Genomic DNA, 113,480 nt, shown 5'->3' with positions numbered 1-113,480 from the left:
CACCACACCGGCCTCGCCGGAGGCCGCCTCGAGGAGCGCCTTGCGGCGGGCGGCGGTGCCCTGCCCGCCGGTCAGCAGCGCCACCCGGGTGCCGTCGTCGGCGCCGCCGATGAAGCCGCGCTCGGCGAGCGGGCCGAGCAGGGCCGTGATCGAACGATAGTGCTGCTGGGCGAGCACCTCGGTGGGCGCGAGCAGCGCGGCCTGGCCACCGGCGTCGACCACGGTGAGCATCGCCAGCAGCGCGCAGACCGTCTTGCCGCTGCCCACCTCACCCTGCAGGAGGCGTTGCATCGGGTGGTCGCGGGCCAGGTCGGCCGCGACGTCGGCACCCACCGCGCGCTGGCCGTCGGTGAGCGCGAACGGCAGCCTGGCCTCGAACGCCGCGCGCAGCCCGCCCTCGCCGGCGACCCGGGGACGCGCGGGCAGCTGCCGGGCGGCCGACCGGCGGCGGGCCAGCTCGGTCTGCAGGACGAACGCCTCCTCGAACCGGAACCGCTTACGGGCGGCGTCGACGTCGGCCATGGATTCCGGCCGGTGAATCGCCTCGAACGCCTCCTTCAGGCCGAGCAGGCCCCGGCGCTCGCGTACCGGCGCGGGGATCGGGTCGGGCACCTCTCCCAGCGCGTCCAGCACCTTGCGCACGACCCGGGCGATGCTCCAGGTCGCGGCCTTGGCGGTGGAGGGGTAGATGGGCATCAGCGCACCGGCGAACTCCTCCACGATCGAGTCCGGGTCGGAGTCGGGGTCGGACTGCTGACCGAAGAGCACGTAGTGCGGATGGCTGAGCTGAAAGGTGTCGCGGTAGGAGTCGATCTTTCCGGCGAACAGCCCGCGCACGCCCTTGTGGAGGTCCTTGGCCCGCCACGGCTGGTTGAAGAACGTCAGTTTCAGCTCGTCATGGCCGTCGGTCACCACGACCTCGAGGAGGTCGCCCCGACGGGTCTTCATCGAGCGGAGGTTCACCGACTTGATCTCCGCCTGGACAGTGACCTCCTCGCCCACCCGGAGGGAGCGGAGGTTGGTGAGCTCACCGCGCTGGACGTAGCGCCGGGGGTAATGTCGCAGCAGGTCGCCGAGGGTCGCCAGCTCCAGGCGGTCGCGCATCGCCTTCAGCACGTCGGCCTTCGCGAACCCCGACAACGGCATGCCCAGCTCGGCCTTCTCCGGAAGCCGCAGGAGCTTTGCCATCACACCTCCACGGTCGTTGCCGTCGAGGCTAGCGGGCGGCACCCCCGACGGGCCGGTTGGCGCTTTCGTGTGGACGTCGGATACTCTCAACCGGTTGCCCGGTCCGCTTTGGCGTGCGCTGGGCAGCGGTCCATGTCCTCATCTTGCTCGGGAGAGTGTCTCCGGTGGCTGCCGTCTGCGACGTTTGTGGCAAGGGGCCCGAATTCGGCAACAACGTGTCGCACTCGAAGCGGCGCACCCGTCGACGGTTCGACCCCAACATCCAGCGGGTTCGTGCGACCGTCCACGGCACTCCGAAGCGGGTCAATGTCTGCACCTCCTGCCTGAAGGCGGGCAAGGTCACTCGCTGACCCCGCCCCACCTGCCGCGGGACGTGCGCACGCCGTACCCCAACCTGGATCGAAGGTAGATCCTTCACAGACCGATCGACCGACGTGGCCGGTCACCCTCCCGGGGGTGACCGGCCACTCGGCGTGTCCGGCCCGAAAACTCAGCGGATCTCGGCGGACCTCGGCGGACCTCAGCGGAAGTGGTCGTGGCCGGCCGGGCCGTCGTACACCTCGCCGTCCACCGTCACCGGCGGCTCGTCGCTCGGCCGGGGCTGCCCCTCGGCCTGCTGTCCCCGCTCCTGCGCCGGGAGCACCCGGCCGACGACCTGCCACCGCTCGGGGAGCTCGACGTCCGGTCCGAACGTCGCGGCCAGCGCGTGGTCCTCGCCGCCGGTGAGCACGAACGCCAGCGGGTCGGCGTTGATCGCCGCCGCGACGGCGCGCAGCGGATCCGCGACCTCCAGCGTGCTGGTGTCCACGTCGATGCGCACTCCGCTGGCCCGGGCCACGTGCCCCAGGTCGGCGAGCAGTCCGTCGCTCACGTCGATCAGCGCGCTCGCTCCCAGCGCGGCCGCCTCCGGGCCCGCGTCGTACGGGGGTTCGGGCCGGCGGTGCGCCTCCACGACCACCCGCGGCGACCGGAAGCCCCGGCCCAGGACGGTGAGCCCCGCCGCGGACCAGCCGAGCCGCCCGCACACGGCGACCACGTCGCCTGACCGCGCGCCGGACCGGGTCAGCGGCGCCCGTCCCTGAAGGGTGCCGAGCGCGGTGATCGAGATGACGATCGGGCCCGACGCCACCACGTCCCCGCCGGCCACCGACGCCCCCGCCGCCGTCGTCTCGTCCCGGAGCCCGTCGGCGAACTCCAGCGCCCACTGCGCCGGCAGGTCCGGCGGCGCCCCGAAGCTCACCAGCAACGCGGTGGGGACGGCCCCCATGGCGGCGACGTCGGCGAGGTTCTGGGCCGCCGCCTTGCGGCCCACGTCGTACGCCGGCGACCAGTCGCGGCGGAAGTGCCGGCCCTCGACCAGCATGTCGGTGGTGGCGACCACGCGGTTGTCCGGAACCGAGATCACGGCCGCGTCGTCACCGGGGCCGAGCAGGACGTCCGGGCCGGTCGGCAGGCGTGCGCTCATCGCGGCGATGAGCCCGAACTCCCCCAGCTCCGCCACACTGCCGCCGGTACCCTCGCCGCCGTCCGACCGTCGAGAGCCCGCCTGAGTTCCCCTGATCTGCGTCACCTGCGCCGCTCCTGACCTCGCGTCGTTGATGTCAGCCCTCATCGTGCCGTGTCCCACCCAGGAGGGAACCGGCACGGTGCACCTTCGCCGGGCACCCGCCCGAGCACCTATGCGGGCACCCGTACGCACCTCGCCGGGCACCCTTGCCGACGGCCCGGACCGGGGTAGCGTCTGAAACATCCCTCAGGTTTGCCGCCGAGCGCCGTCGCCGCGAGGCCCGCTGGCCGACGGCTTGCAGGGTGGGGGCGCGCGGAACGCCCACCTCGCGATACCGTGCTCACTCACTTGACCGACCTTGGAGCATCACCACCGAGACGATCGTGCGAACGACCGCGAGGTGAGGCCCTCCAGCCCGAGAGGACGTATCGATGGTTCAGGCCTACATCCTCATCCAGACCGAGGTCGGAAGGGCGGCCGAGGTCGCCGAGGAGATCTCGCACATCACCGGCGTCACCCTCGCCGAGGACGTCACCGGTCCGTACGACGTGATCGTCCGGGCCGAGGCCCACAACGTCGACGAGCTCGGCCGGCTCGTCGTCGCCCAGGTGCAGGGGATCAACGGCATCACCCGGACCCTCACCTGCCCGGTGGTCCACATCTGACCCGGCCACCGTCCCGGTTGCTCGCCGCGTCCCTCGCGCTCGCCGCGCTCGGGGTGTTCGCGGCGGGCTGCGGCGAGCCGACGGTACGCGTCGAGCCGCCCCATCCGACCGGTGCCGCCGAGGCCGCCTGCCGAAGGCTCTTCGCCGCGCTGCCCGCGCAGGTGCTCGGCGAGTCCGCGCGGGTGGTGCAGCCGGCCTCCGCCAACGCCGCGGCATGGGGGGACCCGCCCATCCTGCTGCGCTGCGGCGTGCACCGGCCGGCGAAGCTGCGGACCTCCTCGGACTGCCTGGCGATCGACCACGTGGGGTGGTTCTCCGAACGCGCCACCCGCGGCTACATCTTCACCACCATCGGCCGGGACGCCTACGTCGAGCTGTCGGTGCCCTCGGCGTACCAACCGCCGTCGAACGCACTGGTGGACGTCGCGGCGGCGGTCCGGCAGGCCGTCCCCGTGCGTACGCCCTGCGTCTGACGTCTCATCGACCGAGCCCTGCGGTCCGCTCCCCTCGGAGCGCACCGCAGGGGTCCCCCGACGCGGTGGCCGTGCGTCAGAGGACCCCCCGTCCTCCGGGCCCGCCCAGGCGCTGCGTACGTCCCGGGCGAACCGAACCCGTCGGCGAGCCGCCGGGCCGGCGGCTCACGAGTCAGCGCAGGCCGGTCGGTCTGCGCAGGGCGAGCTGGATCAGGTGGTCGCACAGGGCGGCGTAGTCGACTCCGCTGGCGGCCCACATCCGCGGGAACATGGAGTACGGAGTGAACCCCGGCATCGTGTTGATCTCGTTCAGCAGGAGGGTGCCGTCGTTGCGGAGGAAGAAGTCGACCCGGGCCAGGCCCTCGGCGCCCAGCGCCTCGAACGCCCGCACCGCGATCTCCTGCACCTGCCGGGTGGACTTCTCGTCCAGGGACGCCGGCAGCGCCAGGTCGACGTGCCGCTCGTCGTCGAGGTACTTCGCCTCGAAGTCGTAGAACTCGTACTCCGTGCCGTACCGGATCTCCGCGACCGCGCTGGCCCGCGGGGGCCCGCCGTCGAGGCTCTCCAGCACACCGCACTCGATCTCCCGGGCACCCTCGACCGCGGCCTCCACGAGCACCTTGGGGTCATGCGCCGCGGCCTTCTCCACCGCCTCGCCGAGGTCCTGCGGCCGGCTCACCTTGGTGATGCCGATGCTCGAACCGCCGCGGGTGGGCTTGACGAAGACCGGGTAGCCGAGGGAGGCGACCGCCTCCTCGCACGCGGACCGGTCGGCCGCCCAGGCACCGGGCTTCAGCAGGGTGTAGGGCACCACCGGGAAGCCCTGGCCGGAGAAGACGAGCTTGGCGAAGTGCTTGTCCATGGCGACCGCGCTGGCGAGCACACCGGCGCCGACGTAGCGGACGTCGGCCATCTCCAGCAGGCCCTGGAGCGTGCCGTCCTCACCGAACGGCCCGTGCAGCAGCGGAAAGACGACGTCGACCTCACCGAGGGTGCCGGGCACCGTCGCCGGGTCGAGCGAGACCAGCTCGCCGCCGCGGTCGTTGGCGAGCACCACCGCGGTGCCCTTCTCGTCGACCTCGGGCAGCCGGCCCGCACCGATCGCGAGCCGCTCCGGGTCGTCCTTCTCCAGCACCCAGCGGCCGTCGACGGTGATACCGACGGGGATGACGTCGTAACGCTCCCGGTCCAGTGCCCGCAACACGCTGCCGGCGGTCGCGCACGACACGGCATGCTCGGAACTGCGGCCACCGAAGACGACGGCCACCCGGGGCTTGCGTCCGGTCCGCGCGGACGGGTCTTCACCCGCCTGCGGACCCCGCTCGTACTCACTCACCGGCCTGACCCTACCGGTCGCCGACATCGGCCGCTGACCGGTCAGCTCGGGTGCGACTCGGGAAGAATCGGTGTATGTCCGACTTCGAGGAGCACGCCGCGCCGGAGCAGCCTCCGGCCCAGTCACAGTCCACGCCGATGGCGCAGTCGCCGGAACAGTCGCCGTCACACTCGCCGGGCGCGCCCGCACTCGGCCTGGACACGGTGGCGGTCACCGCCGGCCGGCCACCGCACGACCCGGACCAGCCGCTGAACCCGCCGCTGGTGCTCGCCTCCACCTACGTCGCCGGCGGGGACCTGGAGTACGGCCGGTACGCCAACCCCACCTGGACGGCGTTCGAGGAGGTGCTGGGCGCCCTGGAGGGCGGCCGGGCGCTGGCCTTCCCCTCGGGCCTGGCGGCGGTCGCCACGATCCTCGACCTGGTTCCGGTCGGTGGGGTGGTGGTCGCGCCCCGGCACGCCTACCTCGGCACCGTCGGGCAGCTGGCCGACCTGGTGGAGTCCGGACGGCTCAGCGCGGCGCCGCTGGTCGACATCGCCGACACCGAGGGCACGCTGGCACTGCTGCCCGGCGCCGACCTGGTGATCCTGGAGTCACCCACCAACCCCGCGCTGGAGGTCGCCGACCTGCCCGCCCTGTGCGCGGGCGCACGGGAGGCCGGCGCGGCCGTGGTGGTCGACAACACGTTCGCGACCCCGATGCTGCAGCGCCCGCTGGAGTACGGCGCGGACGTCGTGCTGCACTCGGCGACGAAGTACCTCGCCGGCCACAGCGACCTCGTGCTCGGCGCGCTGGTGACCGCGCCGACCGAACGCGGGAACGAGCTGCACGACCTGCTGGACTCCCGGCGCCGCAAGCTCGGCGCGACACCGGGGGCGTTCGAGACCTGGCTGGCCCTGCGCGGCCTGCGCACCCTGCCCCTGCGGGTCGAGCGCGCGTGCGCCAACGCCGCCGTCCTGGCGCACCGGCTGGCCCAGCACCCGGCGGTGGACAGAGTGCGGTATCCCGGGCTGCGCGACGATCCCGGCCACGCCCGTGCGACCGCACAGATGTCCGCGTACGGCGCCGTCGTGGCGGTGGAGGTACGCGGCGGCGCCGAGGCCGCCGAGGCGCTCACGACGGCGACCAGGCTGTGGGTGCGCGCGACCAGCCTCGGCGGGGTCGAGTCGACCCTGGAACGCCGGCGCCGGTGGCCGGGTGAGAGCGCCACGATTCCCGACAACCTGGTGCGGCTCAGCGTCGGTGTCGAGGACGTCGAGGACCTGTGGGCCGACCTGTCCGCGGCCCTGTCGGCCGTCGGTGGCGATGCCGGCGCCGACGCCGACGCCGGCTGAGCGTCACCAGCCGTGGCGTTCGGGCTTCGCGCCGCGGCTGACCAGGCTGGCGATCAGGTGCGAGGGCGACAGCTCGCCGCGGACGACCCGGGTCACGTGCTCGGCGACCGGCATCTCCACCCGGTGCCGGCCGGCGAGCTCGAGGATCGCCGCGCAGGTACGTACGCCCTCGGCGACCTGCCGGCTGCCGGCGCCGGCCTCGGCGACCGTGCGCCCCTCCCCCAGGGCCGTGCCGAGCTGACGGTTGCGCGACAGCGGGGACGAGCAGGTGGCCACCAGGTCGCCCAGCCCGGCCAGTCCCGCGAACGTGTGCGGGTCCGCGCCCAGGGCCACACCGAGCCGGGTCACCTCGGCCAGTCCGCGGGTGATGAGCGACGCCCTGGTGTTGTCGCCGAACCCCAGCCCCACGGCGATTCCGACCGCGAGCGCGATGACGTTCTTCGCCGCGCCCGCGAGTTCGCACCCCACCACGTCGGCGTTGGTGTACGGCCGGAACGCCGGTGAGTGGCACACCCGCTGCAGTCGCCTCGCCACGCCGGCGTCCACGGACGCGACGACGCTCGCCGCCGGCTGTCGTTCGGCCACCTCGCGGGCGAGGTTGGGACCGGTGACGACGGCGACCCGCTCGGGCCGAACCCCGGCCGCCTCGGCGATCACCTCGCTCATCCGCTTGCCGGAGTGGAGTTCGACACCCTTGGCCAAACTGACCAGCACGGCGTCGGCGGGGACCAGCGGCGCCCACCGGACCAGGTGGGAACGCAACTCCTGCGCGGGTACGGCGAGGAACACGTAGCGCGTTCCGGCCAACGCGGTCTCGACGTCCGCGGTCGCGGTCACCGCCGCCGGCAACCGCACCCCGGGCAGGTAGTCGGGGTTCTCCCGCCGCTCCGTCATCGCGTCGGCGAGCGCCCGCCGCCGGGCCCACAGGCCGACCGTCGCGCCCGCGTCGGCGAGCACCAGCGCGAACGCCGTGCCCCAGGAGCCGGCGCCGAGGACCGCCGCCCCGGTCATGCGAAGGACCAGCCCTACGCCCGCCGCTTGTACGGGTTGCCGATGCTGGGCAGGCCGGTCTTGCCCGGATCGAACCGCACGGCCGGCGGGGACTCGTGCCGCAGACCCGCCACCATCCGGGTGAGCACGTCCATGAGTTCGTTCGTGGCCTTCTTCAACAGCGACGGAGTGAACGGGACGTCGCGGTAGGCCGACAGGTCGAACGCCGGTCCGGCCTGCATCCGCATCGTCTTGCGGGGCAGCAACCGGGGAATCTTGGCGTACGGGAGCAACACGTCCTGCGCACCCCACTGTGCGATGGGAACGATCTCACATCCAGTACGCAAGGCGATCCGGACCGCACCCGTCTTGCCGACCATCGGCCACAGGTCGGGGTCGCGGGTGATCGTTCCCTCGGGGTAGACCACGACGCACTCGCCGCGATCGACTGCCTGGCAGGCTTCCTTGAGCGCGTCGCCCGCGGTGCGCTTCTCCCGGTGCACCGGGATCTGACCCGCCGACCGCAGGAACCTGCCGACCACCGGAATGTCGAACAGGCTTGCCTTGGCCAGGAAGCGAACCGCGCGTCCCTGCTCGTGCAGGAAGTGCCCGAGCGCGATCGGGTCGAAGTAGGACAGATGGTTGGTGACCGCGATGAAACCACCCTCGCGTGGTATGTGCTCGCCACCTCGCCAGTCACGCCTGGTGAAAGTCGCCATGGCTGGCCGAATTGCGCCGACGGCGATGTCGTAGGCCCGACCGGTGCGGGGCAGGGGCACGCTGTCCTCCTCGTCGATCCTCACCAACGTGAGGGAGCTGAGCTGACGCCGGCCGCAGGCCCACTGGCCGCGCCGCTTGCCAAAGTGTGAGGTACGCGGCAACCGGTGTCGACCGGCGGGTCGGGGTCGCTTGCCCGAGGCTGAGAGGATCGGGGCGATGTCAACGCAAGAACGTCCCGTGGCTCCGGCCGGTTCCATCGGCTGGAGCCTGGTGGTGCCCGTGAAACCCGCGGCGGTCGGAAAGTCCCGGCTCGCACCGTTCGCCGGTGGGCATCGCACCGAACTCGCACAGGCGATGGCGATCGACACCATCACCGCTGCTCTCGCGTGCCCACGGGTGGTCGAGCTGCTGGCGATCACTCCCGACCAGGAGTTCGCCGCGGTGCTGGCCGGGGTCGGTGCGGTCGCCGTCACCGACGAACCCGCCGCCGGGCTGAACGCCGCACTGCAGCACGGTGCCCGGCTGGCGCGTTCGCGCCGCCCCGACGGCGCCGTGGCCGCCATGCTCGCCGATCTTCCTGCCCTGCGGCCGAACGAGCTGACGACGGCACTCGACGCCGCGACGGCCTGGCCGACGTCGTTCGTCCCGGACGCCGCGGGTGTGGGCACGACGCTGTACTGCACGGCGCCGGGCGTGGACTTCGCGCCGAGGTTCGGCGGACCGTCGCGCCGGGCACACCTGGACGCCGGCGCGGTCGAGCTGACGCCGGTGCCGATCACGTCCGTACGCCGCGACGTCGACACCGGCGCGGATCTCCACCAGGCCAGGGATCTGGGCGTCGGACCGCGGACCCGGGCAGCCCTCGCGGCGATGGCCCGGCGTGGCGACCCGGTGGCGGAGACCGGAACTTCCTGAGGGTCACCCGGCATCTCGAGAGACCCGGCGACGTCGTGCCGAGTGGACGCCCCGCCCGCGGCGAATGCCCTAGGCTGCGGGTCATGCAGGCGACGGTGCGAACCTTCGACCCGAGCTCTCGTGCGGGCACTGTACTGGCCGACGACGGAGTCGAGTTGCCGTACGACGCCACCGCCCTGCCCGCCGGCCTTCGCGGGCTGCGGATCGGGCAACGAGTCCAGGTGGAGTTGACGACCCCGGACGAGCCGGGGACCCGGGTGAGTTCACTGCACATCTACACGCTGCCGTACTGAGCTCCCGTACTGAACTGCCGTACTGAGCCGGCGTGCCGACCTGCCGGGTACTGATCACGAGCGGACACAAGCGAAGGGCCGAGCCCCGAGGGGATCGGCCCTTCGCTTACGTCCTGCATGGTCCGGTCGGTGACCGGTGGAACGCCGTCAGCGCTTGGCGGTGCGCTTGGCCGGAGTCCGCTTGGTGGTGGCCTTCTTCGTCGCCGTGGCCTTCTTGGCCGCCGTGCCCGTGGTCTTCTTGGCCGCGGTCTTCTTGGCGGTCGTCGCCTTGGTGGCGCGCCCCGTCGTCGCCTTCTTGGCCGCGGTCTTCTTGGCCGGCGCCTTGGTGGCGGCGACCTTGCTGGCCGCGGACTTGGTGGCGGCGGTCTTCGTGGCGGCGGTCTTGGTGGCCGCGCGACCGGTCGTCGTGGTCTTCTTGGCCGCGGCGAGCTTCGGCAGCTTCTTGGCACCGGAGACGACGGCCTTCAGCTCCGCACCAGCGCGGAACTTCGGCACCGACGTCTTCTTGGCGCGCTTACGCTCGCCCGTGCGGGGGTTGCGGACCATCCGGGCCGGGCGGTCGATCTTCTCGAACGCGCCGAAGCCGGTGATCGCCACCTTTTCTCCGGACGCCACAGCACGAGTGATCGTGTCGATCACGGACTCGAGCGCGTGCTGCGCATCCTTCTTGTTGTCGTCGAAGCGCGAAGCGAGCACCTCGACCAGCTGGGACTTGTTCACTGTTTCCCTCCGTGAACGGGATTGATACGAGCCTGCGCTCGGTTCTTGCGCACGTTAGGGAATGTAGCGCCGTTCCTCCGTCACCGTCGCCACCGGTTCCCAATGTCGACGGGGATACTGCCCCGTTCGCGCGTGTTCAATGCATACCCGAAGCCCACCCGAACCGACTGTCCGGACGGGTCGGGAGCCGCCTCGACGGGCCGCCGGTCCCCTGCTCTGGTTGGGGATGCGGCCTCGGCTCTGGCCCCCCGCCCGCCCCCTCGACAGCGTCTCGCACCGGCGACGGGTGCACCTCCCGGTCCGGGTGGCGCGGTCGAATCGACAGCGAAAACCCCTTGCACGATTGGGGTCTGGCGTACTCACGGATCTCCGGCGGTGCGGCGCAGGCCGGCGGCCCGGCCGGAGGAACCGCCGTCGTGACGGCCGCCGTCGCCGAGGTCGCGGCCTCGGCGAGCAAGATCGTCAACCAGGGTGGACGGTCCGGGATCCCCACCGTGCAAGGGCGCCGGCACCGGTTCCCGGCCGACGTTCGGGACGTCGAGAAAATCTGAAAAAAAGTCAGCGAAGACTTCACTCGCTTCGGCGTGTCGCACCCGGCATGTCGCGCACGACTGCACGAAGAAGCCCGGTGCGGAGCCGGTTTCGCGGCTCCGCACCGGGCTGGAAGCGTTCCCAGAAGGGGTCGCGGCACCGTGGTGCGGGTCGGTTTCGCCCCCGGGGGAAGGTGTTCTACGTCACGCGAGCACCGGCAGCGTGGTCGGCTTGTGGGTGGGCCGACGGGCTTCGTAGGCGTCGATCTCGGTGACGTGGGAGAGCGTGAGCCCGATGTCGTCCAGTCCCTCCAGCAACCGCCAGCGGGTGTAGTCGTCGAGGTCGAAGGTCTCCCGGATCGCGTCCGGACCCGAGCCCGCGAGCACCAGCCGGTGTTCCAGGTCGACCGACACCTTGGTCTCCGGCGCCTCCTCCAGCAACGCCCACAGGCGTTCGATCACCTTCTGGTCCACCAGGGCTGCCAGCAGGCCGGCCTTGCCCGAGTTGCCACGGAAGATGTCGCCGAAGCGGGAGGACAGCACGACCTGGAAGCCCGCGTCCTGCAGCGCCCAGACGGCGTGCTCACGCGAGGATCCGGTGCCGAAGTCGGGGCCGGCGACCAGGATCGAGGCGCCCTGGTGTTCGGGCCGGTTGAGTACGAAGTCGGGGTCGCCGCGCCACGCGGCGAACAGGCCGTCTCCGAAGCCGGTGCGGGTGACCCGCTTCAGGTAGACGGCGGGGATGATCTGGTCGGTGTCCACGTTGGCCCGGCGCAGGGGAAGCGCCTTGCCGCTGTGCAAGGTGAACTTGTCCATGGTGTGCTCCCGGGTTCAGGCGGTGACGGACGGCAGGTCGGCGGGTGCGGCGAGGCGGCCGGAAACCGCGGTCGCGGCGGCCACCAACGGGGACACGAGGTGCGTACGGCCACCCTTGCCCTGCCTGCCTTCGAAGTTGCGGTTGGAGGTCGAGGCGCTGCGCTCCCCCGGTGTCAGCTGGTCAGGGTTCATCCCGAGACACATCGAGCATCCGGCGCCACGCCACTCGGCCCCGGCCTCCTTGAAGATCACGTCCAGGCCCTCGTCCTCGGCCTGCAGCCGAACCCGGCCCGAGCCCGGAACCACCAACATGCGTACGCCTTCGGCCACCGAGCGTCCGCGCACCACGGCCGCGGCCGCGCGCAGGTCCTCGATCCGGCCGTTGGTGCACGAGCCGAGGAACACCGTGTCCACGGCGATGTCGCGCATCGGCGTACCGGCCCGAAGGCCCATGTACTCCAGCGCACGCTCGGCCGAACGCCGCGCGTCGGGGTCGTCGAAGTCGGTGGGGTGCGGGACGCTCGCGCCGAGCGGAACGCCCTGGCCGGGGTTGGTTCCCCAGGTCACGAAGGGCGTGATCGAGCCGGCGTCCAGCGTCACCTCGCGGTCGAAGACCGCGTCGTCGTCGGTGCGCAGCGTCTGCCAGTAGGCCACCGCGGCATCCCAGTCCGCGCCCTTCGGCGCGTGCGGACGCCCTTCCAGGTAGGCGAACGTGGTCTCGTCGGGGGCCACCAGGCCGGCCTTGGCACCCCACTCGATGGACATGTTGCAGACCGTCATCCGGCCTTCCATCGACATCGTGCGGAACGCCTCGCCGCGGTACTCCACGACGTGGCCCTGACCGCCGCCGGTGCCGACCTTCGCGATCAACGCGAGCACGAGGTCCTTCGGCGTGACGCCCTCGGCCAGCTGACCGTCGACGGTGACCGCCATCGTCTTCGGCCGGCTCTGCGGCAGCGTCTGGGTGGCGAGCACGTGCTCGACCTCGCTGGTGCCGATCCCGAACGCCAGCGCGCCGAACGCACCGTGGGTCGAGGTGTGCGAGTCGCCGCACACCACCGTGGTGCCGGGCTGGGTGAGCCCCAGCTGCGGGCCGACGACGTGCACGATGCCCTGCTCGGCGTCACCGAGCGGGTGCAGCCGGATGCCGAACTCCTCGCAGTTGCGCCGCAGGGTTTCCACCTGCGTACGCGACACCGGGTCGGCGATCGGCTTGTCGACGTCGATCGTGGGTACGTTGTGGTCCTCGGTGGCGATCGTGAGGTCGGGACGCCGGACCGGCCGGCCCTCGAGCCGCAGCCCGTCGAACGCCTGCGGGCTGGTGACTTCGTGGACCAGGTGGAGGTCGATGTAGAGGAGGTCGGGCTCACCCTCGCCACGACGTACGACGTGCTCCTCCCACAACTTCTCCGCAAGGGTGGTCCCCATGCTGCTGCCTCCTGGTGTGTGAATGCTTTCGTGAAGTGATGTCGCGGACGCTCCGCGGTCCGTCTCCTCGGTCACCGGGCCGGAGCGACGGCCGATTTGGACTCCTGGACTTGCGTCTCGGAATTCGAGACTGCAATATCGAGTCATGGACAACTCTAGCGGAGTCGGCGTACTTGACAAGGCCGCGCTCGTACTCGGGGCTCTGGAAGCCGGTCCCGCGACCCTGGCCGGCCTGGTCCAGGTCACCGGGCTCGCCAGGCCCACCGCACACCGCCTGGCGGTGGCCCTGGAGCACCACCGGCTGGTCGCCCGGGACATGCAGGGCCGGTTCATCCTCGGCCCCCGGCTCGGCGAGCTCGCCGCGGCCGCCGGCGAGGACCGCCTGCTGGCCGCCGCCGGGCCCGTCCTGGCCCGGCTCCGCGACATCACCGGGGAGTCCGCACAACTGTTCCGCCGGCAGGGAGAGGGGCGCGTCTGCGTCGCCGCCGCCGACCGGCCGACGGGGCTGCGCGACAGCATCCCGGTGGGCACCCAGCTGACCATGCAGGCGGGCTCCGCGGCACAGATCCTGCTTGCCTGGGAGGAACCGGAGCGAATGCACCGCGGCCTGCAGGGCGCGAAGTTCACCGCCGCCACGCTGGCCGCCGTGCGCCGCCGCGGCTGGGCACAGAGCGTGGGCGAACGGGAGACCGGCGTGGCCTCGGTGTCGTCGGGGATCCGCTCGCCTTCGGGCAAGGTGGTCGCGGCCGTGTCGGTGTCCGGGCCGCTGGAACGCCTGTCCCGCCAGCCCGGCCGGATGCACGCCCCGGCGGTGATGGCGGCCGCCGAACGCCTGTCGGAGGCCTTGCGGCGCGCGGCTGAGTGACCGCCCCGCGGGTGCAGTGCGCCCTGCGGCGCGCGGCTGAGTGACCGCGCCGCCGGCCCCGGCGTACGAACAGAGGGCCAGGAATGGCGAAGGCCCCCTTCCCGGACTGGGAAGGGGGCCTTCGCGCGTTGTAGCCCCGACCGGATTCGAACCGGCGCTACCGCCTTGAGAGGGCGGCGTGCTAGGCCGCTACACAACGGGGCCTTCGAAGAAGCGAGCTGAACTCTAGCAAGAGCCTCATCAACTCACTCGCTGGGGTACTAGGACTCGAACCTAGACTAACTGGACCAGAACCAGTCGGGCTGCCAATTACCCCATACCCCATGGGACGACCCTCCGCCCCGAGCCGGCGAAAGCGCCGGGGTGGTGAGCCGCGAAGCAGAATACCCGAGGCCGGTCGCGGACCCCAAAGCGACCGGGTCACTCACGCTTCGCCCCGGCTTGCCCCGCCTCGAATCCCTTGGGCACGTAGGTCGCGAGAGCGAAGTTCCGCTTGAGGAGTTCCTCGCGTACGCGGTTGCCGGTACGCCGGTCGATCACCGACCGCCAGATCTCGTTGCGGCGGAAGTGCCGGCCGCCGAGGGTCAGGAACTGCTCGTCCTGGGCGTACACCGAGTAGGAGTGCGGCAGCTCCCGGTCGGCGCGCAGCTCGCCCTCGAGGTAGCGGTCGCCGACCCCGGTCAGCACCTGGAACGTCGCGTCGGTGTCGTTGCGCACCTGCAGGTCGACGTAGTTGTAGAAGACGGCGCAGCCGGTGCCCCACGGAATCACCCGGCCGTTGTCGGGGAACGGGTCCCAGCCGTGCGCGGAGCGTTCGACGACGGTCAGCGGACTGTGCAGGAACATCCAGTGCAGCAGGTTGGCCAGCTGGCAGATGCCGCCGCCCAGGCCCGCGCGCGCCTTGCCGTTGGACAGCAGCATCCCGTCGACGAATCCGCGCCGCCTGGTCGCCTTTCCGACCGTACGGCAGAACGACAGCGTCTCCCCCGGCCTGATCAACAGTCCGGACACCCGGGGCGCTGCCAACCTGAGGTTGGCGACCTTGTTGTGCTGCAGCCACATCTCGCTCTCGCCCAACTGGCGCAGCAACAACGAGTTGTGCCGCTTCACCCGTACCGGCAGGGGTTCGGCGGCGCGCTCGCGCGCCCAGTGCGTGCCGGAGGTGAGCCAGCGCACCCGGCGGCGGGCGCGGTGCGCGGCGACCGCGAGCGGATACAGCGCGGGCGCGACCTGCGCGACCCGCCGGCGCTGCCCGGTCAGCGCGACCGGAAGCTCCCAGCCGTCGGCGACCAGGGATCGCAGCAACTCCTGCTCGGCCGGTGACAGCGGGCCGACCTCACCGGGCCCGGCCGCCTGCTCGGCGTCGGAGTTCGGTTGCCCTGCCCCGTCGATGAGTCCGTCGGTGAGTCCGTCGGTGGGTTCGGGCCGGTCGGGCTGGATCCGCCCAGGTGCGTACGCCATCAGTGATTCCCCCGTCGAGCACGCTGGTCGTCGCGTGTGCGCAGAGATCATGCATCGGCATCCGCCTTCCCGACCACCATGCGCAGGCAAATCCTGTGGCCGACGGCGGTTCGGTCCGGGCCTCGCTGCTCAGACGCCGACGTGGTGGTCGAGCGCGCGGCGGATCCTGGCCAGCGTGCGCTCGCGGCCCAGCAGGGTGAGCGACTCGAACAGCGGCGGCGACACCCTGCTTCCAGTGGCCGCCACGCGTACCGGTCCGAACGCCCGCTTGGGCCTGCGGCCGAGTTCGTCGACCAGGGTGCGCCGCAGAGCGCGTTCGATCGCCTCGTCGGTCCACTTCGGCAACGCCCGCAGCGCAGCCTCGGCGGCCTCCAGGACCGCCTTGGCGTCCTCGGTGAGGATCCGGGCGGCCTCCTCCGGATCGACGTCGAAGACGTGCTCGGGCACCAGCAGGAACGCCAGCATGCCGGCCGCCTCGGTGAGGTGCACGAGGCGTTCCTGGATCAGCGGGGCGGCGGACGCGACCGTGCGGGCCTGCTCCCGCGTCGGGGGTTCGCTCACCAGGCCGGCCCGGGTGAGGAACGGCATCGTCCGTGCGACGAGGTCGTCCGGGGGAAGTGCCCGGATCTTGTCGCCGTTGATGGCGTCCAGCTTGCGCGGGTCGAGCCGGCCGGCGGTCGCGCCCACGCGTTCGAGGTCGAACGACTCGACCAGCGCGTCCAGCGTCAGCTCCTCCCGGTCACCGCCCGGCGACCAGCCCAGCAGCGCGAGGTAGTTGACCATCGCCTCCGGGAGGTAGCCCTGGTCGCGGTACCACGAGATGCCCGCCGCCTTGTGCCACGACGACAGCGGCGAGCCGTCCGCGGCCAGGATGTCCGGGGTGTGGGTGTAGACGGGCAGGTCGGCCTCGGCCACCCCCATCGCCGCGTGGATGGCGATCTGGCGGGGCGTGGAGGCCAGCAGGTCGTCGCCGCGGACGATGTGGGTGATCCGCATCATGGCGTCGTCCACCGACACCGCGAGGTTGTAGAGCGGATACCCGTCGGAGCGCTGCACCACGAAGTCGGGCACGTTCGCGTGGTCGAAGACGATCTCGCCGCGGATGGTGTCGCGTACGACGGTGGAGCCTTCCGGCATCCGGAACCGGACCACCGGGCGCCTGCCCTCCCGGCGGTGCGCGGTGACCTGCGCGGTGGTGAGCTCGCGGCAGTTGCCGGCGTATCCGGACGGGAGCCCCTGGGTGCGCTGCTCGTCCCGCTCGCCGTCGAGTTCCTCCTGCGAGCAGTAGCAGTGGTACGCCGTACCGTCGGCGAGGAACCTGTCGACCCACTCGCGGTACAGCGGCAGGCGGTCGCTCTGGCGGTACGGCCCGAACTCACCGCCGACGTCGGGCCCCTCGTCCCAGTCCAGGCCCAGCCAGCGCAACGCGCCGAGCGTCCCGGCCACCGCGTCCGGTGAGACCCGGGACCGGTCGGTGTCCTCGATCCGGACCACGAAACTGCCGCCACAGTGGCGCGCCCATGCCCAGGAGTACAACGCCGTACGGATGTTTCCGACGTGCAGGTCACCGCTCGGTGAGGGCGCGAACCTGGTTCGGACGGGGGTCGAGCCCCTACTTGAACCCTCCCTAGCCATGCCCGATCACCCGGTTGGTGAGGGTGCCGAGGCCTTCCACGGTCACCGACACCTCCTCACCCACGCGCATGGGGCCGACGCCCGCGGGCGTACCGGTGAGGATGACGTCGCCCGGCAGCAGCGTCATGAAGCTGCTGACGTAGGAGATCAGCGAGGGGACGTCGTGGATCATCTGGGACGTACGCCCGGACTGGCGTACCTCCCCGCCCACGGTCGTGGTCACCGCGAGGTCGGACACGTCCAGGCTGGTCTCGATCCACGGGCCGAGCGGGCAGAACGTGTCGAACCCCTTGGCCCGAGCCCACTGCTTGTCCGACCGCTGCAGGTCGCGGGCGGTGACGTCGTTGCCGATGGTGTAGCCGAAGACGACCTCGGCGGCGCGCTCGACCGGCACGTGCCGGCAGATCCGGCCGATCACCGCGGCCAGCTCGCCCTCGTAGTGCAGGTCGGAAGTCTGCGGTGGGTGGACGATGCCGTCGCCGGGCCCGATCACGGAGGTGTTGGGCTTGAGGAAGACCAGCGGCTCCTCGGGCACCTCGTTGCCCAGCTCGGCGGCGTGCTCGGCGTAGTTGCGGCCGATGCCGATCACCTTGCTGCGGGGAATGACCGGGGCGAGCAGTCGCACGTCGGCGAGCGGCAGGCGTTCACCGGTCAACTGCACCTGGCGGTAGAGCGGATCTCCGTCGAGGACGGCGAGGACCTCCGTGCCTGGTTCACCTTCGACCGCGGCGTATCGGGGATCGTCGCCGGCGCTGAAGCGGGCGATGCGCAAGGGGCTCTGGCCTCCATCTGTCGGACTACCGGCGTCCGCAGCCTACCGGGCGCGGGTGGTACGCGCGGGTCGGCGTGGGGCGGACCCTCGGCGGCCGCGGGTACGGTGGCACCCGTGAGCCTGCCCAGTCCTCCCCGTCCGGCCCGTCGTCTGGCCGGCCCCGGGGAGTCCGTCCCGGCGGTGCGGGTGCTCCGCGAGCAGGAGTGGCAGGCGCGCCGGGACGCCCACTTCCGGAGGGTGGACGCCTGGCTGGCGCCCCACCTCGACCGGCGCGGGGAACGCCGGGCGCACCCGGTCGAGGACTTCCTGTTCACCTACTACTCCCAGCGGCCTGCCCGGCTGCGGCGCTGGCACCCCGGCGCCGGCGTGGTGCTGGCCGGCCCGGCCGCCAGGTCGGCGTACGGCGACAGCCGCGACTACACCACCGTGCCGGCCGGCGTGGTGGTCGATCCGGCCGCCCTCGCGGCCCGGGTCGACACCGTTCGCTGGATCCGGGACCTGCTGGCGGCGACCCGGGCGCGGCCCGCGTTCCTCGGCTGCTTCGGCCTGCACGAGTGGGCGATGGTCTATCGGCAGCCCCAGGAGGAGGTCCGGCACGCCGCGTGGCCGCTGCGCCTGGGCGCCGAGGGCACCGACCAGGTGGTGGAGACGCACCGGATCCGCTGCTCGCACTTCGACGCGTACCGCTTCTTCACCGAACCGGCGCGGCCGCGCAACACCCTGCGCCCGGCCCGGGAGACCCAGCGTGACCTCGAACAGCCCGGGTGCCTGCACGCCAACATGGACCTCTACAAGTGGGCGTACAAGATGTCACCGCACGTGCGCTCGGAGCTGGTCGCGGACTGTTTCGAGCTTGCCCGGGAGATCCGCGAGCTGGACATGCGGGCCTCGCCGTACGACCTGTCCGCGCTGGGCTACCGGCCGGTCCCGATCGAGACCCCGGAGGGCCGGGCGGAGTACGCCGCCGCGCAGCGTGGCTTCGCCGAGCGCGCCGGGGTGCTGCGCGACGCGCTCGTCAGAGCCTGCGACGACCTGCTCGAGCTCGCCGGTCAGGACGGGTCCTAGACCTGCCCGACCGCGGGAGCGGGCTCGGCGGCGGGCGCCGGCTCGACGCCCGCCCGCACCAGGGCGTACGTCACACCGTCCACCAGCGCCTCCCAGGACGCCTCGATGATGTTGTGCCCGACCCCGACGGTCTCCCACGACTCCTCGCCGTCGGACAGCTGGATCAGAACTCTGATCACGGCGTCGGTCCCGTGGCCGGCGTCGAGGATGCGGACGCGGTAGTCGATCAGGTCGAGCTTGTCCACCACCGGGTGCGCCTGCCCGATCGCCCCGCGCAGCGCCGCGTCCAGCGCGTTGACCGGGCCGTTGCCCTCGCCGGTGACGATCGTGCGTTCACCGCCGGCCCGCAGCTTCACGGTCGCCTCCGACAGCGCCTCCTCGCCGGGCTGGGAGTCGGTGAGCACCCGCCAGGACTCCACCTCGAAGAACGTCGGGCGTACGCCCTCGACCTCCTCGATCAGGAGCAGCTCGAACGACGCGTCGGCCGCCTCGAAGGTGTAGCCGCGCGCCTCCATCGCCTTCACCCGGTCGGTGATCCGGGTGACCAGTGCGCGGTCGCCGGCGAGGTCGTAGCCCAGCTCGCGGCCCTTCAGCTCGATGCTCGCCCGGCCGGCCATGTCCGACACCAGCAGCCGCATGTCGTTGCCGACGTCGGCCGGATCGGCGTGCTGGTAGAGGTTCGGGTCCACCTTGATCGCGCTGGCGTGCAGGCCCGCCTTGTGGGCAAAGGCCGACGCGCCGACGTAGGGCTGCCGGGAGTACGGCGGGATGTTGGTGAGCTCGGCGACCGCGTGGGCGATCCGGGTCGCCTCCGCCAGCGCGGCCGTGGGCACCAGACTCATGCCCCGCTTGAGCTGAAGGTTGGCGACGATGGTCACCAGGTCGGCGTTGCCGGTGCGTTCGCCGTAGCCGTTGAGCGTTCCCTGCACGTGGGTGGCGCCGGCGTCGACGGCGGCGATCGTGTTGGCCACCGCGCAGCCCGCGTCGTTGTGGCAGTGGATGCCCACCCGGGCGCCGGTGCCGGCGAGCACGTTCGCCACCACCTCGCTCACCTGGTCGGGCAGCATGCCGCCGTTGGTGTCGCACAGCGCCACCACGTCCGCGCCCGCCTCCGCTGCCACACGCACCACCTCCAGCGCGTACGCCGGATTGTCGCGGTAGCCGTCGAAGAAGTGCTCGGCGTCCAGGAAGACGCGCTGACCGCCGGCCCGCAGGAACTCCACGGTGTCGCGGACCATCGCGAGGTTCTCCGCCAGCGTGGTGCGCAGCGCGTGCTCGACGTGCCGGTCGTGGCTCTTGGCCACCAGCGTGACGACGCCGGCACCGGAGTCGCGCAGCGCGCGGACCAGCGGGTCGTCGGCGGCCGCCACCCCGGCCCGGCAGGTGGCGCCGAACGCCGCGAGCGTGGCCCGGCCGAGCCGGAGCTCCTCCCCCGCCCGGCGGAAGAACTCCGTGTCCTTCGGGTTGGCGCCGGGCCACCCGCCCTCGATGTAGCCGACCCCGAGCTCGTCGAGGTGGCGGGCAATCGCCAGCTTGTCCTCGACCGACAGGCTGAGACCCTCTTGCTGGGCCCCGTCGCGCAGCGTCGTGTCGTACACGTGGAAGTCGGTCATCGGGGGACGCTCCTTGCGAACCGGAAAATCGAACTCAGGTTGGGGGTTCGGGTGGGGCTCTCGTCGGCCCGGGGCTCGGTCGAGGGGTGGTGACCGGGCCGGACAAACAAAAAACCTCTCGCGGGGTGCGAGAGGTCTGCGCGCGGGACGGGGTGGTGTCCGGCGCGCCTAGGTAATGATCACGGTGTAGGAGGGGACCATGCGGGCCAGTGTGGCACACCCACGTGCGTCCGGTCACGTGACCCACCGTTCCCGGCCGGTTCCGGGCCGTCCAGGGGGCGTCCGGCCGCGCCCCCGTCCGTACCCCGGGCCGCGCCCGGGATGCCGGTCCGGTCCGCGGATGCGAGGTGGGTACAGGCTGAACGATGCCGTCCGGGCAGCCGCCTGGATTCTTCCGCGGAAGAATCCCCCGACCTCCGCGCTCGCGATGGGCGACCGGCCACTCGGCAGCCGGACAAGCGTGAAAGCGAGAGGTTGCCCGGACCACCGCGGGTCTTAACACTCCTTCGCGAAGGAGCCGCTCGCAGCAGAAGCGTGAAGCGGTACGGCGGTTCTGGCCACCCGAGTGCTTCACACTTCAGCCCGCCGGGCATCCACGGCGGAGCGGCTGAACAACGGCTCGCCGCGTGCCACCCGCCCGGTCAGCGGGCACGCCTGTTACTCGGGGTGCGACGGGATACCGGTTGAGCCGGACGCCGGGAGTTGGTTAGGGTCTGGTCCGTGGGCAGCTGATCGGAACTCAATTCCCTGCGCCGCGTGGTGATCCACCCGCGGCTCCCTTCGAGTTCCCCGGGATCCCATGCCTGCCCCCACTGCCTTCTCCGTTTCCGCTGCACCTTCTGCTTCTGGCACTGCCTCTGCCGCTGCTTCTGTCGCTGCTTCCGGCACTGCTTCTGGCGCGTCCGCCGGCTCTCCCTCCGGCACCTCGGCGGCGCCCGTCCTCACCGCGTCCGGTCTGACGAAGACGTACGACGGCGAGCCGTTGTTCGCCGACGTGAGCCTGGTCGCCCACGCGGGCGAACGCCTCGGCCTGGTCGGCGAGAACGGCGCCGGCAAGTCCACCTTGCTCCGCATCCTCGCCGGCCGGGACCATGCCGACCGCGGGTCGGTGCGGTACGGCCCGCACGACCGGGTGGGATACCTCGACGCCCAGGTCGCCGACACCACCACGACGATCCGCGCGTTCCTGGACGCCGGACTCGGTGAGATCGCCGAACTCAGCACCCGGATGCGGGCGCTGGAGGCGGCGATGTCGGCCGGCGCCGAGGATGCCGACCGTGCCGAGGATGCCGACCGTGCCGAGGGTGCCGACGGTGCCGGCGCCGGAGGTGCAGGCGACGACGTGCTGGCGGAGTACGCCGCGGCACAGGACCGGTTCGCCCTCCTGGGTGGCTGGCAGGCACAGGCACGGGCGGACGAGGTACGCCACCGGCTTGGGGTCGCCGACCTCGACCTGGACCGCAGCCTGGGCGACGTCAGCGGTGGCGAACAGGCCCGCGTCCTGCTCGCCCGGCTGTTGCTGGAGGAACCCGGCATCCTGCTGCTGGACGAACCCACCAACCACCTCGACGCCACCGGCCTCGCCTGGCTGGGCGAGTACCTCAGCGGCTATCGCGGAGTGGTGGTCTTCGTCACCCACGACCGCGCGTTCCTCGATCACCTGGTGCACCGGATCGTCGAGCTCGACGTGCTCACCGACCGGGCGGAGTTCTACGTCGGCGGCTACACCGCCTACCGCGAGGAGAAGCGCAGGCGCCGCGTCCGGTTGCTCGCCGACCTGGAGGCGCAGGAGAAGTTCCGCCGCCGGCTGGAGCAGGACATCGAACGCACCGCCAACCAGGCCTTGCGTACCGAACTCGGCACCCACAACGACAAGGCCCGCCGCTACGCCAAGAAGGTGGCCCGCAAGGCGAAGGCGCGCGAGCGCAGGTTGATGCGGGAGATGACCTCGGCGCGCTGGCTGGAGCGACCGGAGGAACGACCGCCGCTGGTGCTCGGTCTTTCCGGTGACCCGTCGCCGGAGGAGGTGATGGTGGGTGTCACCGATCTGGTCGCCGATCGGGGGAACGGCCCGCTGTGGCAGGCGTTCTCGGCGTCCGTACGAGGCGGCGAACGGGTGCTCGTCTCCGGGGAGAACGGCACCGGCAAGTCCACCTTGCTCTCGCTGCTGAGCGGTGCACTCACCCCGGCCGCCGGCACGGTGCGGCTCGCCCGCGCCCCCGGCGTCCTGCCGCAGGTGCATGACAACCTTCCGTTGACACTGCCCGCGCTGGACTACCTGCGTAGTCAGGTGCCGATCTATGAGGAGGATGCCGAACGCCTGCTGGACTCCTACCTCTTCGACGCCGACCAGATCCGCCGCCCACTGGGCACGATGTCGGCGGGTGAGATCCGCCGGGTGCTGCTGGCCTGCCTGGTCAACGGAGGTTCGGACCTGCTGTTGCTGGACGAGCCGACCAACTACCTGGACTTCGAGTCGCTGGACGTGCTGGACGAGGCGCTCGCGGGCTACGGCGGAACGCTGATCGCGGTCAGCCACGACCAGCGCTTCGCCGAGAGCTTCCGGCCCACCCAGCGCTGGGAGTTGCACCGGCAGCCGGACGGTCCGGCGTACTGGCGGGTGACCTCGGAGGTGGCCCCGTAGCCGTGCCCGGGCCCTGACGGCGGACCAGCAGGTCGCCGAGGGCGGTGCGCCGGTGCAGCACGGAACGCCCGGTTCGCACGGTGGTGATCAGCCCGGCTCCGCGCAGTGCCGCGGTATGCGCGGACACCGTGGCGTTGCCGACCCCGAGCAGCCGGGCGAGGTCGCTGGTGGTGTGCCCGTCGGCGAGCAGGAGCAGCAGCCCGAAGCGGGTCCGTCCGAGCACCTCGGCCAGCCCGGCGCGAGCATCGCCCGCGGGACCGGTCCGCCCCACTCCGTCCGTGGGAAGCGGTGTCCCCTGGCCGGCCGCATAGGTGAGGACGACCGGCAGGTCCGGCAGCGCCGGCAGGTCGCAGACCAGCGGGTGGCCGGTCCAGTGGAACGTCGGCATCAGCACCAGGCCACGCCCGGCCACGTCGACGTCCTGCTCGACCGATGCGTCCACCTCCCACACCTGGCCGCGCAGGCGCGCACCCGTCACCAGGCCACGAAGCGCGGCGCCGATCCCGTGCTCGGCGACCGTCGCCGCGTGCCTGGTGAACTCCCCGTGGTGCAGGTCCTGCACCACACCCCACACCGGACGGATGGCAGTCTCGAACGCCGCATGCTGACCCCGGCGCAACACCTCCCACGCGTCGGCCTCGCCCCGGTGCAGCGCACGGATCCACGTCGGCACGGGCTTCGCCGCCGGGGCAGGTGCGTACACGCGTTCCAGCTCGGCACGGACGAGCTCCGGCCGCCAGGTCCGCGGCCGGTCCAGCGCCGCCGGCAACGTGTCGTCGTACACGTCCAGGAATCCCGGCGCCGCCCCGGCCGGCACCAGGTCGCCGATCGGCCGCACGGTCGCGGGCAGGGAACGCGCCATCCGCCGGCGCCAGGCGCCGAACAGCAACCCGCCGTCGGTCCGGCCCATCATCAGCAAGGCCGTGTTCAGCTCCAGCAGCGGCGCCGGCCGGGTCGCGAACCGGACCCCGGCCAGGTCGTCGGCGGTGAGGCGGATGCGGATCATCGTTTCCCCCGGTCGCGCAAGCCGTCAGGACCGACCTCGAGCTCCAGGGCCGGCCTTGTAGGCAAGCCTTCTGGGTCAGGTCGAAACCATGGTGTCGGTTCCGGACGCGGGACACCATGCGGTTCATGTCCCACGTACGAGTGAATCCCGATCATCGCGGACCTGCTCGGCCGTCCCGGCGGGCCGTCACCGTCTCGGCCGTCCTCGGCGCCGTCCTGGCCGCCTCCGGCACGGACGTCGCGACGGCCGGCCCCGCCTCGGCCGGGGTACGCCTGCGGCTGCCGGCTCCGACCGGACCGCACCCGGTCGGGCACACCACCTGGTACCTCGTCGACCGTTCCCGGCGCGACCCGTGGGACGGCACCGTCCCGGTCCGCGAGCTCATGGCAACGGTGTTCTATCCCGCCCGCAGCGTCCGGCGTCACCCGCCGGCGCCGCAGCTGAGCCCGGCCACGGCAGCGGTGTTCGGCGCGCTGGGCCCCTACCAGCATCCGGGGTTGCCACCGGCCGGGGTGGACTGGGCGGCGACGATGACGCACGCGCACCGGGACGCGCCGGCCGTGCCCGTGCGCCGGCCCGTACTCCTCTACAGCCCGGGCGGCGGCGACCCGCGCGGCTTCGGCGCCGGCCTCGCCCAGGACCTCGCCAGTCACGGCTTCGTGGTGGTGACCGTCGACCATCCCGGCGACGCGCTGGTGGTGGAGTTTCCCGGTACGACCGACTTCCGCGGCGACGTGATCCGCACCACCGCGTTCCGCGAGGACCCACGTTCGAACCCGGCGACGTTCGCCACCATGATCGCGACCCGGATCGCGGACCTGCGGTTCGTACTCGACCAGGTGGAGGTGCTGGCCGCGGGCGGCAACCCGGACGCCGGCGGGCGGGCCCTTCCACCCGGGCTGGCCCGCGCGGTCGACCAGCGCCGGATCGGCGTGTACGGACACTCGGCGGGTGGCACGACGGCGGCCCAGACGGCGTACGACGACCGCAGGGCCGGCGCGGCGATCGACCTGGAGGGCTACCTGGACCACCCGGGCGAGCAGCCCGGCGAGCCGGGGCCGTTGTTTCCCGTAGCGGAGTACGGCGTCAACCGGCCCTTGCTCCTGTGGGGAACCGACGGTTTCCCCGACCGGGCGGGGATGGAGCGTGCCTGGCGGGTGGTGCTCGCGCACCCGGGCGGATGGACCACGCGGCGGGAGCTCCACGACGCCGCGCACTGGGCGTTCACCGACTTCGCCGCGTTCGCACCCCAACTACAGCAGGCAGGGCTGATGACCGCGGCCGCGCGGACCGACCTGGTCGGCGCGATCGAGCCGGCAAGGTCGGTGCCGGCCGTCCGGACCGGCGTACGGGAGTTCTTCGTTCGTCACCTGGGCGCGTAGCGGCGCACCCCGAGGAGCGAGAGCAGGCGGACGGCACGTCGCCGGGCCGGACCGGGCTCGGGTGCGGCGAGCGGCCGCGCCTGTCCACGTTGGCGCGGGATGTGAACAGCCGGGCGGTACGGCGCGCAGGGCCGGGGCTTGCGGGCGAGCCGGGCCAACTGGATGGCCGCGACCTCGCGGTGCAGGTCCGCGATCCGGGCATGGGCAAGGTCGTTGAGCATCAGGTTGTGCATGAGCATGGGTCGCAGAGCCTTCGTGTGCCGGGTGTACCTGTGGTGGTGTGCAGGTACCCGGCGGCACGGCCGCGGGAAACGTCTGCCGCCGCGCCGCCCGGACGGCCGCGACGCTCAGGTCAGCGGTATCTCCAGCTCCTCCGGGTCGAACTCGCCGTCCTTGGCCCCGGCCAGGAACGCCTCCCACTCGTCCTCGGTGAACACGAGCACCGGGCCGTCGGGATCCTGGGCGTTGCGCATGCCGATGAGTTCGTCCACGAAGGCGACCTCGATGTCACCGCCGGCCACGGAGGAGCGCCACTCGGCGCGGTCCAGATCGAAGGTGCCCTTGAGGCGGTGGTTCACGCCTGCGCTGTCGTGGGTCGGTCGTTCGGTCATGTGTGGTGCGTACTCCCTGTGTGAGGATCGGCCCGCGCGGGGCGCCGGAGAAGGCCGGGCGCCACCGCGATCCCGTTGCGCAGGAGTCAACGTACTCCCATTGATGCCCGCGCGCACACAGAGTTTCGGTTCGTACGCGCTGAGTGAGACGAGAGGTCAGCAGACGCGGTGCAGCCAGTCGTAGGTGTCCTCGGTCCGGCCGTACTGGATGTCCAGCAGCTGCTGTCGGATCCGGGTGGTGACCGGCCCGGCGCCGCCGTCGCCGATCACCAGCTCGCCCTGGCGCGAACGCAGAGTCCCGACCGGGGTGAGCACGGCGGCGGTGCCGCAGGCGAAGACCTCGGTGATCCGCCCGGACGCGGCACCCTCGCGCCACTCGTCGATGCCGATCCGGCGTTCCTCGACCTTGTGCCCGGCCTCGGTGGCCAGGGTGATGATCGCCTCGCGGGTGATGCCCTCGAGGATGGTGCCCAGCTCGGGGGTGACGATCTGGCCGTCGTCGTAGACGAAGTAGAGGTTCATCCCGCCGAGCTCCTCCACCCAGCGGCGGTCGACCGCGTCCAGGAACGCCACCTGGTCGCAGCCGTTCGCGATCGCCTCCTGCTGCGCGACCAGGCTGGCGGCGTAGTTGCCGCCGCACTTCGCCGCACCCGTGCCGCCGAGGGCCGCCCGAGTGTAGTCCTCGGAGAGCCAGATCGAGACCGGCTTCACTCCCTGGGAGAAGTACGCCCCGGCCGGGGACGCGATCACCACGAAGCTCACCTGCTGGGCCGGCCGCACCCCGAGGAAGACCTCGGAGGCGAACATGAACGGGCGGAGGTACAGGCTCGCCTCACCGCCGTTGGGCACCCACGCCTCGTCCACCGTGACGAGGGTGTCGAGCGCCGTCACGAAGTCGTCAACCGGGAGTTGCGGCAACGCCATCCGGGCGGCCGAACGCTGGAACCGGGCCGCGTTGGCTTCCGGCCGGAACGTCCACACCGAGCCGTCGGCGTGGCGGTAGGCCTTGAGCCCCTCGAAGATCTCCTGCGCGTAGTGGAGGACCGCCGTGGCCGGGTCGAGGGCGATCGGCCCGTAGGGCTTGACCACCGCGTCGTGCCAGCCCTGCTCGGGGGTCCACGTGACCGTGACCATGTGGTCGGTGAAGTGCTTGCCGAATCCCGGTGCGGCGAGGATCTCCTCCCGGCGCGCGGTGGGCACCGGGGAGTAGGAGAGCTGCTGGCGGAACTCGAGGCTTGCGGTCATGGCTGCACCGTACCCAATCGTTGCTCGACCCGCGGAGGCTGAGATCCCTCGCACGGCCCTCCGGCGCCCACGCGAGGAGGGAGATGACGTACGAAATCCGGCGAACGGACAGCCGGTAGGACAAACGAGAACCGCCGCCCACGCGGATCGCGGACGGCGGCTGGCTCCGAGGCGGAGAACGCGACGGAACCCTAGTTCGATACTCGCTCGGCGATGTCGTCGCCGATCTGGCTGGTCGTGCGGGCCGGCGCGTCCACCCGGGCCGCGATGTCGAACGCGACCGCATCCTCGACACGCTGGGCCGCGGCCTGCTCGCCGACGTGGCCGAGCAGCAGCGCGGCGGACAGGATCGCCGCCGTCGGGTCGGCCTTGCCCTGCCCGGCGATCGACGGTGCGGAGCCGTGCACCGGCTCGAACATCGACGGCGCGGTGCGGTCGGGGTTGACGTTGCCGCTGGCGGCCAGGCCGATTCCGCCGGTGACGGCCGCGGCCAGGTCGGTGAGGATGTCGCCGAAGAGGTTGTCGGTGACGATCACGTCGAACCGCTCCGGCTCGGTCACCAGGAAGATGGTCGCCGCGTCCACGTGGAGGTAGTCGACAGTCACGTCGGGGAACTCCGGCGCCACCTCGGCCACGATCCGCGACCAGACACCGCCGGCGTGCACGAGGACGTTGGTCTTGTGCACCAGCGTGAGCCTGCCCCGCCGGCCCTGCGCCCGGACGAACGCGTCCCGCACCACGCGTTCGACCCCGAACGCGGTGTTGACGCTGACCTCGGTGGCCAGCTCCTGCGGGGTGCCCCTGCGGACCACGCCGCCGTTTCCGACGTACAGCCCCTCGGTGCCCTCGCGGACGACCACGAAGTCGATCTCGGCGTCGGAGGCGAGCGGCGTCGGCACGCCCGGGAAGCTGCGCGACGGGCGGAGGTTGACGTAGTGGTCGAGCTCGAACCGCAGCCGCAGCAGCAGGCCGCGCTCGAGGATGCCGGCCGGAAGGTTCGGATCGCCCGGACGGCCACCGACGGCACCGAGCAGGATCGCGTCGTGCTGGCGAAGCTCGTCGAGCACGGTGTCGGGGAGCACCTCGCCGGTGGCGAGGTAGCGCTGTGCGCCGAGGTCGTAGTGCGTCGGGTCGACCTTGATGTCGTACGCCGGGCAGACCGCCGACAGGACCTTCAGTGCCTCCTCGGTGACCTCGGGGCCGATGTAGTCGCCGGGGATCACCGCGAGACGGATGCTCTGCGCCATGGGCTCACCGTACTTCGTCATGTCCACATCCCGACACGCAGGTCTTGCGATATGGACGATCGTCGGGTGCGGGAAACGAGGAGATCAGGGGTGTGGCTACCGGACGGGTACGTGCGCGTAGACGTCGCGCCGGTCGGCCCCGAAGGACCCCGACGACACCGGCGACTCCGACTCCACCTCGCTCCGGCCGCCGTTGTCGCGGCGGTCCATGGCTTCCTGCAGGGCGCGATAGGCCAACTGCTGGGCCTCGGTCATGGGTGAATCTCCTTTCTGGGCAGCAAAGGACGTATACCCACATTCACCTGGCCGACATTAGTAGGGCGCCCTAGTAGTTGTCTCGTCAGACGGCCCGTTGTCTCGGATTGCGAGATCCGGTCGGACCTTGTGCCAAACTCTGGCCGCATGAGTGCTCCGCCCCAGATCCCCGGTGTGGTCACCCGCGCCCACCAGCTCTCCCGCCGGCGCGGCTTCGTGTCCTCCTGCCGCAACGAGACCGGCTGGCTGCTCGCCTCGCTCGCGGCCTCGCGCAACGGCACCCTCGCCGAGTCGGGCACCGGCTGCGGCGTCGGCTCGGCCTGGCTGCGCAGCGGGATGCGGGCCGGCTCCCGGCTCGTCACCGCCGAACACGACTCCGGCCTGGTCGAGGCGGTCCGGGAGATGTTCGCCGGCGACGAGCCGGTCGACGTCCTGGAGGCCGACTGGAAGGAGCTCGCGGCGCGGGCGCCGTTCACGCTGTTGTTCCTCGACGTACGCGAGGCCAAGCGGGCCGGGCCGGATCTTGCCGCCGAACTCGTCGAGCCGGGCGGTCTGGTCGTGCTCGACGACTTCACGCCCTGCGCCACCTGGCCGCCGATGTACCAGGGGCGGGTGGACGCCACCCGGCAGCAGTGGCTCCTCGACCCGCGGTTCACCACCGTCGAGGTGATGGTGGCCGTCGACGCCAGCGTGCTGATCGCGACCAGGAACTGAGCCGGCACCCGGATATCCACAGGCGGTGCGAAGATCGGGGCGGACTCCGACAGAAGGTGCGTACGGTAAGTAGGCCAGGTACGCAGTGAGCGGGAGCGCAACATCGGGGGATGCATGCTCCGCATCGAGTTCACCACGCAGGATCTCAACCGGCTCCGGGTGTCCGGCGACGTCCACCCGTTGTGGGAGACCGTGCTGAGCCTGCAGCTGTTGCAGAACCGGCACGCCGCACTCACCTTCGATCCGTGGCGCCGCCAGGTGCGCGCGGCACTGGCCCGCAGCGGCCTCGTGCCTACGACGACGGTGCTGACGCTCGTCTGCCCGCATGCGGAGTACTTCCCGGACTTCCTCACGCCCGGCAACGGCTGCGCGAGCCTGGACGAGGGGCTCGACACGGTGCTGTCGACGCCGAAACCCCGGCTGGAGCAGGAGCTCTCGCGGCTCGCTCCCCAGCGCGCGATGCCTCCGGTGATCCAGCGGCTCGCCCGCGGCGAGCCGACGGCGCTGCGCTGGCTGGGTGAGTCGCTGCGGCGCTACTACGACGCCGCGGTCGCGCCCTATCTGCAGGCGATCCGCGCCACGATGGCTGCCGACCGCCCGCGCCGTTCCGATGCGGCGCTCGCCGGCGGGGCCGAGGGGCTGCTGGCGACCTACCAGAACGAGCTCACCTGGCGCGGTGACGCACTGGAGTGCGCGTACCCCGTCGACCAGGAGCTGATCCTGGCGGGCCGGCCGCTGAGCCTGGTCCCGTCGTTCTTCTGTGCTCGCCGGCCGGTGACCCTGGCCGATCCGGACCTGCCGCCGGTGCTCGTGCATCCGCTGCGGCCGGCTCCCGGCTGGCTGGACGCGCCGACCGATCCGGCCAGCACCCTGGACGCTCTCGGTCAGCTGCTCGGGCACACGCGCGCACAGGTGCTGGACCTCCTCGACGTACCCATGTCGACCGGCCGGATCGCGGCCGAGCTGCACCTTGCCCCCGCCAGCGCCAGCCGGCACGCGACCGTGCTGCGCGAGGCGGGCCTGCTCACCTCGCAACGGCAGCAGCGAGAGGTGCTGCACCGGCGTACTCCGCTGGGTGACGCGATGCTGAACGGCGTTCTGCACAAGGCGATCTGAGGGCAGGGCTGCCAGAACCCCGCCGGACACGACAGGCGGCGGGCCGGCTGTCGCCGACCCGCCGCTTCTGCGCTGCTGGTGATGGTGCTGGACGGATGATCCCGATCAGGCGATCCCGGACCAGTTACCGATGTAGTCGTGACCCGCAGCGTCGTCGTAGAGGAAGATCGTCACCGACTGCCCTTCCGGCAGCGGGTAGGACTTCTCGATGTGGGTGCCGCCGGACAGCCCGCCGCGGATCGATTCGATGGTCTCGGGCTGACCGGGGAGCCGATAGCGAACCTGGTAGTAGAAGCTGTCGCCGTCCTTCGCGTTGTCGTACAGCCACACCTGCTCGCCATACGGGTGGAACTCCAGCTTGCCGAGGTAGAGGCCGTTGCGGGTGATGTCGATTTTGAACGCCCGGCCCCCGGGGTCGTACTTGAAGTACGTGCCGTCGATGACGTCGGAAATCGAGCACGGACAGTTGCTGGTGTTCCGGTAGTGCGCGGTGGTGTTCGGATCCGGCGAGTACGCCTGGGCCGGCGCACCCATGGCCAGTACGGCTCCGGCCGCCAGACCCGCCCCCGCGACGAGTCCCGCGATCCTTCGTGGCATGCGCATCGTGCGCTGTCTCCGTTCCCGGGCCCTTGGCCCGTTGGGGTTTCGTTCTGCCGGGACTCATCATCGGCGGCAGAACGGCAGCCGGGAAACGGATTCGACCACAACGAAAACCAACGCATACCCAACGCGAACCAGCGCACCGATCGAGGTTCGATCGGTGCGCTGGTCGCGTAACTGTCGTTGCTGCGAAGGGACTTCGCGCCGCTCGCGGGTCAGTCGTCCAGGTCGATGGCGCGGACGCCCTCGGCACTGATCTCCTGGGCGATCTCGTCAAGCGCGGCTTGCGGGATGGTCGAGTCGACCGTCATCGCGGCCAGGGCCTCTCCCCCGCGACGGTCCCGGCTCACCTGCATGCCGGCGATGTTGACCCCGGCCGCACCGAGGATCCGGCCGACGATGCCGACCACGCCGGGCCGGTCGACGTACCGCAGCACCGCCATGTGCGACGTGAGCTCGATCTCGATGTCGAACCCCTCGACCTCGACCAGCCGCTCGATGTGCCGCGGGCCGACCAGGGTGCCGCCGACCGAGACCTGCCGGCCGTCGGCGAGCGTGCCCCGCAACGTGACGAGGTTGCGGAAGTCGGGGCTCTCGGGGTCGGTACGCAGGCGTACCTCCAGGCCGCGCTCGGCCGCGAGCAAGGGGACGTTGACGTAGGAGACCTGTTCCTCCACGACGGAGGCGAAAACGCCTTTGAGGGCCGCGAGTTCGAGCACCTTGACGTCGTGGTCGGTGATCTCGCCGCGGACCTCCACGTCCATCTGCACGGCCACCTCGCCGGCCAGCGCGGTGAAGATCCGGCCGAGCTTCTCCGCCAGCGGGATGCCGGGCCGGACATCCTCGGCGATGACGCCGCCCTGCACGTTGACCGCGTCGGGTACGAGCTCACCGGCCAGCGCCAGCCGCACCGAACGGGCCACCGCGACGCCTGCCTTCTCCTGCGCCTCCGCGGTGCTCGCGCCGAGGTGCGGGGTCGCCACGACGTTGGGCAGCTCCAGCAGGGGCGAGTCGGTGCACGGCTCGGTGGTGAACACGTCGATGCCGGCGCCGCCCAGCCGGCCCTCCTTCAGCGCGACGTACAACGCGTGCTCGTCGATGATGCCGCCGCGGGCGGCGTTGACGACCAGCGCGTCGGGCTTCATCGTGGCCAGCTGGGCCTCGCCGACCAGCCCCAGCGTCTCCGGAGTCTTCGGCAGGTGGACGGTGATCGCGTCGGCGACCTCGAGAAGCTCCTCCAGCGGAACCAGCCGGACGCCCATCTGGGCCGCCCGGCCGGGCTGGACGTAGGGGTCGTACGCCACCACCTTCATCCCGAAGGCCGCCAGCCGCTGGGCGACGAGGACGCCGATCCGGCCGAGGCCGAGTACGCCGAGGGTCTTGTCGTACAGCTCGACTCCGCCGAACTTGCTCCGCTTCCACTCCCCCGCGCGCAGCGACGCGTCGGCCGCCGGAACCCGCCGGGCCACCGCGAGCAGCAGCGCGATCGCGTGCTCGGCGGCGGAGATGATGTTGGACTGCGGGGCGTTGACCACCATGACGCCGGCCTGGGTGGCGGCCCGGACGTCCACGTTGTCCAGCCCGACGCCGGCGCGGGCGACGACCTTCAGCCGGCGGGCGGCGGTCAGCGCCTCCGCGTCGACCTTGGTGGCGCTGCGGACGAGGAGCGCGTCGACGTCGGCCAGCGCGGGCAGGAGGGCGGACCGGTCGGCACCGTCGCAGTGCCGGATCTCGAAGTCGTCGCCGAGGACGTCCAGGGTGGCGTCGGACAGTTCCTCCGCGATGAGGACGACCGGCCGGCGCGCGGCGCCCGAGGTCACGGACGAGCCGCCGGAGATGACGGCCGCGCCTGGTGTGGCAGGGGCGGGCGTTTCCGGGGTGGCGGATCCTGCCGAAATGGGGGGGTTCACGGCTGCAGGCCTCCAGCACGTCGCAAGGGCGAGGGATGGTCCCCCGAGCACGACGTTGGGCCCGGCACTTGCGGTCAGGATAACCAGGCCGGCCGCGCGGCGCAGTGACGGCGCCGGGTCCGGTCGGGGATGGCCGAACCCTCACCCGTCGCCGGCCCCGTGGCCCGGTCCGGAAACGACGAGGTGGGAAGACCTGTGGGCGCTACAGAGACCCACAGGTCTTCCCACCTCGTGCGGAAAGCTGCTCGCCTGGTCCCGACCGCGGACCCGGCGGGCCGTACGTCAGCCGCGGGAGGCGGTGCCCTCGACGTAGTCGTCGTCGTGGCTCTTCACCCAGGCCATCAGCTTGCGCAGGTCACGGCCGACGGTCTCGATCGGGTGCTTCTCCGACTGCTCGCGGAACTTCCTGAACTCCGGACCACCGGCGTCCTGGTCGTCGATGAAGCGCTGCGCGAACGTGCCGTCCTTGATGTCGGCGAGGACGTCGCGCATCCGGGCCTTCACCGACTCGTCGATGATGCGCGGGCCGGACACGTAGTCGCCGTACTCGGCGGTGTCGGAGATCGACCAACGCTGCTTGGCGATTCCACCCTCGTACATCAGGTCGACGATCAGCTTCAGCTCGTGCAGGCACTCGAAGTAGGCGACCTCGGGCTGGTACCCGGCGTCGATGAGGGTCTCGAAGCCCGCCTGGATCAGTGCCGAGGCGCCGCCGCACAGCACGGCCTGCTCGCCGAAGAGGTCGGTCTCGGTCTCCTCGGTGAAGGTCGTCTTGATGCCGCCGGCACGCAGGCCGCCGATGGCCTTGGCGTACGCAAGGGTGAGCGGCCAGGCATCACCGGTGGCGTCCTGCTCGACCGCGACGAGCACGGGAACACCGCGCCCCTCGGTGTACTCGCGGCGGACCAGGTGGCCGGGCCCCTTGGGCGCGACCATCGCCACGTCCACCCCGGCCGGCGGCTTGATGTAGCCGAACCGGATGTTGAACCCGTGGCCGAAGAACAACGCGTCGCCGTCGGCGAGGTTGGGCTCGACCGCCTCGGCGTACAGCTTCCGCTGCACCGGGTCCGGCGCCAGGATGACGATCAGGTTGGACTCCTCCACCGCCTCCGCCGGCGTGAGGACCCGAAGGCCCTCCGCCTCGGCCTTGGCACGGCTCTTCGAGCCCTCGGGCAGGCCGACGCGGACGTCGACACCGGAGTCCCGCAGCGACAGCGCGTGGGCGTGGCCCTGACTGCCGTATCCGAGAACGGCGACGGTACGACCCTGGATGACCGCGAGATCGGCATCGTCGTCGTAGAACAGCTCTGCCACAACTTCTCCTTTACGCGAGTTACGCGTTCATATCGAGTGGGGTCGTACGAGGAGTACGGCCCCGGAATGTGTTCCGGCGGTCAGGCGACTCGGCGTGGCCCCCGAAGTGGAGGGCCGGTCGAGCCCCGCTTTCAGGCGCTCCGCTCACCCACCCGGTCCAGGGAGCGCAGCGTCCGGTCTGTGATGGAACGGCCGCCGCGCCCGACGGCGACCATGCCGGACTGCACGAGCTCGCGGATGCCGTAGGGCTCGAGGACCCGCAGCATCGCGTCGAGCTTGTCCGGGCTGCCGGTCGCCTCGATCGTCACGGTATCGGTCCCGACGTCGACCACCTTCGCCCGGAACAGCTGGACCGTCTCCAGCACGCTGCCCCTGGCCTGGCCGTCGGCCTTCACCTTGACCAGCAGCAGCTCCCGCTGCACCGAGGTGGAGGGTTCGAGCTCGACGATCTTGATGACGTTGACCAGCTTGTTGAGCTGCTTGGTCACCTGCTCCAGCGGGAGCTCCTCGACGTTGACCACGATCGTCATCCGGGAGATCTCCGGGTGCTCGGTCGGGCCGACCGCGAGGGAGTCGATGTTGAAGCCGCGCCGGGAGAAGAGTCCGGCTATCCGAGCCAGGACACTGGGTTTGTTCTCGACCAGCACCGAGAGCGTGTGTCGGGACATGTGCCTCGTCCTTGTCCTTTCGAGGGGGCCGGCTGCGACGACCGGCAGGACGCGAACGTCCTTTCCGAGTCGGCGACGCTGCGGGTCTAGAGGTCGTCGTTCTCCCAGACCGGCGCCAGGTCGCGCGCGATCTTGATGTCGTCGTTGCTGGTGCCGGCCGCCACCATCGGCCACACCATGGCGTCGCGGTGGACCACGAAGTCGATCACCACCGGGACGTCGTTGATCGCCATCGCCTTGGCCAGCACGTCGTCGACGTCCTCGGCCTTGTCACAGCGCAGTCCCACACAGCCGTACGCCTCGGCCAGCTTGGCGAAGTCGGGGATCCGGCTGGAGTGCAGGTCGGTGTTGGAGTAGCGGCCCTCGTAGAAGAGCGTCTGCCACTGGCGGACCATGCCGAGGCTGGAGTTGTTGATCACCGCGACTTTGATCGGGATGTTGTCCAGCGCGCAGGTGGCCAGCTCCTGGTTGGTCATCTGGAAGCAGCCGTCGCCGTCGATCGCCCAGACGGTGGCGTCGGGCCGGCCGACCTTGGCGCCCATCGCGGCGGGGACGGAGAAGCCCATCGTGCCGAGTCCGCCGGAGCTCAGGAACGTGCCGGGGTTCTCGTACGACACGAACTGCGCGGTCCACATCTGGTGCTGGCCCACGCCCGGGACGTAGACCGCCTCCGGCCCCGCGATCCTGCCGATCCGCTCGATCACCTGCTGCGGCGACAGCGAACCGTCGTCGGGCTTGTCGTAGCCCAGCGGGTAGCGGGAACGCCACTCCTCCAGCAGCCGCCACCAGGCGGTGTAGTCGCCGGCGCGGCCGGCGGCGTGCTCGGCCTGCAGCGCGACCACCAGGTCGGCGACGACCTCCCGGCAGTCACCGACGATCGGCACGTCGGCGGTGCGGTTCTTGGAGATCTCGGCCGGGTCGATGTCGGCGTGCACGACCTTCGCCCGGGGTGCGAACGTGTCCAGCTTCCCGGTCACCCGGTCGTCGAACCGGGCGCCCAGGCTGATCAGCAGGTCGGCCTGCTGCAGCGCGCCGACCGCCGCGACGGTGCCGTGCATACCCGGCATGCCGAGGTGCAGCTGGTGGCTGTCGGGGAACGCGCCGCGGGCCATCAGCGTGGTGACCACCGGGATCCCGGTCATCTCGGCCAGCACCCTCAGCTCCCGGGCGGCCCGGGCGCGCAGCACCCCGCCGCCGACGTAAAGCACCGGGCGCCGGGCCTCGCTGATCAGCCGGGCGGCCTCGCGGACCTGCTTGGCGTGCGGGCGGCTCACCGGGCGGTAGCCGGGCAGGTCGACGCCGGCCGGCCACTCGAACGTGGTCATCGCCTGCATCGCGTCCTTGGACACGTCGACCAGGACCGGGCCGGGCCGGCCGGTGGAGGCGATGTGGAACGCCTCGGCGATCGTGCGCGGGATCTCCGCCGGGTCGGTGACGAGGAAGTTGTGCTTGGTGATCGGAAGCGTGATGCCCTGGATGTCGGCTTCCTGGAAGGCGTCGGTCCCGATCGAGCTCGCGGCGACCTGGCCGGTGACCGCGACCATCGGCACGGAGTCCATGTAGGCGTCGGCTATCGGGGTGACGAGGTTGGTGGCCCCGGGCCCGGAGGTCGCCATGCACACGCCGACCTTGCCGGTGGCCAGGGCGTAACCCTCGGCGGCGTGCCCGGCGCCCTGCTCGTGGCGGACCAGCACGTGCCGGATCTTGCGGGAGTCCAGAAGCGGGTCGTACGCGGGGAGGATCGCGCCGCCGGGGATGCCGAATACGGTGTCGACGCCGGCTTCCTCCAGCGATCTGATCAGGCTCTGCGCCCCCGTCATCTGCTCACTCATGAGCGTCCTCTCGCTGTCGTGCCGTGGATCCCGCTGCCGGAACTGCCGGTGCTGCTGGTGGTGCCGGATCTGCCGGTGGTGCTGGTGATGCCGGTGTCGTCGTCATGGTGGGTGGTCGTCGGCGCCGTCATGATCGTCCCCTGGGAAGCAAAAACCCCCCGGCCCAGGTGGGCAACGAGGGGAGCGCGCTGGCTGGAAGCTTCGAGAGCGGTCAGCCGGCGCGCGAGTGGAGTACGAGAATCTGCGGACGCACCCATGCAGGTTTTCCGACCGGCCACCTTCACGTCAAGCCAAACCCTTGGCGGTCTCGCCATTCGGACGATCGGTCCACATGTCGTCGTCGGCGAACGCGGGCAGGCCGTCGACGCTGCGCTGGTTCTTCTGCCGGCGGTACTCCCGTAGCCCCTCCTCGCCCTTGCGGCCCATGTGCTGGGGCAGCAGGTCCCGCTCCCCCACGTGGTCCATCAGGGGTACGCCGTAGCCGCAGGAGTCGGAGATCCGGGTGACGTCGACGACGATCACCGCCCGGGCGCCGCGCCGCTCGGTGAACAGCGCGGCCAGTTCGGCGAACTCCTCGTCGTACATCGACACCACCCGGCCCCGCCCGTGCAGCCGGACGACGTTGGGCGGGCCCTCGAAGGCGCAGAACATCAGCGTGATCCGGCCGTTCTGCCGCAGGTGCGCGATGGTCTCCGCGCCGCTCGCGGTGATGTCGAGGTAGGCGACGGTGCGCTCGTCGAGCACCGTGAACGTCCCGCCGATGCCCTTCGGTGAGACGTTCACGTGCCCGTCGGACCCGCTCGGCGCCGTGGCGACGAAGAACACCTTCTGCGCCTCGACGAACTGCCGCAGCCGCCCGTCGATGCGTTCGTGCACCTTGCCCATCGGTGTTCCCCCTTCGCCGTCGGTCGTACGTACAAGCAGGTGGTGCGTGGAAACCGGTCGTGAATCGGTCTCGCGGGCCGTCAGCCGCACACGGCGCCGTGCGCCGCGGACGTCACCAGCCGGGCGTACTTGCCGAGCACACCGCGGGTGAACGTCGGCGGCAGCGGCTGCCAGTCGGCGCGGCGAGCCTCGAGCTCGGCGGCGTCGACGAGCAGGTCGAGCGTCCGGCTGGTCATGTCCAGCCGGACCACGTCCCCGTCGCGGATCAGCGCGATCGGGCCGCCGTCGACCGCCTCGGGCGCGACGTGGCCGACGCACAGGCCGGTCGTCCCGCCGGAGAACCGGCCGTCGGTGAGCAGCAGGACGTCCTTGCCCAGGCCCGCGCCCTTGATCGCGCCGGTGATGGCGAGCATCTCCCGCATCCCCGGACCGCCCTTGGGTCCTTCGTACCGGATGACCACCACGTCCCCGGCCTGGATGGTGCCGTCCTCCAGGGCGTCCAGCGCGCCGCGCTCGCGTTCGAAGACCCGGGCGGGGCCCTCGAACACGGCCGCCTCCAGGCCCGCGCTCTTGACCACGGCGCCGTCCTCGGCCAGCGAGCCGCGCAGGATCGTCAGGCCGCCGGTGCGGTGGATCGGGTCCTTGATCGCCCGGATGATCGTGCCGTCCAGGTCGGGCGGGTCGATGTCGTCGAGGTTCTCCGCCACGGTCTTCCCGGTCACCGTCATCGGGTCACCGTGCAGCAGGCCCGCGTCGAGCAGCGCGCGCATCACCACCGGGATCCCGCCCACCCGGTCGACGTCGCTCATGACGTACCGGCCGAACGGCTTCAGGTCGCCGAGGTGCGGCACCTTGTCGCCGATCCGGTTGAAGTCGTCGAGGGTGAGGTCGACCTCGGCCTCGCGGGCGATGGCGAGCAGGTGCAGGACGGCGTTCGTGGAGCCGCCGAGCGCCATCACCACGGCGATGGCGTTCTCGAACGCCTCCTTGCTGAGGATCTGCCGGGCGGTCAGCCCGCGGCGCAGCATCTCCACCACGGCCTCACCGGATCGCCGGGCGATACCGTCGCGGCGCCGGTCGACCGCGGGCGGGGCCGCGGAACCGGGCAGCGCCATCCCGAGCGCCTCGGCCGCGCTGGCCATCGTGTTGGCGGTGTACATGCCGCCGCACGCGCCCTCGCCGGGGCAGATCGCCCTCTCGATCCGGTCGACCTCCTCGCGCGGGATCAGCCCGCGCGCACAGGCGCCGACCGCCTCGAACGCGTCGATGATGGTGACGTCGCGGCCGTCGACCTTGCCGGGCAGGATCGAGCCGGCGTAGACGAACACCGACGCGAGGTCGAGCCGGGCGGCGGCCATCAACATGCCGGGCAGGCTCTTGTCGCAGCCGGCCAGCAGCACCGAGCCGTCCAGGCGCTCGGCCTCCATCACCGTCTCCACCGAGTCGGCGATGATCTCCCGGGACACCAGGGAGAAGTGCATGCCGACGTGGCCCATCGAGATGCCGTCGGACACCGAGATGGTGCCGAACTCCAGCGGGTAGCCGCCGGCGGCGTGCACGCCGTCCTTGGCGGCCTTGGCCAGCCGGTCGAGGGAGAGGTTGCAGGGGGTGATCTCGTTCCACGACGAGGCGACGCCGATCTGGGGCTTCTCCCAGTCCTCGTCACCCATTCCGACCGCGCGGAGCATGCCGCGCGCGGCGGCGCGCTCCAGCCCGTCGGTGACCTCCCGGCTGCGCGGCTTGATGTCGCTACTCATGCGTTGGGCTCCTCGTTCACCGTGACGGTGGTGGGGCTTGCTGGGGCGTGGGCGCCGGTACGCCGGGCGGTCGGCTGCGGATGCGCAGCAGATCGCGGGAACGTGCACCCGGGCCGCGGTATGGGGGCGGGGTCACCGCCCCCTCACTTTACGGCGGCGTCCGCGACGGGCCGACGGTCGGGCTCGGCGGCGACCTGTCGGCCGGTCGCGTACGCCACCGCGAGCAGGGCCAGCCCGAGCACCGGACCGAGCACGCTGAGCAGCTGCTGCCAGGGCGCGTACGAGAGTTCGACGTCGCTGCCCCACGGCAGGACGTACTTGAAGATCGCGGCCGCCACCCACACCACGAACACCGCGCCGGTCCACCGCAGCGAACGCGGCAGGTGCGAGCCGACCAGCACCGTCGCGCCGAGCGGCACCACCCAGACGTAGTGGTGCGTCCACGACAGCGGGGACGCGAGCAGGGTGGCCAGGCCGCACAGCGAGACCGCCAGCATCGGCTCGCCGCGCCGCCACCACACCGACGCGACGTACGCACCGGCGACGCCGGCCGCCGCGCCGAGCGCGAGCCCCGCGTAGTGCTGCCAGCCGCCGAGGCCGAACAGCCGGACGACGACACCCAGCATCGACTGGTTCATCAGGAAGTGCGCGGGGCCGGTGCGGGTGTCACCGGACAGCAGCAGCTTCGCGAACCCGATGGTCTCCCGCGGCATCACCACGGCGGTCGCGACGGTGATCGCCACGGCGGTGACGACGGCGGTGCGCGCCTCCCTCCAGCGCCGGGCGAACAGCAGCATCACCACGAACAACGCGGGTGTGACCTTGATCGCCGCCGAGATGCCGGTGAGGACGCCGGTGGGCAGCAGCCGCCCGCCGGCCCGGCCGAGCGGCGGCAGCCATCGTCGGCCGGGCACCAGGTCGGCGACCACCAGCGCCATCAGGAACACGTTGATCTGGCCGAAGCTGACCGTGGCGCGGACCGGCTCCACCACCAGCGCGCAGGCGGTGGCCAGCAGCGACAGCGGCCAGCCGCGCAGGCCCGCCCGGTGCAGGACGAACAGCAGCGCGAGGCCGTTGAGGACCGTCCAGACCAGCTGCAGGAGCGTCTGCGGTACGAACACCAGCGGGACGCTGAGCAGCGCCGCCACCGGCGGGTAGATGAACGCGAGCGCGGTGTCCGGCGTCCGGGCGGTGAGGATGTCCCCGCCGCCGAGCAGGACGTGGCCGGTGTAGACGTACACGTCCAGGTCGACGGTGTTCGGCTGCCACGGCCAGAACTCGCCGTAGGACTGGGCGAACGGCAGGATCGCCAGCAGCGCGACGATCGGCAGCGCGATCCGCGCGGCGAGGCCCGCGAGGCGCCCTGCGCCCGCGCGGGTCCCGGTCGGCTCCGTGGTCCGGGCCGTCCCCGTTGGCTCCGTCGGCTGCGTCGTGCGGGTGGTCCCGGAGGCCCCGGTGGTCCCGCCGTTACTGCCCGTGCTGTTCGTGCTGGTCGGCACGTCGCTCCTGTCCGCTGGTTCCGGGGCACCTTCATACCCGGTCGGGCCCCGGCAGCGGAATCCCGGGCCGGTCCGGACCTTCCGTCAGTACGCTCCGGCCACGGTGTTGACCAGCGGCTCCCCCGCGGCGTACCGGCGAAGCTGCGCGCTCACCAGCGCCCGCCCGCGCGGGACGAAGGCGGAGGTGTTGCCGCCCACGTGCGGGCTGAGCAGCAGCCCGGGCGCGTCCCACAGCGGGTGGCCGGGAGGCAGCGGCTCCGGGTCGGTGACGTCCACCGCCGCCCGCAGCCGACCGGCGGTCAGCTCGACCAGCAGCGCGTCGGTGTCGACCACCGGGCCGCGGGCGAGGTTGACCACGAGCGCGCCGTCGCGCAGCTGGGACAGGAACTTCGCGTCCACCAGGCCGTGGGTCTGCTCGGTCAGCGGGACCAGCAGCACCACCACGTCCGCGGTGGGCAGCAGGTCGGGCAGCCGGTCCATGCCGGCCACGCCGTCACCGGGTGTACGGCTGACCTTCACGACCTCGCATTCGAACGGCTCCAGCCGGCGCTCGATCGCCCGGCCGATCGAGCCGTACCCCACCACCAGCACCCGCTTGTCGGCCAGCGAGTCGCGCCGGCCGGCCGCCCAGCGGTGCTCGTCCTGGGCGCGCACGAAGTCGGGGAAGCCGCGCAGCGAGGCGATGATCAGCCCGACGCCCAGCTCGGCGGTGCTCGCGTCGTGCACGCCGCGGGCGTTGCACAACGTGACGTCGGGGCCGACGAACGGGCGGACGTTCTCCACGCCGGCGGTGAGGGTCTGGACGACCTCCAGCCCGGGCATGTCGGCGATGATCTCGACGGTGTGCGGCGCGCCCATGTACGGAGGCACGTAGAACGCCACCTCGTCGATCGTGGCCGGCGGCTCCCCCAGCCCGTCGTACACGTCGATCGCCAGGCCGGCCGGCAGGTCGTCGTACACCTCCGGCGGCTCCGGCAGCCACACCCGCCGCGCGCTCGCCTCGCCAGTCCCGCTCGCTGCTGCTCCCACTACTGAGGTCCTCCTCGGCACTTCGTGACGTACTGGTCGAAGTCCCACGTACGCAGGAACTCCCGGGCCGCCTGCGAGCCCTCGGCCAGCAGCGCGTCCTGCTGCTCGGACGTGACGTCGAAGTCGACCGCGGACACCGCCGAGGAGTCCACGAACGTCGTCCGGACCAGGTTGCACGGCTGCTGGGCGAGCTCGACGTCGTGCGCCAGCAGCAACGTCTCGACCAGCGCGGCGGTCAGCTCGACCGGGCCGCGTACCGGGTGGGAGCGTGCCACAGGTCCGGGCCGGGTGGAAAGACGGACGCCGAATGTCGGCCACCGGGGCGGTTTGCCGTCGGTGCGGTCGAAGATGGTGATCGGGAAGTTCCACAGCAGGCCGCCGTCGACGAGCGTGGCGTCGCCGGCCCCCGCGCCCCGGCCGGCGAGGGCCGCTCTGGCCGCGTTCGCCCGGCCGGCGCGCAACGTCCAGGGCTCGAAGAAGTACGGGATGGACGCGGAGGCACGCACGGCGTCGGCGACCGGCTGGTCGTCGGGGTCCAGGCCGTACTCCGGGTAGTCCCACGGCAGCCGGGCCGCGCGCTGCCGGGACACGTCACTGGCCACCACGACCAGGCGGTAGCGGTGGCCGGCCGGCAGGTCGCTGCCGGGGTCGGGCGGCAGCCGCAGGTCGCCGAAGGTCGTGACGCCGAGGTCCTTCAGTACGCCGGCGATCCAGTCGTGGAGGTACTTCCCCTCGAACAGGCCGGACTCCACCGCCAGGGACATCCCGTCGACCAGGACCCCGAGGCCCACCCGGTCGGCGACCCCGCCGACGACGCCGCCGACGCGGCCCCGGTCGCGGAACTTCCGGTAGTCGAGGGTGCGGGCGATCTCCTCCAGCCGGTCCAGCGGCTCACCGGCCACCTGCAGACCGGCGACGACCGCGCCGACGAGGGCGCCGGCCGACGTCCCGGCGATCCGCCGGAAGTCGTACCCGCTCTTGGCGAACGTCGCGACCGCGCCGACCAGCCCGATCCCCTTGACGCCGCCGCCTTCCAGGACGAGGTCCGCCGGTCGGGTCCCGGCGGTGTTCTCGGTCGGGTTCTCCGGCCGCTCCGTCCGCTCCGTCCGCCGCTCGGTCCGATTCCTCGTCCCGGCGGCCTTCTTCGTCCGCCCGGCGCGACCTTCCGCGCCCGGGCTGTTTCGCGTGCTGCTCATAGTTGAAGGTAGTCCGATCCGCGACTGTGAGCGACTGGTTCGTGGCCGAACGCAACGTCCTCCGATGGCGCGGTGGGGTGCCGCACCGGTGGCCGTGCAGACTGGGCCCATGCGTCGCGTCAGGGTACTGCTCGCCCGGCCGGTCACCATGGGTGTCGCCAGAGCCGCGATCAGGGCGGCGATCGGAACGGTCGCCGCCGCGCTGGTCGCCGGCACCGTCGGCTGTACGCCCACGTCCGGACGGGGTGAGGACGACACCCGGCCGGCGCCCACGGGCACGGGTTCGGGTTCGGGTTCGGCCGGGGACGCCGCGGACCGGCCGCGGGTCGCCGCGGTCGTCGCCACCGGCCTGGCCGCGCCGTGGGGGCTCGCGTTCCTGCCCGACCGCAGCGCGCTGGTGGCCGAGCGCGACACCGGCCGGGTACGCCGGATCCCCGCCGGCGCCGCCAGCGCCGCGGGTGCCGCGGGCACGGCGGAGAGCGGCCGGCCCACCGAGGTGGGCCGGGTCCCCGGCGTACAGGAGGGCGGCGAGGGCGGGCTGCTCGGGCTCGCGGTGGCCCCGACGTTCGAGGAGCAGCCGTACGTCTACGCGTACCTCACCACCGCGAAGGACAACCGGATCGTGCGGATGCGCTTCGACGGCGGACGCCTCGGCGCCCCGGAGGTGCTCCTCGCCGGCATTCCGGCGGCGGGCGTGCACAACGGCGGGCGGATGGTGTTCGGACCCGACGGCATGCTGTACGCCGGGACCGGCGACGCCGCCGACGGCGACAACGCCCAAAACCGCCGCTCCCTCGGCGGCAAGATCCTCCGGCTGACCCCCGACGGCAAACCCGCGCCCGGCAACCCGTTCGACGTCTCGCCGGTGTGGAGCTACGGGCACCGCAACGTCCAGGGCCTCGCGTTCGACAGCGGCGGCCGGCTGTGGGCCAGCGAGTTCGGCCAGAACACCTGGGACGAGCTCAACCTCATCCGCCGGGGCGGCAACTACGGCTGGCCGCAGGCGGAGGGGATCTCCCAGGACCGCAGGTCGCTGGACCCGGTGGCGCAGTGGCCGACCAGCGACGCCTCGCCGTCCGGTCTCGCCTACGCCGACGGCGCGCTGTGGATGGCCGGGCTGCGCGGGCGCCGGCTGTGGCGGATCCCGGTGCGGGACGGCCACCGGACCGGCGAGCCGCAGGCGTACCTCTCCGGCAGCCACGGCCGGCTGCGGACCGTCGCGGTCGCGCCGGACGGCAGCCTGTGGCTGAGCACCAGCAACACCGACGGACGGGGAGCACCCGAGCCCGGCGACGACCGGGTCCTCCGACTGAGGCTTCCATGACCAGATCCCGAACTCCCCGCCTGACCCTGCGTGCGCTGCTGCTGACGGTCGTGCTGTGCACGGCCACCGCCTGTGGACTCACCGGCACCGACAACTCCGGCGGACCGGACCGGCGGGCCACCCCGTCCAAGAGCGCCCGGCCGACCGCGACCGCGACTCCGACCACGCCGGCCTCACCCACGCCGTCGGCCACCTCCGTATCGCCGAAGCCGACCCCCCGGGCGACCTCGGCCGCTCCGAAGCGGCGAGCCGCACCGCGGCCGGCCGCCTCCCGGAAGGCGGCCTCGCGGCCGGCCGGCCCCGCCCGCCCGGTCGTCGCCGGCACCATCGCGAAGGGGCTCACCACACCGTGGGACCTCGCGTTCCTACCCGACGGGTCCGCCCTGCTGTCCGAGCGCGACACCGCGCGGATCGACCGGGTGACACCGGGCGGGAACGTCAGCACCGTCGGCCGGGTGCCCGGCGTGGTGCACGAGGGCGAGGGCGGACTGCTCGGGCTGGCGCTGTCGCCGCACTTCTCCCGCGACCGCCTGCTGTACGCCTACATCACCACCGGTACCGACAACCGGGTCGTCCGCATGACCTACACCGGCTCCGCGCTCGGTGCGCCGGAGGCGGTCTTCACCGGGATCCCGCGCGGGCCGCAGCACCACAACGGCGGGCGGCTGAGGTTCGGGCCGGACGGCTACCTCTACGTACCCACCGGCGACGGCGAACAGCGCGCCCGGGCCCAGAACCGCTCCTCCCTCGGCGGCAAGGTCCTGCGCCTCACCGCGAGCGGGAAACCGGCGCCGGGCAACCCGTTCGGCACCGCGGTCTGGACCTACGGCCACCGCAACGTCGAGGGCCTGGTCTTCGACCCGCAGGGCAGGTTGTGGGCGAGCGAGTTCGGTGACAAGGCGGCGGACGAGCTCAACCGGATCCGGGCCGGCGGCAACTACGGCTGGCCGGTGCTGGAGGGGCGCGGCGGTGCCCGGCGCGGGTACGTCGACCCGCTGGCGCAGTGGCCCACCGACGACGCCTCGCCGTCCGGGCTCGCCTACGCCGACGGGTCGATGTGGCTCGCTTCGCTGCGCGGCGAACGCCTGTGGCGGGTGCCGGTCGCCGGCGGTCGCGTGACCGGAGCGTCGAAGGCGTTCCTCGTCGGTACGTACGGACGGCTGCGGCACGTCGCCCGGGCACCGGACGGATCGCTGTGGCTGCTCACGAACAACACCGACGGCCGGGTCTCGCCCCGGCCGGGTGACGACCGGATCCTCCGGCTGCGGCTCACCCGCTGACGGCCGGGTCGGGCCACCGCCACGGTGCGACGGCCGCCGACAGCTGGATGAGACACCGCCCAGATCAAGCGCGTCCAGCGCGACGGCGCCACCGTGGTGGTGGGCACGGTCCCCGGTGTCCGGCACGGCGGCGAGGGCGGCCTGCTCGGCCTGGCGATCCGCCCGTGGACCTTCTGGCGGGACCACTACGTCTACGCGTACTTCACCACCGCCACCGACAACCGGATCGCGCGGATGCGCTACACAGGAGGCACCCTCGGCGCGCCGGAGGTCATCCTCTCCGGCATCCCGGCCGCGGGTGCGCACAACGGCGGCCGGCTGGTGTTCGGTCCCGACGGGTTCCTCTACGCCGGCACCGGTGACGCGACCGTCGGCGCGAACGCGCAGGACCTGGCATCCCTGGGCGGAAAGATCCTGCGGATCCGCGGGGACGGCACGCCCGCGCCCGGCAACCCGTTCGGTACCGCGGTGTGGAGCTACGGACACCGCAACGTGCAGGGCCTGGCCTTCGACCCGTGGGGCCGGCTGTGGGCGGACGAACTCGGCGCGAACACCTGGGACGAGCTGAACCTCATCCGGCCGGGCAACAACTACGGCTGGCCCATCGTGGAAGGGGTCGCGCACGACCCGAGGTTCGTCGACCCGCTCGCGCAGTGGCCGACGTCGGAGGCCTCCCCGTCCGGGCTGGCCTACTCCCGCGGCGCGCTGTGGATGGCGGGGCTGCGCGGGCAGCGGCTGTGGCGGATCCAGATCAGCGGAGACCAGGTGGTCGGCACGCCCGAGGCGTTCTTCACCGGCGTCTACGGCCGGCTTCGGACCGTCGCCCGCACCTGGCGCGGCGACCTCTGGCTGGTCACCAACAACACCGACGGCCGGGTGCCGCCGCGGCCCGGCGACGACCGGATCCTGCTGGTGCGGTTGACGAGGTAGCCCCGTCAACCGCACCTTGCCGGCGTCAACCGCACCTTGCCGCCGGACGCGGCGCCTCCGGTCATCGACCAAGGCGCCGCGTCCGTCAGGTCACTGCCCGAGGCGCTGCAGGATCAGCTCGCGGACCCGGCCCGCGTCGGCCTGTCCGCGCATCTCCTTCATCACCGCGCCGATCAGCGCGCCGGCGGCGGCCACCTTGCCGCCGCGGATCTTCTCGGCGACGCCGGGGTTGGCCTCGATCGCCCGGTCGACAGCGGCGCCGAGTGCGGAGTCGTCACTGACGACCGCGAGCCCGCGCCTGTCCACGACCTCCTCCGGGGCGCCCTCGCCGGCGAGTACGCCGTCGATGACCTCCCGTGCCAACTTGTCGTTGACGGTGCCGGCGTCGACCAGGGCCTGCACCCCGGCGACCTGCGCGGGCGTGATCGGCAGCGCCTCCAGCTCGACCTCGGTCTCCCTCGCCCGGCGGGCCAGCTCGCCCAGCCACCACTTGCGGGCGGCGGCCGGCGTGGTGCCGGCCCCGACCGTCGCCTCGACCAGGTGCAGCGCACCCGCGCCCAGCACGTCGCGGAACTCCATCTCGGTGAAGCCCCACGCCTCGAACAGCCGTCGCCGGTGCAGGCTCGGCGGCTCCGGCAGGGTCGCCCGCAGCTCCTCCACCCACGCATCGGACGGGGCGATCGGCACCAGGTCGGGCTCGGGGAAGTAGCGGTAGTCCTCCGCCTCCTCCTTCGACCGGCCGGACGTGGTGACGCCGGTGTCCTCGTGCCAGTGCCGGGTCTCCTGGGTGACCTTGCCGCCGCCGTCGAGGATCGCGGCCTGCCGGCAGATCTCGTACGTCAGCGCTCGTTCGACCGAGCGCAGCGAGTTGACGTTCTTGGTCTCGGTCCGCAGGCCGTACGGCGTCACGCCGTGCCGGCGCAGGGAGACGTTCGCGTCGCAGCGCAGCGACCCCTGCTCCATCCGTACGTCGGACACGCCGAGCGCCCGCAGCAGGTCGCGCAGCTGCCCGACATAGGCGCGGGCCACCTGCGGTGCCAGTCGGCCGGCGCCCTCGATCGGCTTGGTGACGATCTCGATCAGCGGGATGCCGGCGCGGTTGTAGTCGACGATGGAGTAGTCGGCGCCGTGGATGCGGCCGCTGACCCCGACGTGGGAGGACTTGCCGGTGTCCTCCTCCATGTGGGCGCGCTCGATCTCCACCCGGAAGGTCTGCCCCTCGACCTCCACCTCCAGCGCGCCGTCGGTGGCGATCGGCTCGTCGTACTGGCTGGTCTGGAAGTCCTTCGGCATGTCCGGGTAGAAGTAGTTCTTCCGCGCGAACCGGCACCACGGCGCGATGTCGCAGCCGAGGGCGAGGCCGATCCGGATCGCCGACTCGACCGCGCGGCCGTTGACCGCCGGCAGTGCCCCGGGCAGGCCGAGGCAGACCGGGCACACCTGGGTGTTGGGGGGCGCGCCGAACTCCGTCGGGCACCCGCAGAACATCTTGGTGGCGGTGTTCAGCTCGACGTGCACCTCCAGACCCATCACCGGGTCGAAGAGCTCCAGTGCCTCGTCGTAGGACATCAGGTCGGTGGTGACGGTCATGATGCGGCGTTCTCCTCGCCTGCCGGCGTTGCGTGCCTAACCGGAATCACGTGCGTGGCGTGCGGTGCCTGGGTGACTGGCCTCATAGCTCCGGCACCTCCGCCAGCAGCGGGTGTCCCCAGCGGCGCTCGAACTCCTGCTCCACGGCGGCACCCACGCGGTAGAGCCGGTCGTCGGCCATCGCCGGCGCCATCACGTGCAGGCCCACCGGCAGCCCGTCCTCCGGCGAGCGGCCGGCCGGGAAGGACGCGGCGGCGTTGCCGGCGAGGTTGGCGGGGATGGTGCACAGGTCGGCGGCGTACATCGCCAGCGGGTCGTCCGCCCGCTCGCCGATCCGGAACGCGGTGGTGGGCGTGGTCGGCGACACGAGCACGTCGACCTGCTCGTACGCCCGCTCGAAGTCGCGGGTGATGAGCGTGCGGACCTTCTGCGCCTGGCCGTAGTAGGCGTCGTAGTAGCCGCTGGAGAGGGCGTACGTGCCGATCATGATGCGCCGCTTGACCTCGTCTCCGAACCCGGCCTCGCGGGTCAGCGCCATCACCTCCTCGGCGCTGTGCCGGCCGTCGTCGCCGGCGCGCAGGCCGTACCGCATCCCGTCGAAGCGGGCGAGGTTGCTGGACGCCTCGCTCGGCGCGATGAGGTAGTAGGCGGCCAGGCCGTAGGTGAAGTGCGGGCAGGACACCTCGACGACCTCCGCACCCAGGTCGGAGAGCAGGTCGACCGCCTCGCGGAAGCGCTGCTCCACCCCGGGCTGGAAACCGGCGCCGCCGAGCTCCTTCACCACGCCGACCCGCAGGCCGCGCACGTCGGGGTTGCGGGCGGCGTCCACCACCGGCGGGACGGGACGGTCGATCGAGGTGGAGTCCAGCGGGTCGTGGCCGGCGATCACGCTGTGCAGCAGGGCCGCGTCGAGCACCGTGCGGGCACACGGACCGGCCTGGTCCAGGCTGGAGGAGAACGCCACCAGGCCGTAGCGGGACACCCCGCCGTAGGTGGGCTTCACCCCGACCGTCCCGGTCACCGAGCCGGGCTGGCGGATCGAACCGCCGGTGTCGGTGCCGATCGCCAGCGGCGCCTCGAACGCCGCCAGCGACGCCGACGAGCCGCCGCCGGAACCGCCCGGGATCCGGTCGGTGTCCCACGGGTTGCGGGTCGGGCCGAAGGCGGAGTTCTCGGTGGAGGAACCCATCGCGAACTCGTCCATGTTCGTCTTGCCGAGGACGACCACGCCGGCCTCGCGCAGCCGGCGGACGACGGTCGAGTCGTACGGCGGCCGCCAGCCCTCCAGGATCCGCGAGCCGCAGGTGGTCGGCACGTCCTTCATGGTGAGGACGTCCTTGAGGGCGAGCGGAACCCCGGCCAGCGGGCCGAGCGTGCCGCCGGCCGCGCGCCGGTCGTCCACCTGACGGGCGGCGGCGAGTGCGCCCTCGGTGTCGAGGTGGAGGAACGCGTGGATCCGGTCGTCGACCTTGCCGATCCGGTCCAGGTGGGCCTGGGCGACCTCCACCGCGGAGGCCTCGCCGGTGGCGATCAGCTCGGCGAGCCGGGCGGCGGTGAGCCTGGTCAGGTCGCTGTCGCTCATCAGGCCTCCTCACCGAGAATGCGGGGAACGCGGAAGCGGTCCTCCTCGACCGCGGGCTCACCGTCGACGACGGGAGCGCCGGCCAGCGCCTCCGCGGCGGTCAGCCCCGGGCGTACCTCGTCGGCGCGGAAGACGTTGGTGAGCGGCACCGGGTGGGAGGTGGGCGGAATGTCCTCGGCGGCCACCTCGCCGACCTGGGCGACCGACTCGAGGATGACGCCCAGCTGGCCGGCGTGGTGGTCGAGTTCGTCGTCGGTCAGCTCGATCCGAGCGAGGCGCGCTAGGTGCGCGACCTCCTCGCGGGTGATCGCAGGCACTGGAGTGCTTCCTTTACCTCGTTCGCGGAGCACCCCGGCGGGTCGCGGGGTGCCTGGCTGGTGTGGGCGTACTACACGCACGGCAGGCGGCGGCTGACGCCGTCCGTAGGGCAATCCTAGGAGCCTACGCGGCAGCACCCGCGACCGCGGCGAGCCGGACCACCGGAGCTCGACGGCGAAACGATCACCGTCAGGTCGGGCTGGAGAGGCCCGCCTGGCCGGGTCTGGTCGCGCGAGGTTGATCGGTAACGTCCACGCAACCGCGCGAAACGCCTGATCGCGCCACAATGAGGAGCGTGTACCTGTTGCGGATCGCGCTCCCCGACCAGCCCGGCGGGCTCGGTGAGGTCGCCTCGGCCCTGGGCAAGGTCGGCGCCGACATCGTCGCCGTGGACGTGGTGTCCCGGGGCGCCGACGGCACCGCGATCGACGACTTCGTGGTGGAGCTCCCCCTCGGCGGACGTGCCGACTCGCTGGTGTCGGCCTGCCTGTCGGTGCCCGGTGTCCGGGTGATCTGGCTGTCCCGGTACGCCGCCGGCGGGACGCTGCGCCACGATCTCGAGGTGGTCGAGTCGATGACGGAGCAGCCGGCCGAGGCCGAGCGGGTGCTCGTCCGGCACGCGCCGGTGGTGTTCCGCGCCGACTGGGCGTTCCTGGTGTGCCGGGACGCGGGCACCGGGAAGGCGGTGGTGGAGGAGTCCACTCCGGCCGCGCCCGACCTGCCCGGCGACGAGGCGCCGTGGCTGCCCCTGGAACGTCCCCGGCGGCTGGCGGTGCCCGCCGAGTGGGACAACCGGGGATGGCGGCACATCACCGCGGCGGCCACCCCTATGGGCAACCCCGACCGGGCGCTGGTGATCGGGCGGTCCGGTGGCCCGGAGATCCTCGACTCCGAGCTCGCCCGGCTGGCCCACCTGGCCGCGCTCACCCAGACCGTCCGGCAGGCGCTCTCGCAGAGCTGACCGTCACTCCTCGGTCTGGGCGGGCTGGGCGCGCTCGCGCGCGGCGTCGGGCCCGTCGGCCAGCAGCACCCGGAACCCCTCCTCGTCGAGGATCGGCACGCCGAGGTCGCGGGCCTTGTCGAACTTCGAGCCGGGGTTGTCGCCGGCCACCACGAAGCCGGTCTTCTTCGACACCGAGCCGGACGCCTTGCCGCCCTGGGCCTGGATCGCCTCGGACGCCTCGTCGCGGGAGAAGCCGTCCAGGCTGCCGGTGACCACGACCGTCACCCCGTCCAGCGGCCGCGGCCCCTGGTCGACGATCTCCTCCCGGAGCCGCACGCCGGCCGCCCGCCACTTCTCCACGATCTCGCGGTGCCAGTCGACGGAGAACCACTCGACCACCGACGCGGCGATGGTCGGCCCCACCCCCTCGACGGCGGCCAGCTCCTCCTCGCCGGCTTCGGCGATCCGGTCCAGGTCGCCGAACGTGCGGGCCAGCGCCTGCGCGGCGGTGGGACCGACGTGCCGGATGGACAGGGCGACCAGCACCCGCCACAGCGGCCGGGTGCGGGCCGCCTCCAGGTTGTCCAGCAGCCGCTTGGCGTTGGCCGACAGCGCACCGGCCTTGGTGGTGAAGAAGTCCGCACCCTTCAGCTGCTCCGCGGTCAGCGCGAACAGGTCGCCCTCGTCGGCGATCAGGCCGCCGTCCAGCAACGCCGTGCCGGACTGGTAGCCGAGCACCTCGATGTCGAAGGCCCCCCGGCCGCCCAGGTGGAACAGCCGCTCCCGCAGCTGGGCCGGGCAGTGCCTGGTGTTGGGGCAGCGCAGGTCGGCGTCGCTCTCCTTCTCCGGCCGCAGCTCGGTGCCGCACTCCGGGCACCGGACGGGCATCTCGAACTCCCGCTCGGAGCCGTCGCGCAGGTCGGCGACCGGGCCGACGATCTCCGGGATCACGTCGCCGGCCTTGCGCAGCACCACGGTGTCGCCGATCAGGACGCCCTTGCGGCGTACCTCCGAACCGTTGTGCAGCGTGGCGTACTCCACCGTCGACCCGGCGACCTTGGTCGGCTCCATCACGCCGTAGGGGGTGACCCGGCCGGTGCGGCCGACGTTGACCCGGATGTCGATCAGCTTGGCGTTGACCTCCTCCGGCGGGAACTTGAACGCGATCGCCCACCGCGGCGCGCGCGACGTCGAGCCGAGCTGGCGCTGCAGGGTGATCTGGTCGACCTTCACCACCACGCCGTCGATCTCGTGGTCGAGGGAGTGCCGGCGCTCGCCGTAGTCGCGGGCGTAGGCGTCCACCTCCTCCAGCGTGCGGCGGACACCCACGTGGTCGCTGACCGGGATGCCCCAGGCGGCGAGGGTGGCGTAGGCCTCCGACAGCCGCTGCGGCTGCCAGCCCTGCGTACGCCCGATCCCGTGGGCGGTGAAGTGCAGCCGGCGGCGCGCGGTGACCCGGGGGTCCTTCTGGCGCAGCGATCCGGCCGCGGAGTTGCGCGGGTTGGCGAACGGTGGCTTGCCCGCCTCCACCAGCGCGGCGTTGAGCTCCTCGAAGTCGCGCACCCGGAAGTAGACCTCGCCGCGCACCTCGAGCACCTCGGGCGTGGGTGCGTCGGCCTTGGCCAGCTGGTGCGGGATGCCGTCGATGGTGCGGACGTTGAGTGTGACGTCCTCACCGACCCGGCCGTCGCCGCGGGTGGCCGCGCGCACCAGCCGGCCCCGCTCGTAGACCAGGTCGATGGCGAGGCCGTCGATCTTCAGCTCGCAGAGGTATTCGGCCTCGGTGCCGATCTCGCGTTCGACCCGGGCCGCCCAGGCCCGCAGCTCCTCCAGCGCGAACGCGTTGTCCAGCGACAGCAGGCGTTCGAGGTGCTCGACCGGCTCGAACTCCGTGGACCAGGTGCCGCTGACCCGCTGCGTCGGCGACTCCGGGGTGCGCAGCTCCGGATGGGCCTCCTCGAGCGCCTTCAGCTCCCGCATCAGCGCGTCGTAGTCGGCGTCGGAGGCCGTCGGCCGGTCGAGCACGTAGTAGCGGTAGTTGTGCTCCTCGATCTCCTGGGACAGCACGGAGTGCCGCTCCAGCGCCTCGGTGGGGACGCCCGCGACCTTGGTCTTCGCCGACTTCGACGCGCTCTTCGCCATGCCCCGAACGCTACCGCCGCCCGCCGACAACCCGGCCCGGAGCGGCACCGGTGGCGGCGCCGTTCTCCCACACCGGCGTACCGGCCAGGAAGGTGTACGACACTCCGCGCGCGAGCTGCCACGGTGCGTCGTAAGACGAGGGGTCGGCCACCTCGGCCGGGTCGAACACCGCGAGGTCGGCGACCGCGCCGGGACGCACCACGCCGCGGTCGCGCCAGCCCAGCCGGGCGGCCGGCAGCGAGGTCATCTTCGCCACTGCTGTGGGCAGGTCCAGCACCCCCGCCCGCACGTAGTGGCCGAGCACCCTGGCGAACGTCCCGAAGCTGCGCGGGTGCGGCGTACCGGCGCCGGGGCAGTCGAGGATCCAGCCGTCGCTGGCCACCGCGACCGCCGGGTCGGCGAGGATCGTGCGTACGTCGTCCTCGGCCATGCCGTGGCTGATGATCGAGGCCACCCCGCGCTGGCGGCGCAAAAGGTCGACGGCCGTCTCCGCGGGTGACAGGCCGACCGCACCGGCGATGGCCGCGAGGTCCTTGCCGAGGTGTGCGCGGTACGGACCGTCCGGGGTGTCGGACAGCACGATCCGCTCGGGCAGGAAGGTCGTTCCGGTCCGGGCGGTGAGGTCGGCGACCAACTTGTCCCGGTCCTCCGCGCGCTCCAGCCGCTCCCGCAGCGCCGCCACCCCGCCGTCCATCGCCCAGCCCGGCAGCCGGGCGGTGAGCGTGGTGCTGGACGCGGTGTAGGGGTACTGGTCGCCGTGCGCGTCCACACCGTCGCGCCGCGCCCGGGCCAGGGTCTGCAGAACCCTGCCCACCCGGCCCCAGTTGGCCGGGCCGACGGCCTTGAGGTGGGAGACCTGCACGCGGACGCCGGTACGCCGGCCGACCTCCAGCGCCTCCTCCACCGCCTCGTCCAGTCCGTCGCCCTCGTCGCGGATGTGGGTGGAGTAGAGCCGCCCGGCGGCGGCGACCGGCTCGGCCACCGCGGCCAGCTCCTCCGCCCTGGCGTACGACGCGGGCGCGTAGATCAGCCCGCTGGACAGTCCCGCGACGCCGTCGGCCACCGCCTCCGCGACCAGCGACCGCATCCGGTCCAGCTCGGCCGGCGTGGGCGCCCGGTCGGCCACGCCCATCGCACCGATGCGGACCGCACCATGGCCTACCTGCAAGGCGAGGTTGACACCGAGAGGAAGGCGTTCGACGGCCGCGGCGTACTCCCCCGCGCCCGACCACTCCCACGGCAGGTCCGCGTCCAGGAAGCCCGCGTGCACGCGCAACTCGTCCTCGTGCTCGGGCACCACCGGGAACGGCGAGAAGCCGCAGTTGCCGGTGACCAGGGTGGTGACGCCCTGCGCGATCTGGGTGAGTGCGCCCGGTGTGCCGAACACGGTGAAGTCCGCGTGGGAGTGCAGGTCCACGAAACCCGGGCAGACCACCGCGCCGGTCACGTCGATCCGGCGCCGCGCCTGGGTTCTGGGAACGCTGCCCACCAAGGCGATCCGGCCGTCCTCGACTGCCACGTCGGCCACGGTGCCGGGCGCACCCGTTCCGTCCAGGACGGTTCCGCCGGCGAGTACCACGTCGTACATGTGCTGACCTCCGGATGGCAGTCGGGTCGGTCCGGGCTCGGAGCGACCCGGTCGGCTCGGGCGTCAAGGCGGGGTTGCGGGGTCAGGTCATGAACGCCAGCAGGATCGCGTACATCACACAGGCCGGGACCATCACCAGCCAGCCTGTCAACAACACGTTGCGGAGGTTCCGCGAGCGGGCCAGGCCCATGGCGCCGATCATGTTGGCGTTCGGGAACGGCCCGTAGGTGTCGCCCTTGGACGCCCACAGCAACACGATGACCCAGGCGCTCGCCGACACCCCGAGGGTCGCGCCCAGCCCACCGAACACCTTGTCCAGCAGGACGACCTGGGCCGCCGTCGCCCCCGGCACACCGACCCAGCCGAGCAGCCCGATCGCCACCGCGAACGGGAACGCGCCGAGGTGGGACAGCTGGGAGCCGAACGTGTCCAGGACGACGTCGTACGGCTTCAGCCACTGGTCGATGATCCCGAACAACGCGGCCAGCAACCAGAACAGCAGGAAGATGCTGAGCAGCCGGGCGCCGCCGCGGTACATCAGGCCCGCGATCTCGACGCTGCCCAGCCCACCGGCGAAGCCGGTGACGATGCCGAGCAACGGCAGGGCCAGTAGCGGGAACGCCGTACCCGCGTTGGTCACCGTGGCGTAGACCACGCTCACCACCAGCAGGACGAGGAACGCGGCGGTGGCCCTTCCCGCCCTGGGGTTGCGGGGGGTGTCCGCGGCGTCGTCGGAGGCCTCCTCCGCGGTGTAGAAGTCGTCGCCGCGGGCGGCCGTACGCCGCTGCATCCACGGCACGATCAGCATGGCCAGCGCGATCGACAGCACGGCCAGCGGCCCGGCGCCGACCCGCAGGTAGGTGAGGTAGTCGACGTCGGCCGCGGACAGGATGGCGACGTTGGAGCCGGCGAACGGCGCCAGCGCCAGGCCCGCGCACCCGCCGACGAACATCATCGACGCGGTGGCCGAACGGGTGAAGCCCATCCGGGCGGTGACGGGGATCAGGATGGGTGCGGCGATGGCCAGCGCGCCGGCCAGGGTGCCGAGGCTCGCGACCAGCACCAGGCAGGCGAGCATCACCCCGAACGTCACCGCGTGCCGGCTGCGTTCGCCCACCGTGCGCATGATCGCGCTGACGATGGTGTCGGCCACCCCGGTGACGCGCAGCACCTCACCGACCCCGGCGCCCAGCACGATGATCAGGCCGATCATCGTCACCAGGTCACCCAGGGAGGTGCCGAGGAGTTCGCCCACCTCGGTGGGTGGCCGGGCCGCGATCAGGATTCCGGAGAATACGGCGACGACCGTGGCGACCACGATGTCCAGGCCGAGCAGGCACAGCGCCGCGTACAGCAGGATCGGGAGCAGTCCCCACAACGTCGGCGCCTGCACCACCTGGCCGAGCACCAGCGAGGCGAGCAGGCCGGCCAGCGCGATCGCCGTGCAGATCCGGCGGCGCGCGGGCGGCAGCCCCACCGCGTACGCGTTGGACCCCCCGGTCTCGGCTCCGGGCTTCGTTGGCTGATCGGTCTCGGCTCCGGGCTTGGTGGGCTGGTCGGTCTCGGCGGACTTCGCCGGCGGGCCAGGTCGGGACTCGGACACGGCGCTCCTTCGTCGGTGCTGGGGTTTCCGGCAGGTGCGCGGGCGGGGTCAGCCGGCGGACACCCGGGCCGTACGCGAGGAGATCTCCCGTACGAACTCCTCGTCGACCTGGTGCCCGCTGCCCGCCTGCTTCCACGGAACGTCGACCAGCCCGCGGTCGGCGGTGACCGGCGGGCGCACGACATCGCGGGCGTAGTACTTCTCCGACGCGGACACGTCGGAGGGCAACGTGAAACCGGGCAGGCTGGACAGCGCGACGTTGGCCGCGCGCCCGATCCCGAACTCGTGCATGCCGCCGCACCACACCGGGACGTCGTGCTCGCGGGCGAGGTCGTGGGCCGCGACCGCCGCGGTCAGCCCGCCCATCCGGGACACCTTGATGTTCAGGATCGCGACCGCGTCCAGGGCCAGCGCGGTGCGCAGGTCGTGCAGGTCGGCGACCGACTCGTCCAGGCAGACGGGAGTACGCAGGACGCGGCGCAGCCGGGCGTGCGCCAGCAGGTCGCGGGGCGCGAACGGCTGCTCGACCATCGTCAGGCCGAAGTCGTCCAGCCCGCGCAGCGCCGCCAGGTGGTCGGGATCCTCGGTGTAGGCGCCGTTGGCGTCGACGTGCAGGTCCAGGTCGGGGAACGCCGCCCGCACGGCGCGGACCGGCTCGACGTCCCACCCCGGCGCGATCTTCAGCTTCACCCGCGGATAGCCCGCCTCGATCTGGCGGGCCACCTGCGCGACCAGGTCCTCCGGCGTGGGCTCGATGCCGAGGCTCACCCCGGCCACCACGCGGTCGCGGGTGCCGCCGAGCGCGCGAGCCAGCGGTGTGCCGGTCGCGGTGGCCCACAGGTCCCAGCACGCCAGGTCCACCCCGGCCTTGGCGAACTCGTTCCCGCGTACCTTCGACCACAGCGCCGCCACCTCGCGCGGGTGCGACCAGCCGGTGCCGAGCACGGCCGGCAGCAGGTACTGCTCGGCGACGTGCCAGCAACTCTGCACCGTCTCCGCGCAGTAGTACGGCCCGGACGGCGAGGCGATCTCGCCCCAGCCCACCGCGCCGTCGGCTCCGGTCACCCGGACCAGGATGTGTTCCAGGTAGGTCTTGCGGTGCGAGCTGGTCTCGAACTCGTGCACCAGCGGCAGCCGGGCCGCGAAGAGTTCGGCGGCGGTGATCTGCATGCGCTCAGGCCCCTTCGTAGAGTTCGAGGTCGCGGGTGACCTCCTCGCGCCGGGCGAGCCGGCGGCGGGCTCCCTTGGCGCTGGCCGCGGTCAGCGTGGCGAGGATGTGGGTCACCGCCGCGACCGCGGTCGGTGAGTCGACGTACGACGCACTGCGGGTGCCCACCACCACGGCCACCTCGGCCAGCCGGGCCAGCGAACTGTCCGGGCCGTCGGTGATGCCCACCACGGTGCCCCCGGCGGCGGCGAACTCCCGGGCCACCGCGATCGTCGCCTGCGTGTAGCGGCGGAAGGAGAAGGCGACCAGGACGTCGTCGGAGCGCACGTCGCACAGCACGTCCACCGGGCGGGCGGCGATGCCGTCGACCAGGGTGACGTTGGCCAGGCTGGCGGACAGGTCGATGGCCAGCAGGGCGGCGTACGCGGACGACTTCGAGCCGCCGATCACGAACCTGCGGCGGGCGGCGACGATCCGGGCGGCGGCCCGCTCCAGGGTGCCGTCGGTGCGGATCCGGTCGGCGGTCTCGGCGAGGTTGGCGGTCTCGTGGTCGAGCAGCCGGTCCAGCAGGATCGACGACGACGAACGCCGGCGCAGCCGGGCGCCGTACCGCTGGTCCGGACTGCTCGGGTCGGCGCTCATCGGGCGTCTCCAGGGGAGGCGAACAGGTAGACCGCGGTGTCCGGAGTGGTCCGGCGGCACGAGGTGAGGACGTACCCCGCGTCCAGCGCCTCCTCCAGCGCGCCGGCCACCCGGTCGCGGACGTCGCCGCCCCGGGCCGGGTCGGGCCCGCCGTGTGCACCCCAGCGGGCCGGGATCGCCAGCAGCCGGTGGCCGGTGGCGGTGACGCGGGTCGCCCCCCACGCGAGGTCGAGGTCGCCCCCTGGCTGCTCGGCCGGGTCGGTCGTGGGGCCGGTTGCCTCCGCTCCGTCCGGGTCGGTACGCCACTCCACGATCACCCGGTCGCTGCGGCCGGCGCCGTCGGTGACGCCGTAGTAGTCCCGGACGAACCACCGGCCGCGGGCGCCGAGAACGTCGAGGTTGAAGTGCGCGTTGCGGGCGAGCATCGGGTCGTACGCCCAGCGCATCGTCCCGACACCGGCGCGCGACGCCTCGGCGGCCTGGGCCCGCTTGAGCACCCGGCCGACGCCCTTCCCCTGCGCGGCCGCGTCGACCACGGCGGCCTGGGAGTAGTGGTAGGTCGCGCCGTCCTGCGTACCGACGAAACCGTAGGTGAACCCCACCAGCCGTCCGGACGGGTCGAAGGCGCCGAGCGCGGAGCCGCCGTTGCGCTGCAGTGCGACCAGGAGCTTCGGGGTCATCGCCGGGTCACCGGAGCCGAGACCGAACACCTGGCGATACAGCCCCACGGCGTCCTCGCGTTCGCGCTGGGTGCGCAGCGGCCGGGCCACGACAGCCGAGCCCGGTGTGGACGGCGTGGAGTGCGTGGACTGCACCGGACGCGTGGGCCGCGTGGCCTGCATGGCACCCCCAGCGAGGAACGGCGTCCGGCCGGGCCGGACGTCAACACGATGCGTATGTGTGGCGGGCGTGCTGGCGAGCACCTGCCGACACCGGCGAGGCAGCCACCACTAGACGAAGATACGCGACAGATAACCGCGAGATGTCTAGCAGGGATGCGAGGCCGAGGTCAATGCGTGCTCCGGGAATCCCCGTTCGAACAAGGCCCCGGCCGGACCGGAGCGCTCACCTCGCGCGCGGGTCGGTGACGAGGGGACGAGGATACGAGTCATATCCTGCGGGGCATGGATTCCCTCGAACGCCTCGTGCGCCGGGCCCGCGAGCTCGAGCCGCGGATGCGGGAACGGCTCGCCGCGTACGTCCACCACGAGACGCCCACCGGAGACGCGGACGCGCTGAACCGGCTCGGTGAGGTGCTCGCCGACCACTACACCGAGCTCGGCGCCACCGTGACGCCGGTCGCGAGCGACACCGGCGACCACCTGGTCGCCGCCTGGCCCGCCGGCGAGGCAATCACAGACGGCACCGACGGCACCGGCAGCACCACCGGCAGCGCGGCCGAGCGGCCGCACGTGGTGGTGCTCGGCCACCACGACACGGTGTGGCCGGTCGGCCAGCTCGCGGCGCGGATGCCGTACGTCGACGACGGGACGCTGATCCGCGGGCCGGGCGTGTTCGACATGAAGGGCGGCCTGGTCGCGTTCGAGACGGCGATCACGGTTCTGCGCGACTGCGACGTCCCCCTCGCCCAGCAGGTACGCCTGGTGGTCACCGCGGACGAGGAGATCGGCACGCCCACCGGCCGGGCGCTGGTCGAACGCGAGCTGGCCGGTGCGGCCGCGGCCCTCGGGCTGGAGCCGCCGCACCCGAAAGGCGGGCTGAAGACCGGCCGGCACGGGAGTACGCGGGTACGCCTGGAGGCCACCGGGGTGGAGGCGCACGCGGCGCTGGACCGTACCCGCGGCGTGTCCGCCATCGACGAGCTCGTCGACCAGCTGGTCGAGCTGCGGGGCATCGCGGCGGCCGAGGAACACGTGCTCTACAACGTCGGGACCGTGTACGGCGGCACCCGCACGAACGTCACCGCGGGGAAGGCCGGCGCCGAGCTCGGGTTCCGGTTCGGCGACGCCGAGGTCGAACGCCGGGTCCTGGACCAGCTGACCCGGCTCGAACCCATCCGCGAGAACGCCGGGATCCAGGCCAGGATCCTCACCAGCCGCCCGGCCTGGGCCGGCACCGGCAACGACGACCTGCTCGCTGCCGTGGTGGGGGCCGGTGAGCGGGTGGGGCAGCAGGTCCGGGGGTCGCACGCGCTCGGCGCCGCCGACACCAACTTCGCCGGCGCGGCCGGAGTGCCCGCACTGGACGGGTTCGGCCCACGCGGACGTGGAGCCCACGCGGTGCACGAGGAGATCGTGGCGGAGTCGCTGGTGGAGCGCGCCGCGCTGATCGCGTCCGTGCTGGCCTCCCCGCTCGGCCCGAGTTCCTGAGGTCTGCCCTAACCCGCACGAGAGGGCCGAGCGGCGAGCGCGGCAACGAAGGCGGCGATCTCGTCGGGGTTCTCCTCGGCCATGAAGTGGCCCGACGTCGTGGCCCGGAACTCCAGGTCCGGCGCCCACGCCTTCCACAGCGCCGCGGCGTCGAAGCCGAGCCGGGATCCCCAGTCCTGGGAGATGACGCCCACGGGCATGGTGAGCTTCGCGTCGCGCTCGCGGTCCTGGAGGTCCAGCTCGAGGTCCACGCTCGCGGTGGCGCGGTAGTCGGCGACAATGGAGTCGACCGCGGCGACCGAGCTGTCGATGTAGTGGTCGCGCTCCTGCTGGGTGAACGTCGTACCTGCTGGGTCCCACGCGTCCAGGAACGAGCCGAAGAACTCCGGTGCGACAGCGGCGATCATCTTCTCGGGGAGCCCGGCGGGCTGGGCCATGAGGTAGAGGTGCCAGGCCACCTTCGCGTTCACGCCCTGCAGCACCGCCCAGGTGTCCAGGGTGGGCAGCACGTCCAGGATGCCGAGGTAGTCCACGACCGCCGGGTGGTCCAGGCCGGCCCGAACGCCGACCAGGGCGCCGCGGTCGTGACCGACCAGGCCGAAGTGGTCGAACCCCAGGGCGGCCGCGACCTGGACGATGTCATTGGCCATCGTCCGCTTGGAGTACGTGTCCGGGTCGGTCCCGGACGGCTTGTCGCTGTCGCCGTAGCCGCGCAGGTCCGCGACGATCACGGTGTGCTCGTCCCGGAGCCGTCCGGCGACGTGCCTCCACATGTAGTGGGTCTGCGGGAACCCGTGGAGCAGGACCACGGCCGGGCCCTCGCCGCCGACCGCGACGTTGAGGCCGACGCCGTCCGCTCCGGGGAGGGTGCGGTAGTCGAAGCCGACGATGGTCAGGTGGGAGGTCATCGATTCTCCTTGGTGGCGGGCGGGAGTGTGTCCGGGACGGGAGGGCCCGGGTGTCCGGAGAAGATGCCGGCCGGCAGCGGGACCGGCGAGGTCGCGGATGCGCGCAGCGCGGGGATCACGATGGTGTCGACCAGCGCGACGAGGTACTCCTCGCCGGCCGGCAGGCCGTTGATCCGGCGAAGCAGCAGCGCGGCACCGACGACTTCCTCGAAGGCGAAGGGGTCCGTCCCGGCGGGAAGGTCACCACGGGCGACGGCGGCGTCGAGGACCTGCCGGGGCAGCCGGGCACCGGTGGGGCCCACCGAGTTCTCGATCGCCTCGCACAGCTCGGGATCCTCCAGGCCCGCCTGGAGGAGCAGCATCGCGGTCTGGCTGTCCGCCGCCCGCATCGTGCGGTCCAGCCGGCGGCACAGGCACAGCAGGTCCTCGCGCAGGCTGCCGGTGTCGATCGGCTCCGCGGCGCCGTCCTGGGCCGGTCCGGACCGCAGTGCCGCGATCACCATGTCCCGCTTGGTCTTCCAGCGGCGGTACAGGCTCGCCTTGGAGGCATTGCAGCGTCGCGCCACCTCCTCGTACGTGAGGCCGGCGTAGCCCGCTTCCGACAGCACCTCCAGGACGGCCGCCAGGATCCGGCGTTCCAGCCCCTCGTCCCGCGGACGCCCCGGCGACGACCGGCCGCCTTCGATCTTCTTTCGATACGACACGCGCCGTATCGTATTTCCTGTCAACCGCAGGTTGCGGCCGGGGCCCCCCGGTCAGTGCACCGGGGAGCGTCAGCTCGCGAGGTGCGCGGCCGCCTCCCGGGCCAGTCTCATCGCCGTACGCGCCCACGCCGGGTCCGCGCCGGCGAGCCCGCACGCGGGCGTGACCACGACACCGCGGGCCACCTCGTCCGCGGCGAACCCCAGCCGCCGCCAGAACGCCTGCACCGTCCGGGCCACGTCGGCGTCGGTGGGTCCGGGCGGGCCCGAGCGGCGGGGCGCGGCGCCGTCCGCGGCAGCAGCCGCGGTGCCCGGAGCGGGCCGAGCGGGCTCCTCGGGCCGCAGCGCGGGCACGGCACCGGCGAACAACGCCACGCCGGCCTCGACCGCCTCCGACAGCGGGTCCGCGTCGGCCTGGCCGAGCTTCTTCAGGTCGAACGACAGGCCGCGCGCCCCGGCGCGCACCAGCAGCGGGAACGGCGTTCCGGCCGCGCAGCTGTGCACGACCGGCACCGCGCCGGCGGCCACGATCGCCGCGATCACGCCGCCCAGCAGGTCGGTCGCCTCGTGCTCCTCGACCGGGCGGTAGCGGGAGAACCCGGAGGCCGTCGGCACCGATCCGCGCAGGACCGCGGGCATCGACGGTTCGTCGAGCTGGACCACCAGCGACGCACCCGGCACCCGGCGGTGCAGCTCGCGCAGGTGGACCGTCAGGCCCTCGGCCAGGGACTGCGCCAGGTCGCGGCGGGCACCGCTGTCCCCCACCACCCGGCCCCCGCGCGGGCGTTCGACCCCGGCGGCGAGCGTCAGCGGCCCGGTGAACTGGACCTTCAGCGGACCGCCGTAGGCCTGGGTCAGTTCTTCCAGCGCGTCCAGGTCGCGGGCCAGGGTGGAGCGAGCCCGGCGCTGGTCGAGCCCCTCACCCGGCACCAGCCGCCAGCCGGACGGCTGCAGGTCGACGCCGAGTTCGACCAGCAGCGCGCAGGCCCGCCCGATCATGTCGGAGCCGGGTCCCCGGCCGGGTAGCTCGGGCAGGTGCGGCAGGTCGGGCAGCTCGCCCAGCACGACCCGGGTTGCTTCCAGCGGATCGTCGTACGGCAGCGATCCGACGCCGGTCGCGGCACCCGGACGCCAGGGCATTTCGATGGGGTTCGGCACCCGCAAAGCCTACGGGCGACGGTCGGCGCCGAGCTCGGCGCGCGGGTTCAGTTCGTGGCCGGGGTGGCGGGGGCCGTGGAGGAGATGGTGGCCGATCCGATCACCCGGGTGCCGGCGTAGATCACCACCGCCTGGCCGGGCGCGACGCCGGTGGCCGGCTCGGCGAGCTCGACCCGGAGCACGTCGTCGTCCACCCACGCCCGCGCGGGCAGCGTGTCGCCGTGCGCGCGGATCTGCGCCCGGCATTCCACCGGACCGGCCGGCGCCGGGCCGCACCACCGCGGCTGGGTGCCCTCGATGTGCGCGACGGTCAGCCGGTCGCGGGGTCCGACGGTGACGGTGCGGCTCACGGGTTCGATGGACAGGACGTAGCGGGGCTTGCCGTCGTCGGCCGGCCGGCCGAGGCGCAGGCCCCGGCGCTGGCCGACGGTGAACGCGTACGCCGCGTCGTGCTCGGCCAGCACGGTGCCCTCCTCGTCGACCACCCTGCCGGGCTGCTCGCCGAGCTCGCGGGCCAGGAAGCCCGCCGTGTCGCCGTCGGCGACGAAGCAGATGTCGTGGCTGTCGGGCTTGTCGGCGACCGCGAGTCCGCGCTCGGCGGCCTCGGCCCGCACCGCCGACTTCGGCGACCCGCCGAGCGGGAAGTAGGCGTGGGCGAGCTGCTCGGCGGTGAGGACGCCGAGGACGTACGACTGGTCCTTGCCGGGGTCGACCGACCTGTGCAGCTCCCGGCCGGCGGGCCCGTCCACGAGCTGGGCGTAGTGGCCGGTGCAGACCGCGTCGAAGCCGAGCGCCAGCGCCCGGTCGAGCACCGCGGCGAACTTGATCTTCTCGTTGCAGCGCAGGCAGGGGTTGGGCGTGCGGCCGGCGGCGTACTCCTGCACGAAGTCGGTCACCACGTCGGCGTGGAACCGCTCGGCCAGATCCCAGACGTAGAACGGGATGCCGAGCACGTCGGCGGCCCGGCGGGCGTCGCGGGCGTCCTCCAGCGTGCAGCAGCCGCGGGCACCCGTGCGGTAGGACGACGGGTTGCGCGACAGCGCGAGGTGCACCCCGGTGACCTGGTGGCCGGCGTCCACCGCCCGCGCGGCCGCCACCGCGGAGTCGACCCCGCCGGACATCGCCGCCAGCACCCGCATCAGTTCCGTCCTCCGCTCACGTTGACCAGACCCGCGCTGCGGGCGCGCTCCACCACCGGGCCGATCGCAGCACCGAGCGCGTCGACGTCGGCGCGGGTGGAGGTGTGGCCCAGGCTGAACCGCAGCGAGCCGCGGGCACGCTCCTCGTCACGACCCATCGCCAGCAGCACGTGGCTCGCCTCGGCCACTCCCGCCGAGCACGCCGAGCCGGTGGAGCACTCGATGCCGCGCGCGTCGAGCAGCAGCAACAGCGAGTCGCCCTCGCAGCCGGGAAAGGAGAAGTGCGCGTTGCCCGGAAGCCTGCCGCCGGGATCGGGGTGCGCGGTGCCGGGGTCGCCGTTGAGCTCGGCATCGGGCACCGCGGCGAGGATCTCCTCGACCAGCTCGGCCCGGAGCCCGGCCAACCGGGCGGCGAGCCGCTCGCGACCGGCCGTGGCGGAGTCGACGGCGACGGCGAACGCCGCGATCGCGGCCACGTCGAGCGTGCCGGAGCGGACGTCGCGTTCCTGTCCCCCGCCGTGCAGCAGCGGCACCAGGTCGACCTGCCGGCGGACCACCAGGGCGCCCACGCCGACCGGGCCGCCCAGCTTGTGCCCGGTCACCGTCATCGCGTCCAGGCCGGACACCGCGAAGTCGACCGGAAGCTGGCCGACCGCCTGCACGGCGTCGGAGTGCACCGGGATGTCGTACCGCCCGGCGAGCTCGACCACCTCGGCGATCGGCTGGACGGTGCCCACCTCGTTGTTGGCCCACATCACGGTCACCAGCGCCACCGACTCGGGGTCGGCCTGCACGCTCGCCCGCAGCGCGGCCACGTCGACCCGGCCGTACGCGTCGACCGGGATCCACTCGACCTCGGCCCCGGCGAACGACTCCAGCCAGCGCACCGAGTCGAGCACGGCGTGGTGCTCGACGGCGCTGGCCAGCACGCGGCGGCGACGCGGGTCGGCGGCCCGGCGCGCCCAGAACAGGCCCTTGACGGCGAGGTTGTCCGCCTCGGTGCCGCCACCGGTGAAGACGATCTCCGACGGCCGGGCGCCGAGCGCCGCGGCCACCGACTCCCGGGACTCCTCCACCAGCCTGCGGGCGGCCCGGCCGGAGGCGTGCAGGGACGACGCGTTGCCCAGCCGGGAAAGCTGGGCGGTCATCGCGGCCACCGCCTCCGGGAGCATCGGGGTGGTCGCGGCATGATCGAGGTAGGTACGTGGTGCCGTCATCTCAGGGTTCAGCGTAATGACCACCGCCGACAGCCGTTCCACCCGCCGTTCCACCGCCGGTCGCCGCCATCGAGGCTCAGCCGGGTCAGCCCTGGGGCGGCCAGCCCTCCTGCCGCCACGCGGCGTCCCAGAACATCCACTCCCAGGCTGTCGCCCGGGCGAACGCCTCGTGCATGCGGTCCAGCGTGGCCGGGTCGGCCACCGCGGCCGTCCGGTCGGCGATCTCGCACACCCGCGCGGTGGACCGGGCGAACTCCTCGTCGGCGTAGGTGCCGATCCAGTCGCCGTACGGGTGGCCGGACAGATCACCGGCCGCCGCCAGCAGCCGCGTACCCACGTCCTGATAGATCCAGAAGCACGGCAGCAGCGCCGCGACCAGCTCGGCGTAGCCGCGGGTGTGCGCGACGCCGAGGAGGTACGACGTGTAGCCGACGCAGGTCGGCGACCGCTGGTACGCCGCCAGGTCCCGGACGTGCGTACGGTGCAGGTCCTGTTCGACCTCGATCGCGGTGTGCGCGGACTTCGCGAAGAAGGCGAGGTCCGCGCCGTTCGGCGCCTTCACCGCGGCGGCCGCGAGCGCCCGGGCGTAGTCGTCGAGGTAGAAGGTGTCCTGGGCGAGGTAGTACGCGAACCGCCCGCTGTCCAGGCTGCCGTCGCCGAGGGTCACCACGAACGGCAGCGCGTCGATCGCGGCCCGGCTGGCCGCGGTGGCCGTCCAGGCGTCCGAGCAGAACCCCGTCGATTCCGTCACCGCGTTCCCCGTCATCGCGCTCCCCACCAGGCGTGGAAGTGGTGCACCGGCCCGTGTCCCCCGCCGACGTCGAGGGAGTCGGCCGCGGCCAGCGCGGCAGTGAGGTAGTCCTTGGCGCCGACGACTGCGGTACGCCAGTCCGGCCGCTGGGGACGCAGCGCGGCGATCGCGGAGGAGAGCGTGCAGCCGGTGCCGTGCGTGTGCCGGGTGTGGATCCGCGGTGCTCGCAGCCACTCGGCGCCGTCGGCGTCGAGGTAGAGGTCGGCGGACTCCTCCGGGTCGTCGCCGTGCCCGCCCTTCAGCAGCACCCGGGGTACGCCGAGCGCACGGAGTTCGGCGGCCTGGCGTTCGACCTCGGCAGGCGTACGGGCCGGTGAGGTGCCCAGCAGGGCGGCGGCCTCGGGGAGGTTCGGGGTCACCAGGCCGGCCAGCGGGAGCAACTCGGTCCGTACCAGCGCCACCGCGTCCTCGGTGAGCAGCCGGTCCCCGCTGGAGGCCACCATCACCGGGTCGAGCACCACCGACGGAAGCCGGTCCCGATGGCGGCGCAGCGCCTCGGCGACGGTGTGCACGACGGTGGCGTCGGCGAGCATGCCGATCTTCACCGCGTCCACGCGGACGTCGGAGACGAGGGTGTCCACCTGCTCGGCGATGAACTCCGTCGGGAGGACGTGGATGCCGGTGACGCCGCGGGTGTTCTGCGCGGTCAGCGCCACCAGCACCGCCGTGCCGTAGGCGCCGAGGGCGGAGAACGTCTTCAGGTCGGCCTGGATGCCCGCCCCACCGGACGGGTCGCTGGTGGCGATGGTGAGCGCGACGGGCACCTGGCCGGACACGTGAGTGGTCATCGAACCTCCGTACGCAGGGCTCGGGCTGCGGCCGCCGGATCGGGCCGCCCGCACACGGCGCTGACCACCGCGATCCCGGCCACGCCGGTGGCGCGTACGGCGTCGGCGTTGTCCGGGCCGATGCCGCCGATCGCCACACAGGGCAGGCCGGCCGCGGCGGCGGCGGCGACGAGTTCGGCGAGCAGGCCCAGGCCGCGCGGGGACGCCGCGTCCGCCTTCGTCGTCTGGGCGAAGACCGGTCCGACGCCGAGGTAGTCCACCGTCCCCGGCGGCAGCGCGAGCGCTTCGTCGAGGTGGCCGGAGGTGTGCGCGGACAGTCCGATCCACACGTCCGGCCCGAGCAGCTCGCGGGCGTGCTCGGGCGGCAGGTCGGACTGGCCGAGGTGCACCCCGTCGGCGCCGAGCGCGTGCGCCACGTCGGCCCGGTCGTTGACGAACAGGGGTACGCCGGTGCCGGCGAGCGCCTCGCGTACCTCCGCGCCGGCCCGGAGCAGGTCCCGGGTGGTGGCGCCCGGGTCGCGCAGCTGCACCGCGCTCACTCCGCCGGCCACCGCCGCCCGCACGGTGGCGGCCACCCCGCGCGGGCCGCACAGCGCGGTGTCGGTGACGAGGTAGAGCGAGAGGTCGAGCGCGCGGCCCCGGCTGCCCGAGGGTTCAGGAGCCATCGTCAACCCAGCCTTGCGCCCGCGCGGATGCGGTCGGCGCCGGTGGCGTCCAGCTCGTCCAGCAGCGCGGTCGCGAACGACCCGGGCCGAGGCGCCCGCGCCGCCGCCGCCTCCCCGGCGAGGGTGAGCAGCACCGTCGCCGCCGTCGCGGCCAGCAGGGCGTCGCTGGTCACCGCGAGGCAGCCGGCGGTGAGCGCGCCGAGCACGCAGCCGACGCCGGTGATCCGGATCATCAACGGATGGCCGTTGGCGACCCGTACGGTGCGTTCGCCGTCGGTGAGCAGGTCGACCGGGCCGCTCACCGCCACCGTCAGGCCGTACGTGCCGGCCAGCGACCGGGCGGCCGGCCAGGCCTGTTCCGGGTCGGCGGTGGACTCCACGCCGCGGCCGCCGGCACCGCCGGTCAGGGCGAGCACCTCCGAGGCGTTTCCTCGTACGACCGCAGGGGGTGCGAGCGCGAGCAGGTCACCGGCCAGGGCGGTACGCCACGGCAGCGGACCGGCGGCCACGGGGTCGAGCACCCACGGACGTCCGGCCCGGGCCGCCGACGTCACCGACGCCCGCATGCCCTCGGCCGAGGCGTGGGTCACGGTGCCGAGGTTGACCAGCACCGCACCGGCGCCGGCGGCGAGCACCTGCGCGTCCTCGGGGGTGTCGGTCATCGCCGGGGACGCGCCCGCGGCGAGCAGCGCGTTGGCGGTGAAGTTGGCGACGACGAGATTGGTGAGGCAGTGCACCAGCGGCGCCTGGTCGCGGAGGTTCTCGCGTACTTCCGCTACGGCGTCCGCGGTGACGGACGTGGTCGTGACCATCGTGCGACAGTCCCTTCGCCAGCATGATCTGGATCAGGTTCGACGGGTGTGATCTCAGTCCCGGCCTTCGGGGACACCCCGCGTCACTGCGTCCGACCGTACCGGCCGGATGGTCGACGTGCGAACGCCGGTGCACGCGGTCGGCCCGCGTGCACCGGCGTCCACCCGGAACTCCCCGGCTCAGCCCTTGCGGCGGTTGATCTCCTCGGTCGCCTGCGGCAGCACCGCGTGCAGGTCGCCGACGACACCGAAGTCGGCCATCTCGAAGATCGGCGCCTCCGGATCCTTGTTGACCACCGCGATCGTCTTCGAGGTCTGCATGCCCGCCCGGTGCTGGATCGCGCCGGAGATTCCGGCGGCGAGGTACAGCTGCGGCGAGACGGTCTTGCCCGTCTGGCCGACCTGGTAGGCGTGGGGGTACCACCCGGCGTCCACCGCCGCGCGGGACGCGCCGACCGCGCCGCCGAGCGCGTCCGCGAGTCCCTCGACGACGGAGAAGTTGTCCGCCGAGCCGACCCCGCGCCCACCGGACACCACGATCGCCGCCTCGGTCAGCTCCGGGCGCCCGGTCTGGGTGCGCGGCGAGCGCTCCACCACCCGCGCGGCCCGGGCCCGCTCCGACACGGTGACGTCGGCCTTCTCCTCCACCGGCTGCGCGAGTGCGGGTTCGGGGGTGGCGGAGTTGGGCTTGACGGTCAGGATCGGCGTGCCGTGGGTGACCCGGGACCGGACGGTGTAGTTGCCGGCGAACACCGCCTGGGTGGCGAGGACCGTGCCGTCGCCGGGCTCGACGTCCACGACGTCGGTGAGAACGCCGGAGCCGAGCTTGATCGCGAGCCGCCCGGCGATCTCCTTGCCCTCCGCACCGGAGGTCAGCATGATCGCGGCCGGTGCGCTCCGCTCGGCGAGCTGGGCCAGCGCCTCCGCCTTGGGTGCGACGAGGTGGTCGGTCAGCTCCGGCTGCTCCAGCAGGTAGACCTTCTGGGCGCCGTACGTCGCCAGGGTGTCCTTGGCCTGCTCGTAGCCGGCGCCGACGAACACCGCGGAGGGTTCGCCGAGGCGCCGCGCGATGGTCAGCAGCTCGGTGGTGGTCTTGCGTACGACCCCGTCGACGTGGTCGACGAGAACCAGGATCTCGCTCATTTCGGCACGCTTCCTTGCAGTCGCTCAGCGGTCGGTCGCCCGTACCCGGATCGGTGGTCGAAGTTGGCAGCTCGCGGCTGGTCGCTGCGGTCTAGACGAACCGCTGCTCGGCGAGGTAGGCCACGAGCCGCTGCCCGCCGTCGCCCTCGTCGGTGACGACCGTGCCCTTCTGCCGGGCCGGGCGCGCCTCGAAGGAGTCGACCGCGGTCCAGGCGGAGGCCAGGCCGACCGCACCGGCGTCGACGCCGAGGTCGGCGAGGCTCCAGGTCTGCACCGGCTTCTTCTTCGCCGCCATGATTCCCTTGAACGAGGGGTAGCGGGGCTCGTTGGCCTGGTCGGTGACCGAGACCACGGCGGGCAGAGCTGCCTCGACGGTCTCGGTGGCGGCCTCGCCGTCGCGGCGGATCCGCACCGTGCCACCGCCGACCTCGAGCTCGCTGGCGAAGGTGACCTGCGGCAGGTCGAGCCGCTCGGCCAGCATCGCCGGGACCACCGACATGCTGCCGTCGGTGGAGGCCATCCCGCACAGCACGAGGTCGACCGGTCGCTCGGCGCCCAGCTTGCGGACCGCCTCGGCCAGCACCAGCGAGGTGCCCACCGAGTCCGAGCCGTGGATCGCGTCGTCGAGCACGTGCACGGCCGCGCCCGCACCCATCTGCAGGCTCTTCTTCAGCGCGTCGGCGGCGTCGGCGGGCCCGACCGTGAGGACGGTCACCTCGGCGTCGCCGGCCTCGGCGAGCTTGAGGGCGGCCTCGACGGCGTACTCGTCCAGCTCCGACAGCAGTCCGGGAACACCGGACCGGTCGACGGTCCGGTCGCCGGGGTCGAAGCCGCGTTCCGCGGTCGCGTCCGGGACGTACTTCACACACACCACGATGTTCATGCTCGCGTCCGGCTCCTCACTCGCGTCCTTGGCTCGCCACGTCGAACCCGGGCGCCCTCGACGGGCCATCCAACGGGTTCACCGGCCAGGGGTCCGCCCCCAACCGTAGACGGGACCGACCCGACTGACGCGACGTTACCCGTGAGTAGCTTCGCGGGCAACCACCGGTCCCCGGGGAGTCCTGGCAGCCTCCCCGGGACCGGTGGTGTGCACGACCTGCCCTACAGAACGGCGGTCAGCGACTCGGCCGTCTTGGCCACGGCGTCGCGGGGGTCCATCGCCCGCAGCTCGGCGTTGAACGGCTCGACCTTGACCGGGCCGACGTAGCCGATCTTGCGCAGCGCGCCCACGAAGCCGGCCACGTCGATCACGCCGGTCGCCCCGGGCAGCATCCGCTGACCGTCCTGCTGCTGGTCGCGCTCCAGGCCGGTGGGCGCGTCGTTGAGGTCGACGGCCACCACCTCGTGCGCGGACAGTTCGGCGATGTCGGCCGCGGACTCACCGGAGGTGAACCAGTGGAAGGTGTCCAGGATGAGGCCCACGTTGGGGCTGCCCACCGCGTCGATCAGCTCGCGCGCCTCGGCGAGGGTGTGCACGAACGGATACAGCTCGGTGCTCCAGAACGACTTCGGCCCGACGTACTCCAGGCCGAACCGCACCCCGGCACCGGCCAGGATCTCGTCCACGAGCGCGATCCGCTCGGCGTGCCGGCGGAAGTTGCGCCGGTAGGTCAGCGAGTTGCTCATCGGCCGGATCCAGGTGCCCACCCGGTCGATGCCGTACGACGTCAGCCGGACGGCCTGGTCGTTCAGCGCGTCCAGCTGGGAGGCGAACGTCCCCGCGTCGGCGTTCAGGTCGACCGGCAGGCCGGCGTTCCCCCACTTCACGCCGTGCTCGGAGAGTCGTGAGCGCAGCGCCTCCACCTGGTCGGCCGGCTGGGAGGTGAGGTAGCCGACGTCCGGCTCGACCGCGCCGAAGCCGAACTCGATCGCGAGATCGACGGCGGCCTCGAAGCCCGGCCTGATCCCGAGCGCGCCGCAGCTGAGGTTGGTGTAGAAACCGTCGGTGTTCTGGTCTGCCATGAGTTCCGGCTCTCCCACTTCTGAGGGTGCACGTTCCTGTCCGGGGTACACGTTCGCCGTCCAGTCTGGCCGAGGACACCTGCCGACGGGAGCCGCGGGCCCGGCACCCGGGGCCGAAACAGGACCCGCACTCGGCGCCACCGACCGGTCCGCGCAAGTAGCCTGACCGTCACCCGGGCCCGAACTTCACAAGCGGAGGAGCCACACGTGCCGGACCTGCCCCTCACCGGCGAGCGCACCATGCCCGGGATCTGGCACGAGACCTACTGGTTCGCCCGGCACGTGGTCGGCTACGACTGGGCCGCCGGCCTGCTCGCCGCGCACGGCGCGCCCGGTGGGTGGAAGCCGCGGCGGGTGCTGGACGCCGGCTGCGGTGAGGGGTACGGAGCGCAACGCCTGTACGACTCGCTGGACACCGCGCCGACCGTGGTGGGCGTCGACTACGACGCGGCCACCGCCGCCCATGCCGCCACGGCGTACCCCGACGTGCGGGTGACCCGCGGCAACCTCGTCCAGCTGCCGTTCGCCGACGGCTCCTTCGGCGCCGTGGTCAGCCTGCAGACGATCGAGCACCTGTGGAACCAGCCCGCGTTCGTCGCCGAGTGCGCCCGGGTCGCCGAGCCCGGCGGCATGCTGGCCTGGTCCACCCCGAACCACCTGACGTTCCCACCCGGCAACATCTGCCACGCCAAGGAGCTCACCGCCCCCGAGCTCCGCGCCCTGGTCGAGCGGGCCGACCCCGAGCTCGGGCTGGACCTCGTCACGATGACCGGCATCCGGCACGGGCCTCGGATCGAGGACTGGGAACGCCGGCACGGCGACCTGGTGAAGGCCCAGCTGGCCGACGAGCCGGCCGCCTGGTCAGCGGAGCTGGCGATGTTCGTCGCGTCGCTGACGGCGGCCGACTTCGTGGTGTCCGCGGACGACCTGGACACCAGCCTCGACCTGCTCGTGCACGTACGAGTGAACGGCTAGGACACGTCCTAGACCTGCTCGCCGACCACCACGGCCTCGGCCGGGACCTCGTGCGGGTTCGGCTCGCGACCGGCGTACATCAGGCCGACCGCGCCGGCACACAGCACGGCCGCCACGGCGAACGGCGCCCGCTGGGAGCCGCCCCACTCGGCGACGTGCCCGACCAGGATCGCCGCGGCCGCTCCGCCCATCCAGCGCAGGAAGTTGTAGCCCGCGCTGGCGATCGGGCGGGGTGCCTGCGAGACCGACATGGCCATCCCGGTGAGGAAGGTGTTCAGGCAGCCGGAGGCGATCCCGGAGGCGATGGTCGCCACCACGACCACCGGCACCGATCCCCAGACGAACGCCAGCATCAGCAGGGCGTACATCCCGAGCGCCAGCATGGTCGCGTTGCGCTCGCCGATCCTCGCGGCCAGCCGGGGACCGACGATGACGCCGCACACCGCGACCATCAGGCCCCAGCCGAAGAAGATCCCGCCGACCGCGAACGCGCCGTACCCGAGGACGAACGGCGTCCAGGCCAGCACGGTGAAGAAGGCGTACGTGTAGAGCAGCGCGGACAGGGCGACCAGCAGCAGCCGGCGGTCGCGCAACGCCCTGAACGGTGCGCTGATCGAGACTCGCTGCGTGCTCGGCCGGTCGCGGACGAGCATCGTCGCGGTGAGCACGAGCGCGACCAGCATCAGCACGGACGTACCGACGAACGGGCCGCGCCAGGAGATGCTTCCCAGCAGGGCGCCGACCAGCGGGCCGGCGGAGATGCCGAGGCCGAGCGCCGCCTCGTAGAGCAGGATCGCCGCGGTCTGCCCGCCGGACGCCGCGGCCACGATGGTGGACAGCGCGGTGGCGATGAACAACGCGTTCCCGAGTCCCCAGAACGCCCGCAGGGCGACCAGCTGGCCGATCGAACCGGCCAGCGCGCACATGCCGGCGAACACCACGATCAGCGCGAGGCCGGCGACCATGGTGCGCTTGCCGCCGTACTTCGCCGCGAGGACGCCGGTGAAGAGCATCGCGAGGACCTGCACCACGAGGTACGACGCGAACAGCAGTGTCACCTGGCTCGGTGTCGCGTTCAGGCCCTTCGCGATGGACAGCAGGATCGGGTCGACGAGCCCGATTCCCATGAACGCGATGACCGCCGCGAACGCGACCACCCACACCGAACGCGGCTGACCGCGGACGGCGTCGAGCAACTTCACATCGTGGGACACGGGAGCAGAACCTTCCTTCTTGTGGAACGGGATTCGGGGTACGTCTCACCGGCCGGTGCTCACCTGGCCGGTGCTCACCGCATCGGTGCTCACCGCATCGGCGGCGATCGGATCGGCGGCGACCAGCCGGGCAAGCGCGGGCAGCGCGGCCTCGACCGCCTCGCGGTCGGCGGGGCCGAGCCGGGTCAGCCGCTCGCGGAGGAACTCCTCACGTGCGACGACGACCCGGGCCAGGTCGGTGCGGGCCCTGTCCGTCGCGGACACGACCACCATCCGCCGGTCGTGTTCGGCCGGCCGCCGGCGCACGTAGCCCGCGCGCTCGAGCCGGCTCACGACGTTGGTCATCGACGGCTGGCGGACACCTTCGCGGGCGGCGAGGGTGCTCATGGTCTGCGGGCCGTCGTGGACCAGGACGCCGAGGACCGAGCCCTGGGTGAGGGTGACGCCGAGATCCGGTGAGTGCCGGCGAACGACGTCGTACAGGCGGTACACGAGGGGGCGAAGCTCCCGGGCGAGCGGCCCGACGCCTACGGCGCCGCGGGGTTCGGAGAGAGCTTCGGAGCGAGATTCGTACTGTCCGGCCATTGCTTAGCCAGGCTAACTTAGCCTTGCTAAGTAATCAAACCGGAGGCTGCCCGCGGACTCCGAGGCGGACACGACGCTGCCCCAGGTCCGCCGAGGCGGTCCTGGGGCAGCGGGTGAGTCGCGACTCCCGGAATGGTGCCGCGATTCGGGTGGTACGGGGTTGTTACGGGGTGTTCAGTGTCTTGTGGAGGCGGCCGTCGCTCAGGGGTTCAGGCCCTTGTTCTTCAGCCAGACGAACGGGTCCACCGCGTCCTCGAGACCGCCGCCGTGCGGCCGGACCTCGAGGTGGCAGTGCGGGCCGGTGACGTTCCCGGTCGCGCCGACGTAGCCGATCACGTCGCCGACCTTGACGCTGCCGCCGGTCTTGGCGAACCGGGACATGTGGCCGTACAGCGTGACGGTGCCGTCCGGGTGGCGGATCTCGATCGCGTTCCCGTAGGCGTCCTGCCAACCGGCACTGATGATCTCGCCCCTGCCCACCGCGTGGATCGGGGTGCCGGTGTCGGCGGCGAAGTCGAGTCCGTGGTGGGAGGAGGCCCAGTTGTTGCCGCTCTGCCCAAACCGTCCGGTGAGGTGGTACGACGTCACCGGGAGCACCCACTGCGGCGCCTTCTTGGCGGCCAGCGCGGCCTTGTGGGCTGCCGTCTTCTTCAGGGCGATCTTCTTCGCGGCTCGCTTCTCGGCAGCCCGCTCGGCGGCGGCCCGCTCGGCGGCGGCCCGCTCGGCCCGCTTCTTCGCGGCGGCCTTCCTGGCGGCCTTCTTCTCCGCGGCCTTCTTCTCGGCGGCCTTCTTCTCGGCGGCGGCCTGCTCGGCCAGCGCGCGCCGCTGCTCGGACCGGGCGGCCCGCTGCTCGGCGACCCGGGTGCGCTCGGCCTGCTCGGCCGAGGCCTTCTCCTGCGCCGCCTTCTTCGCCGCGGAGTCCTTCGCGATCGCGGCCGCGGCGTCGATGCGTTCCACCGCGCCGGCGGCCGGCTTGTTCTCACCGGCGGCCGTGCTCAGCGCGGCGTTCTCCGGCTGAGAACCAGGCCCGAACGCCAGGGCGAGACCGCCGGCGACCAGCCCGAGAGCGACAATTCCGGCCGCTGCTGTCAAGGGAATGTTGCGCCAGCGGATGCCCCACAGGGCGTGTAGGCGTCTCCGGAAAGAATCCAACGCTTCCTCGCTCGTTCGACGGCAGCCCGCACTGCCGCGCCGGTGGCGCGGAAATGTGGCGTACCGTGCCCTGGTGCGGGCGTGAGTCACCCAGGCGTGGCGGCGCTGGAGCCGCCCCCCGAGAAAGAACTGGGTGCCATTGCGGACGTTTACCGAACCCGGTGACGAGCGGTGAATTCTTCACGAATCCCCAGGTCATCGGGTCCGGCGACAGGTCTAACAGAGGACCTTCGGCTCTTTCCAGCCCGTGTTTCGCAGCGCTCTACGATGCGCGATCGTAGTGGTGGAGAAGGCAGCGCCCGGATATAGTCGCGACTTCATGGGTACGGACTGCCGCCGGGCGGTTTCACAACGGCAGGAAAGCTGCATTGACGTGAGCTTTCGCGAAAAGACATCTCTTCGTCGAAGAGTGCCGAGAATGCCGATTTGTTCGTTTCGTGGAGCCACGACGGGCCGGCTGGAGACGTCTACGATGATCGATAGCAAGCCAGCCTTGACATGTGACACAGATCACACCGACCGCGTGCCGGCAGGAATTCGTGCTGAATGCGGCGGGAGGCGGGATGCGGGCGTTCGGTGAGCTCGAGGAACAGGTGATGTTCCAGCTGTGGGCCACCGACCGTCCCCTCCAGGTGCGCGAGGTCCGCCGGATGCTGGCGCCGGAGCGCACGCTGGCGCACACCACCGTGATGACCGTGCTGGACAAGCTGTACCGCAAGGGCTGGCTGCGCCGGGAGGCCGCCGGCCGGGCGTACGTCTACACACCGGTGATGTCCCGTGACTCCTACACCGCCGCCCTCATGCACGACGCATGGTCGGCCGCCGCCGGACCGGCCACCGCGCTGGTCTACTTCATCGAGGCGATGAACCCCGAGCAGCAGTCCGCGCTCCGGGACGCACTCCGGGTCGTCTCACTCGGCCAGGAGCAGGGCACCGGCGAGGAAGGCCGGGCCGGGGATCCGCGCGACCGGCCCGAAGGGCGCGCCGAGCCGGAGTCCCTCGGTCAGGACGAGCCCCGCGCCGGCTGACCGGGCCGGGCTTCCCGGGCTTCCCGGGCCGCCCGGTCGGCGGCCTCCTCGGCACCTCGGGCCAGACCCTCGAGATAGGCCCGTCGGCCCGCGTCCGCCGCGTAGGCGTCCCGGCGGTTCTTCACGATCCGGGCCGGCACCCCCGCCGCCACACCGAAGTCGGGCACCTCGCCGCGGACCACCGCGTGCGCTGCCAGCACCGCGCCGGTGCCGACGGTCGTACCGCGGACCACGGTGACCTTCGTTCCCAGCCAGCAGTCCGGACCGATCCGCACCGGCGACTTCACCAGCCCCTGGTCCTTGATGGGAACGGTCAGGTCGGTGGTCACGTGGTCGAAGTCGCAGACGTAGACCCAGTCGGCGAACAGGCAGGACCGGCCGATCTCGACGTCCAGGTAGCAGTTGACGGTCACGTCCCGGCCCAGCACGCACTTGTCGCCGATCCGGAGCGTGCCCTCGTGCGCGTGCAGCCGGGTGCCGTCACCGAGGTGCACCCACCGGCCCAGGACCAGCCGGCCGTAGCCGCGCCGGGCGCGCACCTCGACCCGCCTGCCGAGGAAGACGAACCCCTCGGTGACGACGTGCGGGTGCCGCAACCGGAACAGCAGAAAGCGCCAGTAGCGCAGGAGGTAGTAGGGCGTCCAGGCACGGTGGCGGACCACCCAGCGCAGGCTGGCCGGAGTGAGGAAGCGGGCCTGCCGCGGATCCCGGGAACGACGTACCACGGCACCAGACCCTATGGCATGAGGCGGCGTGGCCCCGGACACGACGAAGGCCCGCGGGAAACCCGCGGGCGCACCACCCGAACATGACGAAGGCCCGCAGGAGACCTGCGGACCTTCGTCGCGTTTCTCACCGTGATGTGTGCGACCACACCCGGAAGAGGATCAGACCGAGCGGACGTTCTCCGCCTGCGGTCCCTTGGGACCCTGCACAACGTCGAACTCGACGCGCTGGTCCTCATCCAGTGAGCGGTAGCCGTCGGCGACGATCGCGGAGAAGTGGACGAACACGTCCTGACCGCCGTCGACGGAGATGAAGCCGAAGCCCTTGTCAGCGTTGAACCACTTGACGGTTCCCTGCGCCATGTTTTTCTGTTTCCCCTCGCGGAGACGTTGGTGCAGCACTCGAACCTCACGAGCACCGAGTCGCCACGGGGCACTTCCCGCGTGTCGATTCCGCGGGCCGAGAGCCACGCGCCCAGACCACCGAACTGCCTCGGAAAAGCCTGCGACACTCGCTCCCGCGCGTCTTGTCGAAACGACGAACGACCGCGCAGGAACGTATCACTTTCGTGCTCGTCTGACCACGCCTCGACCGCTCTGCCTCCGATGTCGGTCATCCGGCGACACGCCCGGGTTCTACGGGCGGCGGATTCCGGTGATCGAGACGTTGTAGTAGAGCTCGGCGGGCACCACCGGTTTCAGCAGCCGGTCGACCGCGCTCAGCCGCTGCCAGCTCCGGTAGGCGAAGGTGGCCCACCCCCAGCCCAGCCGGTCGGGGTTGACGGCGTACTCGAACGTACGGACCGGCCAGCCGAACCACGCGGCGGTCAGCTCCTCGGTGACGGTCCGCACATCCGCCGCGCCGGCACGCTCGGCGGTACGGGCCAGCGCGTCCGGATCGAAGGTGTGCAGGTCGACCACCGACTCAAGGGCCGCGGCGCGGGAGGACTCGTCCAGCTCCTCCTTCGAGCGGGCCCAGCGTGTGCGGAGCGGTGCCAGGTGAGTGGCCCTGGTCGCCAGCCACCAGGTCGCCTGGGAGAGCTTGCGCGCCACCTGGTCGCCGTACCTCGTCGGCTCGCCGCAGATCACGAACCGCCCGCCCGGACGGAGCACCCGCAGCATCTCCGCGAACGCGAGCTCCACGTCGGGGATGTGGTGGATGACCGCGTGCCCGACCACCAGGTCGAAGGTCCCGTCGGGGTAGGGCAGGCGTTCGGCGTCGGCCACCCGGCCCTGTGCCTCGAACCCGAGCCGGCGGGCGTTCTGCCGGGCCGCCTCCACCATGCCCGGCGACAGGTCGGTCACGTGCACCTCGTCCACGACGCCGGCCTGACGAAGGTTGAGGCTGAAGAAGCCGGTGCCGCAACCGACCTCCAGCGACTTCGCGTACGGCCAGCCGGCCGCACCGGTGGCGGCCACGAACCGGTCCCGGGCGTAGGCGATGCAGCGGTCGTCGAAGGAGATGGACCACTTGGAGTCGTAGCTCTGCGCCTCCCAGTCGTGGTAGAGCACGTTGGCGAGCTTGGGGTCGCCCCAGGCCGCCGCCACCTCCTCAACACTCGCCACCGGGTGCGGTGCCGGGTCGACCGGCGTGCTCGGTGTGCTCGATGGTCTCGGTGTGCTGGGCGTGCTCGAGTCCGGTGCGAACTCCTCGACGTGCGACGACATCGGACTCCTTGCGGTCGGCGGTTCGGTCGTGACGGCACAGTTCGGTCGTACGGTCGGACAGCAGGATCGGTCGTACGCCAGGACCCGGCGAGTGCCCGTCGTCCTCGGTCAGCGTCCCTCGAAGCGGGGCGGTGTCTTGTCCACGAACGCGCGCATCCCGATCGTGCGGTCCTCGGTGGCGAACAACGCGGCGAAGCTCTGGCGTTCGATCTCCAGGCCGGTGCCGAGGTCGACGTCGAGCCCCCGGTCGATCGCGGACTTGGCCGCCCGCAGCGCCACCGCCGGCCCACCGACGAACCGCGCCGCCCAGGCCCGGGCCGCGGCGTAGACGGCGTCCGGCGCCTCGTCCTCGACCACCTCGTCCAGCAACCCGACGGCGCGCGCCTCGGCGGCGTCGACCATCCGCCCGGTGAAGATCAGGTCCTTGGCCACCGACGGGCCGACCAGCCGTGCCAGCCGCTGGGTGCCGCCCGCGCCCGGAATCACGCCGAGCTTGATCTCGGGCTGGCCCAGGCGGGCCGTCGCGGCGCCGATCCGCCGGTCGGCGGTCAGCGCCAGCTCGCAGCCGCCGCCGAGGGCGTACCCGGTGATCGCGGCCACCACCGGCTTGGGGATCCGGGCCACGCTGTCGAACGCCGAGGTCAGCCCGTGTGACCGGACCTCCATGTCGGCGTAGGACATGTCCAGCATCTCCTTGATGTCGGCGCCGGCGGCGAACACCCGCTCACCGCCGTAGAGCACCACCGCGGCCACGTCCTCGCGCTCGGTCGCCTCCCGCGCCGCCGCCCGGATCTGCTCCTGCATGGCGGTGTCCAGCGCGTTCATCGGCGGACGGTCGAGCCGGATCGTGCCGACGCCGTCCTCGACCTCCAGCCGCACCCAGGTGTCCACGGTGGCCTCCCCTCACGCCGTCACGCCGTTCTGTGCGCCCGGCAGTCGTCGCCACCCTAGGACACCGGCCGAGCGGGATCCGCCGGGATGTCGGGATTCTCCATGGCCGTACGGGAGGTCGGCCGGCGCGGCCGATGACGGTCAGCGGGCCGATGCGTTCCGGCGTTCGAAATCAAAGTTGCGCTAAGCAACCATATTCTGTGAAAGTCGACCGAACCCCCACAGAACAGGAGTGCTCACCCCGCGATGTCCGCGCCCGGTTCACATACCAGCGTCACAAGTCCGACCAGCCGTTCCACCGACCGTCAGCCCGCCGGCCCGGTTCCCAGCCCCCGCCCCAACTCCCGCGCGGAGAGCGCGCCGAGTGTCCCGGCCCCCGCCTCGCCCGTCCCGGCGGCCGCCCCCAGCGCGGTCGGCCCGGCCGCCGTCTCCAGCGCCGCAGAGCCCGGACCGGCCGCGACCGCGGCGACCACCTCCAGTCCTCCGGCGTTCACCCACAAGGAGATTCTGGAGATCGTCTGGGCCCTTGTGCTGTGCCTGTTCGTCTCCTCGCTGTCCGGCACCGTCGTCGGCACCGCCCTCCCCACGATCGTGGGTGACCTGGGCGGCCAGGACCAGCTCGCCTGGGTGGCCAGCGCCACCCTCCTCACCACCACCGTCTCCACACCGCTGTGGGGCAAGATCTCCGATCTGTACGGCCGCAAGCCGCTGATGCAGGTCGCCATCGCCGTCTTCGTGGTGACCTCGGCGCTGGCCGGGCTGTCCCAGTCGATGGGCGAGATGATCGCCGCCCGGGCCGGGCAGGGCATCGGCGCCGGCGGCCTGATGGCGCTGTCCCAGGCGATCATGGCCGACATCGTGAGCCCCCGCGAGCGCGGCCGCTACTCCGGTTACCTCGGCGCGTCGTTCGGCGTGGCCACCGTCGCCGGCCCGCTGATCGGCGGCTTCCTCGTCGACGGGCCCGGCTGGCGCTGGTGCTTCTACGTCGGCATCCCGATCGCCGTACTCGCCTCGGTCGTCCTGCAGAAGACGCTGCACCTGCCGCGGGAACGCCGCCGGACCCGGATCGACTGGCTCGGCGCCACCGTCATCACCGGGTCGGTGACATCGCTGCTGCTGCTGGCCTCGCTCGGCGGCAAGGAGTTCGGCTGGGTGTCGGGCTGGTCGCTGCTGCTCGCGGCGCTCGCCCTCGGCGGGCTGGTCGCGGCCGTCCTGGTCGAACGCGGGGCCGCCGAACCCATCCTGCCGCCCCGGCTGTTCCGCAACCCCACCTTCAACCTCACCGGCACCGCGGCGTTCTTCACCGGCTTCGCGATGTTCGGCGCGATGATCTACCTGCCTCAGTACCTCCAGGTCGTGCGGGGCCAGAGCCCCACCGCGTCCGGTCTGCTGACGTTTCCGCTGGTCGTCGGGATGTTGTCGGTGTCGGTGCTGAGCGGCCGGGCGATCACGAGGTGGGGACGCTGGAAGGTGTTCCCGCTGGTGGGCCTGACCCTGGTCGGCGTCGGCACCGGCCTGCTGGCCACGCTGCGGGTGGACACCCCGATGGTCGCCGTCTGCGGCTACATGCTGGTCTTCGGCGCGGGGCTGGGCTTCACCATGCAGGTGCTGATCCTCGCCGTGCAGAACACCTCCGAACGGCGCGACCTCGGCATCGCCACGTCCGCCTCGACGTTCTTCCGTTCGATGGGTGGAGCGGTGGGGGTCGCGGTGTTCGGCGCGGTGCTCAGCTCCCGGCTCACCTCCGCCATCCCCGCGCTGCTCGCCGAGCACGGTGTGCGGGCGCGGCCGTCCGGGGGCGCGTCGGCACCACACCTGGGTACGCCCGCGGAGATCGCCCGGCTGTCCGAACCGCTGCGGTCGGTCGTACGGGAGGGCTTCACCCTCGGCCTGGACCGGATCTACCTGATGGCACTGCCGCTGGTGGTGCTGGCGTTCCTCGCCGTTCTCGCCGTACGCGAGGTCCCACTGCGCGGGCGCGGACCCGAGGTCGCGCAGGAGGCCACCGCTCGGGGCCGGCACCGGCGCTGAACCGGACCGGCCTTCCACGGCCGCGCGCCCGGGTTCCCAACCGGGCGCGCGTCCTGGAAGGATCGCACCGCAGAAAGCGAACACCCGACTCGAACCGAACCACCGAGCGATCCGAAGGGAAGTACGCCGATGCCGGACGTACAGGCCGTCGTGGCCCGAGCCAAGAACGAGCCGGTCCGCGTGGAGACCATCCACGTGCCCGACCCCGGGCCCGGTGAGGCGCTGGTCAAGGTGCAGGCGTGCGGCGTCTGCCACACCGACCTGCACTACAAGCAGGGCGGGATCGGCGACGACTATCCGTACCTCCTCGGGCACGAGGCGGCCGGGGTCGTCGAGTCGGTCGGCGAGGGCGTCGACGACGTGGCGCCCGGCGACTTCGTGATCCTCAACTGGCGCGCGGTGTGCGGCAAGTGCCGCGCCTGCAGGCGCGGCCGGCCGTGGTACTGCTTCGACACCCACAACGCGACCCAGAAGATGACGCTCGCCGACGGCACCGAACTCTCCCCCGCCCTCGGCATCGGCGCGTTCGCGGAGAAGACCCTGGTCGCGGCCGGGCAGTGCACGAAGGTCGACCCCAGCACCCCGGCGACGGTCGCGGGCCTGCTCGGCTGCGGCGTGATGGCCGGGCTGGGCGCCGCCCTGAACACCGGCAACGTCCAGCGCGGCGACTCGGTCGCGGTGTTCGGCTGCGGCGGCGTGGGTGACGCCGCGGTCGCCGGCGCCAGCCTGGGCGGCGCGACCACCGTGATCGCGGTCGACATGGACGACCGCAAGCTGGAGTGGGCGCGGCAGTTCGGCGCCACCCACACGGTGAACGCCCGCAACGAGAACGCCGTGGAGCGCATCCAGGAGCTGACCGGCGGTTTCGGTGTCGACCTGGCGATCGACGCGGTCGGCCTGCCCGAGACGTACAAGCAGGCCTTCTACGCCCGCGACCTCGCCGGCACGGTCGTCCTGGTCGGCGTGCCCACCCCGGAGCAGAAGCTCGAACTCCCGTTCATCGACTTCTTCGCCCGCGGCGGCTCGCTGAAGTCGTCGTGGTACGGCGACTGCCTGCCCGAGCGTGACTTCCCGATGCTGATCGACCTCTACCGCCAGGGCCGGCTGCCGCTGGAGGCCTTCGTCAGCGAGGAGATCGGCATCGGTGACGTCGAGGAGGCGTTCACCAAGATGCACGCCGGAGAGGTGCTGCGGTCCGTGGTGGTGATCAAGTGAGCGTACGCATCGAGAAGGTCGTCACCTCCGGGACGTTCAGCCTGGACGGCGGCACCTGGGACGTCGACAACAACGTCTGGCTGGTCGGTGACGACGACGAGGTGCTGGTGATCGACCCGGCCCACGACGCCGACGCGATCCGCGCCGCCGTGGGCGATCGCCGGGTCACCGCGATCGTGTGCACGCACGGGCACGACGACCACATCGGCGCCGCCCGCGACCTGGCCGAGCAGGCGAAGGCCCCTGTCTGGCTGCACCCGGCGGACCGGATGCTGTGGGACGTGGTGCACCCCGACGCCGCGCCGGACGCCGAGCTGGCCGACGGGCAGGAGTTCGCGGTGGGCGACGTCACGCTGACCGCCGTACACACTCCGGGCCACTCGCCGGGTGGCGTCTGTTTGTCCGCGCCCGCCCTGGGCGCGGTGTTCAGCGGGGACACGTTGTTCGCCGGCGGGCCGGGCGCCACCGGGCGTTCGTTCTCCGACTTCCCCACGATCATCGACTCGATCCGGGACCGGCTGCTGACGCTGCCGCCGGAGACGGTCGTGCACACCGGGCACGGCGACACGACCACGGTCGGCGCGGAGAGCCCGCACCTGCAGGAGTGGGTGGACCGCGGCCACTGAGCGGCCACGTTTTCTCTGGTCGTGCGGTTGACCGCGGCCACTGAGCGGCCACGTTCCCACTTGTTCGTAGGAACGCCGATGCCGGCGACGGTTCGCACCGTCGCCGGCATCGGCGTTTTCGGACATGCGCCGGGATCCTGCCGGCCGCAAGGAACGGTTGACGGTGTTCCACCGGCGTTGACAGTGCCGGTGCGTCCTAGCGGCGCAAGGCGCCGTTGACAGGCAGCAGGACGCTGTACAGCGACGTGGTGGCGGCGATGAACAGCCGGTTGCGGCGCGGGCCGCCGAACTCCACGTTGGCCACCGTCTCCGGCACCAGGATCTTCCCGAGCAGCGTGCCGTCGGGGTGGTAGCAGTGCACTCCGTCGGCGGCGCTGGCCCAGATCCGCCCGGCGGTGTCCAGCCGGAAGCCGTCGAACAGCCCGGACGTACAGGTGGCGAACTCCTTCCCGCCGCCCTGCGTCCCGTCGGGGGCGACGTCGAGGACCCGCAGGTGCCGGGGCCCGCCCCGGTGGTGCGTCGAGCCGGTGTCGGAGACGTACAGCAGGGTCTCGTCGGGTGAGAACGCGAGACCGTTGGGGCGTACGAAGTCGTCGGCGACGATCCGCACCTCCCCCGTGGTCGCGTCCCAGCGGTAGACGTGGCAGGCGCCGATCTCGCTGTCGGCCTGGTGACCCTCGTAGTCGCTGTCGATGCCGTACGCCGGATCGGTGAACCACACCGACCCGTCGGACTTCACCACCACGTCGTTGGGGCTGTTGTAGCGCTTCCCGCCGAAGTTGTCGGTGAGCACCGTCAGCGAGCCGTCGTGCTCGGTACGGGTGACCCGCCGGTTGCCGTGCTCGCAGGTGACCAGGCGTCCCTGCCGGTCGACGGTGTTGCCGTTGGTGAACCCGGCCGGCTCCCGGAACACCCCGACGGCGCCGGTGGTCTCGTCCCAGCGCAGCATCCGGTCGTTGGGGATGTCGCTCCAGACGAGGTAGCGGCCCGCCGGGAAGTAGGCCGGCCCCTCCGCCCAGCGGCAGCCCTGGTAGAGCCGCTCCACCTGGGCGCTGGTCTTGACGAGGGTCGAGAACCGCTCGTCGATGATCTCGAACCTCTCGGACTCCCCGGCCATCGCAGTCTCCTGATCTCCTGGTCCGCGAATCGCGTCGGCGCAGGTGCCGATCGCGGTGGCAGCTCACCTCCGGCCCGTCCGGGCGGGGATGCTCTGGTGCGAACGTAGCGACCCGGACGCGGCGGGCGCGACCGGCGGGTGCCCGGGTGCCGACCTTGGCCGTCGGTCGCCGCCCGGCCACGGCCCGCAGCCGGGTCGCCCGCCGGCTTCGGCGGCCGTCGGCGAGCCCGGCGGGCACCTATACTTTTGCTGCGCCGCGACCCGGGCACCCGCAGATTTCGCGGGCACTGGGCGCGGACGCGAAAGGTTCAAAAGCACCGAAGTACGTATCCACGCACCCATACCGAAAGCCGTCTGGTATCTCCGATGCGAGAACTGGAACGGAACCGAGACGCCCCCGACGAGGGGGCGCCGACCGGGCTGCGCAGCCTCGCCGTGATCGGCGCCGGCCGCACCGGCGGTTCTGTCACACCCGCCGCCCGCGCCGCCGGGCTCGACGTCCGCGTCGGCACCCGGGGCACCGTCGCCGTCACCGCCGGCGGCTCCGACATCACCCTGCTGTGCGTCCCCGACGAGTCGATCTCCGACGTCTGCGCCGAGGTCGCCGCCGCGGCGCACGTTCCCGCGTACGTCGGCCACCTGAGCGGCGCCACCGGCCTGGACGCCCTGGAGCCCGCGGCCCGGCGGGGAGCGCAGACCTTCCGGTTGCATCCTCTGCAGACCATCCCGGCGCCGGGGACCAGCCTGGCCGGGGTTCCGGCGGCGGTCACCGGGTCCAGCCCGGCCGCGGCCGAGGTCGCCCGCACGCTCGCCCGCCGGCTCGGGATGGTGCCGTTCGACCTGGCCGAGGAGCACCGCGCGGCCTACCACGCGGGCGCGGTGTTCGCGTCCAACTTCGTGCTGGCACTCGCCGTGACCGCTGCCGACCTGCTCACCCGCGCCGGGGTGAAGGACGCCCGGGCGGCCCTCACGCCGCTGGTGCTGAGCACGGCGGCGAACTGGGCCGGTGCCGGCCCGGCCGCGCTCACCGGCCCGATCGCCCGGGGCGACGAGGAGACCGTGCGTGCCCACCACGCCGCGCTGGCCGACGTCGCCCCCGACCTGCTGCCCGCCTACACCGCGCTCGCCGACCGCACCCGGGCGGTCGCCGCGAACGGGTTTCCCGATCACCAGCCCGATCACCAGCCCGATCACCAGCCCGATCACCAGCACCACCCAGGAGGTACGCCGGTGTCCACGCCGAAGATCGTCCGGACCCGGGAGGAGCTGCGGGCGGCGCTGGCACCCGCCCGCCGGTCCGGCGCCCGGATCGGCCTCGTACCCACCATGGGCTTCCTGCACGAGGGGCACGCCAGCCTGCTGCGCGCCGCCCGGGAACGCTGCGACGTGGTGGTGATGAGCCTGTTCGTCAACCCCACGCAGTTCGGCCCGAACGAGGACCTCGCGGCCTACCCGCGCGACGAGGCGGCCGACCTCGCCGTGGCCGCCGCGGCGGAGGTCGACCTGGTGTACGCGCCGGCCGCCGACCACGTGTATCCGCAGGGGTTCGCCACCACCGTCGAGGTCGGCGGCGAGCTCACCAGCGTGCTGTGCGGTGATCCCGTGCGCCGGGGTGCCGCGCACTTTCGCGGCGTCACCACCGTGGTGGCCAAACTGCTCAACGCCGTCGGGCCGGACGTCGCCTTCTTCGGCCAGAAGGACGCCCAGCAGGCGATCGTCGTCCGGGCGATGGTGCGTGACCTCGAGCTCCCCGTCGAGATCGCGGTCCTGCCGACGGTGCGCGAGCCGGACGGCCTGGCGATGAGCTCACGCAACGTCTATCTGGCCGCCGAGGAGCGGGTCCGGGCCCGGGCGCTGAACCAGGCGCTGACCGCCGCCGCCCGCACGGCCCGAGCCGCCGGCAGGGGGTCGGACACCCGGGACGCGCTGGCCGTGGCCGGGAAGGTGCTCGCCGACGCCGGGGTCGAGCCGGAGTACCTCGAAGCCCGCGACGCGGAGAACCTCACCGTGGCGGAGCGGTTCGGCGACCGCCCCGTCCTGATCGCGGTCGCCGCCCGGGTCGGCCGCGCCCGGCTGATCGACAACACCGTCGTCCACGTTCCCGAAGCCCCCGAAGCATCCGACGTAGCCGAAGTAGTCCAGGGAGCATGACCATGCAGCGAACCATGCTGAAGTCCAAGATCCACCGCGCCACGGTCACCGCCTGCGACGTGGACTACGTGGGCAGCATCACCATCGACACCGACCTCATGCGCGCCGCCGACCTGCTGCCCAACGAGCAGGTGCACGTGTGGGACATCGACAACGGCGCCCGCTTCGTGACGTACGCGCTCGAGGGCGCGCCGGGCTCGGGTTCCATGCAGGTCAACGGCGCGGCCGCGCTGCTGGTGGAGCGGGGCCACAAGGTGATCGTCGCGTCGTTCGCGGCCTACGACAGCGCGGAGCTCGCCGGCCACGAGCCGGCGGTCGTGCACGTGGACGCCGGCAACGCCATCGCCCTGGTCGGCTCCGACGCCGGCGTGCTGATGGACTCCCCGCTCGCCTCGGCGGCCGGCTTCGAACAGAGCGTCCCGTGAGCACCCGCCCCCCGGCCACGGCCGGTCCCACGCCCGGTGCCGACGGCCCCAGCCCTGGCACCGGCGGTGCGGTCCCGGCGCGGCCCCGGCTCACCGTCGGCTCGCTCGCCCAGCTGAAGGCGACCGGCATGCCGATCACGATGGTGACGGCGTACGACTTCCCCTCCGCCCGGGTCGCGCAGGACGCCGACGTCGACGTGGTGCTGGTCGGCGACTCCGCCGCGATGACGGTGCTGGGACACGACTCGACGCTGCCGGTCGGGATGACCGAGATGCTGGTGCTCGCGGCCGCGGTCCGCCGGGGTCTGCGCACGCCGCTGCTGGTCGCCGACCTGCCGTTCGGGTCGTACGAGCGGTCCGACGAGCACGCGATCGACAACGCCCAGCGGTTCGTGAAGGAGGCCGGTGCGGACGCGGTGAAGCTGGAACGCGGCGGCACCTCCGCCGACCGGGCCCGGGCGATCGTCGCCGCCGGCATACCCGTGATGGGACACGTCGGGCTCACCCCGCAGACGGCCGGTCAGCTCGGCGGCTTCCGCGCCCAGGGCCGCACCGCGTCGGGCGCGACCCGGATCGCCGAGGAAGCCCTTGCCCTGCAGGAGTCCGGCTGCTTCGCCCTGGTGCTGGAGGCGATCCCGGCGGCGGTCACCGAGCAGCTGATGCCCTACCTCCACGTCCCGGTGATCGGGATCGGCGCCGGCCCGGCCACCGACGGGCAGGTGCTGGTGTTCCACGACCTGCTGGGGATGTCGGCCGGGAAGCCCGCGAGGTTCGTGAAGCGGTACGCCGACCTGCACGAGCAGATGGTGCGCGCGGTCGGCAGGTACGCCGAGGAGGTGCGGATCGGGAAGTACCCCGGACCCGAGCACACCTACGGCATCGACGCGGAGGAGCTGCGGGCGTTCAGGGAGAGCCTGGCCGCGCGGGCGGACTGAACGCGCGCGACCACCGGGGCGGTCAGCCCGGTGCGAGGCTGGGGAAGCCGTCGATCTCCAGGTCCAGCTCGACCGCGTGCGTCAAGGTGTTCTTGACAGTGCACGCGCCGAGCACTGCCCGCAGCGCCGGTACGCGTTCGGGCGGCAGGTCCGGCGGCACCACGATCCGCACGTGCACCGACTCCACCCGGGCCGGCCCCTCCGCCGCCATGGAGAACGTCGCGCGGACCACCAGTCCCTCCGTGCCGACGCCGTGCCGGGCGAGGAACCGTCCGGCGTAGAAGGCGACGCAGGACGCCAGCGCGCCGACCAGCAGCTCCACCGGTGTCGGGGCGGTGTCGGTCCCGCCGTCCTCGCGCGGCTGGTCGACGTGCAGCTGGTGCCCGCGTACCTCCACGACGTAGGCGTCACCCTCCAGCGGGCGTACCTCGACCGGCGCCGGTTCGTGCGTACTCACCGGGGGGCCGCCCGTACGACCGCGACCGAGCAGTGCGCGTGGTGCAGCAGCGACTCGGCCACCGAACCGAGCAGCATGCGTTCCAGCCCGCCGCGTCCCCGCGACCCCACGACGACCAGCTCCGCGCCCCGGGACGACTCCGACAGCAGCACCGCCGCGCGCCCCTCCAGCACGCTGCTGGTCACCGCGACGTCGGGGTACTTGGACCGGAAGCCGGCGAGGGACTCCCCGAGCGACAGCAGGTGCTCGTCGCGGCGGCGGGAGAAGGCGTCCGCGTCCCACTGCGCCTCGTCGGGGTGTTCCAGCCGCCAGCAGTGGACGGCGACCAGCGGCAGGCCGCGACCGGCGGCCTCCTCGAACGCGAACGCCACCGCGCGTTCGGAGCACTCCGACCCGTCCACTCCCACGATCACCCGCGGGCCGGCCGGTGAGTGTTCCTTCGACGCCCGGGCCACGATCACCGGGCAGCGCGCGTGGTGGGCGACCGCCGAGCTCACCGACCCGAGCACCACCGAGGCCACCGCGGACCGCGACCGCGAACCCACCACCACCAGTTCGGCGCCCGCGTCCTCGGCCTCCCGGAGAATCCCCGGTGCGGGCCGGTCGGCGACCACGGCTCTGGACACTAGGTCGGGGTCGAGCTGGTCGCGGGCGATGCTCACCGCCGCGTCCACGTCGGCGGTCTCGTCGTCGATCCCGGGGTCGTCGATGCCGCGCATCGGCGCGGGAACCTCGTGGGAGACGACGATGCGCAGGGGAAGCGCCCGGTTGCGGGCCTCGTCGATGGCCCACTGCAGGGCCAGCCGGCTCTCCGCCGTGCCGTCGACGCCCACCACCACCGGGCGACGGGTCCGCTCGATCATCGCAGCGCCTCCTCCCGTGGCCGGGCCGGCGGCTGGCTGGCCGGGCGGCGAGCCTGTGGCACCCGGATGCGCCCGCCGGTCCGGACCCTGGCCCGGCCTCTCTTCTCCTCACCGGTCTTCTCACCGGTCCCGTTGCCGCTCCGGTCGCCGGCCGGGACGGGCACCAGCGCGACCGGGCACCGGGCCCGGTTGATCGCCGTACAACCGAGGGTGGAACCGAGCAGCCCGCTGGCGCCCGCGTCGCGGCTGCCGACCACGAGCAGGTCCGGTGGACGCGCGATCCGCAGCGGACCGGCCACCGTTCCGTCGCCGTGGGCGACCGTGACCTCCACGTCGGGGTACGCCGACCGGTGGTCCGCGAGCAGCGCCTCGACCGCGTCCACGCCCGGTGCGCTCACTCCGTGCACGTGGGTGTCCGGGGCGCGGGTCCACCACTTGTCCCCTCGCGGCGGCACGGGTACGGCGAGCAGCCGGGCGCCGCGCCGGGCGGCGACGTCGAACCCGAACCCGGCCACGGCCCGCGTCGACTCCCCGCCGTCCACGCCGACCACCACGTGGCCGTCCAGGCCGTCCGGCAGGTGCCCGTCCCCCACCGGCAGACCCTGCAGCGCCGGCGGCCCCGACAGCGCAGGCAGTCCGGGGAGTCCCGGCAGTCCGGGCAGTCCCGCTGTCATCGGCCGGGCCGCCCTGCTGTCCTGCCGGGCGAGGACCACCGGGGGCACCGGTCGCCCCTCCCGGCCGGCTCGATGCGCACCCCGCAGGAACGCGAGCAGGACGCCCCTCCCCCGGGTGCCCACGACGACGAGGGCGGGATCGGCGACCGCCTGGCCGAGTACGTCGGGCAGCGGACCGGTGGCGGCCCAGGCGTACGCCTGCAGCGTGGGTTGCACCGCCACCGCGGCCGCGACCGCGGCGTCGGCCAGGCGCCAGGCCCGTTCCCGGATCGTCGGCGTCCCGCCCTCGTCGTCGTCGACGGCCCCCTGACCGTCGTCCGGACCGGGTTCACCCATCTCCGGTCCGTCGGCGGGTCGCCGGTCGGTACGGGAACGTTCGCCGTACGCCTGCACCACCACCAGTGGCAGCTGGCGGAGGACGGCCTCGCGGGCGGCCCAGTGCAACGCGGGGTTGGCCAGCGCCACCCCGTCGAACGTCACCACGACCGCCCGCGCGGGACGCGGCTGTCGACCGGTCATCGAACGTCCCCCGATCTTTCCCCGCCCCTGGTGGCGACCCAGGCGCCAGACTCGTCCGGCCCGTACGGATCGGCGTAGAGACCAAGGTCCCGTACCGGCGAGTCCTTGGCCCTCGCCGGTTGCGTGGGCCGCGGCCCCGACCCGCCGTGGTCGAACAGATCCGTGCCGCCGGGTTCATACCCACCGGGCCCGGCTCGGACGCAAGGATCCCCGCGCCGTCCCCACGCGAGCACCGTGAACGGGCCCAAATCCTCTGTAGGACCCGGACCGGCGCGCGGACGCTTGGACCGGGGGTGCGGGCCTGTCGCCGGACGGCCCGCCGACGAAACATGGCCGACTCATGAAACCGACGTTCACGCTGGGCCGCGTCGCCGGGATCTCGATCGGCGTCCACTGGTCCGTGCTGGTGATGATGCTGCTGGTCACCGAGATCGTGGCGGTGGCCATCCTGCCGGTGCAGGCACCGAGCGCCGGTACGGCGGTCGACTGGGTGGCCGGGTTGCTCGCGGCGGTCACGTTCCTCGCGTCCCTGCTGGCACACGAGCTGGCGCACGCCGTCGTCGCCCGGCGGTATGGCATGCCCGCCGACCGGATCACCCTGTGGCTGCTCGGCGGGGTGACCGAGCTCGGCACCAACCCGCCCACTCCGCGCGCCGCCTTCCTGGTCGCGGGCGCCGGCCCGGCGACGAGTCTGGTCCTCGGCGTGGTGTTCGGTGGCCTGGCCGCGGGTGCCGCCCTGCTGTCGCTGCCGACCGTGCTCCGGGAGGTGCTGACCTGGCTGGGGTTCGTGAACCTCGTCCTCGGCGTGTTCAACCTGCTGCCCGGCGCGCCGCTGGACGGCGGGCGGCTGCTCCAGGCGGGACTGTGGAAACGGTCCGGCGACAGGGCCCGCGCGGCGGTCTCGGCGGCGCGGGCCGGCCGGTTCCTCGGCATGACGCTGATCGCCCTCGGCGTGTTCCAGCTCGTCGGCGGTCAGCTGGTCAGCGGCCTGTGGCTGGCCCTGATCGGCTGGTTCCTGGTCGTGTCGGCGCTGTCGGAGGAGTCCGCGACCGGGCTGCGGGAACGCCTGACCGGCGTACGGCTGCGGGACGTGATGAGCCCGGAGCCGGTGACCGCCCCGTCGTGGTGGACGGTGGACACCTTCCTGGAGAGGGTCGCCGAACGCGACCACCACCGGACGTTCCCGGTCGTGGACATGGAGGGCCGGCCGGTACGCCTGCTCTCCCTCACCGACCTGGTCCGGGTGCCCGAGCAGACACGCGGCGACACCAGGCTCGAGGACCTCGGCAGGCCGCTGCGACCGGACGGGACCGCGGGCCCGGAGGACCTGCTGACCGAACTCCCGGCGGGTTCGTGGCAGCTGTCCGGACGGGGGATGTTGCTGGTCGTCGAGGGCGGTCACGTGATCGGCATCGTGAACACCCACGACGTGAACCGCGCCGTCGAGCTCGCCAACCTCGGTCACCTGCCCCGGACCGGAGACGGGGCGGCCGGCGAACCGGGCCGAGCGGGGCATCCGGGTCAACCGGGCCAGGGCACCGCGAGTCCGTACGTACCCGAGCAACGGCCCGGCGGTTGACGGCCCGCCCGCACCACCCGGCCTACCATCGAAGGGTGGTCGGGAACGGTTCCCCTCCGCGCGAGCGCCTGCGCTCCCTGGTCAGTTCTCTTCTCACCCTCGGCACCGACCTCGAAGGCGAACAGGCGGCCGAGCGGATCCTGCGGTCGGCGAGCGAGCTCGTCCGGGGCAGGTATGCCGTTCTGCGGCGGGCGACCCCGCCGCACGGGACGATCGAGCTCTACCTGCACGGCCTGAGCCGGGCCGAGTACGCAGAACGCACCGATCGCCCGGACTTCGCCCGGTTGGTCGAGCAGCTCACGCTGTCGGGCCGGCCGGTCCGCACCCCGACCCTGCTGGGCGTGCCCCTGCGCCCGCGAGACCACCACGCAGGCCAGCTCCTCGTCGGCGACCCCGAGGCGGGCAGGTTCACCCAGGACGACGAGGACCTGCTGGCGGCCTACGGCGCCGCGGCGGCGATGGTGATGTACCGGGCAGACCTGCACGAACGCGGACGACGGCAGCAGCGCTGGCTGCACGCGGTGACCGAGCTCACCGACCTGCTGCTCGGCCAGGTCGACCGGGAGAAGGCCCTCGGTACGCTCACCGCCCGGCTGCGCGAGGTGTCCGGCGCCGACTACTGCGCCCTGCTCCTGCTGGATCCGGCCGACCCGGAGACGGGCACCCTGCACGCGGTCACCGGACTGTCGCTGGAACACCAGTCCGGGTCGCGTACTCCACTGCGCGGCCTCACCGCCCGCGTCGTACGCACCCGGCGCAGCGTGGTCAGCCCCGACCTGGACCAGGTGTACGGGTACGGCCCGCCTCCGGAGTGGCGGACCGCGCTGGCCGAACTCGGGCTGGGGATGCTGCTGCCGCTTCGTACCGACGGCGAGGTGCTGGGCGTGCTGTTCGCCGGCTGGCGCAAGGGCTCTCCGGTGGCGCACCTGGCCGCCCGCGAGGTCGAACTGGTGGAGATGTTCGCCCACCAGGCGGCGCTGGCGCTGCGGCAGGCCCGCGCCCAGACCAGTCGTACCGAGAAGTCGGTGGTCGCCGACCGGGAACGGATCGCGGAGGACCTGGACACCGTGGTCGCCCACCGCCTGAGCCGGGTCGCCGAGGACCTCGGCGTCGCGGTCGAGCGCAGCCGGCGTCCGGTGGTACGCGAACGGCTCGCCGTGGCCGCGCGGGAGGTGGACGAGACCATCGCCCGGATCCACGGCGTCAGCGGCGACCTGCGCACCCCCGCCGGCCCCGGGCGGGGCGCTTCGCGTTGCTGGCTGCGGTTGCAGGCGGAGCTGGCCGGGGCGCGCGACCGGTTCGGTGTCGCCCCGGGCCTGGAGGTGCACGGCAGCCTGGACGGCCTCTCCGAGGCCACCCAGTGCGACCTGGCCGCCCGCGTACGGCAGGCGCTGGACCGGGCGGCGGAGTACGACTCGCCGAGCCGGGTCGACCTCGTACTCGACGTCGAGGAGGGCCGGCTCCGGCTGATCGTCGCCGGTGCCCGGAACCATCCGCCGGCAGACCCAGAAGCAAGCCTTGGTACGAGCTTCGCCACGCTCGCGGGTGAACAGGTGACCGAGTGGGCGGTGCGGCTTGGTTGACCGGTGGTCGCGGCACGCGGACCAGAGCACCCTCGTGCGCCTGGTCGAGGCGATCGTCGACGTCGGTTCGGAGGTCGACGTCGAGACCGTGGGAACCCGGGTGGCCGCCGCGTCCGCCCGGCTGACCGGCGCCCGGACGGCGATCCTGCGGCTCGGCTCCGGCTCCAGCGCCGGCGCCGGGTCCGGCTCTGGGTCCAGCGCGGCGCGGACGTTCCGGCACGGTGTGGGTACCGAGGACGCGCGGCGGCTGCTCGCCGGGCCCGAACTCACCGCCGCCCGCGAGGAGGTCGCCGAGACCGGCGAAGCGGTCCACCGGCCGGGCCTGCTCGCCCTGCCGCTGCCGGCCGGCGGCCCCGACGGCGCCGAGGAGGCCGGCAGCACCAACGGCACCGGCAGCACCGACGGCACCTCCACCGGCGTGCTGTATCTGCTGAACCGGCGAGACACCTCGTTCTCCCCCGACGACGAGGTGGCGGTCACGATCCTCGGCACCGCGGCCGTGACCGCGCTGCACAACGCCGAGCGGTACGAGACCGAACGCCGCCGCCGGCGGTGGCTGCGCTCGACGTCCGAACTCACCTACCAGCTGCTCGGCGAGCTGGATCGGCACGATGCCGTGGAGCTGCTGGTCACCCGGCTGCGCGAGGTGTCCGGCGCCGACTTCGGCGCGCTGCTGCTCCTGGACCCGTCCACACCCGGCACGGTCATCCTGGAGTCCGCCCACGGCGAGGGGATCGAGGGCACGTCGGGCGGCCGGGCGCCACTGCGAGGGCTGACCGCGCAGGTCGTCTCCTCCGGGCAGAGTGTGGTCAGCGACGACATCCGTTCGGTTCCGGGATACAACCCACCGCCCGCCTGGCACGCGGCGCTGGCGAACGTGGGCCTGGCCATGCTGACGCCGCTCGCCGCGGAGGGTGAGGTGCTGGGCGTGCTGTTCGCCGGGTGGCAGCAAGGCTCCGACTCCGAACGGCTGACCGCCACCGACGTCGCCCTGGTGGAGATGTTCGCCAACCAGGCGGCGCTGGCGCTGCGGCAGCAGCGTGCGCAGGAGGAACGCGTCGAACGAGGGGTGCTGGAGGATCGGGACCGGATCGCCGCGGACCTGCACGAGCGGGTGATCCGCCTGCTGTTCGACGTCAGTGCGAAGCTGCACCTGGTCGCCGGCCTGCGCGACCGGCCCGACGTCGGCAGCCGGGTCGAGCGGGCGATCGGCGACCTGGACGCCGCCACCCGGGAGGTGCGCGGCGCCATCTTCGCGCTCACCGAACCCCCGCCCGGCACGCAGTCCCTGCACGCCGACCTGCTGGCGGCGATCGACCGGGCCCGCGAACGCTTCGGCCTGGTGCCCAGGCTGGTGGTGCACGGCCCGCTGGAGTCCGTGCCGCCGAAGGTGCGAGCCGAACTCGTCGCGGCCGCGCGGTCCGCGTTCGACCGGATCGAGGAGGCGGGGCCGCCGCGCCGCCTGCAGGTCGAGGTGCACGCCGGCCACGACGAGGTACGCCTGCGGGTCACCTGGTCCGCCGTCGACGAGCCGCCGGGCGGACTGGCGTACGAGCAGACGGCCACCGACTGGCGCGCGCCGCTCGGCGTACGGGAGGAGCGGTGAACGCCGCCGGCGCCCCGAAGATCACCGGGCGGCATCGGGCCGCATAGGGACGGTCACTGAACGGCGCCGAGAGGGGCGGTCTGGATGATCCGCGCCCGCCGCGTCGGCGGACCGGCGAGGATGAGCAGGTGAGCACACCATTCCAGACCCAGTGGTGGCCCGACGGTGGCCCGCCGCGCGGTGCGACCTACGACGGATCCGGCGTGACGTTCGCCCTCTGGGCGCCGATGGCCGAACGCGTCGAGGTCTGCCTGTTCGACGACCACGCCACCGAGCGCCGGGTTCCGCTCACCGACCTGTTGTTCGGGGTGTGGTCGGGCCGGGTTCCCGGCCTGCACCCGGGCCAGCGGTACGGCTACCGCGTGCACGGGACGTGGGACCCCTACACCGGTCACCGGTTCAACGGCGCGAAGCTGCTGGCCGACCCGTACGCCCGGGCGATCACCGGTGAGGCCGACGACCACGCCGCGGTGTTCGGGCACGTGGCCGGCGGCGACGACACGGTGCGCGACGACCGGGACTCCGCGCCGTACGTCCCGCGTTCGGTAGTCGTCGACCCGACGTTCGACTGGGGCGAGGACCCGCGGCCGTACGTGCCGTGGAGCGACACGGTGCTGTACGAACTCCACGTACGCGGGGCGACGATGCGGCACCCGGACGTGCCGCCGGAGCTGCGCGGCACCTACGCCGGGCTCGCACACCCTTCCGTGCTGGGTTATCTGCGCGACCTCGGCGTCACCACCGTCGAACTGCTCCCCGTCCACCACTTCGTCAGCGAGTTCGTGCTGCGCGGGCGCGGCCTGTCCAACTACTGGGGCTACAACACCCTCGGCTTCTTCGCACCGCACGCCGGCTACGCCAGCGGCGGCACCGAGGGGCAGCAGGTCGCGGAGTTCAAGCAGATGGTCAAGGCGATGCACGAGGCGGGCCTGGAGGTGGTGCTGGACGTCGTCTACAACCACACCGCGGAGCAGAACGAGTTCGGCCCGACGTACTCCTTCCGCGGCATCCACAACATCGCGTACTACCGGCTGGACGGCGGCGGGCGGCGATACCGCGACCTCAGCGGCACCGGCAACACCCTCAACCTGCGCCACCCCGACATCGTGCGGCTGGTCCTGGACTCGCTGCGCTACTGGGTGCAGGACATGCACGTGGACGGCTTCCGGTTCGACCTCGCGCCGATCCTCACCCGCGGCGTGGGCGACGTGGACATGGCGGGCGCGTTCCTCGCCGCGGTCGGCCAGGACCCGGTGCTGTCGCGGGTCAAGCTGATCGCCGAGCCGTGGGACCTCGGATTCGACGGCTACCAGGTGGGCGGGTTCCCGGCGCCGTGGTCGGAGTGGAACGACCGTTTCCGCGATGCCGTACGCGAGTTCTGGGCAGGTTCGGCCGACGGCGTCCGCGACCTCGCGTCCCGGCTGTCGGGGTCCAGCGACCTCTACCGCCGCAGCGGGCGGCGGCCGTTCGCGTCCATCAACTACGTCACCTCGCACGACGGGTACACCCTGCGCGACCTGGTGAGCTACGTCGACAAGCACAACGAGGCCAACGGCGAGGCCAACGACGACGGGCACAACGACAACCGGTCGGTCAACTTCGGGGTGGAGGGCGAGACCGACGACCCGGAGGTTGTCAACCTGAGGTTGCGGCAGGTACGCGGGCTGCTCACCACCCTGCTGCTCGCGACCGGTGTGCCGATGCTGATGGCGGGCGACGAGAGCGGGCGTACCCAGCACGGCAACAACAACGCCTACTGCCAGGACAACGAGATCTCCTGGCTGGACTGGGCCGACGAGCAGACCTGGCCGCAGCTGCGCGACACCGTGCGCGCACTGCTGCGGATCCGGCGCGAGCACCAGGTGTTCCGCCGGCCGCACTTCTTCCACGGCCGGCTGGACCCGGCCGGCGGGCGGCGCGACGTCGGCTGGTTCGCGCCGTGGGGTGAGGAGATGGACGACGAGGCCTGGCACGACTCGTCCCTGCGCACCCTCGGGATGTTCCTCGCCGGAGAGCACACCGCACGGACCGCGCCGAGCGGTGAGCCCGTACGCGACGACTCGTTCCTGCTGTGGCTGCACGGCGGGGACGCCCCGGTCGACGTCACCCTGCCCGGGCCGCCGTGGGCGATGGCGTACTCCGTCGTACTCGACACCAGCGACAGCCTGGGCACCGACCAGGTGACAGCCGGGGAGCACCTGCGACTCGCCCCGCACACGGCGGTGGTCCTGCGCGCGGTGTGATCGGCGGCCGGTCCCGGGAGGGTGCCGCGGGCCGACCGCGGACAGGGCGCGACCACCGGGCCGGTAGCCCGGCTGCGGGCGGTTTCCACCCGTTATAGTCCGAGGCCGAAGCCGACGAAGAGGTGTGTCCATGCTGCGCTACACCCTGATCCACCCCGAGATCCTGGCCGCGCTCGCGTCGGCCGGGCACGGCTCGCGGGTGCTGATCGCCGACGGGCACTACCCGTTCGCCACCGCGGCGGGCCCGAACGCGACGCACGTCTTCCTCAACCTGTCCCCCGGCAAGCTGTCGGTCACCGACGTGCTGGCCGCGCTGGTGGACGCCGCGCCGATCGAGGCGGCCGCGGTGATGCAGCCGCCGCCGGACCAGCCGACGCCCGCGATCTTCGCGGAGTTCGGCGACCTGCTTCCGGCCGGCACCCCGGTGGAGCGCCTGGACCGGTTCGACTTCTACGACGCGGCGAAGACCGACGACGTGGCCCTGGTCATCGCCACCGGCGAGCAGCGGACGTACGCCAACCTGCTGTTGACACTCGGCGTCGCCTCGGGCCAGCCCTAACCGGGTAGCCGGATCTCCCCCGCGGCCACCGGCGCCACCTGCCCGGTGACCCTGGTCTCGTACGCCTGCCCCGCCTGCGCGCGCACCACGCAGTCCAGCCGGGACGGCCGGCCCAGCTCCGCGCCCTGGACCACGGTGTAGGTCGTCTCGCCCTCGCCGGGCACCAGGCCGTTGCCGACCAGCCACACCCCGAGCGCCAGTGCGGCCGAACCGGTGGCGGGGTCCTCGGCGACGCCGAGTTCGGGCGCGAACAGCCGGGCGTGGGCCTGGCGCCGCTCGTCGTCCCAGGAGAAGAGATAGACCTTCTTCACGCCCTGGGCCCGGGCGGCCGCCAGGTCCAGGCTCGCGCGGCCGACGGCGTCGTCGGTGACGGGAAGGAGCACGTGCTCGTGGCCGGCGGCGGCGTTCTGGGCGGGCGGGCCGAGCAGGTCGGCGAAGCCCAGGCCGGCGGCGGCGAGCAGCGGTCCGGGGTCGACCGTCGCGCCGAGCACCGGCCTGCCGCCGGTGATGGTGGCCAGATCGCCGTCGATGTGCACCGCCAGGTTGCCGGCTCCGCACTCCTGGACGACGTCGCCTGCACGGATCCGGCCGAGGCGGGCCAGCGTCGCCGCCGTCCCGACGCTCGGGTGTCCCGCGAACGGCAGCTCGGCGCCCGGGGTGAAGATGCGCACGCGGTAGTCGCCGCCGTCTCGCGGCGGGAGCACGAACGCGGTCTCGGAGAGGTTGAACTCCTTGGCGAGCGTCTGCATCGCCTCCCCGCTCAGTCCGTCGGCGTCCAGGACGACGGCGAGCGGGTTGCCGGCGTAGGGGCGGTCGGTGAAGACGTCGACGATCTCGTACGGTCTGCTGGGCATGGGTCCCATGATCGCAGCCTGGTTCGCGCCGCGGTCAACGAGTTTGCCGTCGCCCGCCCATCACCGCGGTCGACGGCACAGCCCCACGGGCCGCATGCCGTCAGGCCGACTTCTCGCGGCGCTCCCCGTTGCGGGACTTGCGACCTGGCTGCTCGCGCGGGACCAGCGTCGGGTTGACGTTGTCGAGTACGACCTCGCGGGTGACGATCACCCGGGCCACGTCGTCTCTGCTGGGCACTTCGTACATCACGTTGAGCAGGACTTCCTCGATGATCGCCCGGGTGGCCCGCGCGCCGGTGCCGCGCAGCAGCGCCTGCTCGGCGATCGCCTCCACGGCGTCCTCGCTGAACTCCAGCTCGACCCCGTCGATCTCGAACAGCTTTTGGTACTGCTTGATGAGCGCGTTGCGGGGCTCGCTGAGGATGCGCATCAGTGCCGGGCGGTCCAGCGGCTGGACGGTCGCGATCACCGGGAGCCGGCCGACGAACTCGGGGATCAGCCCGAACTTCAGCAGGTCCTCGGGCATCACGTCGGCGAACGTGTGCTCCTTCTCCCGGTCCTCCCGGGTGCGCACGTTGGCGCCGAAGCCGACGCCCTTCTTGCCGACGCGCTGCTCGATGATGCGCTCCAGGCCGGCGAACGCGCCTCCGACGATGAACAGCACGTTGGTGGTGTCGATCTGGATGAACTCCTGGTGGGGGTGCTTGCGGCCACCCTGCGGCGGCACGCTCGCGGTGGTGCCCTCCAGGATCTTCAGCAGCGCCTGCTGCACGCCCTCGCCGGAGACGTCACGGGTGATCGAGGGGTTCTCGCTCTTGCGGGCGATCTTGTCGACCTCGTCGATGTAGATGATGCCCGTTTCGGCCTTCTTGACGTCGTAGTCGGCGGCCTGGATGAGTTTGAGCAGGATGTTCTCGACGTCCTCACCGACGTAGCCCGCCTCGGTGAGCGCGGTGGCGTCGGCGATCGCGAACGGCACGTTGAGCATCTTGGCCAGCGTCTGGGCGAGGTAGGTCTTGCCGCAGCCGGTGGGGCCGATCAGCAGAATGTTGGACTTCGCCAACTCGACCGGCTCGTCCTTGGCGTGGCGGCCGCCGCCGGAGAGCCCGGACTGGACGCGTTTGTAGTGGTTGTACACCGCCACCGACAGCGCCTTCTTGGCGGCGTCCTGGCCGACGACGTACTGGTCGAGGAACTCGAAGATCTCCCGCGGCTTGGGCAGTTCCTGCAGCCCTACCTCGGAGGACTCGCTGAGCTCCTCCTCGATGATCTCGTTGCAGAGGTCGATGCACTCGTCGCAGATGTAGACGCCCGGACCTGCAATGAGTTTCTTGACCTGCTTCTGACTCTTCCCGCAGAACGAGCACTTCAGCAGGTCGCCGCCGTCACCGATGCGTGCCACTCCGGACGTCTCCTTAGGTTGCTCCACCCGATACTCGGGCGTGTGTCGAACCTGCCTCGGACCCGGGCGGGTCGCCTGCCTGGTCGCCGCCCCGGCCTTGTGGGCCCGTCAGCCGCGCACCTGAGAGTACAGAGAACGACGGTACCCCGTTCTCGCCGCGAACGGTCGTGTTCAACCTCGCGATGTGTACGCCCCTGGCGAAATCGGGAACTCCCGACTGTCCCGGGCCATCACCGCAGCGTGGCCGACGGCGCTGGTCAGCAGGGGCATACCCGCTCGGAGCCGGCCGACCCGCGGCAGTCGCGCACCGGCATGTCGCCGGAACGGATCCGCGGGTCGGCACGGGCGTGTTGCGTTCGGCCACGAGGCCTGCGCCTGGGCCTAGACCTCGACCAGGCTCTTCTTGCGGCTGAGCAGCACCTCGTCGATCAGGCCGTACTCGACCGCCTGCTCGGCGCTGAGGTACTTGTCCCGCTCGATGTCGCGGGCCACCTCCTCCAGCGGCCGGCCGGTGTTCTCCGAGATCATCTGCTCGAGCATCCCGCGCATGCGCAGAATCTCGTTGGCCTGGATCTCGATGTCGCTGGCCTGTCCGTAGCCGCCCTCGGTGTAGGGCTGGTGGATGACGATCCGGCTGTGCGGGAGCGCGGACCGCTTGCCCTGGGCGCCGGCCGCCAGCAGCACCGCCGCCGCGGACGCGGCCTGGCCGAGGCAGACCGTGTGCACGTCGGGGGTGATGTAGCGCATGGTGTCGTAGATCGCGGTCAGCGCCGTGATGGAGCCGCCGGGACTGTTGATGTAGATCTGCACCTCGCGCTCGGGGTCCATCGACTCAAGGCACAGCAGCTGGGCCATCACCGCGTTGGCGATGTCGTCGCTGATCGGCGTGCCGAGGAAGATGATGCGGTCCTCGAACAGCTTGGCGTAGGGGTCGATCTGGCGGTAGCCGTAGGGAGTGCGCTCCTCCCAGCGCGGGATGAAGTAGTCCGCGCGCGGCAGCCGCTCGGCCGGGGTGGCGAGCCCGGGGGTCGTCAGGCCCGGCGTGGGGAGGGGCGGTGGGGTCGTGGGCATGTGCTTCTTCCTCCAGGTAGCTGCCGGGTCAGGAAACGGGTCCGACGGAGGTGACCTCGCCGGCGTACTTCACCACGTGGTCGATGAAGCCGTACTCACGGGCCTGCTCCGCGGTGAACCACCGGTCGCGGTCGGAGTCGAGCTCGATCTGCTCGAACGTCTGGCCGGTGTGCAGGGCCTGCAGCTCGTTGAGGCTCTGCTTCAGGTGCAGGCTCTGCTGGGCCTGGATCTTGATGTCGGACGCCGTTCCGCCGAGACCGCCGGACAGCTGGTGCATCATGATGCGCGAGTGCGGCAGCGCGTAACGCTTGCCCTTGGTGCCGGCGGCGAGCAGGAACTGTCCCATGGACGCGGCGAGGCCCATCGCGACGGTCGCCACGTCGTTGGAGATGAACTGCATCGTGTCGTAGATCGCCAGACCGGAGTCGACCGAGCCGCCCGGGCTGTTGATGTACAGCCAGATGTCCTTGTTGGGGTCCTCGGCGTTGAGCACGAGCATCTGCGCGCAGATCGCGTTGGCGTTCTGGTCACGGACCTCGGATCCGAGGAAGATGATCCGTTCCTTGAGTAGCCGCTGGTAGATGTGGTCATCGAGGCCGCCCTGGCCGTTCGGGCCCTGCGCCTCCTGCGCGTATTCGTTCACGTCCTCCGCCTACGTCCTCGTGACTCGTGGGTGGCGTACGGGCGCTGTTCGGTCCGTACGCCTTGGAACCTGCCACCGACCCTAGCCAACCCCGCCCCCGTTACCCCGAGGCAGCCGCCGGTGTTCGCTCACGGCGCAGATTGACGAGCGAGGGAATACCCCCATGCGGACGGTAACCGCAAATAGGTCTTTGCAAACCTTTCTTTGCGGTCTACTGTGTCGGTCATGTCCGAACCTCCCGACTTCGACCCGGCGCGCGACCGCGCCCTCGACGCCACGTCCCTGCGCGGGCTGGCCCACCCGGTCCGGGTGCAGATGCTCGGCCTCCTCCGCACCGAGGGCCCGGCCACCGCCACCCGGCTCGCCGCCCGCCTCGGGCTGAACTCCGGCGCCACCAGCTACCACCTGCGCCAGCTCGCCGCGCACGGCTTCGTGGTCGAGGCCACCGACCTCGGCACCGGCCGGGACCGCTGGTGGCGGGCTGCCCACCGGTCCACGTGGTACGACATGCGGGCCGCGACCGACGACCCGGACGCCGGCGACGCGTACCTGCGAAGCGTCGCCCGGATCTACGCCGACACCCTGCTACGCGCCGTGGACGAGCGGGCGACGCTGCCGCAGGAGTGGCAGGACGTCAGCACCATGAGCGACTTCGTCCTCCAGCTCACCCCCGCCGAGGCGGACCGGCTGAGCGCCCAGATCCTCGAGGTGCTGCGGCCCTACCGGCGGGCCGACCCGGAGGCGCCGGCGCCCGAGGGCACCGCGCCGACGACGTTCCAGTTCGGCCTCTTCCCGCTGCCCGGCGCGCTGGGTGGCGCCGGTCCCGACCCGGACCCGGCGGAGGAAGCATGAGCACCGCCGGCACCGAGGCCACGGCCCGGCCACGCTCCCGGCGCGGTCTCGTCGGCCTGCTCACCTCCCAGGCGATCTCGCTCACCGGCACCAGGATCTCGGCCATCGCGCTGCCATGGTTCGTGCTGGTGTCCACCGGCAGCGCCACCAAGACGGGCATGGTGGCTTTCTGCGAGATGGCTCCGTACGTCGTCGTCAAGGCGCTGACCGGCCCACTGGTGGACCGGCTCGGTCCGCGCCGGGTCAACGTCACCGGCGACCTGGTCAGCGCCGTGCTGGTCGGGGCGATCCCCCTGCTGCACCTGCTCGGGCTGCTGCACTTCGGCGTCCTGCTGGCGCTGGTCGCGCTGCTGGGCGCCATGCGCGGCCCGGCCGACTCCGCCAAGGAGGTGCTGATCCCCGACGTGGTGGCCGACGCGCAGGTGCCCACCGAACGCGTCACCGGCCTCACCGGGACGATCGAACGCCTCGCCTCCACCATCGGGCCCGCGGTGGCCGGCGCGATCGTCGGGCTGCTCGGCCCGCTGAGCGCGCTGGTGCTCGACTCTGTGTCGTTCGCCGTGTCCGCGGCGATCATCGCCACGACCGCGCCACGCCGGCACGTCACCGAGGAGGACCACGAGGAGGAGTCGGTCGGCGGCTACGTCCACCAGCTACGCGAGGGGTTCGACTACCTGCGCCGCGAACGCCTGCTCCGGTCGATCATCGGCATGGTCGCGGTGACGAACCTGCTGGACGCGGCGATGTTCGCGGTTCTCCTGCCGGTGTGGGCGCGCGACTCCGGCCGTGGTCCGGCCGCGATCGGTCTTGTCGCCGCGGTGATGAGCGCGTTCGCGGTGGGCGGCAGCCTGCTGGCCGCGACGTTCGCACATCGGCTGCCCCGGCGGACGACGTACCTGCTGGGCTACTTCATCGCGGGTGCCCCGCGGTTCGTCGCACTCGCCCTCGGCGCGCCGGTCTGGCTGGTGCTCGGCGTGCACGCGGTGGCCGGGTTCGGCTCCGGGTTCATCAACCCGATCATCGGCGCCGTGGTCCTCGAACGAATCCCGCGCCGGCTGCTCGGCCGGGTCAACGCGCTGGGTGACGCGGTGTGCTGGGCCGGCATCCCGTTCGGCGGGCTGCTCGGCGGCGCGCTGATCGGGCTGGTCGGGCTGTCCCCGGTGATGCTGGTGTTCGGCGGGATCTACTTCCTCGTCACGACCCTGCCGGGGCTTCGGCCGGAGTGGCACGAGATGGACCGGCAGCGAGCGGCGGCCGCGCTCGAGGAGGCCGAGGCCGAGGCCGACCGGTTCCCGACCGCCGGCGGCCCGGGTCCCACCGCCGGGGTCGGTACGGACTCGGGACGGATCACCTGACCCGCAACCCGACAACAACTCGACACAACCCGAAACTGAGTGAGTGACGCACCATGAGCACGTTCCCTGTGTACGAACTGGCGCAGCAGCGCCAGGCCGAACTCCGCGCCATAGCGGCAGGACACCACGCCACAGCCGTGCGCACCGCGGGCAAGCCCACCTTGCGGCCCTGGGTCGTCCGGCTCCTCCGCGGGCTGGCCGACCGGCTGGAGCCGGTCGCCACCCGCCCCCGCAGCGTCGGATGACGTGGCCGCCGTTCAGAACCCGTACCGCCCGGAAACGACTGTCGCCCCGGTGCCGGCCTGTGGGCCGGCGTCCGGGGCGACAGTGTGACGTACTCGGGGACCTCAGGACTCCGACTTCTCGCCCTCGCCCTGCTCGCCCTCGGTCTGCGCGGCCTCGGCGGACTCCTCGGCGGCCGGAGCGGACTCCGCGCCCTCGGCCTCCTCGGACCCCTCCTCGGCGTACGTGCCGTCCGCCTGCAGGCGGCTCAGCTCGACCGGGTTGCCGGACGCGTCGGTCACCACGGCCTGCTCGACGATGAAGCCGAGCGCCTTGCCGCGGCGTACCTCACGGACCAGCGTGGGGACGTAGTTGTTCTGGACGACCTGCTGGATGTACTCGTCCGGGCTCACGCCGGCCTGCTGCGCCCGCTGGAGCAGCGCCTGGGTGAGCTCGGGCTCACTGACGTTGAGCTCCTCGGTGTCGGCCACCTTGTCGAGCACGAACTGCGACCTGAGCGCCTCCCGGGAACGCTTGTCGAGGTCGGCGACGAACTCCTCCTCGGTCTGGCCCTCGCTCTGGAGGTACTGCGCCTCGGTCGCGCCCATGTGCTGCAGCTGGTGACCGATCGCCTCGCGCCGCGCCTGGATCTCGTCGGTGACGGCACCCTCGGGAACGGGCACCTCGACCTGCTCGAGCAGCTTCTCCAGCACGTTGTCGCGGGCCTCCTGGGCCTGCTGGAGCCGCTTCTGCCGGACCAGCCGCTCGCGCACGTCGGCGCGCAGCTCGTCCAGGGTGTCGAACTCACTGGCCATCTGGGCGAACTCGTCGTCCAGGTCGGGGAGCTTCTGCTCCTTCACGGCGTCGACCACCACGGTGACGTCGACGTCCTGACCGGCGTACTCACCGGAGGCGAGCTGGCTGACCCACGTCTCCGACTCACCGGCCGACTTGCCGGTGACCGCCTCGTCGAGGCCCTCCAGCATCGAGGCGCTGCCGATCTTGTAGCTGAGCCCGGTCGCCTGGGCGTCCTCGATCGGCTGCCCGTCCTTGCTGGCGGCCAGGTCGATGGTGAGGAAGTCGCCCTCCTCTGCGGCCCGCTCGACGGTGCTGAGCGAACCGAACCGCTCCCGCAGGGAGGTCAGCTGCTCCTCGACCTCCTCGTCGGTCACCTCGGAGTCGGCGACGCTGACCTCGATGCCCTTGTACTCGGGCAGGGTCACGTCGGGTCGCACGTCGACCTCGGCGGTGAAGGTCAGGTCGGCGCCGTCGGCGAAGTTGGTGACGTCCACCTCGGGCTGGCCGAGCGGCTCGACGTCGTTCTCCTGCAGGGCGCTCACGTAGAGCTGCGGGAGGGCCTCGTTGACGGCCTGTTCGAGCACGAACTCCCGGCCGACCCGCTGGTCGATGATCTGGGGAGGAATCCTGCCCTTGCGGAAGCCGGGGATCGTCACCTGCTTCGCGATCTCACGGTAGGCGGTGTCGAGGCTTGTCCTGAGCTCCTCGAAGGGCACCTCGACGGTCAGCCGAACCCTGGTGGGGCTCAAGGTCTCGACGGCGCTCTTCACGATCGTGAATCTCCTCGGATGCGGCGTGGATCGCCCGAATGCGCCAGCCGGCGCTCGCAGGCTCGGGACCTCGGGACGGCCGATGGTGGACGTACCCGACGCGCGTGGCAGTGTACGCCAACGGCCGGCGTGCCCAGCCGCCGCGGTGAGCGCGACGGGGGCACGCCGTACGTCGTACGTCGGGGAGGGGGGATTTGAACCCCCGGCCTTCGGCACCCAAAGCCGACGCGCTGCCAAGCTGCGCCACTCCCCGCCGACACGTTCCGGCACCGGACCCGCCCCGGACGCATGCGGCCGGGCCGGCTCGGGCGGAACGTGAGACATCTTGCACCACCCCGAGCGCACCGGGATGGGCTGGCACTACGCTTACTTCGCGGTGCCGCCCGGAGTTTAGTCCACGGACCACGACGGGTGAGTCACCGAGCCGGTCTGTGCGGGGTCATGGGAACATGGACCGGCACACGCGGGTGTAGCTCAATGGCAGAGCTCCAGCCTTCCAAGCTGGTCATGCGGGTTCGATTCCCGTCACCCGCTCCACCGCAGAAGGCCCAGGTCAGAGTCGCTACCGGCTCGACCTGTGTCTTTTCATCTCACCTCCTGACCGCCCATCGGGCCACCGACGGGCCACTAGGCGTTTGCCATCGCTACTGGCATAGAGATCGCGCTGAGCGTCAAACCGGCCGACGTGGCGACCCCGCGGAAGGCTGGCCACAGCATCAGGATGTCTTGCGGCGAGCGGCGGACGTAGACCGCCGGTTCGTGCAGGACCAACTGGCTGCCGCCTCGCCGGACCTGCTGCGTGACCTGCTGTCGACGTTCATCTACGCACTGATTGGCGCCGAAGCCGAGGCGGTCTGCGCCCTCACGAGCGTGGTGGCGACCTGCTACCTGGTGGGGTGTCGACGTGGCGGATGGAGAAACTCGTCGAGCAGCTCGGGCACCCGACCCCAGGACGCTGGCCCTACGCGTTCGCTCCGATGGACGCCCTGATGCTGAAGGTCCGCGAGGGTGGCCGGGGCGTGGGGGTGCATGCACTCGTCGCGACCGGTGTCAACGCCGACAGACATCGAGAGACCCTCGGCATCGACGGCACCTCCGCCGAAGACGGCGCCGGCTGGCTGGGGTTCCTGCGCGGCCTGGTCACCCGCGGCCTGTCCGGTGTGCCGTTGGTGACCTCTGATGCCCACGCCGGCCTGGTTGCAGCGGAGCGGGCCCATGGATCCATGGAATAGGTCGCGGCACACTCTCCGAACGTGGATGTTGACACTTGGCGTGGAGACAAGTTCCGTTGACGTCAGGTGATCGGTGCGGTGTCAGGCACTTCTACTCCAAGGGACGCCTACGCCTGCCACAACGGCGCCGCGCCACGGCCAGTTGGTTCTTTAGCCGGGCCCGGCCCCGGCTCTCATGCACCGGCAACCGCCAAACTCAACGCTGTTCTCCACCGCATTGCGCTAACTAAACGCGCTGGTGTACCGACGCCGAAGACATGATCGCCAGACGAGCTACTTCTGGTGACAGCGGTTGGGAAGCCCTACGGATCCTCAAACGAGATTCGCTGCCCGCGCAGCTTTGACAAAACCGGACAGCAGTGCTGAACCGCTCCTAGGCTCCTCGTTGTGAGCATCCAAGAACCCGGGAACACCACGCCTGGACACGACACCTCGGTGCGATACGCGCAGGAGCCCTTGCCTGAGTCGACCCTAGACCGAACGCGGTGGAGCGACTGGGGCTACACCGCTGAAGATCTGCGCACCTACTACGCCAAGGGCCCGTGCCCGACATGTGCAGCGGAGGTCCAAGGACATTTCCGGGATCGACCAATGCCTCCAGAGGGACAGGGCGGGGGCGAAAAGCTCAGGCACGCTGCCCCGACCATGGAGATCCAGATTCCGGTGACCTGCCGCTGCGGCTCCGACCACGGCAACGCCGGCGGCTCCGGCTGCGGACGGTTCTGGCTCTATACCGTTTCAAGGGTCACGTCATGAACCAACCCGCGGGCACGGACTTGCCCAGCCGCGAGGACCTCGACGCCTACGACGTTCTTGAACACAACGACGACGACCGCCTTCAAATCGTGCGCGGTCGCGCGGAGAAGTGGCTCGGTGCGCTGAGCGCCTTCACGGGGCTGATCGGAACAGTGTTGATCATCAAGGGTCCCGAGTCGACAAGCGACCTCGCGACTCCGTTCAAGATCGCCGTGGCGGCGCTGATCACACTCGCGCTTGCCTGCTTACTCTTCGGCACCTACCGTGCCTACGCGAGCGCTTACGGCGATCCCGACCGACTCAACACGATCGATCCGCAGCCTATCGTTGGCCTTGCGACCAGGCTTGCCGAGGCACGTGGCAAAGCGGCGGCCAACGTCCTAAAACACCTTAGCCAGGCTGTCGCCGCCGCGCTGGCGGCGGTTGTGCTGCTTGCCGTCGCGATTGGTATCACGTGGTTCGCCCCGTCCTCCGGGACGGCTAGCTACAAGATCATGTGCCTCGCCTTCGGAAACCGGACCGTCGCTGCGATTCCGGGAGATACCGTGGCCGTAAAGATGCTGTCACCCAAATTAAAGGTCAGTACTTGCCCCTAGGTGTTGTGGCTCATGAGGTTGTTGACGGTGGTCGGGGTGTGAGGGAGGGGTAGATCGCCGGTCGGCAGGATGGAAGTGCGACCAACCGTCCTCCGAAAGGGATCTACCCCTCGTGTCCCACGCTAGCGCCCCGTTGACTGCTGCCGGCCGGCTGCGTCTTGTCACCCGCTGCCAGACCCGCCCGATCGCCCACGTGGCCGCCGAGGCCGGCGTGTCGCGGCAGTGTCTGTCGAAGTGGGTGAACCGCTACCGGGCCAGCGGCGACGCCGGTCTGCTCGACCGGTCCTCCGCGCCGCATTCCTCCCCGTCCCAGACCCCGGATGGGGTGGTGGAGCTGATCGAGACCTGGCGCCGGGAGCACAAGTGGTCCGCCCGCAAGATCGCCGCCGAGCTCGCCCACCGCGGCCACCGGGTCTCTGTCGCCACCGTGGGCCGGTGGCTGGCCCGCCTGGGTCTCAACCGGCGCCGCGACCTGGACCCCACTGGCGCGTCGAACCGGCGGCCGGAGCGGATCACCGCCCGCTATCCGGGGCACATGGTGCACCTGGACGTGAAGAAGGTCGGCCGGATCCCCGACGGCGGCGGCTGGCGGGCCCACGGACGCGGCAGCGACGCTGACCGAGCCGCCCAGCGCGCCAAGGCCAAGAAGAAGGGCGCAGCCAAGGCTGGCTACGTCTACCTGCACTCGGCGGTGGACGGGTTCTCCCGACTGGCCTACACCGAACACCTGACCGATGAGACCGCGAAGACGTCGATCGGCTTCTTCCACCGGGCCCGTGCGTTCTTCGCCGACCACGGCATCGTCCGGATCACTCGCCTGGTCACAGACAACGGTGCGAACTACCGGGCCGGGGCGTTCGTGCGGACCGCGACAGCATTCGCCTCACGTCACCAGCGCACCCGCCCCTACACACCACGCCACAACGGCAAAGTCGAGAGATACCAGCGCACCCTCGCCGAAGAACTCCTCTACGCCCGGGTGTGGACCAGCGAAACCCAACGCGCACAGGCGATCCAGGTGTGGAACATCCACTACAACTACCATCGAGCCCACACCGCCGCCGGCGACCAACCACCCGCCTCACGCCTCCGGCAGACCGTCACCAACGTCATGACCCGCAACACCTAGGGCGTGTCTCCTGAATGTCGGTCTTCCGGGCTGCGATGGTTGACCGATGTCGCGTTCAGCCGTGCTGTCCGATGCCGAGTGGGAGCTGATCGAGCCCTTGATGCCGTCCTCGGACGGCAAGCGGGGCAACAGGTTTCGGGAGCACCGCACGATCGTGGAGGGTGTCGTGTACCGGTTCCGGACCGGCATCGCCTGGCGTGACCTGCCGGAGCGGTTCGGGCCGTGGCAGACGGTCTGGAAGCGGCATCGCCGGTTCTGCGGCGACGGCACTTGGGACCGGATCCACACCGCGCTGCTCGCGCACGCCGACGCGGCCGGTGACATCGACTGGTCGGTCAGCGTGGACTCGACGATCAACCGCGCGCACCAGCACGGCACCAACCTGACCAGGCCCGCCACTGGCACAGGGGGAGCTGTCGAATCACACGAATCTGCGGATCGAGCCGGCTGACCACGCCATCGGCCGCTCCCGCGGAGGCCTGAGCACGAAGATTCACCACTTGTGCGACGGCAAGGGCCGCCCGCTCGTGCTGCTGCTCGGGCCCGGCCAGGCCAACGACTCGCCGATGTTCGCGAACCTGCTCAAGGCGATTCGCGTACCCAGGCAGGGTCGAGGGCGCCCGCGGACCCGACCCGACGCGGTCCTGGCGGACAAGGCGTACTCCTCCCGCGGCAACCGGGCGCTGCTGCGCTCCCGTGGCATCACCGCGGTGATCGCCGAACCGTCCGACCAGACAGGAAACCGCAAACGCAAGGGCTCCAAGGGTGGCCGACCACCGGCGTTCGACGCCGAGGCGTACAAGGGGCGCAACGTCATCGAGCGTTCTTTCAACGTCCTGAAGCAGTGGCGAGGCTTGGCCACCAGGTACGACAAGCTCGCCCTGACCTACCGCGGCGGCGTCGTGCTCGGCGCGATCATCACCTGGCTACGCGAACTGGGAGACACGCCCTAGTTGGCAGGTAAGGAGCAGGCCGAGACAGGTAGGTCTCTGAGGTCGGTCGGTAGCCCCCTCCTCGAGCCTCGGCTGAGATTTCATTCGATCGTGCCGGTCAGGTAGGCGATGCTGTTGCGGGTGGTGAGGGTGTCGGGGTGGTCGCGGCCGAGGACCCGTTCCCGGTCGGGCAGCAGTTGCCGTAACAGGCGCAGCGCCTCGTCCGGTTGGCCTGTCACGCCGGTCCAGTGAGCGATGTTGCCGCGGGTGATGAGGGTGTCGGGGTGGTCGCGGCCGAGGACCTGTTCGTGGTCGGGCAGCAGTTGCCGTAACAGGCGCAGCGCCTCGCTCGGGTCACCGGCCTCGCCGGTCCAGCTGGCGACGTTGCCGCGGGTGATGAGGGTGTCGGGGTGGTCGCGGCCGAGGACCCGTTCCCGGTCGGGCAGCAGTTGCCGAAACAGGCGCAGCGCCTCGCTCGGGTCACCGGCCTCGCCGGTCCAGCTGGCGACGTTGCCGCGGGTGGCGAGGGTGTCAGGGTGGTCGCGGCCGAGGACCCGTTCCCGGTCGGGCAGCAGTTGCCGAAACAGGCGCAGCGCCTCGCTCGGGTCACCGGCCTCGCCGGTCCAGCTGGCGACGTTGCCGCGGGTGATGAGGGTGTCGGGGTGGTCGCGGCCGAGGACCCGTTCCCGGTCGGGCAGCAGTTGCCGAAACAGGCGCAGCGCCTCGCTCGGGTCACCGGCCTCGCCGGTCCAGCTGGCGACGTTGCCGCGGGTGGCGAGGGTGTCAGGGTGGTCGCGGCCGAGGACCCGTTCCCGGTCGGGCAGCAGTTGCCGAAACAGGCGCAGCGCCTCGCTTGGGTCGCCCGTCTGCCCGGTCCAGCTGGCGATGTTATTGCGGGTGGTGAGGGTGTCGGGGTGGTCGCGGCCGAGGACCCGTTCCCGGTCGGGCAGCAGTTGCCGAAACAGGCGCAGCGCCTCGCTCGGGTCACCGGCCTCGCCGGTCCAGCTGGCGACGTTGCCGCGGGTGGCGAGGGTGTCGGGGTGGTCGCGGCCGAGGACCCGTTCCCGGTCGGGCAGCAGTTGCCGAAACAGGCGCAGCGCCTCGCTTGGGTCGCCCGTCTGCCCGGTCCAGCTGGCGATGTTATTGCGGGTGGTGAGGGTGTCGGGGTGGTCGCGGCCGAGGACCCGTTCCCGGTCGGGCAGCAGTTCTCGGTACAGGCGCAGCGCCTCGCTTGGGTCGCCGGTCTCGCCGGTCGAATGGGCGATGTTGTTGCGGGTGGTGAGGGTGTCGGGGTGGTCGCGGCCGAGGACCCGTTCCTGGTCGGGCAGCAGTTGCCGTAACAGGCGCAGCGCCTCGCTTGGATCGCCAGTCTGGGCGGTCCAGTAGGCGATGATGCTGCGGGTGGTGAGGGTGTCGGGGTGGTCGCAGCCGAGCGCGTCAAGGATGACGGATGCCCAGGTGGTCCAGCGAGTGAGGTTTACGCGCGGGACAGGGTCATCGCGGGTCAGGTCAGCGACCAGGCTGTCGTCGCGTCCGGCTTCGTGGCGATGGCGGGGGCCGACATCGAATGCGTAGGTGAGCAGCGGGTCATCGCGGTAGCTGCCGGGGGTGTGCTTGGTTGCCGGGGCCTGTTGGTCGAGGGCGTGGATGATCGCGGCATGCACCGCGGGCGCCGCCGGGGTCCCGGGGCGCGGGTGGGTGGTGAGGTAGTCGCCCAGGGTCTGGTGGAACAGTCCGAGATGTTCGTCGGCCCGCCCGGTGTTGGAGCGGTCCAGCAGCCGGTGCAGGTCGACGTCGCCGAGCAGCAGGTACAGGTCGGCGCGGGTCAGCGGCTGGCCCAGGACGACGAGGGTGGCGTGCAGCAGGTCGAACGGGAGCACAGGCCCGGTCCCCGCGGCCGCGAGCAACGCCATGACCACGTCAACCACACCACCGTGTCGGGTCCGGATCTGGTCCAGCAGCTGGGTGTAGAGAGCCGCCTGGTCCTCCGGGAAGCCCGCGCCTCCCGCGACGCTGCTGACGGTGGTAGCAGCAAGATCAAGCACCAGCCAGTTCCCGGCCGCC

At 72.1% G+C, this 113,480-nt stretch carries 102 protein-coding genes, 4 tRNA genes, 2 pseudogenes and 1 riboswitch (2 of these 109 running past the window's edge); of the genes and pseudogenes, 39 read left to right on the top strand and 69 right to left on the bottom strand.

Translation table 11 applies throughout. The features are described from left to right. Positions 1 to 1,188, bottom strand: partial view of an ATP-dependent DNA helicase RecG gene (gene recG / locus FHR37_RS05215; protein WP_202818360.1) — the 5' portion only. Its footprint begins 1,077 nt before the window's first position; the window shows 1,188 of its 2,265 coding nt (coding positions 1-1,188); its start codon is at positions 1,186 to 1,188; its stop codon lies off the left edge, out of view. A gap of 164 nt (positions 1,189 to 1,352) precedes the next feature. Between recG and rpmB the strand changes: the two genes are divergently transcribed. Next, positions 1,353 to 1,538 (top strand): 50S ribosomal protein L28, encoded by a 186-nt coding sequence (gene rpmB / locus FHR37_RS05210; protein ID WP_092888776.1) that lies wholly within the window; start codon positions 1,353 to 1,355, stop codon positions 1,536 to 1,538. Positions 1,539 to 1,708: 170 nt separating this feature from the next. On the opposite strand, the gene FHR37_RS05205 is transcribed toward rpmB, so the two are convergent. Then, a complete protein-coding gene (locus FHR37_RS05205) occupies positions 1,709 to 2,800 on the bottom strand; it encodes a thiamine-phosphate kinase (protein ID WP_092888887.1) in 1,092 nt (363 codons plus the stop codon). Between the two features lie 326 nt (positions 2,801 to 3,126). Between FHR37_RS05205 and FHR37_RS05200 the strand changes: the two genes are divergently transcribed. Further along, entirely contained in the window at positions 3,127 to 3,360 is a 234-nt protein-coding gene (locus FHR37_RS05200; RefSeq protein ID WP_092656218.1) for an Lrp/AsnC ligand binding domain-containing protein, read from the top strand. A gap of 17 nt (positions 3,361 to 3,377) precedes the next feature. Next, complete coding sequence (locus tag FHR37_RS05195) at positions 3,378 to 3,833, top strand: DUF3515 domain-containing protein (RefSeq protein ID WP_202884481.1); 456 nt, start codon at positions 3,378 to 3,380, stop codon at positions 3,831 to 3,833. Between the two features lie 172 nt (positions 3,834 to 4,005). Here the strand turns inward: FHR37_RS05195 and FHR37_RS05190 are convergent, their stop codons facing one another. Next, on the bottom strand, positions 4,006 to 5,169 hold the full coding sequence (locus FHR37_RS05190) for a D-alanine--D-alanine ligase family protein (protein WP_237769074.1): 1,164 nt from the start codon (positions 5,167 to 5,169) through the stop codon (positions 4,006 to 4,008). Between the two features lie 74 nt (positions 5,170 to 5,243). Between FHR37_RS05190 and FHR37_RS05185 the strand changes: the two genes are divergently transcribed. Next, entirely contained in the window at positions 5,244 to 6,503 is a 1,260-nt protein-coding gene (locus FHR37_RS05185; RefSeq protein ID WP_237769073.1) for a trans-sulfuration enzyme family protein, read from the top strand. Between the two features lie 3 nt (positions 6,504 to 6,506). Here the strand turns inward: FHR37_RS05185 and FHR37_RS05180 are convergent, their stop codons facing one another. Next, a complete protein-coding gene (locus tag FHR37_RS05180; protein ID WP_092888770.1) occupies positions 6,507 to 7,514 on the bottom strand; it encodes an NAD(P)H-dependent glycerol-3-phosphate dehydrogenase in 1,008 nt (335 codons plus the stop codon). Positions 7,515 to 7,528: 14 nt separating this feature from the next. Beyond that, positions 7,529 to 8,212, bottom strand: a complete 684-nt coding sequence (locus FHR37_RS05175; protein WP_202884692.1) for a lysophospholipid acyltransferase family protein — start codon at positions 8,210 to 8,212, stop codon at positions 7,529 to 7,531. A gap of 217 nt (positions 8,213 to 8,429) precedes the next feature. Between FHR37_RS05175 and cofC the strand changes: the two genes are divergently transcribed. Together cofC and FHR37_RS05165 are read left to right on the top strand one after the other, a co-directional pair. Continuing rightward, positions 8,430 to 9,128 (top strand): 2-phospho-L-lactate guanylyltransferase, encoded by a 699-nt coding sequence (gene cofC / locus FHR37_RS05170; RefSeq protein ID WP_092888767.1) that lies wholly within the window; start codon positions 8,430 to 8,432, stop codon positions 9,126 to 9,128. 83 nt (positions 9,129 to 9,211) lie between these two features. Next, entirely contained in the window at positions 9,212 to 9,421 is a 210-nt protein-coding gene (locus FHR37_RS05165; protein WP_092888764.1) for a hypothetical protein, read from the top strand. Between the two features lie 147 nt (positions 9,422 to 9,568). Here FHR37_RS05165 and FHR37_RS05160 read toward each other — a convergent pair whose 3' ends face one another. Beyond that, positions 9,569 to 10,141: an HU family DNA-binding protein gene (locus FHR37_RS05160; RefSeq protein ID WP_092888761.1), complete on the bottom strand. Its 573-nt coding sequence runs from the start codon at positions 10,139 to 10,141 to the stop codon at positions 9,569 to 9,571. A gap of 416 nt (positions 10,142 to 10,557) precedes the next feature. Here FHR37_RS05160 and FHR37_RS32325 point away from each other — a divergent pair, with 416 nt between their 5' ends. Continuing rightward, positions 10,558 to 10,692, top strand: coding sequence for a hypothetical protein (locus FHR37_RS32325; RefSeq protein WP_269086104.1), 135 nt, complete (start codon positions 10,558 to 10,560; stop codon positions 10,690 to 10,692). A gap of 183 nt (positions 10,693 to 10,875) precedes the next feature. On the opposite strand, the gene leuD is transcribed toward FHR37_RS32325, so the two are convergent. Both leuD and leuC read right to left on the bottom strand, forming a co-directional pair. Then, positions 10,876 to 11,487: a 3-isopropylmalate dehydratase small subunit gene (gene leuD / locus FHR37_RS05155; RefSeq protein ID WP_092888755.1), complete on the bottom strand. Its 612-nt coding sequence runs from the start codon at positions 11,485 to 11,487 to the stop codon at positions 10,876 to 10,878. Positions 11,488 to 11,502: 15 nt separating this feature from the next. Continuing rightward, entirely contained in the window at positions 11,503 to 12,915 is a 1,413-nt protein-coding gene (leuC, locus tag FHR37_RS05150; RefSeq protein ID WP_092888752.1) for a 3-isopropylmalate dehydratase large subunit, read from the bottom strand. A 145-nt stretch (positions 12,916 to 13,060) separates the two neighbouring features. Here leuC and FHR37_RS05145 point away from each other — a divergent pair, with 145 nt between their 5' ends. Then, positions 13,061 to 13,780 (top strand): IclR family transcriptional regulator, encoded by a 720-nt coding sequence (locus FHR37_RS05145; protein WP_092656227.1) that lies wholly within the window; start codon positions 13,061 to 13,063, stop codon positions 13,778 to 13,780. Between the two features lie 131 nt (positions 13,781 to 13,911). Here FHR37_RS05145 and FHR37_RS05140 read toward each other — a convergent pair. From FHR37_RS05140 to FHR37_RS05120, 5 genes are all read right to left on the bottom strand, one after another. Further along, positions 13,912 to 13,984, bottom strand: a tRNA-Glu gene (locus FHR37_RS05140). 48 nt (positions 13,985 to 14,032) lie between these two features. Next, a tRNA-Gln gene (locus FHR37_RS05135) sits at positions 14,033 to 14,104 on the bottom strand. 96 nt (positions 14,105 to 14,200) lie between these two features. Beyond that, positions 14,201 to 15,241 carry a VanW family protein gene (locus FHR37_RS05130; RefSeq protein WP_175542784.1) on the bottom strand — a complete coding sequence of 347 codons (1,041 nt, stop codon included), beginning with the start codon at positions 15,239 to 15,241 and terminating at the stop codon, positions 14,201 to 14,203. Positions 15,242 to 15,370: 129 nt separating this feature from the next. Continuing rightward, the gene (gltX, locus tag FHR37_RS05125; RefSeq protein WP_092888749.1) at positions 15,371 to 16,876 is read right to left on the bottom strand and encodes a glutamate--tRNA ligase; all 1,506 of its coding nucleotides are present in this window, start codon (positions 16,874 to 16,876) and stop codon (positions 15,371 to 15,373) included. Then, positions 16,869 to 17,648, bottom strand: a complete 780-nt coding sequence (locus FHR37_RS05120) for a fumarylacetoacetate hydrolase family protein (RefSeq protein WP_092888746.1) — start codon at positions 17,646 to 17,648, stop codon at positions 16,869 to 16,871. The genes gltX and FHR37_RS05120 overlap by 8 nt, the downstream gene beginning before the upstream one ends. A gap of 114 nt (positions 17,649 to 17,762) precedes the next feature. Here FHR37_RS05120 and FHR37_RS05115 point away from each other — a divergent pair, with 114 nt between their 5' ends. Beyond that, positions 17,763 to 18,713, top strand: coding sequence for a 3-methyladenine DNA glycosylase (locus tag FHR37_RS05115; RefSeq protein ID WP_330831719.1), 951 nt, complete (start codon positions 17,763 to 17,765; stop codon positions 18,711 to 18,713). Here the strand turns inward: FHR37_RS05115 and cimA are convergent. Then, complete coding sequence (gene cimA, locus FHR37_RS05110; RefSeq protein ID WP_092888740.1) at positions 18,710 to 20,326, bottom strand: citramalate synthase; 1,617 nt, start codon at positions 20,324 to 20,326, stop codon at positions 18,710 to 18,712. The two genes, FHR37_RS05115 and cimA, sit on opposite strands and share 4 nt — an antisense overlap. A 982-nt stretch (positions 20,327 to 21,308) precedes the next feature. Here cimA and FHR37_RS05105 point away from each other — a divergent pair. Then, positions 21,309 to 22,970 (top strand): ABC-F family ATP-binding cassette domain-containing protein, encoded by a 1,662-nt coding sequence (locus tag FHR37_RS05105; RefSeq protein ID WP_202818359.1) that lies wholly within the window; start codon positions 21,309 to 21,311, stop codon positions 22,968 to 22,970. On the opposite strand, the gene FHR37_RS05100 is transcribed toward FHR37_RS05105, so the two are convergent. After that, complete coding sequence (locus FHR37_RS05100) at positions 22,858 to 23,976, bottom strand: ArsR/SmtB family transcription factor (protein ID WP_092888734.1); 1,119 nt, start codon at positions 23,974 to 23,976, stop codon at positions 22,858 to 22,860. The genes FHR37_RS05105 and FHR37_RS05100 overlap by 113 nt on opposite strands. 125 nt (positions 23,977 to 24,101) lie before the next feature. On the opposite strand from FHR37_RS05100, the gene FHR37_RS05095 reads away from it, so the two are divergent. Next, positions 24,102 to 25,358, top strand: coding sequence for an alpha/beta hydrolase family protein (locus FHR37_RS05095; protein WP_092888871.1), 1,257 nt, complete (start codon positions 24,102 to 24,104; stop codon positions 25,356 to 25,358). Here FHR37_RS05095 and FHR37_RS05090 read toward each other — a convergent pair. The 5 genes from FHR37_RS05090 to FHR37_RS05070 all read right to left on the bottom strand — a co-directional run bounded on the left by FHR37_RS05090 (position 25,343) and on the right by FHR37_RS05070 (position 28,716). Continuing rightward, positions 25,343 to 25,597, bottom strand: a complete 255-nt coding sequence (locus FHR37_RS05090) for a hypothetical protein (RefSeq protein ID WP_092888731.1) — start codon at positions 25,595 to 25,597, stop codon at positions 25,343 to 25,345. The genes FHR37_RS05095 and FHR37_RS05090 overlap by 16 nt on opposite strands. A gap of 108 nt (positions 25,598 to 25,705) precedes the next feature. Continuing rightward, a complete protein-coding gene (locus FHR37_RS05085; RefSeq protein ID WP_092888728.1) occupies positions 25,706 to 25,969 on the bottom strand; it encodes a DUF397 domain-containing protein in 264 nt (87 codons plus the stop codon). A gap of 156 nt (positions 25,970 to 26,125) precedes the next feature. Beyond that, a complete protein-coding gene (locus FHR37_RS05080) occupies positions 26,126 to 27,214 on the bottom strand; it encodes a branched-chain amino acid aminotransferase (RefSeq protein WP_092888726.1) in 1,089 nt (362 codons plus the stop codon). Positions 27,215 to 27,405: 191 nt separating this feature from the next. Further along, positions 27,406 to 28,461, bottom strand: coding sequence for a 3-isopropylmalate dehydrogenase (locus FHR37_RS05075; protein WP_092888868.1), 1,056 nt, complete (start codon positions 28,459 to 28,461; stop codon positions 27,406 to 27,408). 96 nt (positions 28,462 to 28,557) lie between these two features. After that, complete coding sequence (locus FHR37_RS05070; protein WP_175542783.1) at positions 28,558 to 28,716, bottom strand: hypothetical protein; 159 nt, start codon at positions 28,714 to 28,716, stop codon at positions 28,558 to 28,560. A gap of 147 nt (positions 28,717 to 28,863) precedes the next feature. Between FHR37_RS05070 and FHR37_RS05065 the strand changes: the two genes are divergently transcribed. Then, positions 28,864 to 29,430: an O-methyltransferase gene (locus FHR37_RS05065; protein WP_092888723.1), complete on the top strand. Its 567-nt coding sequence runs from the start codon at positions 28,864 to 28,866 to the stop codon at positions 29,428 to 29,430. Positions 29,431 to 29,544: 114 nt separating this feature from the next. Next, on the top strand, positions 29,545 to 30,546 hold the full coding sequence (locus tag FHR37_RS05060) for a winged helix-turn-helix domain-containing protein (RefSeq protein WP_092888721.1): 1,002 nt from the start codon (positions 29,545 to 29,547) through the stop codon (positions 30,544 to 30,546). A gap of 105 nt (positions 30,547 to 30,651) precedes the next feature. On the opposite strand, the gene FHR37_RS05055 is transcribed toward FHR37_RS05060, so the two are convergent. From FHR37_RS05055 to FHR37_RS05010, 10 genes are all read right to left on the bottom strand, one after another. Beyond that, positions 30,652 to 31,149, bottom strand: a complete 498-nt coding sequence (locus FHR37_RS05055; RefSeq protein ID WP_139239173.1) for a hypothetical protein — start codon at positions 31,147 to 31,149, stop codon at positions 30,652 to 30,654. Between the two features lie 212 nt (positions 31,150 to 31,361). After that, positions 31,362 to 32,966, bottom strand: a complete 1,605-nt coding sequence (serA, locus tag FHR37_RS05050; RefSeq protein ID WP_092888715.1) for a phosphoglycerate dehydrogenase — start codon at positions 32,964 to 32,966, stop codon at positions 31,362 to 31,364. Positions 32,967 to 33,338: 372 nt separating this feature from the next. After that, positions 33,339 to 34,370 (bottom strand): ketol-acid reductoisomerase, encoded by a 1,032-nt coding sequence (ilvC, locus tag FHR37_RS05045; RefSeq protein ID WP_092888712.1) that lies wholly within the window; start codon positions 34,368 to 34,370, stop codon positions 33,339 to 33,341. Between the two features lie 131 nt (positions 34,371 to 34,501). Then, a complete protein-coding gene (gene ilvN, locus FHR37_RS05040) occupies positions 34,502 to 35,038 on the bottom strand; it encodes an acetolactate synthase small subunit (RefSeq protein WP_092656242.1) in 537 nt (178 codons plus the stop codon). An 86-nt stretch (positions 35,039 to 35,124) separates the two neighbouring features. Next, positions 35,125 to 36,939, bottom strand: coding sequence for an acetolactate synthase large subunit (locus FHR37_RS05035; RefSeq protein WP_092888709.1), 1,815 nt, complete (start codon positions 36,937 to 36,939; stop codon positions 35,125 to 35,127). Between the two features lie 216 nt (positions 36,940 to 37,155). Next, positions 37,156 to 37,755, bottom strand: coding sequence for a pyridoxamine 5'-phosphate oxidase family protein (locus tag FHR37_RS05030; protein WP_092888706.1), 600 nt, complete (start codon positions 37,753 to 37,755; stop codon positions 37,156 to 37,158). 80 nt (positions 37,756 to 37,835) lie between these two features. Beyond that, positions 37,836 to 39,512, bottom strand: a complete 1,677-nt coding sequence (gene ilvD, locus FHR37_RS05025; protein ID WP_092888703.1) for a dihydroxy-acid dehydratase — start codon at positions 39,510 to 39,512, stop codon at positions 37,836 to 37,838. Positions 39,513 to 39,655: 143 nt separating this feature from the next. Continuing rightward, positions 39,656 to 41,011: a glycosyltransferase 87 family protein gene (locus tag FHR37_RS05020; protein ID WP_092888700.1), complete on the bottom strand. Its 1,356-nt coding sequence runs from the start codon at positions 41,009 to 41,011 to the stop codon at positions 39,656 to 39,658. Between the two features lie 84 nt (positions 41,012 to 41,095). Then, complete coding sequence (locus tag FHR37_RS05015; RefSeq protein WP_092888697.1) at positions 41,096 to 42,040, bottom strand: 2-hydroxyacid dehydrogenase; 945 nt, start codon at positions 42,038 to 42,040, stop codon at positions 41,096 to 41,098. After that, positions 42,040 to 43,236 carry a patatin-like phospholipase family protein gene (locus FHR37_RS05010; RefSeq protein ID WP_092888694.1) on the bottom strand — a complete coding sequence of 399 codons (1,197 nt, stop codon included), beginning with the start codon at positions 43,234 to 43,236 and terminating at the stop codon, positions 42,040 to 42,042. Before FHR37_RS05010 ends, FHR37_RS05015 begins: the two co-directional genes overlap by 1 nt. A 109-nt stretch (positions 43,237 to 43,345) precedes the next feature. Here FHR37_RS05010 and FHR37_RS05005 point away from each other — a divergent pair, with 109 nt between their 5' ends. The 3 genes from FHR37_RS05005 (at position 43,346) to FHR37_RS04995 (ending at position 46,770) form a co-directional block, all read left to right on the top strand. Continuing rightward, entirely contained in the window at positions 43,346 to 44,560 is a 1,215-nt protein-coding gene (locus FHR37_RS05005; protein ID WP_092888865.1) for a PQQ-dependent sugar dehydrogenase, read from the top strand. Further along, complete coding sequence (locus FHR37_RS05000) at positions 44,557 to 45,840, top strand: PQQ-dependent sugar dehydrogenase (protein ID WP_092888691.1); 1,284 nt, start codon at positions 44,557 to 44,559, stop codon at positions 45,838 to 45,840. Before FHR37_RS05005 ends, FHR37_RS05000 begins: the two co-directional genes overlap by 4 nt. Before the next feature lie 63 nt (positions 45,841 to 45,903). After that, the gene (locus FHR37_RS04995) at positions 45,904 to 46,770 is read left to right on the top strand and encodes a PQQ-dependent sugar dehydrogenase (RefSeq protein WP_092888688.1); all 867 of its coding nucleotides are present in this window, start codon (positions 45,904 to 45,906) and stop codon (positions 46,768 to 46,770) included. Positions 46,771 to 46,860: 90 nt separating this feature from the next. Here the strand turns inward: FHR37_RS04995 and gatB are convergent, their stop codons facing one another. The 3 genes from gatB to gatC form a co-directional block, all read right to left on the bottom strand. Continuing rightward, positions 46,861 to 48,360, bottom strand: a complete 1,500-nt coding sequence (gene gatB, locus FHR37_RS04990; protein ID WP_092888685.1) for an Asp-tRNA(Asn)/Glu-tRNA(Gln) amidotransferase subunit GatB — start codon at positions 48,358 to 48,360, stop codon at positions 46,861 to 46,863. An 82-nt stretch (positions 48,361 to 48,442) separates the two neighbouring features. Further along, positions 48,443 to 49,942: an Asp-tRNA(Asn)/Glu-tRNA(Gln) amidotransferase subunit GatA gene (gatA, locus tag FHR37_RS04985; RefSeq protein ID WP_092888682.1), complete on the bottom strand. Its 1,500-nt coding sequence runs from the start codon at positions 49,940 to 49,942 to the stop codon at positions 48,443 to 48,445. Further along, positions 49,942 to 50,259 carry an Asp-tRNA(Asn)/Glu-tRNA(Gln) amidotransferase subunit GatC gene (gene gatC, locus FHR37_RS31305; RefSeq protein ID WP_092888679.1) on the bottom strand — a complete coding sequence of 106 codons (318 nt, stop codon included), beginning with the start codon at positions 50,257 to 50,259 and terminating at the stop codon, positions 49,942 to 49,944. Before gatC ends, gatA begins: the two co-directional genes overlap by 1 nt. Positions 50,260 to 50,555: 296 nt before the next feature. Between gatC and FHR37_RS04975 the strand changes: the two genes are divergently transcribed. Beyond that, positions 50,556 to 51,221: an ACT domain-containing protein gene (locus tag FHR37_RS04975; RefSeq protein WP_092888676.1), complete on the top strand. Its 666-nt coding sequence runs from the start codon at positions 50,556 to 50,558 to the stop codon at positions 51,219 to 51,221. A 3-nt stretch (positions 51,222 to 51,224) separates the two neighbouring features. Here the strand turns inward: FHR37_RS04975 and ligA are convergent, their stop codons facing one another. From ligA to FHR37_RS04945, 6 genes are all read right to left on the bottom strand, one after another. Beyond that, positions 51,225 to 53,345 (bottom strand): NAD-dependent DNA ligase LigA, encoded by a 2,121-nt coding sequence (ligA, locus tag FHR37_RS04970; RefSeq protein ID WP_092888862.1) that lies wholly within the window; start codon positions 53,343 to 53,345, stop codon positions 51,225 to 51,227. A gap of 10 nt (positions 53,346 to 53,355) precedes the next feature. After that, positions 53,356 to 54,933, bottom strand: a complete 1,578-nt coding sequence (locus FHR37_RS04965) for an N-acyl-D-amino-acid deacylase family protein (protein ID WP_092888673.1) — start codon at positions 54,931 to 54,933, stop codon at positions 53,356 to 53,358. A gap of 82 nt (positions 54,934 to 55,015) precedes the next feature. Then, a complete protein-coding gene (locus FHR37_RS04960; protein WP_202818358.1) occupies positions 55,016 to 56,536 on the bottom strand; it encodes a Na+/H+ antiporter NhaC family protein in 1,521 nt (506 codons plus the stop codon). Between the two features lie 48 nt (positions 56,537 to 56,584). Further along, positions 56,585 to 57,706 (bottom strand): o-succinylbenzoate synthase, encoded by a 1,122-nt coding sequence (gene menC / locus FHR37_RS04955; protein ID WP_092888670.1) that lies wholly within the window; start codon positions 57,704 to 57,706, stop codon positions 56,585 to 56,587. A 4-nt stretch (positions 57,707 to 57,710) separates the two neighbouring features. Beyond that, positions 57,711 to 58,346, bottom strand: coding sequence for a MurR/RpiR family transcriptional regulator (locus tag FHR37_RS04950; protein ID WP_092888667.1), 636 nt, complete (start codon positions 58,344 to 58,346; stop codon positions 57,711 to 57,713). Continuing rightward, positions 58,343 to 59,188, bottom strand: a complete 846-nt coding sequence (locus tag FHR37_RS04945) for a hypothetical protein (protein WP_092888664.1) — start codon at positions 59,186 to 59,188, stop codon at positions 58,343 to 58,345. The genes FHR37_RS04950 and FHR37_RS04945 overlap by 4 nt, the downstream gene beginning before the upstream one ends. 282 nt (positions 59,189 to 59,470) lie before the next feature. On the opposite strand from FHR37_RS04945, the gene FHR37_RS04940 reads away from it, so the two are divergent. Continuing rightward, positions 59,471 to 60,676 carry a M20/M25/M40 family metallo-hydrolase gene (locus FHR37_RS04940; RefSeq protein ID WP_092888661.1) on the top strand — a complete coding sequence of 402 codons (1,206 nt, stop codon included), beginning with the start codon at positions 59,471 to 59,473 and terminating at the stop codon, positions 60,674 to 60,676. An 8-nt stretch (positions 60,677 to 60,684) separates the two neighbouring features. Here the strand turns inward: FHR37_RS04940 and FHR37_RS04935 are convergent, their stop codons facing one another. The 12 genes from FHR37_RS04935 to FHR37_RS04880 all read right to left on the bottom strand — a co-directional run bounded on the left by FHR37_RS04935 (position 60,685) and on the right by FHR37_RS04880 (position 71,983). After that, positions 60,685 to 61,584 (bottom strand): alpha/beta fold hydrolase, encoded by a 900-nt coding sequence (locus FHR37_RS04935; RefSeq protein WP_092888658.1) that lies wholly within the window; start codon positions 61,582 to 61,584, stop codon positions 60,685 to 60,687. After that, entirely contained in the window at positions 61,581 to 62,288 is a 708-nt protein-coding gene (locus FHR37_RS04930; RefSeq protein WP_237769071.1) for a TetR/AcrR family transcriptional regulator, read from the bottom strand. Before FHR37_RS04930 ends, FHR37_RS04935 begins: the two co-directional genes overlap by 4 nt. Positions 62,289 to 62,357: 69 nt before the next feature. Beyond that, positions 62,358 to 63,443 (bottom strand): methionine synthase, encoded by a 1,086-nt coding sequence (locus FHR37_RS04925; protein WP_237769070.1) that lies wholly within the window; start codon positions 63,441 to 63,443, stop codon positions 62,358 to 62,360. Positions 63,444 to 63,490: 47 nt separating this feature from the next. Then, positions 63,491 to 64,582, bottom strand: a complete 1,092-nt coding sequence (gene mnmA / locus FHR37_RS04920; RefSeq protein ID WP_092888651.1) for a tRNA 2-thiouridine(34) synthase MnmA — start codon at positions 64,580 to 64,582, stop codon at positions 63,491 to 63,493. Next, positions 64,582 to 65,799 (bottom strand): cysteine desulfurase family protein, encoded by a 1,218-nt coding sequence (locus tag FHR37_RS04915; protein WP_092888853.1) that lies wholly within the window; start codon positions 65,797 to 65,799, stop codon positions 64,582 to 64,584. The genes mnmA and FHR37_RS04915 overlap by 1 nt, the downstream gene beginning before the upstream one ends. Positions 65,800 to 65,884: 85 nt before the next feature. After that, complete coding sequence (locus FHR37_RS04910) at positions 65,885 to 66,550, bottom strand: TenA family protein (RefSeq protein WP_202884476.1); 666 nt, start codon at positions 66,548 to 66,550, stop codon at positions 65,885 to 65,887. A gap of 11 nt (positions 66,551 to 66,561) precedes the next feature. After that, positions 66,562 to 67,398 carry a bifunctional hydroxymethylpyrimidine kinase/phosphomethylpyrimidine kinase gene (gene thiD / locus FHR37_RS04905; RefSeq protein ID WP_092888645.1) on the bottom strand — a complete coding sequence of 279 codons (837 nt, stop codon included), beginning with the start codon at positions 67,396 to 67,398 and terminating at the stop codon, positions 66,562 to 66,564. Next, positions 67,395 to 68,063 (bottom strand): thiamine phosphate synthase, encoded by a 669-nt coding sequence (thiE, locus tag FHR37_RS04900; RefSeq protein WP_092888642.1) that lies wholly within the window; start codon positions 68,061 to 68,063, stop codon positions 67,395 to 67,397. The genes thiD and thiE overlap by 4 nt, the downstream gene beginning before the upstream one ends. 2 nt (positions 68,064 to 68,065) lie before the next feature. Beyond that, positions 68,066 to 68,875: a hydroxyethylthiazole kinase gene (gene thiM / locus FHR37_RS04895; protein WP_092888639.1), complete on the bottom strand. Its 810-nt coding sequence runs from the start codon at positions 68,873 to 68,875 to the stop codon at positions 68,066 to 68,068. Beyond that, positions 68,868 to 68,966: riboswitch (TPP riboswitch) on the bottom strand. Its footprint overlaps the gene before it by 8 nt. A gap of 89 nt (positions 68,967 to 69,055) precedes the next feature. Next, the gene (locus FHR37_RS04890; protein ID WP_092888636.1) at positions 69,056 to 70,018 is read right to left on the bottom strand and encodes an electron transfer flavoprotein subunit alpha/FixB family protein; all 963 of its coding nucleotides are present in this window, start codon (positions 70,016 to 70,018) and stop codon (positions 69,056 to 69,058) included. 91 nt (positions 70,019 to 70,109) lie between these two features. Then, positions 70,110 to 70,901, bottom strand: coding sequence for an electron transfer flavoprotein subunit beta/FixA family protein (locus FHR37_RS04885; RefSeq protein ID WP_092888633.1), 792 nt, complete (start codon positions 70,899 to 70,901; stop codon positions 70,110 to 70,112). Between the two features lie 221 nt (positions 70,902 to 71,122). Further along, positions 71,123 to 71,983, bottom strand: coding sequence for a sugar phosphate isomerase/epimerase family protein (locus FHR37_RS04880; protein ID WP_092888630.1), 861 nt, complete (start codon positions 71,981 to 71,983; stop codon positions 71,123 to 71,125). Between the two features lie 207 nt (positions 71,984 to 72,190). On the opposite strand from FHR37_RS04880, the gene FHR37_RS04875 reads away from it, so the two are divergent. Continuing rightward, entirely contained in the window at positions 72,191 to 72,958 is a 768-nt protein-coding gene (locus FHR37_RS04875; protein ID WP_237769069.1) for a class I SAM-dependent methyltransferase, read from the top strand. An 8-nt stretch (positions 72,959 to 72,966) separates the two neighbouring features. Here the strand turns inward: FHR37_RS04875 and FHR37_RS04870 are convergent, their stop codons facing one another. From FHR37_RS04870 to FHR37_RS04860, 3 genes are all read right to left on the bottom strand, one after another. After that, entirely contained in the window at positions 72,967 to 74,172 is a 1,206-nt protein-coding gene (locus FHR37_RS04870) for an MFS transporter (RefSeq protein WP_237769068.1), read from the bottom strand. 45 nt (positions 74,173 to 74,217) lie between these two features. Then, a complete protein-coding gene (locus tag FHR37_RS04865; RefSeq protein WP_092888624.1) occupies positions 74,218 to 74,757 on the bottom strand; it encodes a MarR family winged helix-turn-helix transcriptional regulator in 540 nt (179 codons plus the stop codon). Positions 74,758 to 74,958: 201 nt separating this feature from the next. Continuing rightward, positions 74,959 to 75,909, bottom strand: coding sequence for a M23 family metallopeptidase (locus FHR37_RS04860; protein ID WP_139239172.1), 951 nt, complete (start codon positions 75,907 to 75,909; stop codon positions 74,959 to 74,961). Between the two features lie 539 nt (positions 75,910 to 76,448). Between FHR37_RS04860 and FHR37_RS04855 the strand changes: the two genes are divergently transcribed. Beyond that, the gene (locus FHR37_RS04855; RefSeq protein WP_237769067.1) at positions 76,449 to 76,937 is read left to right on the top strand and encodes a BlaI/MecI/CopY family transcriptional regulator; all 489 of its coding nucleotides are present in this window, start codon (positions 76,449 to 76,451) and stop codon (positions 76,935 to 76,937) included. On the opposite strand, the gene FHR37_RS04850 is transcribed toward FHR37_RS04855, so the two are convergent. The 4 genes from FHR37_RS04850 to FHR37_RS04835 all read right to left on the bottom strand — a co-directional run bounded on the left by FHR37_RS04850 (position 76,913) and on the right by FHR37_RS04835 (position 80,221). Further along, positions 76,913 to 77,662 carry an acyltransferase gene (locus FHR37_RS04850; RefSeq protein WP_202818357.1) on the bottom strand — a complete coding sequence of 250 codons (750 nt, stop codon included), beginning with the start codon at positions 77,660 to 77,662 and terminating at the stop codon, positions 76,913 to 76,915. The genes FHR37_RS04855 and FHR37_RS04850 overlap by 25 nt on opposite strands. 162 nt (positions 77,663 to 77,824) lie before the next feature. Next, positions 77,825 to 78,025: a cold-shock protein gene (locus FHR37_RS04845; RefSeq protein WP_092888613.1), complete on the bottom strand. Its 201-nt coding sequence runs from the start codon at positions 78,023 to 78,025 to the stop codon at positions 77,825 to 77,827. Positions 78,026 to 78,298: 273 nt separating this feature from the next. Then, entirely contained in the window at positions 78,299 to 79,330 is a 1,032-nt protein-coding gene (locus FHR37_RS04840) for a class I SAM-dependent methyltransferase (protein WP_092888610.1), read from the bottom strand. 108 nt (positions 79,331 to 79,438) lie between these two features. After that, on the bottom strand, positions 79,439 to 80,221 hold the full coding sequence (locus tag FHR37_RS04835; protein ID WP_092888607.1) for an enoyl-CoA hydratase/isomerase family protein: 783 nt from the start codon (positions 80,219 to 80,221) through the stop codon (positions 79,439 to 79,441). A 246-nt stretch (positions 80,222 to 80,467) separates the two neighbouring features. Between FHR37_RS04835 and FHR37_RS04830 the strand changes: the two genes are divergently transcribed. From FHR37_RS04830 to FHR37_RS04820, 3 genes are all read left to right on the top strand, one after another. Beyond that, a complete protein-coding gene (locus FHR37_RS04830) occupies positions 80,468 to 82,252 on the top strand; it encodes an MDR family MFS transporter (RefSeq protein ID WP_092888604.1) in 1,785 nt (594 codons plus the stop codon). A gap of 129 nt (positions 82,253 to 82,381) precedes the next feature. Continuing rightward, positions 82,382 to 83,467 carry an S-(hydroxymethyl)mycothiol dehydrogenase gene (locus FHR37_RS04825; protein WP_092888601.1) on the top strand — a complete coding sequence of 362 codons (1,086 nt, stop codon included), beginning with the start codon at positions 82,382 to 82,384 and terminating at the stop codon, positions 83,465 to 83,467. Then, positions 83,464 to 84,093: an MBL fold metallo-hydrolase gene (locus FHR37_RS04820; protein ID WP_092888598.1), complete on the top strand. Its 630-nt coding sequence runs from the start codon at positions 83,464 to 83,466 to the stop codon at positions 84,091 to 84,093. The genes FHR37_RS04825 and FHR37_RS04820 overlap by 4 nt, the downstream gene beginning before the upstream one ends. Positions 84,094 to 84,289: 196 nt before the next feature. Here FHR37_RS04820 and FHR37_RS04815 read toward each other — a convergent pair whose 3' ends face one another. Beyond that, positions 84,290 to 85,210: an SMP-30/gluconolactonase/LRE family protein gene (locus FHR37_RS04815; protein WP_092888595.1), complete on the bottom strand. Its 921-nt coding sequence runs from the start codon at positions 85,208 to 85,210 to the stop codon at positions 84,290 to 84,292. A gap of 366 nt (positions 85,211 to 85,576) precedes the next feature. On the opposite strand from FHR37_RS04815, the gene panC reads away from it, so the two are divergent. From panC to panB, 3 genes are read left to right on the top strand one after another with little or no spacing between them, the layout of a single operon-like run. Continuing rightward, positions 85,577 to 87,361: a pantoate--beta-alanine ligase gene (gene panC / locus FHR37_RS04810; protein WP_092888592.1), complete on the top strand. Its 1,785-nt coding sequence runs from the start codon at positions 85,577 to 85,579 to the stop codon at positions 87,359 to 87,361. Next, positions 87,358 to 87,786 (top strand): aspartate 1-decarboxylase, encoded by a 429-nt coding sequence (gene panD / locus FHR37_RS04805; protein WP_237769066.1) that lies wholly within the window; start codon positions 87,358 to 87,360, stop codon positions 87,784 to 87,786. Before panC ends, panD begins: the two co-directional genes overlap by 4 nt. Further along, positions 87,783 to 88,721: a 3-methyl-2-oxobutanoate hydroxymethyltransferase gene (gene panB / locus FHR37_RS04800; protein WP_237769065.1), complete on the top strand. Its 939-nt coding sequence runs from the start codon at positions 87,783 to 87,785 to the stop codon at positions 88,719 to 88,721. The genes panD and panB overlap by 4 nt, the downstream gene beginning before the upstream one ends. A gap of 22 nt (positions 88,722 to 88,743) precedes the next feature. Here the strand turns inward: panB and FHR37_RS31300 are convergent, their stop codons facing one another. From FHR37_RS31300 to FHR37_RS04785, 3 genes are read right to left on the bottom strand one after another with little or no spacing between them, the layout of a single operon-like run. Next, positions 88,744 to 89,178 carry an OsmC family protein gene (locus FHR37_RS31300; RefSeq protein ID WP_202818356.1) on the bottom strand — a complete coding sequence of 145 codons (435 nt, stop codon included), beginning with the start codon at positions 89,176 to 89,178 and terminating at the stop codon, positions 88,744 to 88,746. Then, entirely contained in the window at positions 89,175 to 90,041 is an 867-nt protein-coding gene (locus tag FHR37_RS04790) for a universal stress protein (RefSeq protein ID WP_092888586.1), read from the bottom strand. Before FHR37_RS04790 ends, FHR37_RS31300 begins: the two co-directional genes overlap by 4 nt. Continuing rightward, the gene (locus FHR37_RS04785) at positions 90,038 to 91,234 is read right to left on the bottom strand and encodes a universal stress protein (protein ID WP_139239171.1); all 1,197 of its coding nucleotides are present in this window, start codon (positions 91,232 to 91,234) and stop codon (positions 90,038 to 90,040) included. The genes FHR37_RS04790 and FHR37_RS04785 overlap by 4 nt, the downstream gene beginning before the upstream one ends. A 340-nt stretch (positions 91,235 to 91,574) precedes the next feature. Here FHR37_RS04785 and FHR37_RS04780 point away from each other — a divergent pair, with 340 nt between their 5' ends. From FHR37_RS04780 to FHR37_RS04760, 5 genes are all read left to right on the top strand, one after another. After that, positions 91,575 to 92,813 carry a site-2 protease family protein gene (locus FHR37_RS04780; RefSeq protein WP_092888579.1) on the top strand — a complete coding sequence of 413 codons (1,239 nt, stop codon included), beginning with the start codon at positions 91,575 to 91,577 and terminating at the stop codon, positions 92,811 to 92,813. Positions 92,814 to 92,848: 35 nt separating this feature from the next. Next, positions 92,849 to 94,396, top strand: a complete 1,548-nt coding sequence (locus tag FHR37_RS04775; RefSeq protein WP_092888576.1) for a GAF domain-containing protein — start codon at positions 92,849 to 92,851, stop codon at positions 94,394 to 94,396. Positions 94,397 to 94,430: 34 nt separating this feature from the next. Beyond that, a complete protein-coding gene (locus FHR37_RS04770; protein ID WP_175542782.1) occupies positions 94,431 to 96,002 on the top strand; it encodes a GAF domain-containing sensor histidine kinase in 1,572 nt (523 codons plus the stop codon). Positions 96,003 to 96,130: 128 nt separating this feature from the next. Continuing rightward, positions 96,131 to 98,245: a glycogen debranching protein GlgX gene (gene glgX / locus FHR37_RS04765; RefSeq protein WP_202818355.1), complete on the top strand. Its 2,115-nt coding sequence runs from the start codon at positions 96,131 to 96,133 to the stop codon at positions 98,243 to 98,245. 130 nt (positions 98,246 to 98,375) lie between these two features. Then, complete coding sequence (locus FHR37_RS04760) at positions 98,376 to 98,804, top strand: RbsD/FucU family protein (protein ID WP_092888567.1); 429 nt, start codon at positions 98,376 to 98,378, stop codon at positions 98,802 to 98,804. Here FHR37_RS04760 and FHR37_RS04755 read toward each other — a convergent pair. The 4 genes from FHR37_RS04755 to FHR37_RS04740 form a co-directional block, all read right to left on the bottom strand. Beyond that, a complete protein-coding gene (locus FHR37_RS04755; protein WP_092888564.1) occupies positions 98,801 to 99,658 on the bottom strand; it encodes a PhzF family phenazine biosynthesis protein in 858 nt (285 codons plus the stop codon). The genes FHR37_RS04760 and FHR37_RS04755 overlap by 4 nt on opposite strands. A gap of 100 nt (positions 99,659 to 99,758) precedes the next feature. Further along, a complete protein-coding gene (gene clpX, locus FHR37_RS04750) occupies positions 99,759 to 101,060 on the bottom strand; it encodes an ATP-dependent Clp protease ATP-binding subunit ClpX (protein WP_092888561.1) in 1,302 nt (433 codons plus the stop codon). 381 nt (positions 101,061 to 101,441) lie between these two features. Next, positions 101,442 to 102,131: an ATP-dependent Clp protease proteolytic subunit gene (locus tag FHR37_RS04745; protein ID WP_237769064.1), complete on the bottom strand. Its 690-nt coding sequence runs from the start codon at positions 102,129 to 102,131 to the stop codon at positions 101,442 to 101,444. Positions 102,132 to 102,159: 28 nt separating this feature from the next. After that, positions 102,160 to 102,774 carry an ATP-dependent Clp protease proteolytic subunit gene (locus FHR37_RS04740; protein ID WP_092888558.1) on the bottom strand — a complete coding sequence of 205 codons (615 nt, stop codon included), beginning with the start codon at positions 102,772 to 102,774 and terminating at the stop codon, positions 102,160 to 102,162. Between the two features lie 225 nt (positions 102,775 to 102,999). Between FHR37_RS04740 and FHR37_RS04735 the strand changes: the two genes are divergently transcribed. The 3 genes from FHR37_RS04735 to FHR37_RS04725 are packed head-to-tail and all read left to right on the top strand — an operon-like array spanning position 103,000 to position 105,226. Next, complete coding sequence (locus tag FHR37_RS04735; protein WP_092888838.1) at positions 103,000 to 103,626, top strand: winged helix-turn-helix domain-containing protein; 627 nt, start codon at positions 103,000 to 103,002, stop codon at positions 103,624 to 103,626. Then, on the top strand, positions 103,623 to 104,981 hold the full coding sequence (locus FHR37_RS04730) for an MFS transporter (RefSeq protein WP_092888555.1): 1,359 nt from the start codon (positions 103,623 to 103,625) through the stop codon (positions 104,979 to 104,981). The genes FHR37_RS04735 and FHR37_RS04730 overlap by 4 nt, the downstream gene beginning before the upstream one ends. A 53-nt stretch (positions 104,982 to 105,034) precedes the next feature. Continuing rightward, positions 105,035 to 105,226: a hypothetical protein gene (locus FHR37_RS04725; RefSeq protein WP_092888552.1), complete on the top strand. Its 192-nt coding sequence runs from the start codon at positions 105,035 to 105,037 to the stop codon at positions 105,224 to 105,226. A gap of 102 nt (positions 105,227 to 105,328) precedes the next feature. On the opposite strand, the gene tig is transcribed toward FHR37_RS04725, so the two are convergent. Beyond that, positions 105,329 to 106,771: a trigger factor gene (tig, locus tag FHR37_RS04720; protein ID WP_092888549.1), complete on the bottom strand. Its 1,443-nt coding sequence runs from the start codon at positions 106,769 to 106,771 to the stop codon at positions 105,329 to 105,331. 179 nt (positions 106,772 to 106,950) lie between these two features. Continuing rightward, positions 106,951 to 107,024 (bottom strand) — tRNA-Pro (locus tag FHR37_RS04715). A gap of 210 nt (positions 107,025 to 107,234) precedes the next feature. On the opposite strand from FHR37_RS04715, the gene FHR37_RS04710 reads away from it, so the two are divergent. From FHR37_RS04710 to FHR37_RS04690, 5 genes and pseudogenes are all read left to right on the top strand, one after another. Beyond that, positions 107,235 to 107,308, top strand: a tRNA-Gly gene (locus FHR37_RS04710). Positions 107,309 to 107,497: 189 nt separating this feature from the next. Continuing rightward, positions 107,498 to 107,976: pseudogene (locus FHR37_RS33425) on the top strand (transposase); the annotation flags it as partial. 779 nt (positions 107,977 to 108,755) lie between these two features. Next, positions 108,756 to 109,355, top strand: a complete 600-nt coding sequence (locus tag FHR37_RS04700) for a hypothetical protein (protein ID WP_092888545.1) — start codon at positions 108,756 to 108,758, stop codon at positions 109,353 to 109,355. A gap of 112 nt (positions 109,356 to 109,467) precedes the next feature. Then, complete coding sequence (locus tag FHR37_RS04695; protein ID WP_179770983.1) at positions 109,468 to 110,484, top strand: IS481 family transposase; 1,017 nt, start codon at positions 109,468 to 109,470, stop codon at positions 110,482 to 110,484. A gap of 46 nt (positions 110,485 to 110,530) precedes the next feature. Next, positions 110,531 to 111,437 (top strand): annotated as a pseudogene (locus FHR37_RS04690) (IS5 family transposase). A gap of 80 nt (positions 111,438 to 111,517) precedes the next feature. Here FHR37_RS04690 and FHR37_RS04685 read toward each other — a convergent pair. Beyond that, positions 111,518 to 113,480, bottom strand: the 3' portion of a protein-coding gene (locus tag FHR37_RS04685; RefSeq protein ID WP_179770982.1) for a tetratricopeptide repeat protein. Its footprint extends 1,358 nt past the window's final position; only the last 1,963 of its 3,321 coding nucleotides appear in the window; its start codon lies off the right edge, out of view — the gene reads right to left on this strand; the stop codon is at positions 111,518 to 111,520.

It is taken from the genome of Actinopolymorpha cephalotaxi, assembly GCF_013408535.1.
GTDB lineage: Bacteria > Actinomycetota > Actinomycetes > Propionibacteriales > Actinopolymorphaceae > Actinopolymorpha > Actinopolymorpha cephalotaxi.
Note: the sequence above shows the minus strand (reverse complement) of the source record. Positions and strands in the feature narration are given on the sequence as shown.

Excerpts from the sequence above, each read along its gene's own strand:
- FHR37_RS05205 (WP_092888887.1), bottom strand. The coding sequence starts at position 2,800 with ATGAGGGCTGACATCAACGACGCGAGGTCAGGAGCGGCGCAGGTGACG.
- FHR37_RS05200 (WP_092656218.1), top strand. The coding sequence starts at position 3,127 with ATGGTTCAGGCCTACATCCTCATCCAGACCGAGGTCGGAAGGGCGGCC.
- FHR37_RS05185 (WP_237769073.1), top strand. The coding sequence starts at position 5,244 with ATGTCCGACTTCGAGGAGCACGCCGCGCCGGAGCAGCCTCCGGCCCAG.
- FHR37_RS05180 (WP_092888770.1), bottom strand. The coding sequence starts at position 7,514 with ATGACCGGGGCGGCGGTCCTCGGCGCCGGCTCCTGGGGCACGGCGTTC.
- FHR37_RS05175 (WP_202884692.1), bottom strand. The coding sequence starts at position 8,212 with ATGGCGACTTTCACCAGGCGTGACTGGCGAGGTGGCGAGCACATACCA.
- cofC (WP_092888767.1), top strand. The coding sequence starts at position 8,430 with ATGTCAACGCAAGAACGTCCCGTGGCTCCGGCCGGTTCCATCGGCTGG.
- FHR37_RS05165 (WP_092888764.1), top strand. The coding sequence starts at position 9,212 with ATGCAGGCGACGGTGCGAACCTTCGACCCGAGCTCTCGTGCGGGCACT.
- leuD (WP_092888755.1), bottom strand. The coding sequence starts at position 11,487 with ATGGACAAGTTCACCTTGCACAGCGGCAAGGCGCTTCCCCTGCGCCGG.
- leuC (WP_092888752.1), bottom strand. The coding sequence starts at position 12,915 with ATGGGGACCACCCTTGCGGAGAAGTTGTGGGAGGAGCACGTCGTACGT.
- FHR37_RS05145 (WP_092656227.1), top strand. The coding sequence starts at position 13,061 with ATGGACAACTCTAGCGGAGTCGGCGTACTTGACAAGGCCGCGCTCGTA.
- FHR37_RS05130 (WP_175542784.1), bottom strand. The coding sequence starts at position 15,241 with ATGGCGTACGCACCTGGGCGGATCCAGCCCGACCGGCCCGAACCCACC.
- gltX (WP_092888749.1), bottom strand. The coding sequence starts at position 16,876 with ATGGCTAGGGAGGGTTCAAGTAGGGGCTCGACCCCCGTCCGAACCAGG.
- cimA (WP_092888740.1), bottom strand. The coding sequence starts at position 20,326 with ATGACCGACTTCCACGTGTACGACACGACGCTGCGCGACGGGGCCCAG.
- FHR37_RS05100 (WP_092888734.1), bottom strand. The coding sequence starts at position 23,976 with ATGATCCGCATCCGCCTCACCGCCGACGACCTGGCCGGGGTCCGGTTC.
- FHR37_RS05095 (WP_092888871.1), top strand. The coding sequence starts at position 24,102 with ATGTCCCACGTACGAGTGAATCCCGATCATCGCGGACCTGCTCGGCCG.
- FHR37_RS05090 (WP_092888731.1), bottom strand. The coding sequence starts at position 25,597 with ATGCTCATGCACAACCTGATGCTCAACGACCTTGCCCATGCCCGGATC.
- FHR37_RS05085 (WP_092888728.1), bottom strand. The coding sequence starts at position 25,969 with ATGACCGAACGACCGACCCACGACAGCGCAGGCGTGAACCACCGCCTC.
- FHR37_RS05080 (WP_092888726.1), bottom strand. The coding sequence starts at position 27,214 with ATGACCGCAAGCCTCGAGTTCCGCCAGCAGCTCTCCTACTCCCCGGTG.
- FHR37_RS05075 (WP_092888868.1), bottom strand. The coding sequence starts at position 28,461 with ATGGCGCAGAGCATCCGTCTCGCGGTGATCCCCGGCGACTACATCGGC.
- FHR37_RS05070 (WP_175542783.1), bottom strand. The coding sequence starts at position 28,716 with ATGACCGAGGCCCAGCAGTTGGCCTATCGCGCCCTGCAGGAAGCCATG.
- FHR37_RS05065 (WP_092888723.1), top strand. The coding sequence starts at position 28,864 with ATGAGTGCTCCGCCCCAGATCCCCGGTGTGGTCACCCGCGCCCACCAG.
- FHR37_RS05060 (WP_092888721.1), top strand. The coding sequence starts at position 29,545 with ATGCTCCGCATCGAGTTCACCACGCAGGATCTCAACCGGCTCCGGGTG.
- FHR37_RS05055 (WP_139239173.1), bottom strand. The coding sequence starts at position 31,149 with ATGCGCATGCCACGAAGGATCGCGGGACTCGTCGCGGGGGCGGGTCTG.
- ilvN (WP_092656242.1), bottom strand. The coding sequence starts at position 35,038 with ATGTCCCGACACACGCTCTCGGTGCTGGTCGAGAACAAACCCAGTGTC.
- FHR37_RS05030 (WP_092888706.1), bottom strand. The coding sequence starts at position 37,755 with ATGGGCAAGGTGCACGAACGCATCGACGGGCGGCTGCGGCAGTTCGTC.
- ilvD (WP_092888703.1), bottom strand. The coding sequence starts at position 39,512 with ATGAGTAGCGACATCAAGCCGCGCAGCCGGGAGGTCACCGACGGGCTG.
- FHR37_RS05010 (WP_092888694.1), bottom strand. The coding sequence starts at position 43,236 with ATGAGCAGCACGCGAAACAGCCCGGGCGCGGAAGGTCGCGCCGGGCGG.
- FHR37_RS05005 (WP_092888865.1), top strand. The coding sequence starts at position 43,346 with ATGCGTCGCGTCAGGGTACTGCTCGCCCGGCCGGTCACCATGGGTGTC.
- FHR37_RS05000 (WP_092888691.1), top strand. The coding sequence starts at position 44,557 with ATGACCAGATCCCGAACTCCCCGCCTGACCCTGCGTGCGCTGCTGCTG.
- gatB (WP_092888685.1), bottom strand. The coding sequence starts at position 48,360 with ATGACCGTCACCACCGACCTGATGTCCTACGACGAGGCACTGGAGCTC.
- gatA (WP_092888682.1), bottom strand. The coding sequence starts at position 49,942 with ATGAGCGACAGCGACCTGACCAGGCTCACCGCCGCCCGGCTCGCCGAG.
- ligA (WP_092888862.1), bottom strand. The coding sequence starts at position 53,345 with ATGGCGAAGAGCGCGTCGAAGTCGGCGAAGACCAAGGTCGCGGGCGTC.
- FHR37_RS04965 (WP_092888673.1), bottom strand. The coding sequence starts at position 54,933 with ATGTACGACGTGGTACTCGCCGGCGGAACCGTCCTGGACGGAACGGGT.
- menC (WP_092888670.1), bottom strand. The coding sequence starts at position 57,706 with ATGCAGATCACCGCCGCCGAACTCTTCGCGGCCCGGCTGCCGCTGGTG.
- FHR37_RS04950 (WP_092888667.1), bottom strand. The coding sequence starts at position 58,346 with ATGAGCGCCGACCCGAGCAGTCCGGACCAGCGGTACGGCGCCCGGCTG.
- FHR37_RS04945 (WP_092888664.1), bottom strand. The coding sequence starts at position 59,188 with ATGCAGGCCACGCGGCCCACGCGTCCGGTGCAGTCCACGCACTCCACG.
- FHR37_RS04940 (WP_092888661.1), top strand. The coding sequence starts at position 59,471 with ATGGATTCCCTCGAACGCCTCGTGCGCCGGGCCCGCGAGCTCGAGCCG.
- FHR37_RS04935 (WP_092888658.1), bottom strand. The coding sequence starts at position 61,584 with ATGACCTCCCACCTGACCATCGTCGGCTTCGACTACCGCACCCTCCCC.
- mnmA (WP_092888651.1), bottom strand. The coding sequence starts at position 64,582 with ATGCGGGTGCTGGCGGCGATGTCCGGCGGGGTCGACTCCGCGGTGGCG.
- FHR37_RS04915 (WP_092888853.1), bottom strand. The coding sequence starts at position 65,799 with ATGACGGCACCACGTACCTACCTCGATCATGCCGCGACCACCCCGATG.
- thiD (WP_092888645.1), bottom strand. The coding sequence starts at position 67,398 with ATGACCACTCACGTGTCCGGCCAGGTGCCCGTCGCGCTCACCATCGCC.
- thiE (WP_092888642.1), bottom strand. The coding sequence starts at position 68,063 with ATGGCTCCTGAACCCTCGGGCAGCCGGGGCCGCGCGCTCGACCTCTCG.
- thiM (WP_092888639.1), bottom strand. The coding sequence starts at position 68,875 with ATGGTCACGACCACGTCCGTCACCGCGGACGCCGTAGCGGAAGTACGC.
- FHR37_RS04890 (WP_092888636.1), bottom strand. The coding sequence starts at position 70,018 with ATGAGCGAGATCCTGGTTCTCGTCGACCACGTCGACGGGGTCGTACGC.
- FHR37_RS04885 (WP_092888633.1), bottom strand. The coding sequence starts at position 70,901 with ATGAACATCGTGGTGTGTGTGAAGTACGTCCCGGACGCGACCGCGGAA.
- FHR37_RS04880 (WP_092888630.1), bottom strand. The coding sequence starts at position 71,983 with ATGGCAGACCAGAACACCGACGGTTTCTACACCAACCTCAGCTGCGGC.
- FHR37_RS04865 (WP_092888624.1), bottom strand. The coding sequence starts at position 74,757 with ATGGCCGGACAGTACGAATCTCGCTCCGAAGCTCTCTCCGAACCCCGC.
- FHR37_RS04845 (WP_092888613.1), bottom strand. The coding sequence starts at position 78,025 with ATGGCGCAGGGAACCGTCAAGTGGTTCAACGCTGACAAGGGCTTCGGC.
- FHR37_RS04840 (WP_092888610.1), bottom strand. The coding sequence starts at position 79,330 with ATGTCGTCGCACGTCGAGGAGTTCGCACCGGACTCGAGCACGCCCAGC.
- FHR37_RS04830 (WP_092888604.1), top strand. The coding sequence starts at position 80,468 with ATGTCCGCGCCCGGTTCACATACCAGCGTCACAAGTCCGACCAGCCGT.
- FHR37_RS04825 (WP_092888601.1), top strand. The coding sequence starts at position 82,382 with ATGCCGGACGTACAGGCCGTCGTGGCCCGAGCCAAGAACGAGCCGGTC.
- FHR37_RS04815 (WP_092888595.1), bottom strand. The coding sequence starts at position 85,210 with ATGGCCGGGGAGTCCGAGAGGTTCGAGATCATCGACGAGCGGTTCTCG.
- panC (WP_092888592.1), top strand. The coding sequence starts at position 85,577 with ATGCGAGAACTGGAACGGAACCGAGACGCCCCCGACGAGGGGGCGCCG.
- panD (WP_237769066.1), top strand. The coding sequence starts at position 87,358 with ATGACCATGCAGCGAACCATGCTGAAGTCCAAGATCCACCGCGCCACG.
- FHR37_RS04790 (WP_092888586.1), bottom strand. The coding sequence starts at position 90,041 with ATGATCGAGCGGACCCGTCGCCCGGTGGTGGTGGGCGTCGACGGCACG.
- FHR37_RS04785 (WP_139239171.1), bottom strand. The coding sequence starts at position 91,234 with ATGACCGGTCGACAGCCGCGTCCCGCGCGGGCGGTCGTGGTGACGTTC.
- FHR37_RS04780 (WP_092888579.1), top strand. The coding sequence starts at position 91,575 with ATGAAACCGACGTTCACGCTGGGCCGCGTCGCCGGGATCTCGATCGGC.
- FHR37_RS04760 (WP_092888567.1), top strand. The coding sequence starts at position 98,376 with ATGCTGCGCTACACCCTGATCCACCCCGAGATCCTGGCCGCGCTCGCG.
- FHR37_RS04755 (WP_092888564.1), bottom strand. The coding sequence starts at position 99,658 with ATGCCCAGCAGACCGTACGAGATCGTCGACGTCTTCACCGACCGCCCC.
- FHR37_RS04745 (WP_237769064.1), bottom strand. The coding sequence starts at position 102,131 with ATGCCCACGACCCCACCGCCCCTCCCCACGCCGGGCCTGACGACCCCC.
- FHR37_RS04735 (WP_092888838.1), top strand. The coding sequence starts at position 103,000 with ATGTCCGAACCTCCCGACTTCGACCCGGCGCGCGACCGCGCCCTCGAC.
- FHR37_RS04730 (WP_092888555.1), top strand. The coding sequence starts at position 103,623 with ATGAGCACCGCCGGCACCGAGGCCACGGCCCGGCCACGCTCCCGGCGC.
- FHR37_RS04725 (WP_092888552.1), top strand. The coding sequence starts at position 105,035 with ATGAGCACGTTCCCTGTGTACGAACTGGCGCAGCAGCGCCAGGCCGAA.
- FHR37_RS04700 (WP_092888545.1), top strand. The coding sequence starts at position 108,756 with ATGAACCAACCCGCGGGCACGGACTTGCCCAGCCGCGAGGACCTCGAC.